The organism is Bacteroides sp. AM16-13 (assembly GCF_003602705.1).
Lineage (GTDB): Bacteria > Bacteroidota > Bacteroidia > Bacteroidales > Bacteroidaceae > Bacteroides > Bacteroides xylanisolvens.
Genome location: NZ_QTLK01000006.1, coordinates 57,672 through 173,014, shown reverse-complemented (window position 1 = coordinate 173,014; position 115,343 = coordinate 57,672). Strand labels below are relative to the sequence as shown.

Here is a 115,343-nt window from a genome sequence, read left to right as displayed (position 1 = left end):
GGTAATTTCACCCTTTCGGTTCCGGCTAACTCTACTTTAAAGATTACGTATATTGGTTATAAACCGGTGACCGTAAAATCGGCTGCTATCGTTAATGTATTATTGGAAGAAGACACTCAAATGGTAGATGAAGTGGTTGTAACAGGTTATACCACTCAACGTAAAGCCGACCTGACCGGTGCTGTTTCCGTAGTGAAAGTAGACGAAATCCAGAAGCAAGGGGAGAACAACCCGGTGAAAGCACTTCAAGGCCGCGTGCCCGGTATGAACATTACAGCGGATGGAAATCCGAGCGGATCGGCTACCGTACGTATTCGCGGTATCGGTACGCTGAACAACAACGATCCTCTTTATATTATCGATGGAGTTCCTACCAAAGCCGGTATGCACGAATTGAACGGAAACGACATTGAATCCATTCAAGTACTGAAAGATGCTGCTTCAGCATCCATCTACGGTTCGCGTGCTGCAAATGGCGTTATCGTCATTACTACCAAACAAGGAAAGAAAGGCCAGATTAAAATCAATTTTGATGCTTCGGTTTCAGCTTCCATGTATCAAAGTAAGATGGACGTGTTGAATACGGAACAGTACGGACGTGCCATGTGGCAAGCCTATGTAAACGATGGTGAGAACCCGAACGGCAATGCCTTGGGATATAACTACAATTGGGGTTACGATGCCAACGGAAATCCGGTACTACACAGTATGAGTCTTTCCAAATACCTGGACTCGAAGAATACAATGCCTGTGGCAGATACCGACTGGTTTGATGAAATTACCCGTACAGGTGTTATCCAGCAATACAATCTCTCTGTCAGCAACGGTTCGGAGAAAGGTTCTTCCTTCTTTTCTCTGGGATATTACAAAAACCTGGGTGTAATTAAAGATACGGACTTCGACCGTTTCTCCGCCCGTATGAACAGCGATTATAAATTAATAGATGATATCTTGACTATCGGCCAGCATTTCACCTTAAACCGGACTTCGGAAGTACAAGCTCCCGGCGGAATTATTGAAACTGCTTTGGACATTCCTTCCGCTATCCCCGTTTATGCTTCGGATGGTTCATGGGGAGGACCGGTAGGCGGATGGCCGGACCGTCGTAATCCTCGCGCCGTACTCGAATACAACAAAGACAACCGATACACTTACTGGCGTATGTTCGGTGATGCTTATGTGAATCTAAGCCTCTTCAAAGGATTCAATGTTCGTTCTACTTTTGGTCTGGACTACGCAAACAAGCAAGCCCGTTACTTCACCTATCCTTATCAGGAAGGAACACAGACCAATAACGGCAAGAGTGCAGTGGAAGCCAAACAGGAACACTGGACCAAATGGATGTGGAATGCCATTGCCACTTACCAGTTGGAAATAGGCAAGCATCGTGGAGACGTTATGGCAGGTATGGAGCTGAACCGGGAAGACGACAGTCATTTCTCCGGCTACAAAGAAGATTTCTCTATCCTTACTCCCGACTATATGTGGCCCGATGCAGGTAGCGGCACAGCACAGGCTTACGGTGCCGGCGAAGGTTACTCGCTTGTCTCTTTCTTCGGTAAAATGAACTATTCTTATGCTGACAAATATCTGCTTTCATTGACGCTCCGTCGTGACGGTTCTTCCCGCTTCGGTAAAAACCATCGTTATGCCACTTTCCCTTCCGTTTCTTTGGGATGGCGCATCACACAGGAGAGCTTTATGAAGGAACTGACTTGGTTGGACGATCTGAAACTGCGTGCTTCATGGGGACAGACCGGTAATCAGGAAATCTCCAACCTTGCCCGTTACACTATCTACGCTCCTAATTATGGAACAACAGATTCATTTGGAGGTCAAAGCTACGGTACGGCATACGATATTACAGGTTCTAACGGAGGTGGTACTCTGCCTTCCGGATTCAAACGTAACCAGATTGGTAATGACAATATCAAATGGGAGACAACCACACAGACGAACGCCGGTATCGACTTCAGCCTATTCAAACAATCTCTGTATGGTTCATTGGAATACTATTACAAGAAAACCACCGATATCCTGACTGAAATGGCAGGAGTGGGAGTCTTGGGAGAAGGTGGCAATCGTTGGATTAATTCGGGCGCAATGAAAAACCAGGGTTTTGAATTCAACTTGGGCTACCGCAACAAGACTGCCTTCGGACTGACTTACGACCTGAACGGAAACATCTCCACTTACCGGAATGAAATTCTTGAACTGCCGGAGACAGTGGCTGCCAATGGAAAGTTTGGTGGTAATGGAGTAAAAAGTGTAGTCGGTCATACATACAACTCACAAGTGGGCTACATTGCCGATGGTATCTTCAAATCACAAGAAGAAGTGGATAATCACGCTACGCAGGAAGGTGCAGCCGTTGGCCGTATCCGCTACCGCGACATTGACCATAACGGTGTGATTGATGAAAAAGACCAGGAATGGATTTACGATCCGACTCCTGCTTTCAGCTACGGATTAAATATCTACCTGGAATATAAGAACTTCGATCTGACTATGTTCTGGCAAGGTGTTCAGGGAGTAGATATCATCAGTGACGTGAAGAAGAAAAGTGACTTCTGGAGTGCATCCAACGTCGGCTTCCTGAACAAAGGAACCCGCCTGCTCAATGCCTGGTCGCCTACTAATCCGAACTCTACGATTCCGGCATTGACCCGCAGCGATACAAACAATGAACAGCGTGTCTCCACTTACTTTGTTGAAAACGGTTCCTTCCTGAAACTGCGTAATATCCAATTAGGCTATACAGTTCCGGCAGTAATCTCCAAGAAGTTGAGAATGGAACGTTTACGTTTCTATTGCAGCGCGCAAAATCTGCTGACGATCAAGAGTAAAGACTTTACGGGAGAAGACCCCGAAAACCCGAACTTCTCTTATCCGATCCCTGTGAATATCACCTTCGGACTTAACATCGGATTTTAATTCACTTCATTTATAAAACGAACTATCATGAAAAAGATACTATACATAGCAACCATCGGATTTACCTTGCTGACAAGCAGTTGCAACGATTTTCTGGATCGTCAGGTTCCGCAGGGTATTGTGACCGGCGATCAGATCGCTTCTCCCGAATACGTGGACAACCTCGTGATTTCAGCCTACGCCATTTGGGCAACAGGTGACGACATCAACTCTTCCTTCTCGCTTTGGAATTATGACGTACGTTCCGACGATTGTTATAAAGGCGGTTCCGGTACGGAAGACGGCGGTGTGTTCAACGCACTGGAAATTTCTAAAGGTATCAACACCACCGACTGGAATATCAACGATATATGGAAAAGACTGTATCAATGCATCACCCGTGCCAACACAGCCTTGCAGTCACTCGACCTGATGGATGAAAAGACTTATCCGCTGAAGGACCAGCGCATTGCAGAAATGAGATTCCTGCGCGGACATGCCCACTTCATGCTGAAGGAACTGTTTAAGAAGATCGTCATAGTGAATGATGAAAACATGGACCCGGATGCTTACAACGAGCTTTCGAATACCACCTATACCAATAACGAACAATGGCAAAAGATAGCAGACGACTTCCAGTTTGCCTACGACAATCTGCCGGAAGTGCAGATAGAAAAAGGACGTCCCACACAAGCTGCCGCTGCCGCTTACCTGGCAAAGACTTACCTGTTTAAAGCCTACCGTCAGGATGGAGTGAACAACAACCTTACCGGTATCGACGAAGAAGACCTGAAGCAGGTAGTGAAATATACCGATCCTCTCATCATGGCCAAAGCCGGTTACGGATTGGAAAATGATTATAGCATGAACTTCCTGCCTCAATATGAAAATGGCGCAGAGTCTGTATGGGCGATTCAATATTCTATCAACGACGGAACATACAACGGTAACCTGAACTGGGGAATGGGACTGACAACTCCGCAGATACTAGGCTGCTGTGACTTCCACAAACCGAGCCAAAATCTGGTGAATGCTTTCAAAACCGACTCGCAGGGAAAACCGCTGTTCAATACTTACGATAATGAGAACTACGAGGTTACGACGGACAATGTAGACCCCCGTTTATTCCACACGGTAGGTATGCCGGGCTTCCCTTATAAATATAACGAAGGCTACATGATTCAGAAGAATGATGACTGGAGCCGTAGTAAGGGACTTTACGGATATTATGTTTCGCTCAAAGAGAATGTAGACCCGGACTGTGACTGCCTGAAGAAAGGTTCTTATTGGGCAAGTTCCCTGAATCATATCGTTATTCGTTATGCAGACGTATTGCTGATGCGTGCCGAAGCCCTGATACAGTTGAACGACGGACGTATTGCCGATGCCATTTCACTTATCAATGATGTACGTAGCCGTGCAGCCGGAAGTACAATGCTGATCTTCAGTTACAAAGAAGAGTACGGAGTAAACTTTAAAGTAACTCCTTATGAACTGAAAGCATATACACAGGACGAAGCCATGAAAATGCTGAAATGGGAACGCCGTATAGAGTTCGGTATGGAAAGCTCACGTTTCTTTGACCTCGTAAGATGGGGAGAAGCCAAAGACGTTATCAATGCTTATTATGTGACCGAAGCAGCCCGTTGTTCTATTTACAAGAATGCAGGTTTTACGGAAAATAAGAACGAATACCTTCCAATTCCATTCGAACAGATAAGTGCCAGTAACGGAAATTATACACAGAATTTCGGTTGGTAATCATCAATCTTAAAACAAAGAATAAAATGAAATCAATCATAAAACAACTCTATACCATCCTGTTGGTGACTGTAGCATGCCTGACAGTTGCGGGATGTAGCGATGACTTCAAATCCAATCTTCGTCTGGACGGAGATGTATGGGTGAACTCTATTAAACTGGATGAATACGCAGGGACGATCGATTATCAGAATAAGACAATCGTAGTGGGAGTTCCTTACGATTATGACGTTACCCGGATGGCCGTCAGTGAAATCAATCTTTCCGAAGGTGCTACGGCGAGCATCGCTGTTGGTGAAACAATCGACTTTTCTCTTCCCGTATCTTTGACCGTGAAGAATGGCGACGTACAGATGAGCTATACGATTACCGTGAAGAGAGACGAAGCAAAGATACTGACTTTTAAGTTGAATGATACTTATGTAGGAAAAGTAGACCAGCTATCAAAAACAATCTCTGTAGTTGTTCCACTGACAGTGGATATTACCCAGTTGAAAGGTACATTCACCGGATCAGATGGAGTCACTGTGACTCCGGCATCCGGCAGCATCCAGGACTTTACCAACCCTGTCACTTATACGGCAACTTACCGTTCGGCAGTGACTTCTTATGTAGTAACAGTTACTCAAGGAAATGTAATTCCGACTGCCTTTATTGGCACAGCTTCTTCTGTGAGCCAACTGACAAGTCCTGAAGAAAAAGCCGCTGCCCAGTGGATGATGGATAATATATCCATGTCCGAATACGTCTCATTCAAAGATGTAGTAGACGGAAAAGTAGATTTAGGTAAATATACTGCAATCTGGTGGCATTTCCATGCAGACAATGGCGATAATCCTCCTTTGCCGGATGATGCGAAAGCTGCCGTAGAGAAATTTAAAGTCTACTATCAAAACGGTGGTAACCTATTGCTGACCCGCTATGCAACTTTCTATATTAAGGACCTTAGCATTGCAAAAGACGAGCGTGTACCCAACAACAGTTGGGGAAGAAGTGAAGACTCACCCGAAGTCGTTGATGGGGCATGGAGCTTTCCAATTGTCGGCAACGAGTCGCATCCGTTATTTCAGGATTTAAGATGGAAAGATGGTGACAAAACAAGAGTCTATACCTTTGATGCTGGTTACGCGACTACCAATAGTACGGCACAATGGCATATCGGAACAGACTGGGGAGGTTATGAGGATCTGAACGCATGGCGTAGCTTGACAGGAGGAATCGATGTGGCATGCGGAGACGACGGTGCAGTAATCATAGCCGAATTCGAGCCGCGCGCCAATAGCGGACGCACGATCTGTATCGGCTCCGGTTGTTACGACTGGTACGGTAAAGGCGTAGACGTTTCTGCCGACTACTACCACTACAACGTAGAGCAAATGACTCTGAATGCAATCAACTACTTATGTAAATAAAAGAATAAGCAATAATTATGAAAAATATGATCTTACATATAGCAATCACCACGCTGTTGGCCTCAATGAGCGCTTGCAGTGATGAAATGGATCCCGTATTGACTCAAAGAGACTGGGACGGTACAGCCACTTACTTCCAATCGGCCGACGAGCATGGCTTCTCGATGTACTATAAACCGCAGGTAGGCTTTGTCGGTGACCCGATGCCATTCTATGATCCGGTTGCCAAAGACTTTAAAGTGATGTACCTGCAAGACTACCGTCCGAACCCCGAAGCTACTTACCACCCCATTTTCGGGGTGGTCACCAAAGATGGTGCTACTTATGAATCTCTCGGCGAACTGATTCCGTGTGGAGGTCGTGACGAACAGGATGCCGCCATCGGTACAGGAGGTACCATCTATAATCCGGTTGATAAACTCTACTACACCTTCTACACCGGCAATAAATTCAAACCTTCTTCCGACCAGAATGCACAGGTAGTCATGGTGGCTACCTCTCCCGACTTTAAAACATGGACCAAGAACCGCACTTTCTATCTGAAAGGAGATACGTACGGCTATGACAAGAATGACTTCCGCGACCCGTTCCTGTTCCAGACCGAAGACGGCGTTTATCACATGCTGATTGCCACCCGTAAAAACGGAAAAGGACACATTGCCGAATTCACCTCTACTGACCTGAAAGAGTGGGCGTCTGCCGGCACATTTATGACCATGATGTGGGATCGTTTCTACGAATGTCCGGACGTATTCAAGATGGGAGACTGGTGGTATCTGGTCTATTCGGAACAAGCTTCCTTCATGCGCAAGGTACAATACTTCAAAGGCAGAACACTTGAAGAACTGAAAGCAACCACCGCCAATGATGCCGGAATATGGCCGGACAATCGGGAAGGTATGCTGGACAGCCGTGCATTCTATGCAGGCAAGACTGCTTCCGATGGAACCAACCGTTACATCTGGGGCTGGTGTCCTACCCGTGCCGGTAATGATAATGGAAACGTAGGGGATGTAGAACCCGAATGGGCTGGCAACTTGGTGGCACAACGCCTCATTCAGCACGAAGACGGTACGTTAACTCTTGGAGTTCCCGATGCAATCGACCGTAAATACACTTCTGCACAAGAGGTAAAAGTGATGGCTAAAGACGGAAACGTAACAGAAAGCGGTAAAACCTATACGTTGGCCGAAGGAGCTTCCGTTATCTTCAACCGGTTGAAAGTACACAACAAGATTTCCTTTACCGTAAAAGCATCCTCGAATACAGATCGTTTTGGAATCTCTTTCGTCCGTGGAACGGACTCCAAATCATGGTATAGCATCCACGTCAACGCTGACGAGGGTAAAGCCAACTTCGAGAAAGACGGTGACAATGCCAAATACTTGTTTGATAACAAATTCAATATCCCGGCGGATAATGAATACCGTGTGACGATTTACAGTGACCAGTCGGTTTGTGTGACTTACATCAACGACCAGTTATCTTTCACGAACCGCATCTATCAAATGCAGAAGAATCCGTGGTCACTCTGTTGTTATAAAGGTGAAATCACTGTATCAGATATTCAAGTGAGCACCTATTAATAGAAAAGTAACATCTTTTACAGTGTTTGAAACAAAAGTGATAGGCGTTTCATCCCGGAGCGCCTATCTTTGCACTGTAACAACCTTAATACCATAAAGCATGAATTTAAGACTCTCTTCCAAACAAATTCAAACCTTCGCGGTTTTATTTTGTATGATTGTGATGAATATCTCTCTATCCGCCCGTGCGGACAACTCTCCTCTATTAATTAAAGATTTAGGAGAAGGACATTGCCTCGTACGTGTCAACACTAACCAGAAGTATCTGTTGTTGCCCGTAGAAGATGCATCGCCCGATGTGCGTATCAGCATGATTGTTAATAATAAAGAGGTAAAGAACTTCGATGTCCGTCTGGCCATCCATAAAGTCGATTACTTTGTTCCGGTAGACCTTTCCGACTATTCCGGCAAACTAATTTCTTTCAAATTTAAAATGAACTCCAACGACCCGGTTCGTGTCAACCTTTCGCCGGACAACACCGCTTGCTGCAAGGAAATGAAATTGTCCGATACGTTCGATACAAGCAATCGTGAAAAGTTCCGTCCCACCTATCACTTTTCTCCCCTCTACGGATGGATGAACGACCCGAATGGAATGGTATACAAAGACGGTGAATACCACCTTTTCTACCAATATAACCCTTACGGCTCCAAATGGGGAAATATGAACTGGGGGCATGCCATCAGCAAAGACCTCGTAAACTGGGAACATCGCCCCGTGGCAATCGCGCCGGATGTATTCGGCACTATCTTCAGTGGATCCGCCGTGATAGACCATCACAATACCGCCGGCTTTGGTGCAGGTGCTATCGTCGCCATCTATACACAAAATAGCGACCGTCAGGTGCAAAGCATTGCTTACAGCACCGACAACGGACGTACCTTTACCAAATACGAAAACAATCCCGTATTAGCATCTGAAGCCCGTGACTTCCGCGACCCGAAAGTATTCTGGTACGAAGGCACCAAACGCTGGATCATGGTATTAGCAGTAGGGCAGGAAATGCAATTCTTCTCTTCCCCAAACCTGAAAGACTGGACATTTGAAAGCAGCTTCGGCAAAGGACACGGCGCACACGGAAACGTTTGGGAATGTCCCGACTTGTTCGAACTCCCGGTAGAAGGAACAAATGAAAAGAAATGGGTACTGCTTTGCAGCCTCGGCGACGGTCCTTTCGGTGACTCGGCTACTCAATATTTTGTAGGCTCCTTCAACGGAAAAGAGTTTGTAAACGAATCACCCTCCAAAACCAAATGGATGGACTGGGGAAAAGACCATTATGCCACCGTGACTTGGAGTGATGCTCCCGACAACCGCCGCATCGCTATCGCATGGATGAGCAACTGGCAATACGCAAACGATGTTCCTACCTCCCAATACCGTAGCCCGAACTCCGTTCCCCGCGACTTGAGCCTGTTTACCGTAGATGGTGAGACTTACCTCCAATCAGCTCCCTCTCCCGAACTGCTGGCTTTGCGTGATGCTTCCAAGAAACGCTCGTTCAAAGTGAACGGAACACGCACAATTAAAGAAATGATTCCCGGCAATGACGGTGCATACGAAATAGAATTAACAATCGAAAATCAACGTGCAGACGTAATCGGCTTCCGTCTCTACAATGACAAAGGCGAAGAAGTGGATATGCAGTATGACATGAAAGAAAAGAAATTCTCAATGGATCGTCGCAAGAGCGGAGAGGTCAGCTTCAATGAGAATTTCCCGATGTTGACCTGGACAGCAATTGAAAGCGGAAAAGAGGCATTAAAACTCCGCCTGTTTGTTGATAAATCCAGCGTTGAGGCCTTTGGAGACGGTGGACGTTTTGTGATGACCAATCAGGTATTCCCTTCGGAACCTTACAACCATATCGACTTTTACAGTAAAGGAGGAGCTTATAAGGTAGACTCATTTGTAGTTTACAAGTTGAAGCCATAAGCCCGTTCTATTCCGCTCCATGTGTTCTTTCCCTGTTTCCTTAGGGCAGAGTTCCTCTTTCCCAATGAGAGAGTACCCATAAAGTGGGGATATAGTTGCTCTAAACTTAAGCTATTGGTAGTTCTTCACGGCCGTGACGAGATCCTACCACAGCCGTGGTAGATTCTTCCCACAGCCGTGAAGAGAAGTCACCACGGCCGTGGGAAGGTAACAATACCGTAGCTTTAGCATAACAAGAAACGGGAGATACACCAACAATATAAAGGACTGACGTGTACATTACCGTAAGGTTGTGTGCTCCCCGCCCTATGGAAACAGAATTCATCATATAAAAGATAAAACAATGGATAATAGTAAAAACTCTTCCCTTTCCAAACTAATCCCGGTGATGCTTTGCTTCTTTGCCATGGGATTTGTTGACCTGGTAGGCATTGCCTCCAATTATGTAAAGGCAGACCTCGGTCTGTCGGACTCGCAGGCGAATATCTTCCCTTCACTGGTATTCTTCTGGTTTCTGATTTTTTCCGTACCCACAGGTATGTTGATGAGCCGCATCGGCCAGAAGAAAACCGTATTGCTTAGTTTGCTTGTGACTTTTGCTTCTTTGTTATTGCCGGTTTTCGGAGACAGCTATATGCTGATGTTGATTTCTTTCTCCCTTCTGGGCATCGGAAACGCGTTGATGCAGACTTCCCTGAATCCGTTGCTTTCTAACATCGTACGTGGCGACCGTTTGGCAAGTAGCCTGACTTTCGGCCAGTTTGTGAAAGCCATTGCCTCTTTTCTTGCTCCTTACATTGCCATGTGGGGAGCGACGCAAGCCATCCCGACTTTCGATTTGGGCTGGCGCATCCTGTTCCCGATTTACATGATTGTAGCCGTCATTGCTATCCTGTTGCTCAATGTCACACAGATTAAAGAGGAAAAAGAAGAAGGCAAACCGTCTACTTTCGGACAATGTCTCGCTTTGCTTGGCAAACCGTTTATCCTGCTTTCTTTCATCGGCATCATGTGTCACGTTGGAATTGATGTGGGAACAAATACCACTGCCCCCAAGATTTTGATGGAACGTCTCGGCATGGGCCTTGATGATGCGGCTTTTGCAACAAGCCTTTATTTCATCTTCCGTACGGCAGGCTGCTTCCTCGGTTCTTTCATTTTACGTAAGATGTCACCGAAGTCTTTCTTCGGCATTAGCGTTGTGATGATGCTGATAGCGATGGCAGGCTTGTTTATATTCCATGACAAGACAATGATTTATGTATGCATCGCTCTGATTGGTTTCGGCAACTCCAATGTGTTCTCCGTAGTCTTCTCGCAGGCATTGCTTTATCTGCCGGGTAAGAAAAATGAAGTTTCCGGTCTGATGATTATGGGACTGTTCGGCGGCACGGTATTTCCGTTGGCTATGGGAGTAGCATCCGATGCCATGGGACAGAGTGGGGCAGTAGCCGTAATGACAGTGGGCGTGCTTTATCTCTTGTTCTATACGTTCCGTATTAAAAAATAATTTTATAACTTTGGAAACAATAAAATCCGTAGATCATGAATAATATAATCGTAGGAATGGGCGAGGCACTTTGGGATGTGTTGCCCGAAGGAAAGAAAATAGGTGGTGCTCCGGCAAACTTTGCCTATCATGTATCACAGTTTGGTTTTGACAGTCGCGTGGTGAGTGCCGTGGGCAAGGATGAGTTGGGAGATGAGATTCTGAACGTATTCAACGAGAAGAAACTGAAAACGCAGATTGAACAAGTGGATTATCCTACCGGTACGGTACAAGTGACACTGGATAACGAGGGTGTACCTTGTTACGAAATCAAAGAAGGCGTGGCATGGGATAACATACCTTTTACGGATGAACTGAAACGTTTGGCATTGAGTACGCGTGCCGTTTGCTTCGGTTCCCTGGCTCAACGTAATGAAGTGAGCCGTGCCACTATCAACCGTTTTCTGGATACGATGCCCGACATAGACGGACAACTGAAAATCTTTGATATTAATCTCCGCCAGGACTTCTACACCAAAGAGGTATTGCGCGAATCTTTCCGCCGTTGCAACATTCTGAAGATAAACGACGAAGAACTGGTGACCATCAGCCGTATGTTTGGCTATCCCGGCATCGACTTACAGGATAAATGTTGGATTCTGTTGGCAAAATACAACCTGAAGATGTTGATTCTGACTTGCGGAATTAATGGCAGTTATGTGTTTACCCCGGGTGTTGTCTCTTTCCAGGAGACGCCGAGAGTTCCGGTTGCCGATACGGTGGGGGCAGGTGATTCCTTTACGGCTGCTTTCTGTGCTTCCATTCTCAATGGAAAACCGGTACCAGAAGCTCACAAACTTGCCGTTGAAGTTTCTGCTTATGTCTGCACGCAAAGCGGTGCAATGCCCGAACTTCCGCAGGTTTTGAAAGACAGGCTGATGTAATTTCTCTATTGATGTAAATGTAGGGACGAAAAGAATCCAAAAGTGAAAATCCTTCTTACTACGGTATGTTGTAGTAAGGAGGATTTTTTTAATTCAAATCTTTTCGGATATCACCTCTTTTCTTCTCTTTTTATTGTTGGATTTTTAGCTAATTGTATATCTTTGCACGATTCACAAGATAATAACTAAAAAGAGAATGTCACATTATGAAACACGTTTCTATTTTATTCCGCTCGAAATGCTGGAATGTATTTTTGCTTCTATGCATAGCCCTTCCCTCATTAGCACAAAAAGAATTTAAAATCGATCAGGTATCTGTCGTTAATGTAGGCGACGGAAGATTCTTGTACCGAGACTTGATGACGGAAAAACCGCTCAACGGCGAACATCGTATCATTGACGGTTATCACTCTGCGTATATACTGGCCTCTTTTAAAGATGGTTTTTATGATGGCAAATATGAAGAGCATTTAGATAACATTCTGATAAATGAAGGCGTCTACAAAGATGGACGGAAGAATGGCTTATTTAAAATCTATTCTAAGTTTGACGGTAAACTGAAAGAAGAAAAGTCTTATAAGGAAGGAAAGTTGAACGGTACGAGCAAAACGTTCTTTACTGACGGAAAAATAGAAAGTGAGAAAAACTACCGGATGGGCAAGGAGGATGGAAAACATTTGTCGTATGATTATGACGGAACTCTGCGGATGGACCATAATTATAAGGATGGTAAACAAGTAGGGAAACAATATACTTTTATGAAGGGTACTTATGAACTATACGAAACGGTTTATTATAATAACGAAGGGTTGAAGGATGGAAAATATTCGTCCATCTTTACTTTTGGAGCTCCTCATGTATTGGGTAGTTATAAGAATGGGCAGAAGAACGGTCGTTGGACAGAGATTGCAGAGAGTGGCGATACCATTGTAATTGAAACTTATCTGAATGGAAAAGAAGAAGGCCTGCACGTTTCATACAGTGGCGAGACAGGGATGCGTACCAAAGAATATTATCTGAAAAATGACCGCAAGGACGGAATCTATCGTGAATATGACTTGAAAAATGGCGAATTGAAGTACGAGGCAACCTATCAGTTTGGCAGACTGCACGGAAAAGCACGCCAGTTAGTGGTGGACAATCGCTTTGATTATTGGGAAACTTCTACATACGTCAACGGACGGCAAAACGGTCCTTTTGAATCTCGTTATGTGAAGAATAACAAGCTCCGCGAATGTGGAGAATATAAGAACGGTCACCGGGTAGGACGTTGGAAACTTTATACGATTGATGGCAAACTGGAAAGGGAATGGGATGAAAACTAGGTCTTATCAACTGTCATATAGGTTGTAGGTGTTATACAGAGTGCAAGGCGTAGCCGTACAGACATAAAAAAAGGAGCAACGCCTTGCTCCAACCTTTGTTAACCTTAAATCTAATACTATGAAAAACACATTGCAAAGATACGGACTTCTGCTAAATCTGCAAATAATCCAAATAAAAAGATATGTTTTATAACATTTATTGAGTGTTTGTCTTACGCTTTATACTTTTGTTAATAGTTTCCGGTTGAATATTGGGAACTGTTTTGCATTTCTTTGGAGGGTAATGATGAGAATAATCGGGTGATAGATAGCATACTCACAGTTTTATTTCTTATTTTTGTTCTCAATCGTCTATTTAGGTCATAGAAAGAAATACGAAAAAAATGAGAATGATTAGAATGATGGGATATACGAAGTGGATAGCAGTCTTGTTCTGTCTTCTTGGCATGACGGCTTGTCGGCAGGATGCACCGCGTTTCCGTATCGGGGTGGCGCAATGCAGCGATGACTCCTGGCGGCATAAGATGAATGATGAAATTCTCCGCGAAGCAATGTTTTATGATGGAGTATCGGTTGAAATCCGGTCGGCTGCGGATGATAATCGTAAACAGGCGGAAGACGTTCATTATTTTATAGATGAAGGGGTTGACTTATTGATTATCTCTGCCAACGAAGCGGCCCCCATGACTCCGATTGTAGAGGAAGCCTATCAAAAGGGAATACCTGTCATCCTGGTAGACCGGAAGATTCTTTCTGATAAATATACTGCCTATATCGGTGCCGACAATTATGAAATAGGACGTGCGGTAGGTAATTATATTGCATCGAGCCTGAAAGGAAAAGGGAATGTGGTGGAACTTACCGGACTGGGTGGCTCAACTCCTGCCATGGAACGCCATCAAGGATTTATGGCTGCTATCAGTAACTTTCCGGATATCAAACTGATTGATAAAGCGGATGCTGCGTGGGAGCGTGAACCGGCGGAAGTGGAAATGTATAGTATGCTCCGTCGGCATCCGAAGATAGACGCCGTGTATGCGCATAATGACCGTATTGCTCCGGGAGCTTATCAGGCTGCAAAGAAAGTGGGACGGGAGAAGGAAATGATTTTTGTCGGTATCGATGCTCTCCCCGGCAAAGGCAACGGATTGGAAATGGTGCTCGACAGTGTGTTGAATGCAACTTTTATTTATCCGACCAATGGCGACAAAGTGATGCAACTGGCAATGAATATCCTTGAGAAAAAGCCTTATCCCCGGGAAACGGTCATGAACACTGCGGTGGTCGACCGTACAAATGCACATGTCATGCAACTTCAGACAACTCACATCTCGGAACTGGATCAGAAGATTGAAACATTGAACGGACGTATCGGCGGATATCTGTCTCGGGTTGCTACACAGCAGGTGGTGATGTATGGTGGTTTGGTTATTCTTCTATTGGTGGCAGGCTTATTATTGGTAGTCTATAAATCTCTCCGTGCTAAAAATCGTCTGAATAAGGAACTTTCCGAGCAGAAGAAACAGTTGGAAGAGCAGCGGGACAAGTTAGAGGAACAACGCGACCAATTAGAAGAACAGCGGGACAAACTGGAAGAGCAACGGGATCAGCTCATCCAGCTTTCTCATCAACTGGAAGAGGCAACGCATGCCAAACTGGTTTTCTTCACAAATATATCTCACGATTTCCGTACTCCGCTGACATTGGTTGCCGATCCGGTAGAACATTTATTGGCCGATTATACACTAAGTGGAGATCAGCATCGAATGTTGATGCTGATTCAACGAAACGTGAATATCCTTTTGCGTCTTGTTAATCAGATTCTGGATTTCCGTAAATACGAGAACGGTAAGATGGAATATACACCAGTTCAGGTAGATGTTCTTTCCTCTTTTGAGGGCTGGAACGAATCATTCCTTGCAGCCGCCCGGAAGAAACACATTCATTTCTCTTTTGATAATATGCCGGATACGGATTACCATACGTTGGCGGATATGGAAAAGTTGGAACGTATTTATTTTAATCTGCTTTCCAACGCGTTCAAGTTCACACCGGAAAATGGAAAGATAACGGTTCGTTTATCTTCCTTGACGAAAGAGGATACTCGCTGGATTCGTTTTACTGTTGCCAATACCGGTTCAATGATTTCCGCCGAACATATCCGGAGTATTTTCGATCGTTTTTATAAAATAGACATGCACCACGCCGGTTCGGGAATCGGGCTTGCACTGGTTAAAGCTTTCGTTGAATTGCATAAAGGTACAATTTCTGTGGAAAGTGATGAAAAGCAGGGCACTGTCTTTACCGTTGATTTACCGGTACAGACTTGTGAGACTATTCTGGCCGAAGATTCTCTAAAGTCATCAATCTCTGCAGTTCCTTTAAATCCTGCTTCTCCCGGTTCTCCTGCCTCTTCCAACCTGAATGAAACTTTAGCTGTCGAAGAAGAGGAACTGGAAAAAGGCTATGATTCTTCCAAACCTTCTGTTTTGGTAATTGATGATAATGCAGATATCCGTTCGTATGTACGCGGATTACTCCATACCGATTATACTGTTATTGAAGCAGCAGACGGTTCGGAGGGTATCCGCAAAGCAATGAAATATGTTCCGGACTTGATAATCTCTGATGTGATGATGCCTGGTATTGATGGAATAGAGTGTTGCCGTCGGCTGAAAAGCGAACTGCAAACCTGCCATATCCCTGTCATCCTATTGACAGCCTGTTCTTTGGATGAACAACGGATTCAGGGATATGACGGAGGTGCGGATTCTTATATCTCCAAGCCCTTCAGTTCGCAATTGCTGTTGGCACGCGTTCGTAATCTGATAGATTCACATCGCCGCCTGAAACAGTTCTTTGGTGACGGACAAACGTTGGCGAAAGAGGATGTCTGTGATATGGATAAAGACTTTGTGGAAAAATTCAAGGCTTTAATTGAAGCAAAGATGGGAGATTCAAATTTGAATGTAGAGGATTTGGGTAAGGATATGGGATTAAGTCGTGTGCAACTCTATCGCAAAATAAAATCCCTGACTAATTATTCTCCGAATGAATTGCTTCGCATCGCTCGCTTGAAGAAGGCTGCTTCCCTGCTTGCTTCGTCAGATATGACAGTGGCGGAGATTGGTTATGAAGTCGGTTTTAGTTCTCCTTCTTATTTTACCAAATGTTATAGAGAGCAGTTTGGTGAAAGTCCGACAGATTTGCTGAAAAGGAAAGGATAGAATCAAAACTATTCACGTCAGAATACAATAAATCCCGGTAACTTGAATTTTCAATGTTTACCGGGATTTATTGATATGTGTTAGTTATGAATCAATAAACTTTTATCTGCGTTTCCTTGATTATACCAGTTTTGTTCGTTTTTGCCACTACTTTGCGCCCATTTTGCGAATCCTTTATAGGCTTCCAAGAAATTAGCTTTTTCAATAGCATGTGCTGCGTTGCCTGGTACTCTTAATCCCCAAATCAGGCGTCCTGCACTAAAATAATAATTATCATCTTCTTCGTCCCCGTTTGTATATACCGGTAGCAGATTTTTATCATTGAATGGATATTGGTAAGTGATCGGTTCAATACCATTCATATGGATTTCTGTTCCGCTATCATTACGTTTTAAATACAAGTCGAATTCATCGCCTTCTAATATTTCCTTTACTTCTTTTCTCTTCTTTAGGGTGATCAGAATATTGATCTCCGGTAAATCACTTGTTGCTACCAAAGCATTCTTTTCTGTATTATAATATTGGCTGCCTGCAGGTTTAGCCAGATTCTTAATTAAAGGGCTGTAATCAATGATAAGATGTTTATTGGGGACAAGATCTACTCCGTCGATCGCAGGAATCACGTTTTTAGTTTCATAAACTTCTATACTTTCCACTTCGTCAGAATCTATTTCTTTCAGTCTTAAATAAGGAGAATAAGGGAATATTCCTCCGATAGCTTTTAGACGTAATCCTATTTGTATATACTGCGCAGTGTATTTTTTGTCAACCTTTTTAATACCTTGGAACTGCACCTTATAATTGACTACAAAATCATTAAAGTCATAATCTCCTAATGATGGGAATTGGTCTTCAAACATGATTGTTCCCCAACCATCTTTGGGATGAGAAATGACTCCTTTTGACAATTGGATGTCATCTTCTATATCATGCCCACGAGTGATTGACCGGGTGGTGTTAGATTTGGATTTGGCATCATTAGCAATGTTCAGTGAGAAACTTCTATCTGCATTTACAGGTATGGCTACTTTTTTGATTTCATTGGTGCTGGTTTTGTACTGGGCATACAATGTATTTACGTAGGTTGGGATGCTCAAAGGGAGACTTGAAATTTCTGTATCTACAGGAATGTCGGCTATTTTCTCTTCTTTACTACATGCTTCATCCAAAAAGAAGGAAACCATAGTGGGGGTAGTAGCAGCTACTGTTCCTGCGGCTACTTGAGTTAATTTCCATTGAAAGCCTGCGGGTATATTCAGGTCTTTTACTTGAATTTCTTTTTCGGGTTGTTTACTTTCATCATAAAGGTTCTTCTCACAGGAGCTGAAAGCGAATACTCCAAATAAACAAGAAGCGAATAGAATTGTCTTCTTTTTCATAACAGCAGTGCTTGTTTTGTTAATAATAGGGTTGCTTTTAATGGGTACAAAGGTCGGGATTATTTGTAAATAAAGCAAATAAAGTTGCATATTTTATTTGAAATACTTTTATTATTTGCAAATTCTTTCCTTTTTATCTAGTTTTGGAACTGAAATAAAGTAATGTTTGAGTGATGAAAGATTATAAAGTAGACAAAGCGAGTCTCTCCGCATCCTTTTGTCAAGAGGTGTATCAGGTTGTTCGGGAAATTCCGGTAGGTAAAGTTTCTACCTATGGGGGAATTGCCGCATTATTGGGAATGCCTCAATGTTCCCGTATGGTGGGGCGTGCTTTGAAACAGATTCCGGATGATTTATCTGTGCCTTGTCACCGGGTTGTCAATGCATCGGGACGCCTTGTTCCGGGTTGGACAGAGCAGAAACAACTCTTGTTGGAAGAAGGGATCTCTTTCAAGCAAAATGGATGCGTAGACTTGAAAAAGCATCTTTGGAATTACTCCGTATCTGAATGAAATTTGCATATTTAATCTATTTTCCTTACCTTTGTGCCAACAATATGCAAGAACAGACTGTTATTTATTTATGAAAATACTGTTTTCTACTGTTCATTGAGAGGATAATCTTATCAAATTCTATTCCTTTTAAACTACTTAGTCTGTTTTCTTTAACCATTTAAAAACGTCGGATCGTCATGTTACCATGTGACATGACTGAACCATGCGAACATTCAACTTGTTTATCGTAAGTGAGAATGAGGAACGCGGCAGTTGAAAACAAAACAAATATTATAATCTAAACCAATATATTATATGAGTAAAATAGAAATAAAGGATTTGTACCTTATCTTTGGTCACGAGAAGCAGAAAGCACTCAAGATGTTGAAAAAAGATAAGAGTAAAGAGGAAATTCTGAAAGATACCGGTTGTACGGTAGGAGTGAAAGATGCCAATCTTTCAATTAATGAAGGAGAGTTTTTTGTGATAATGGGACTCTCGGGAAGTGGAAAATCGACATTACTGCGTTGTATCAATCGTCTGATACGTCCTACTGCCGGACAAGTGCTTGTAAACGGAGTAGATATATCTAAAATATCCGAAAAAGAGTTATTGCAGGTTCGCCGGAAAGAACTGGCGATGGTTTTCCAGAATTTCGGTCTGTTACCTCACCGTTCCGTATTGAGCAATATCGCGTTCGGCCTCGAACTTCAAGGAGTGAAGAAAGAGGAACGTGAGAAGAAAGCGATGGAAAGTATGATGCTTGTCGGATTGAAAGGATATGAAAATCAGATGGTGGGCGAGCTTTCCGGTGGAATGCAACAGCGTGTCGGACTGGCCCGCGCTCTGGCTAATAATCCCGAAGTACTTTTAATGGATGAGGCTTTCTCTGCGCTCGATCCCTTGATTCGCGTGCAAATGCAGGATGAACTGTTGGCTTTGCAGTCGAAGATGAAAAAAACAATTGTCTTTATTACCCATGACTTGAGTGAAGCGATTAAACTGGGCGACCGTATTGCGATTATGAAAGACGGAGAGGTGGTGCAGGTAGGTACTTCAGAAGAAATACTGACCGAACCGGCTAACGATTATGTAGCCCGTTTTGTTGAAAACGTGGACAGGAGTAAAATTATTACCGCTTCTTCTTTAATGATTGACAAACCACTGGTGGCCCGTCTGAAGAAAGAGGGACCTGAAGTATTGATTCGTAAGATGCGTGCGAAGAATATCACCGTATTACCTGTCATAGACGCCGATGATAAACTGGTCGGAGAAGTACGTCTGAACGACCTGCTTAAGTTACGTAGCAGACAGGAAAAATCCATTGAAACGATTGTGCGTACCGAAGTACATTCTGTATTGGAGGATACAGTGTTGGAGGATATACTTCCTTTAATGACAAAGAGCAATTCGCCGGTATGGGTGATTGATGAGACGCATGAGTTTTTAGGAACAATCCCGCTTTCCTCCTTAATCATCGAAGTGACGGGGAAAGATAAAGAAGAAATAAACGAAATAATTCAAAACGCAATAGATTTATGATAAATATAGGACAATATATAGAGACGGTCATCAATTGGATGATGGTACATTTTTCCACTTTCTTTGATGCCATAAATGCAGGCATCGGTAGTTTTATTATAGGATTCCAACACGTACTTTTTGGAATACCTTTTTATATAACCATTCTAGTGCTTGCTGCACTCGCATGGATGAAGGCAGGACGTGGTACGGCAATTTTCACCGCATTGGGATTATTACTGATTTATGGAATGGGATTTTGGGAGGCTACTATGCAAACCCTGGCTCTTGTTTTTTCATCTACCTGTCTGGCCCTGATTGTTGGTGTACCTTTAGGAGTGTGGACGGCAAACAGTCCGCGTGCAGAGAAAATACTTCGTCCTGTTCTCGACTTGATGCAGACGATGCCTGCTTTTGTTTATCTGATTCCTGCCGTTTTATTTTTCGGATTGGGAGCAGTGCCAGGAGTGTTTGCCACCATTATCTTTGCTATGCCTCCTGTGGTCCGCCTTACCGGATTGGGAATACGGCAAGTTCCTAAAAATGTAGTGGAAGCTTCCCGTTCGTTCGGAGCTACCCGTTGGCAGTTATTGTATAAAGTGCAGCTTCCTTTGGCGTTGCCCACTATCCTGACTGGTGTCAACCAGACAATAATGATGTCGCTTTCTATGGTTGTCATTGCTGCCATGATTGCTGCCGGTGGTCTGGGAGAAATTGTATTGAAAGGTATTACCCAAATGAAAATCGGACTTGGGTTTGAAGGTGGTATAGCAGTTGTTATTTTAGCTATTATCTTAGACCGTATCACACAAGGAATGGCAGGACGAAAAAATAAGAACTAAACGGAAAGGATAAAATACGTATGAGAATATATAAAATAGTAGGAATAGTATTGTCAGCTATGCTTTTGCTAGCTTCCTGTACTAATTCAGGCTTAGAGAAAAAGAAAGTAAAAATAGCCTATGCCAATTGGCTGGAAGGTATTGCCATGAGTCATTTGGCCAAGGTGGTATTGGAAGAGCATGGATATGAGGTTGAATTGCAAAATGCTGATCTTGCCCCTATTTTTGTATCTATGTCAGGAAAGAAATCTGATGTCTTTCTGGATGCATGGTTACCAATAACGATGAAAGATTATATGGATCAGTATGGAGACAGCATCGAATTTTTGGGGGAGGTATATGGAGAAGCCCGTGTAGGACTGGTTGTTCCTCAATATGTTACGATCCAGTCTATTAGTGAGCTGGAAGCTAACAAAGACCGTTTTTCTTCCGAAATAGTGGGAATTGATGCCGGAGCAGGGATAATGAAGACGACCGATAAGGCCATTGCTGCTTATGGACTTGATGGGTATACCCTCATGACTTCAAGTAGTTCCACCATGCTGGCTTCTTTGAAAAAAGCGATGGACAAAGGAGAATGGATTGTCATCACGGGGTGGACACCGCATTGGATGTTCGACCAGTTTGACTTGAAATTCTTGGATGATCCGAAGAAAGTATATGGAGACTTGGAAGAAATACATGCTATTGCATGGAAAGGATTCAGTGAGAAAGATCCGTTTGCTGCCGAATTCTTTGGCAACATTAAACTAACGACAGAAGAACTTAGCTCTTTTATGACAGCTATGAAGGATGCCCGGATGGATGAAGAAGAAATAGCCCGCAAATGGAGGGATGAACATCGGCAGTTGGTGGATAGTTGGATTCCGAAGTCTGAGAATAAATAGATTGGAGCATTGTTATTCTTAATTTTAAATATAAAATAGACATGAACTCTAGTGGGAAAAAGGGAGTATTGTTTATGTTAGACAGAGTTCATACAATAAAAAAACGGTAATCTTCTACAAGATTACCGTTTTATATTTATAGGGTATTACTATTATTCAGCACCCCAGTTTTCTCTAGCCAAACGTTTGTAGCTGTTGTAACGCCATTTAGCGTTTTCTTCAGCAGCTTTGAACAGTTCTTCAGCTTCAGTAGGATATTGTTTCATTACAGAAGCGTAACGAACTTCACCCTTCAAGAAACCTTGGAAATCTTCCCAGTTCGGTTCTTTGCTATCCAATTGGAATGGGTTCTTGCCTTCTTCTTCCAAAGCCGGGTTGTAACGCCACAAGTGCCAGTAACCGCACTTAACAGCTTTTTCTTCTTCTTCCTGGCTCTTACCCATACCTGCTTTCAGACCGTGGTTGATACACGGAGCATAAGCGATAATCAAAGATGGTCCCGGATATGCTTCAGCTTCACGGATAGCTTTCAGAGTTTGAGCTTGGTCAGCACCCATAGCGATCTGTGCAACATATACATAACCGTAAGTAGTAGCCATCAGACCGAGGTCTTTCTTACGTACGCGCTTACCAGCAGCTGCGAACTTAGCGATAGCACCTACCGGAGTAGCTTTAGAAGACTGACCACCTGTGTTAGAGTAAACTTCAGTATCCAGAACGAGGATGTTAACGTCCTTACCGGAAGCGATTACATGGTCAAGACCACCGTAACCGATATCGTAAGAAGCACCGTCACCACCAATGATCCACTGGCTGCGTTTTACAAGATATTGTTGCAGTTCAGCGATTTGTTTGCAGTGGTTACATTTATCCTTGTTAGCTTCAACAACCGGAATGATCTTAGCAGCCAATTCCTTAGTCTTGTCCGCATCCAGCATATTGTTGATCCATTCAGCGAACAGTTCTTTTACTTCAGCAGGAGTGCAATCAGCAGCAATAGCCTCGTTCATCACTTTCACGAGACGAGCACGCATCTTTTCGTTAGCCAGTTCCATACCCAAACCGAATTCACAGAAGTCTTCGAACAGTGAGTTAGCCCAAGCAGGACCGTGTCCGTTTTCGTTTGTAGTATACGGAGTAGAAGGAACAGAACCAGAGTAGATAGAAGAACATCCGGTAGCGTTAGCAACCATTTCACGGTCACCGAACAATTGAGAAATCAATTTCACGTATGGAGTTTCACCACAACCAGAGCAAGCGCCGGAGAACTCAAACAACGGAGTAGCGAACTGTGAGTTCTTCACGTTAGCCTTGATATCAACAAGATGTTGTTTAGTCTTCACGTTTTCAGCACAGTAAGTCCAGTTTTCAGCTTGAGCCAATTGGCTTTCGAGGTGTTTCATTGTCAATGCTTTGCCACCCTTCTTCGGATTACCCGGACAGATGTCAGCACAGTTACCGCAACCCAGACAGTCGAGAACGTCCACCTGGATACGGAATGTCATACCGTCGAATGCTTTACCTACAGCTTTCAGTTGTTCGAACTTAGCACCCTTCTGCTCTTCAGCGTCGAGTACGAACGGACGGATAGAAGCGTGAGGACAAACGTATGCACACTTGTTACACTGGATACAGTTTTCCGGATTCCATTCAGGAACGAATGCAGCTACACCACGTTTTTCGTATTTAGCAGTACCTTGATACCAAGTACCGTCTTCGATACCCTTGAATGCAGATACCGGCAACAAGTCACCGTCTTGTGCATTGATCGGACGAACTACTTCGTTGATGAATGCAGGATCGTTGTTTTCAGCTTTTGCGTCATCCGGAAGGTTAGCCCAAGCAGGATCAACAGCCAAAGTCTTGTATTCACCACCACGGTCAACGGCAGCATAGTTCTTGTTAACAACGTCTTCACCCTTCTTGCCGTAAGACTTAACGATGAATTTCTTCATCTGCTCAACAGCTTGTTCTACAGGAATAACGCCTGTGATACGGAAGAATGCAGATTGAAGGATCGTGTTGGTACGGTTACCCAAACCAATTTCCAGTGCAATCTGTGTTGCGTTGATATAGTATACAGAAATGTTGTTCTGTGCGAAATATTTCTTAACCTTGTTAGGCAGGTTCTTAGCCAGTTCTTCACCTTCCCAGATTGTGTTCAGCAAGAAAGAACCGTTCTTACGCAAACCACGAGTTACATCGTACATGTGCAGGTAAGCCTGAACGTGACAAGCAACGAAGTTCGGAGTATTTACCAGATAAGTAGAACGGATTGGATTGTCACCGAAACGCAAGTGAGAACAAGTGAAACCGCCCGACTTCTTAGAGTCATAAGAGAAGTAAGCCTGGCAGTGTTTGTCAGTGTTGTCACCGATAATCTTTACAGAGTTCTTGTTAGCACCTACTGTACCGTCAGCACCCAAACCGTAGAATTTAGCTTCGAACATACCTTCGCCGCCTAAAGCGATTTCTTCTTTTTGAGGAAGAGAAGTGAAAGTAACGTCGTCTACGATACCGATAGTGAAGTGGTTCTTCGGCATTGGCATAGCCAAGTTTTCGAATACTGAAAGGATTTGAGCAGGAGTAGTATCTTTTGAACCCAAACCGTAGCGACCGCCAACGATAACCGGAGCATTTTCTGCACCGTAGAAGCAGTCTTTAACGTCAAGGTAAAGAGGTTCACCGTTAGCACCCGGTTCTTTAGTACGGTCAAGAACTGCGATAGTCTTAGCAGTCTTAGGTACAGCAGCCAAGAAGTGTTTAGCAGAGAACGGACGATACAGGTGTACGGCAACCATACCCACTTTTTCGCCGTTTGCTACCAGGTAGTCGATAGCTTCGCGGGCAGCTTCTGTTACAGAACCCATAGCGATAATTACGCGTTCTGCATCTTCTGCACCATAGTAATCGAACAAACCGTATTTACGACCTGTGATCTTAGAAATTTCATTCATGTATTCTTCTACGATAGCAGGAACTGCTTCATAGTAGTTGTTGCATGATTCACGATGTTGGAAGAAATGGTCAGGATTTTCAGCCATACCACGAGCTACCGGTTTCATCGGGTTCAGTGCGCGGGCACGGAATTCAGCCAAAGCTTCCTGGTCGATCAGCGGAGCAAGATCATCATTTTCCAACATTTCAATCTTTTGGATTTCGTGAGATGTACGGAAACCATCGAAGAAGTTCATGAACGGAACGCGAGATTTGATGGTAGCCAAGTGAGCAACACCAGCCAAATCCATAACTTCCTGTACAGAGCCTTCAGCCAACATAGCAAAGCCAGTCTGACGAGCTGACATTACGTCTTGGTGGTCACCGAAGATACACAATGCGTGAGAAGCCAATGTACGAGCAGACACATGGAATACGCAAGGCAAGAACTCACCGGCAATTTTGTACATGTTAGGGATCATCAGGAGAAGACCCTGGGAAGCAGTGTAAGTAGTAGTCAACGCACCAGCCTGAAGAGAACCGTGAACTGCACCGGCAGCACCACCTTCAGATTGCATTTCCTGTACTAATACTGTTTCGCCGAAGATGTTCTTACGTCCTGCGGCAGCCCATTCGTCTACGTACTCAGCCATAGTCGAAGAAGGAGTGATGGGGTAGATAGCTGCTACTTCAGAGAACATATACGAGATATGCGCTGCAGCCTGGTTACCATCACAAGTGATGAATTTCTTCTGTTTAGTCATAACTAAATTAAATATTTAAGTAAATAAATCTTTTAATATAAAAAGCCGAACATCCAGAGAGGTATCTGGTTGCCCCGACCTATTTCAGCCTTATGCAACGCGTACGTTACATTCGGATTGTTCTTGATCTTTGCGCCTTCCTGGCAAATTTTGAACGGCATTACTTCGTCCACCATAAAAGAGACGTTTTTATCTCCTTTATGTACCTTATGGTCTTTCCATAAAGAATTTGCAAAGAATGTGTCGAGCACATCCTGCTCTTCCACTTTCACCGGATAGATGGAATACATCAGGTTGGAGTTGTGCATCATTATCTTTGAAGGTTTTTTAGGGAATTCTTCCCCTTTCGGATAAACCAGATTAATGAGTCGCGCATCTGCCAGATACTTGATATAGTTCATCACCGTGGCGCGAGATGTCTGTATGTCGCTTGCTAGTTGGCTCACATTTGGAGCTTTCGGCCCGTCGACAGCGAGCAAATATAGTAATTTTTTTATCTTTGAAAGATATTTCAGTTCAATTTGTTTGATGAGAAGTATATCTACTTCCACCATCATGTTCATCGTTTTCAGCAGATTCTCCGAAAAGTTACGTTTTTCAAGGAAGAACGGATAGAATCCGTGGTGCAGATAATCCTGAAAATAATCCAACGGACGAACTTTGGAGAGTACTCCTTTGGCAATCTGTTCGTGAGTGCTAAGAATTTCTTCGAGGCTATATGCCCTGAATTTCATGCCTGTTTGCAAGTTTAGGAATTCACGGAAAGAAAATCCACGCAGGTTATAGCTCTTGGCGATATCACGTAATTCAAGATTTTCTTCTTTCAGTCGCATTACGGACGAGCCGGTGAAGACAATTTTCAGGTTAGGAAAACGGTCGTAACACATGCGTAACTCTTTGCTCCATTCCGGATGTTTGAACACCTGATCGATCAACAATACTTTTCCGCCACGTTTCTGAAATTCGTTGGCGAAGTCTACAATGCTGTGGCCCGAGAAATAGAAGTTGTTCATGTTGATGAACAGACAGGAACGGTCGTTCCCGAATTTCTCTTTGGCGTATTGGAGAAGGAAAGTGGTTTTTCCTACGCCACGTGTCCCTTTGATACCAATCAGGCGGTCGCTCCAATCGATCTCGTCCATAAGATCGCGGCGAACGGGGGCATTGGTGTGCTCAACGAGGTAGGCGTGTGTGCGATAGAATGATTCCATTTCAGTTCTTTGTTTTTCGGGTGGCAAATATACTGCTTTTTTTAGGATTTGCAAAGTAGAGATGGCAAAATTGTGTGTTTAATTCCAACTTTCTGTTTATTGTAGTCATTCCTGACTATTTCCTGTATATATTTGCAGAATAAAGTTTTGAATTCATTTGAAATGACAAAAAAGGCTCTTTATATATTCAATCCGGAACATGATTTGGCGTTGGCCAGCGGTGAAACTAATTATATGGCTCCGGCTTCGGCCAGACGTATGGCTTCCGAGTTGGCTTTGCTTCCGATGTGGTATGCAGAGGAGGGGAGTGCTGTATTAGCTCCTTCCGCCTATAATCTCAGTTATTTGAAGCAAATGCAGGAATTGCTGGGAGTTTCGATTCATTTGATGACTGAACCGGAACTTGCTGTCGGACCGGATTTGGATATTCGTCCTTGGGGGTGGGATGTAGCTTTGCGGAAACGGCTTTTAGCGCTGGGAGTGGATGAAGCCCTGCTTCCTTCTATGGAGCAATTAAACGGTTTGCGGGAATACTCCCATCGTTCTAAAGCCGTCTCGTTACTTCCGGAATTACAACTGAATGAATATTTCTGCGGAGAATCTTATTATTTGAAGGCACTGGAAGAATGGAAAACTTTTGTGGAAGAGCGGGAATGCTGCCTGTTGAAAGCTCCGCTTTCGGGAAGCGGTAAAGGCTTGAACTGGTGTAAAGGCATATTTACTCCTTTTATTTCCGGTTGGTGTACGCGTGTGGCTGCTTCGCAGGGTGGAATCATTGCGGAACCTATATATAATAAGGTAGAGGATTTTGCCATGGAGTTTTATTCCGATGGTACAGGTGAAGTGACATTTATGGGATATTCCCTCTTCCATACCGGAAAGAGTGGGATGTATGAAGGGAATCGTTTGCTTTCTAATGAGGCAATCTGGAAACAACTTTCGCAATATGTCCCTTCAAAGGTTCTGACGGATTTGGAGAACTGCTTGAAATATAGGCTTTCTGCGTTGGTAGGAACCGTTTATAAAGGTTATCTTGGAGTTGATATGATGATTTGTCGGTTTCCGGAAAATGAAAAGCCGGTTTTTCGGATTCATCCTTGTGTGGAAATCAATCTGCGCATGAATATGGGAGTTGTTGCGCGTTTTTTATATGACCGTTATGTACATCCTGGTTCAATAGGGCGTTTTGTGATTGATTATCATCCTTCGGAAGGTGAAGCCTTGCAGGAACATGAACGAATGTCCGCAACTTATCCGTTGAAAATCAGGGAAGGTAGAGTGTACTCCGGTTATTTACCTTTGGTTCCTGTTCATAGGAGAAGTTGCTATCGGGCGTGGATATGGGTAACTCCTGATAATATTTAACTTTATCTGTTCACACCAGCCAGCGACTGATATTGCGTTTTTCCGCACTGAACTCCACCCCGATCTTTATCACTTCACGTCCGTCTGCCTGATACGGTATCAGATAGCCTTTATCGTCGATCTGCTTCAATGCCGCTTCTGCCGTGTCATGCAACTTGAATTCGAAAACATAGATATATTTAGGTGTTTTCACTACGGCATCTGCACGACCGCGGGCGCTGCGTACTTCGGCATCGGTGAACTGTCCCATAAGTTTGAAAACAATATAGAAAACCACTTGGTAGTGACGTTCTGTCTGCTCGTTCAATTCGTAGTTGAAATCGGCAAAGAAGGCTTGCAGGCGGGTGAGAAAGGCATCGTAGTCTCCCGAACGAAGTTCTTGTACAAACTTGCCGATGTAAAATCCTTGGTCACTGTTTCTCACTCCGGTGTAAAATGGAACCAGGAAATTAATGAAGCCGTAGCGGACTTCATCATTAGGAAATTGCAATAGATAGTTACCAAATTCCCTATCGAAATCTTTTATCGTCAGATAGCCACTTTGGTAAATCAACGGAATCGGATTATTGGAATCTACACGATATTCGGAGAACATGGAAGACGGTGCTTCGATCCCGTCAAGCAAAGTACGCAGGTCGTATTCGGTTTCTTGCAGCATCTCGACGAGGAAAGTCGGTGTGCCGGTCTGGAACCAGTAATTGTCGAACACTTTTGATTTCAGGACATTCAGTACACTGAACGGGTTGAAGATACCTACTGAATTAATGCAAAAATGATAGCCATCGTAGAGACGTGTCATTCGTTGTACCGCGTCATCATAAGAAATGGAATTATTGGCTGCAAGTATCTTGATTTCCGGCTGAAAGGTATCCAATAATTCTTGAAGAGTGATGCCGCAAAGGGTTCCGTAATCGGGCCACAAAGTGATGTCCTGCAACTGGTTGAGGTCACTGAATACACTTACTTGTGAGAATTTCGTTACTCCTGTGAGGAAGACGAAACGTAGGTAGCGGTCGGCACTTTTCAATACTCCGTAAAAGGCTTTCAGAATTTTACGGTATTCATCCAGTAAGACATCATTGCCTAAAGCTTGCAATAGAGGTTTGTCGTATTCGTCTACCAGAACTACGACGCTGCTACCGGTTTGTTCGTAGGCACGACGGATGACGCCGGAGAAACGACCGGAAAGAGTGTTCTCGTCTATTCCTTTGCCATATTGGATTTCCCATAAGGTGAGTTGACGGCTGAGGATATCATAAAGTCTTTCTGGGGAATCGTACTTCTCGGCATTTAAATCCAGATGCAGCACAGGATGCTTTTCCCATTTCGTTTCCAGTTTTTCAATGGCAAGCCCTTCGAAGAGTTCTTTCTTTCCTTCAAAGTAGGCTTCAAAGGTAGAGAGAAGAAGACTTTTACCGAAACGGCGTGGACGGCTCAGTAAGCATGGAGTAGATGTATAAGCTATTTTCCATACAAGCTCTGTCTTATCTACATATAGATAATCGCCCTTACGAAGTTTCTCAAAGGTTTGTATCCCGATAGGGAGTTTACGAAGCAAGTCATTCATTGTTATTTTCCTTTTAGTAATTCAAAGATAATCATTATTTTCGTAATATTTCGTTTTCAATATCTCAAAGAACGGGCGTTATAATTTTGTTTAACTGGAAAATTATCATTTAGCTCATTCTTGCACGGTTTTCACCACAGAGGACACGGAGGACACAGAGGTGAATTTGTTTTATGACTTACGGTTGTGACCCTAATTTTAATGCGTAATCCTCCTCTATAAAGTTGAAAAAACATGAAAACATCTGCCACCTGCAACCAAACGCGTGTAATGCACTAGTTGATAAATAGTTGGAGCGTTGCAGATACCTGCGACAGATAGGTTGCAGATAAAGTATCTGCAACACAGTATAAACCTTACATAAACTAATTCTCCATGGGTACAAAAGTTTATTGTATACATTAACTTCCCGTTTCCAGGCGGGGAACTGTCGTTTCCTGCATTAGAAATTACAGTTTCCACGGCAGGAAACGAGAGTTTCTAAGGCGGGACACTACAGTTTCTACGTAAGGATTGTACTGTCGTTTCCCCGTAGAGACACCACAAATTCTCCATAGAGTGATCCCAATTATCCCATAGCTTTGCATCAAGGAATCAAGGCTTTTTCTTTGATTATATAACGTGTTGCAGATACTTTATCTGCAACCTATCTGCCACAGGTATCTGCCACGTTCTAACTATTTATTAACTAGTGTATTACACGCTTTTCGTTGCAGGTGGCAGATGTTTTTATGTTTTTCAACTTTATAGTAGGAAAAACTTTCGTTCATTTCTGCACCGTTTCATTCTTTTTTATACTGTTTTGAAACAAATAAGTCGATTCTAAATACTTGGTTTACTGCTGGACCGTTTGCTCCTGTGTCGCTGTACTTTCATTTCCATAGCGGTCAATAGCCGTCACTGCGAAGTGCTTTTTTGCATTCCAAGGCAGGATAGGGGCATATACGTAACTCGTCTCTCGAATATTTTGTGCAACGATATTTTCTGGTCGGTTGATATCTACCGGATAATCATTAGAAGCATAAATAACATACATGGGCTTGTTGCGCTGATCGTTATCAGTAGCAGCCTGCCAGGTTAATTCGGTATATCCATTATCGATGTGGGTAGTTTTCAGTGCAGAAGGAGCCGTAGGCGGAACATTGTCCAGCCAAGGCATCGGGGGTTGTAAAGCAGGGTATGCATAAAAATTCTCAGATAATTCATCATAAATCCCCTGCGTGTTCTCCATCAGGTATTTCACCCGGTAATGCCCTTCACCCGCCATTTTCTGCTTGCGGATAAAGTTCATCTGACGATCTATTTCGTCGCGTGTCCATTTACCTTCATCGGGATGGAGAAAATAAATGCCGAGTCCCGGAATCACCTGCCGTCCGTTGCTCTGTTCCTGCCAGTCGAGGGCGAAAGGGTAGAAATTGTTTCCCTGGAAATACATCATCGGATAAATCTGATCCATAATACCTTCTCCCATCCAACCTTGCGGGTCCTGATAAACGGTAAAGAAAGCATTCCATCCACGGGAGGGGTAACGAGAAGTATCACGGTATTTACCTACCGGGCAGGTACTTACTTTCACCCAAGGCTTCATAGCTTTTACACCTTTATATATATAACGTACAATTTCGGAGATATTATCCCGGCGCCACTGATCCAGTGTGCGTCCTTTATTGTATCGTCGGAAATCATATTTATCAGGAAAAAGAGGAGCATTCTCCGGATAACGCAGATAGTCGAAATGCACTCCGTCCACATCATAACCGCTAACGACTTCCCGCACCAGTTTCATCAAGTACTCCTTCGTTGCCGGATGTCCCGGATTGAGGAAATATTCGCGCTTGTAAGGAACGCATATTTCTTTCATCCGCTTGGTGACAGACTGACTGCCGAGCGAAGCAACATGCTTCTTATTTCCTAGTGGGATAGTTACCATCCAGGCATGACATTCCATCCCTCGCTTATGACATTCTTCAACGGCAAAAGCCAGTGGATCATATCCTGGATTTCCTCCTGTCTTTCCGGTCAGGATCGAATTGAAAGGTTCGATTGCCGAAGGATATAATACATCTCCACGAGTACGGGTTTGAAATAGGATAGTGTTGAAGTTGGCAGCCTTCAACTTATCAAGAATATCTATTAACTCTTCTTTCTGCTTGCGGATTGTTTGAGGGGTTGTTGCACGTGTGCGAGGCCAATCCAGTCCGTACACCGCTGTCACCCATGCGGCACGAACTTCGTGCTTGGGTTGCGCAACAATTGAGAGGAAAGGAAACAAAAGTGAAAGAATGAAAATAGTATAGCGCATATCCTTTATTTTTTGTTTTAAATCCCTGCAAAGTTAGTAAAAGTGTCGGTATTGTTGGGCTGTTTCGTGAGATTATGTTACATTTGCCAAGTTAAAAAACGACACGCTATGATTACATTTACTCTATGCCTGCTGGCGTTGATAGTAGGCTATTTTACGTATGGACGCCTCATGGAACGCGTCTTTGGTCCTGACGACCGTAAAACACCGGCTCTTACCAAGGCGGATGGAGTGGACTATATTCCATTGCCTACCTGGAAGATTTTCATGATTCAATTTCTTAATATTGCCGGATTAGGTCCTATTTTCGGGGCAATCATGGGAGCGAAATTTGGTAGCTCTTCATACTTGTGGATTGTGCTGGGAAGTATTTTTGCGGGGGCAGTGCATGATTATTTTGCCGGAATGCTTTCTTTGCGTAATGGAGGTGAAAGCCTGCCGGAAATAATAGGTCGTTATTTGGGACTGACTACCAAGCAGGTGATGAGAGGATTCACTGTCATTTTAATGATTCTGGTGGGTTCGGTTTTTGTTGCAGGTCCTGCCGGATTGTTGGCAAAACTCACTCCGGAAAGTTTGGATGCTACGTTTTGGATTATCGTTGTATTTGCATATTATATTCTGGCTACTTTGCTGCCTGTTGATAAAATAATTGGTAAAATCTACCCGTTGTTTGCGGTTGCCTTGTTGTTTATGGCAGTAGGCATTTTGGTGATGCTCTACGTTAACCATCCGGCTTTGCCGGAGTTATGGGACGGATTGCAAAATACTAACCCGGAAGCGAGCGAACTTCCTATCTTCCCGATTATGTTTGTGAGTATTGCTTGTGGTGCCATTTCAGGTTTCCATGCTACGCAAAGCCCATTGATGGCCCGTTGTATGACTTCGGAACGGCATGGACGTCCGGTATTTTACGGTGCAATGATTACCGAGGGCATTGTTGCTCTTATTTGGGCTGCTGCCGCTACTTATTTTTTCCATGAAAACGGAATGGAAGAAAGCAATGCTTCTGTTATCGTTGATGCCATCACAAAAGAATGGTTAGGGGCAATCGGCGGAGTACTCGCTATTTTGGGGGTGATTGCCGCTCCGATAACTTCGGGTGATACGGCTTTCCGTTCGGCACGTCTGATTGTGGCAGACTTCCTGGGGATGGAACAAAAAAGTATGCGCCGTCGTTTGTACATTTGTATTCCGATGTTTGTACTAGCTATTGGTTTGCTTTTGTATAGTTTGCGTGATGCAAACGGATTTAATATGATATGGCGTTATTTTGCCTGGGCAAATCAGACATTGGCTGTGTTTACCTTGTGGGCTATAACAGTTTTTCTGGCGGTATCCAAGAAACCTTATATCATTACTTTGGTACCGGCACTGTTTATGACATGTGTATGTTCTACTTATATATGTATTGCTCCTGAAGGATTAGGACTTTCGCATACAGTCTCCTATGGCGTTGGTATAGCGTGTGTAATGGTTGCGACTGTTTGGTTCTATATCTGGATAAATAAGCAAAAAACAAGAAAATTATCAGAATGAAGAAAATAAGAAAATCAACAGGAGTGGCGCTTGCATTCCTTATTTATGTATCTGTAACAGCGGCTTATTTGTTGCCTCGTAATACGGAAGTCAGCCTGACAGAGAAAATAATTACGGTGGCAGTTTCTTATGTCATCGTCCTCCTTCTTTGGCTGGTGCTTCGGAAAAAGGAACAAATGCGCGAACGCCGCAAAAAAGACGAACAATCTATTCACTTAAAAAAGTAAGTTTATGAAGAAATTAGCTTTGGCTCTTTGCTTATTGGCAGTCTCTTTTACTGCACAAGCGCAATTTGAGAAAGGAACTACGATTATTAATCCTTCATTGTCGGGGTTGGACTTTTCGTATAGTAAAAACGATAAAGCAAAGTTTGGAGTTGGTGCACAGGTCGGTACATTCTTTGCCGAGGGTATTGCCTTGATGGTAAATGCCGGAGCCGACTGGTCGAAACCGGTAGATGAGTATACACTGGGCACAGGAGTACGCTTCTACTTCAATAAAACCGGTATCTATCTGGGTGGTGGACTCGACTGGAACCGCTTCCGTTGGAGTGGTGGAAAACATCAGACAGACTGGGGACTGGGTATCGAAGCCGGATACGCTTACTTTCTTTCGCGTACGGTAACCATTGAACCTGCCGTTTATTATAAATGGCGTTTCAATGATGGAGATATGTCACGTTTCGGTGTGAAGATTGGATTCGGTTTCTACTTGTAAGAGAGATTGATTTTTTTCATATATTAAGCCCTTGCAGATATAGAACTTCTGCAAGGGCTTAATTACATAAATGTATTATTATAGTTTTGACGATTGCTTATCCTAGTTTTTCTTTCAGAAACTGCCCTGTATAGCTTGCTCCGTAGGCAGCAACTTCTTCCGGGGTACCCACTGCTACGATATTTCCGCCTTTATCTCCACCTTCCGGTCCGAGATCGATTACATAATCGGCACATTTGATGACGTCCATGTTATGCTCGATGATAACGATGCTGTGTCCCCGGCGAATCAATGCGTCGAAAGCATCCAGCAGTTTGCGGATATCATGAAAGTGTAATCCTGTAGTCGGTTCGTCAAAGATAAACATCGTTGGGTCAGCTTTCTCCTGACTTAAATAAAATGCGAGTTTGACACGTTGGTTTTCACCACCGGAAAGGGTAGAAGAAGCCTGTCCTAATTTGATATATCCCAGTCCTACATCCTGCAAAGGAAGCAACTTCTTCACAATTTTCTTCTGTCCATGTTCGTTGAAGAACTCAATCGCTTGGTTGACGGTCATCTCCAATACATCGTAGATACTTTTATCGTTGAATTTCACTTCCAGCGTGTCGGATTTGAAGCGTTTTCCATGACAAGATTCACACTCCAATACCAAGTCTGCCATAAATTGCATTTCTACAGTAATGGTTCCTTCTCCTTTACACTCTTCGCAACGTCCGCCTTCGCTATTGAAACTGAAGAATCCGGGGGTATATCCCATTTGCTTCGCCAAAGGTTGTTCGGACCATAGTTTACGGATTTCGTCGTAAGCCTTGATGTAAGTCACCGGATTTGAGCGCGATGATTTGCCAATCGGGTTCTGGTCTACAAATTCTACATTCCGCAGGTCACGCAAACTTCCTCCGATTGAAGAGAATTCTCCCGGTCGGTCGCTACATTCGTCTAATTCACGTTTCAATGCCCGGAAGAAAATATCTCTCACCAATGTACTCTTCCCGGAACCGGAAACACCCGTAACAACTGTCATTACATTGAGAGGGATACGTACGTTTACTCCTTTCAGATTATTCTCACGTGCGCCTTTCAATTCTATATAATTATTCCACGGGCGGCGATGCTCCGGAACAGGTATTTCATCTTCTCCTAAAAGATAACGTACCGTATAGCTGTTGCTTCCCTTCTTTAAATCCTTCATATCTCCCTGGTAAACAACTTCTCCACCTAGGCGTCCGGCATTGGGACCTATGTCGATAATGTAATCGGCTGCACGGATAATTTCTTCATCGTGCTCTACCACCACTACCGTATTTCCTAATTGTTGCAGTTGACGCAACACATGGAGCAGACGGTCTGTGTCACGGCTATGCAGTCCGATACTTGGTTCATCGAGAATATAAAGACTACCTACAAGGCTACTTCCCAGCGAGGTTGCCAGATTGATACGCTGGCTCTCTCCACCCGATAAGGAATTACTAAGCCGGTTCAAAGTCAGATAGCCCAAACCTACATCAATTAGAAAACGAATCCGGCTATTTATTTCAACCAGGATACGTCGGGATACGTTGTTGTCGTGTTCGTCCAGTTCCAAATGATCGAAGAATTCCTTCAGCTCTGTGATAGGCAAATCTACCAGTTCGGAAATGTTTTTTCCACCCACTCGTACATATCCGGCTTCCGGTTTCAGGCGGGTGCCGTGGCATTTCGGGCAAAGCGTCTTTCCCCGGTAACGCGCCAGCATCACCCGGTATTGTATCTTATATTGATTCTCTTCCAGCATCTTGAAAAAATCATTGATGCCGTGGAAATATTGGTTGCCCTCCCAAAGTAACCTGCGTTGCGCGTCTGTCAACTCATAATAAGGAGTGAAAATGGGGAAGTCGAATTTCTCCGCATTATGAATTAATTCTTCTTTCCATTCACCCATCTTTTCGCCACGCCAGCATACGATAGCTCCTTCATACACCGATAATGAACGATCCGGAACGACTAAGTGCTCGTCGATGCCGATTACTTTGCCGAATCCTTCGCACGCCGGACAAGCGCCGATAGGCGAGTTGAATGAAAACATCTGGTCGTTCGGTTCTTCAAAGATGATGCCGTCCGCTTCGAATTTAGTGCTGAAAGTATGAAGTTTCGTAGTTCCATCCGATAGAAAAAAACGCAGCATACAGGTTCCGTCGCCTTCATACATGGCTGTTTCGGCAGAATCTGTCAGTCGGCTGATGGCGTCCTTGCTGGTGGCAACCGCCATACGGTCGACCAGCAGATAGACTTCATCACCTGCCACAGGCGTATATTCATCGATTCGTTTCATTTCACCGTTCACTTCGATACGGTTGAATCCTTGTTTCAGGTCTATCTCCAATTGCTGTTGTAATGTGCGGTCTTCACGCAGGCGGATAGGCGTCAGTACCGTATATCTTGTGCCTTCCGGATAAGAAAGCATACAGTTGACGATGTCCTCTGTGGAGTGCTTCTTCACTTCCTGCCCGCTGATGGGACTATACGTTTTTCCCACCCGTGAATATAACAGGCGTAGATATTCGTAAATTTCAGTCGAGGTGCCCACGGTGGAACGGGGATTACGGCTGTTTACTTTTTGTTCGATGGCAATGGCGGGAGGAATTCCTTTGATAAAGTCACACTCCGGTTTGCTCATTCTCCCCAGGAACTGACGCGCGTAGCTGCTTAAGCTTTCTACGTAGCGGCGTTGTCCCTCTGCATAAAGGGTATCAAAAGCAAGTGATGATTTTCCCGAACCCGACAATCCGGTGATAACAACAAGTTTGTTGCGGGGAATATCTACATCGATGTTTTTTAGGTTGTTGACTCGTGCGCCTTTGATCGAAATATAGTTGTTTTCTGACATAAAATACTCCTTTTTTATGGTAGTCGGCAAAGTTAGCGAATTTATCGGGAGTTTGTATTATCTTTGCGTCACATTATTACGATTTAAGAATATTATGAAGCTGAAAAACTATCTTTTACTTTTAGCTCTTCTTCTGGTGGTAGGAGTGAGGGCACAGGTGCCATCAGGCAATAAATATCCTAAACGTGAATTCCGTGGAGCATGGATACAGGCTGTCAATGGCCAGTTTCGTGGCATTCCCACAGAGCGACTGAAGCAAATATTGATTAGCCAGTTGAATTCTCTTCAGGAAGCCGGCATTAACGCAATCATCTTTCAGGTACGCCCTGAAGCAGATGCATTATACGCTTCCCAGCATGAGCCGTGGAGCCGTTTCCTGACAGGAACGCAAGGTCAGACACCTTCCCCTATGTGGGATCCGATGCAGTTTATGATTGAAGAATGTCAGAAACGGAATATGGAATTTCATGCCTGGATCAATCCTTACCGCGTGAAGACCTCATTAAAGAACAAGTTGGCACCGGAACATATTTATCACCAGCATCCGGAATGGTTTGTTACTTATGGCGATCAGCTATATTTCGATCCGGCACTTCCCGAAAGCCGTGAACATATCTGCAAAATTGTGACCGATATTGTGTCTCGTTATGATGTAGATGCTATTCACATGGATGATTATTTCTATCCTTATCCGGTTAATGGGTTGGATTTTCCGGATGATGCAAGTTTCGCCCGTTACGGTGGAGGTTTCACCAATAAGGCAGATTGGCGTCGTAGTAATGTGAATGTGTTGATAAAGAAGCTTCATGAAACGATTCGTGGCATCAAGCCATGGGTGAAGTTCGGTATTAGTCCGTTCGGTATTTATCGTAATCAGAAAAGCGATCCGTTGGGAAGTAACACCAATGGTTTGCAGAACTATGATGATCTTTATGCCGATGTGCTTCTTTGGGCACGTGAAGGATGGATTGATTATAATATTCCGCAAATTTATTGGGAGATTGGTCACAAGGCTGCCGACTATGAGACATTGGTGAAATGGTGGGCTACTCATTCGGAAAACCGGCCGTTATTTATCGGCCAGTCAGTGCCAAAGACTGTTCAGTTTGCCGATCCGCAGAATCCTTCTATCAATCAGCTTCCCCGTAAGATGGCTTTGCAACGTGCTTACCAAACAATCGGAGGAAGCTGTCAATGGTATGCAGCAGCTGTTGTTGAGAATCAGGGTAGATATCGTGATGCTTTAATCAGTGAATATCATAAATATCCTGCTTTGATTCCAGTCTTTGATTTTATGGATGATAAAGCTCCGGGCAAGGTACGTAAAATGAAAAAGGTATGGACGGAAGATGGCTATATCCTTTTTTGGACAGCTCCGAAAGCTGATACAGAGATGGATAAGGCAGTTCAATATGTAGTCTATCGTTTTGACAGTAAAGAAAAGGTGAATTTGGACGATCCTTCTCATATTGTAGCTATCACGCGCAATCCATTCTATAGACTTCCTTATGAAACAGGAAAAACAAAATGCCGTTATGTAGTGACAGCTTTAGATCGTTTACATAATGAATCGAAATCCGTAAGTAAGAAGTTAAAACTGTAAAGGTATAGAATAAACAACGATAAAACGGTGAACACTCTGCAGAATGATAACGCAGTTTATTCACCGTTTTTTGTTTACTGTTTTTTTGTTTACTGTTCAGCCGCTCGTTATTAATAGAGCAGCAAACCTGCAATACCACAGGCGATAATCATTAATATTGGATTGGCTTTATATTTTCTTGTTCCGATGAATGCAATCAGAAAGATAATGATACTGATAACGAATGAATAAGTATCTTCCGTAGGCGAACCGAAGTTTTCTGCGTTCATTAATACCAACGCAGCGGAGGCGAGTAATCCGACTACTGCCGGGCGTAATCCGTCAAATATAGATTCTACTATCGGATGTTTCTGGTATTTTAGGAAGAATTTACTGATGGTCAACATCAAGATGAAAGAGGGAAGGACTACGGCAAAGGTAGCAATGATGGAACCCCATACGCTACCCGTAGAAGTAAACCCTACATAAGTAGCTGCGTTGATACCAATAGGTCCTGGAGTCATTTGGCTGATTGCGACAATATCCGTGAACTCCTGCGAACTCACCCATCCATAGCGGGTTACCACTTCTCCTTGAATCATGGAAAGCATGGCATAACCGCCACCGAAGCCGAAGAGTCCGATCTTGAAAAATGTATAGAATAACTGTAGGTAAATCATGTGATTAATAATTTATTATATAATAATTTTAGGCACGGATTACACGGATTTCACGGTTTTTAGAATTATGAATCTGTAAAACAACAGCGTTAATCCGTTCCTTCTCAACTCTCCTTTCTTAGCTCTTGACTTTTCTAAGTTTTCCCCACAGGAATCCTCCTACACCGGCAGCAATGATAATCCAGATAGGGGAGAAGCCCAACAGCCAGATTAATAATGCCGAGGCAACAGGAATCCACAGATTGTAGCGGTTGATTTTAGCAGATCGTCCCATGGTAAAGGTTGGTGCCGCGATGAGTGCCACCACTGCCGGGCGGATTCCTTTAAAAATACGTTCCACTATCGGATTGTCTTGGAAACTATGAAAGAACAGGGCGATAGCTAATATAATAATGAAAGACGGTAAAACAGTACCCAATGCTGTGATAATACTTCCCCGGATGCCACGCAATTTATATCCTATGAAGATAGAAATATTGACTGCCAGAATTCCCGGAGCGGATTGTGAGATAGCCAACAGGTCTATAAAATCTTCCTGCGCAATCCATTTTCGCTTGGTGACAATTTCATTTTCAATCAGTGGCACCATTGCATACCCTCCTCCAATGGTAAAGGCGCCTATTTTAAAAAAGATTCCAAATGCTTCGAAATAAATGTTCATTCTTTCTTTTCTCCTCCTTCCTTACTAGCTGTTTTTTTCTCTTTGCCATACTGACTGGGGCTCACATTAAAATGCTTCTTAAACACTTCGCGGAAGTACTTGGCGTCACTGAATCCCGTCATTTCTGCAATTTCTGTTATGCTATGTGTGTCTTCTTTTAGTAATTGTACGGCACGTTTCAGACGAATCAGCCGGATATAATCTCCCGGTGCCTGATCGGTTAATGCCCTTAATTTATTGTAAAAACTTGTGCGACTCATTCCCATCAGGCTGCATAATACATCTACCGTGAGAGCAGGATTGTCAATGTTATCTTCCACGTTCTTTTTGACGTTTGCTATGAATTTCCAGTCAATGTCTTGCGAACAGTTGATGCAGTCTTCATCATTTTCCTCATCATTCAGATCTAAATTTGCGAATTTGCTGCGCAATAGTGCACGGTTAGCCAGCAGATTGGCAACATTAGCTTTCAATATACCAATATTGAATGGCTTCACAACGTATTCATCCGCACCAATCTGAAGTCCCGAGAGAATATCTTTCTCATTATTCAAAGCAGTCAGCAGGATAACAGGAATGTGGGAGGTTTCGATATTATTCTTGATAGCTTGGCATAATTCATCCCCCCGCATTTCAGGCATCATAATGTCTGAAATAACCAGCTCTGGTTTGTACTCGGGAATAATCGTCAATGCTTCTTTTCCATTGGAGCAAACCTGTACGAAATACTCCTCGGATAACGTTTGCGACAGATAGTTGCGCAACTCATCATTATCTTCCACAATTAAGATACGACGATGATTTATGTTCTCTTTCTTCTGTGCGTTTTCGTAGATTTCAGGCGATGAAGACGGAACGTTTTCGATTTCTATACGCTGTTTGCTCGGAGTTGCCAGATGTGCTTTCCGGAAACGCTTGCTGTCTTTGGGGAACGTTATTTTGATAACTGATCCCTGGTTTTCGATACTTGACAGATTAATCTTTCCTTTGTGCAAACGGACTAACTTCCATACAAGCATCAGACCGATACCACTTCCTGTTACTTTGGAGTTAATGGCATTGCTGCCGCGGAAATGGAGCTTGAACAGCTTCTTTTGTTCGTTAGCCGGAATTCCGATTCCTGTGTCTCTGACTTCCACACTCCATGAATCTGTTGTTTCAGAAACGAAAACCTGTACATTTCCATTTTCGGGAGTATATTTCAATGCATTCGAAATGATGTTCTTAAAAATAGACTCCATTTTCTCTTTATCAAACCATACATTCATATACCTGAAATTACTTTCATAAGTGAAGTTGATATGTTTGATGTTGGCGTACTGCTGAAATGCATTGAATATTTCATTCATAAACGTGTTTAGTTCATGCTCTGAAATATATAATTCGGAAGAATATACGTCCGCTCTCTCAAAGTTGATAAGATTGGTCGTCAGGCGTAGCAGGGCATTTACGTTTCGTAATGCCGTATTCATGTTCGAAATCCCTTCTTTGCTCAACTCCTCTTTCTCGCGTAGCTCTTCCAAAGGTGCTTTGATAAGGGTCAATGGGGTACGGATATCATGCGCTGTATTGATAAAGAAATGTATTTTCTCATCGGAGACTTTGCGTTGCTTCCTCAAAATCAGTATACGCAATAGGACGATGGCAATGAGACAAAGGATAGCTGTATAAACCAGCATGGCCCAGAATGTCAGCCAGAAAGGTTGGGCTATGATAATATCCATACTTCTTTCTTCAAGCATGATGCGGTTGTCTTCATTGGAGATGGCACGTACCCTTAGCGTATATTTGCCCGGGGCAAGATTGGTGTAACGAATCGTGTTCTCTGTTCCGGGTTTGCTCCATTTATCATAGAAACCTTCTAGCCTCCAAGAGTAAAGAATATTGGAAGGATAGTCATAGTTGATGGAAGAAACCTGCAAAGAGAATATGTTTTGATTGTATTTTAACTTTAGTACCTTTGTATCATTGATGCTTGCTTTCAACGGAGAATCCTCATCACCCGGATAGATTGTTTGATAAAAAAGCTTGAAATCGCTGAAAATCATTTTAGAAGAATAACTTCTGGGCAATTTCATATCCTTGTCAAATTCCACTGCTCCGTCAGAACTGCCTAAAATGAATTTATTGTTTTTCCGTAACGTACCTGATAGCGCATTGAAATGGGTGGTCATCAATCCCATATCTTTGGTCCAGTTATAGAATTTTTTCTCATTGGGATAAAAACTTGTCAATCCGCTTTCTGTACTCATGATTATATCTTTGTCCGCATCCGATAATATGGTATAGATATTATTGGATATCAAAGCACAGTTTTCCGTGTGGTAATGAGTGAACAGTTTTTTATTAATATCGTAAATCAATAGTCCCGACCCGCTGGTACCTATATACAATGAACCGTTTTTTGCTTGGTACAGGGAATAGATATAGTTCGACTCTACCGGAAGTTTTATGCGCTCGAATTTTCCGGATTCTTTATCTAAAAGACATAGGCCGGTGGCACTACCGATCCACATACTTTTTTCATCTTTCTCAACGATGGCGGTAATGGAATTTAATCCATCATAAAACCGTACTTCCTGCGTCTTCAGATTAATACGCTTGAGGTTGTAGAATCCTCCCGACCAGATATAACCCTGCATATCTGTACGAATATCACGTATATATTTATCCGGTCGCTTGTTTGTATGAGTGTACAAAGGCGGCATGAAATAGCTGACACTGAACGTTTTCTTATCTATCTGGTAAGCACCGGAAGAGTACCCGCCTGCCCAGATAATTCCGGGAGCCACTTCGCATATAGTAAGAAAGATATGGCTTTTATTACCTTGCGACTCTTCAAAAGCACTAAGCACCGATCGCCATTGTCCGGTCTTTGAATTAAAAAAACTGATGCCATTGTTCGTTGCAAACCATAAATCTCCCTCTCTGTCTTCAATAATGGCATTTACTTGATCGTTGATTAAAGACTGTTTGTTACCGATGGAGTGCTTAATCCATTTGTAGCTCGTATAACGGTTGTTTTGTATCGTGATTCCGATGGGATAATTAGCCAGCCATATCCGTTCTTCATCATCCACAAAAATGTCATTGATACTGTTACCGTTCATGCCACAATTACTGTTATAATCAGCCACAATTTCGGGTACTATTTGATAAGTATCCATATTTATTTTGTGTACTCCTCCGCCATCGGTAGCTATTAATAACTCTTTGTCATTTAGCGGCTTGAACCGTGTGATACTGATATCTTTCAGGTTATAATCCGGTCGTATGACGGATTTGGTATTCATATCATAAACCATAATTCCCCGCAAGAAAGTGCCGATGAATAGTTTCCGAATCTTTTTGTCGAAGTGTAAATCGCTTACTTGGGCTTTCACGCTCTCCAACTTATCGCAATTGATAAGTTTCAATGCGTTGTTTTCTAATTGGGCATAATGAATCCCCATTTCCGTACCGATGAAGAAATGCGATTCGTCTATTTGTTCAATATCAGTGATTTCTTCACTTATATCATTCTTTATATGGGTGACTTGTTTGGTGTCCGTATTATAGAGAAAGATAGTATCTTTATTGCATAGCCAGATGTGTTTGTTCTGGTCGAGCCAGGCATAAGTGACCGGGTCCGGCTGTTCGCTGAAACTTTCCATCGGTAATTTATATACAAGACTGAAGCAGTCGTGAATCTGGTCATACCGGAATACTTTTCCTTTTTTCCCGATTTCCCATAAGACTCCTTCCTGATCAATATAAAGCCAGTTTAGATTTAACAGAGAGTTCACTTCTGCGTCACCATCCATTAACTTATATCGTTTAAACTCTTTTCCATTGTATCGATCAATACCTTCGTGCGTGAGGAACCACATGTATCCGGTTTTATCTTTTTGAATGCAGTAAACCCGCCGGTTACTTAACCCATCCTCCACTCCGAGATATCGATACGTCTGCGCGACACAAATTAGAGGAAACAATAAGATTAGAAAAAGCCATTTTTTCATACAAATAGGACTTTTAAGGGTTATTGAATCTTTTATGAGGGGGAAAGTTTGACAAAATTAAGAAGATTTTTTGATATTACAAAATTTTGATGAAAGATAACAGCGCTCCAAAAATGAAGAAAATAGACTATTTTATAACTATTTGTATATACTGTTTGTTTTCGGTATTTTGGTATCTATCAGAAGTCTTCCGGTAGAATGGAAAGTTCCGTAAAATAAGAGGCTGGCACTATTTAAAGTACCAGCCTCTGTAAAATATGGAAATGATTTATTTCATTTTCGCTTCCACCCACTTGCGGGCATTGACAAACGCTTCTATCCATGGAGTAACCTGATCGCTGTTCTTGCGGTCGGCCGGATAGCAACCGTTCTGCCATGGGAAGATGGAACGTTCCAAGTGAGGCATGATAGCCAAGTGGCGTCCGTCTGCGCTGGCCAGTGCTGCGATAGAATAATCGGAACCGTTCGGGTTGCCCGGATATTCATCATAGCTATACTTCGCTACTACATTGTATTTGTCTTCGTCATACGGCAAAGAGAATTTTCCTTCTCCGTGAGCTACCCAGATACCCAGTTTGCTTCCGCTCAAAGAGCCGAACATCACACTGCGGTTAGTCGGGATAGTAAGACCAAGGAAGCGTGATTCGAACTTGTGCGAATTGTTATGCAACATCTTGCCTTTCTTCTTCAGTTCCGGGTTGATAAGGTCGAGTTCCATCATCAACTGGCAACCGTTGCAGACACCTAATGACAATGTATCTTCGCGTGCATAATATTTATCCAATGCTTCCTTAGCTTTCGGGTTGAACAAGAATGCGCCTGCCCATCCTTTAGCAGAACCCAGTACATCGGAGTTAGAGAAACCACCGCAGTAAACGATCATGTTTACGTCTTCCAGTGTTTCGCGTCCGCTGATGAGGTCGGTCATCGTAACGTCTTTTACGTCGAAACCTGCCAGATAGAGTGAGTAAGCCATTTCGCGCTCACCGTTTGTACCCTTCTCGCGGATGATAGCCGCACGGATACCGCTTGGGGTACGACGGTCCGGAGTGATACCGTATTGAGAAAGCTTACCTTTGAATTCCGGCATGAAAGCGAATTCAACAGGTTGCATCTTATAGTTTTCGAAACGTGCTTTTGCGCAACCGTTCATAGATTGTTTGCGGTCGAGCAGGTAAGAAGAAGAATACCATACGTCACGCATATAATCGATACCAAACTGGTAAGTAGCACCATCTTTAGATACCAAAATGTGGCGTTCGTCAGTCGGTTTACCCAACTTTATATAGCCTACGCCGGCGTCTTCCAAAATCTTCTTCACTTCATCTTTATGCTTGTCGTTGATCTGGATAACGATACCCGGGTTTTCCGCGAACAGAATCTTGACGATATCCTCTTCCTTCATCTTGTCGAGGCTGATTTCCATACCGCCTTCTACATTAGAGAAGCACATTTCGAGCAATGTAGTGATTAAACCACCGGCAGATATATCGTGTCCTGCAAGGATCAATCCTTTATTTACAAGTTCCTGTACGGCAAGGAAAGCGTCACGGAAATATTCGGCATCCTGTACGCAAGGTACTTCGTCACCCACTTTACCCAGAGATTGTGCGAAAGCCGAACCACCTAATTTCAGTTCGTCGAAACTGAAGTCAATATGATAAAGTGTAGTCTTTTCATTGTTAACCAATACTGGAGATACTACTTTCTTCACATCGGAAACTTCACCGCCGGCAGAAACAATCACAGTTCCCGGAGAAATCACTTTTTCACCGTTCGGATACTTTTGTGTCATAGACAAAGAGTCTTTTCCGGTAGGCACATTGATTTGCAGTGCGCAGCAGAAGTCGCTCAATGCTTTTACAGCGGTGTACAGACGGGCATCTTCACCTTCTTGAGAACGGCAAGGCCACATCCAGTTGGCAGACAGAGAAATACTGTCCATACCTTCCGCCATCGGAGCCCAAACAAGATTGGTTAGTGCTTCAGATACGGAAAGGATAGAACCGGCAGCCGGATCAGCCAATGCTGCTTGCGGAGCATGTCCGATAGAAGTAGCGATTCCTTTTTCGCCACGGTAGTCAAGTGCAACGACACCGCAGTCACTCAACGGCAACTGAAGTTCGCCCTGACATTGCTGGCGTGCCACTTTACCTGTTACCGAGCGGTCTACTTTATTTGTCAACCAGTCTTTGCAGGCAACAGCTTCAAGCTGCAATACATTTGTTAGATATTCATGTAATTTAGACAATTCGTATTTCGGCATTTCGTAATGACGTTCCACGGTTTTGTCTACCATATATGTCTTGGGAGAAGAACCGAACATTTGCTCTACGGCAAGATCAAACGGACGTACACCGTCAGCCTGTTGGAAGGCGAAACGATGATCGCCGGTTGTTTCACCGACTACGTACATCGGAGCGCGTTCGCGTTCGGCAATCTTACGTACATGTTCGATGGCTTCTTCTTTAATCAATAGCCCCATACGTTCCTGGCTCTCGTTGGCAATGATTTCTTTTGCCGACAAAGTCTTGTCGCCGATAGGTAATTTGCTCATATCGATTAAACCACCACATTCTTCCACTAGTTCGGACAGACAGTTTACGTGTCCGGCAGAGCCGTGGTCGTGGATAGAAACCACCGGATTCACCTCTTCTTCACAAAGAGCACGTACTACGTTGTTGGCACGTTTCTGCATTTCAGCATTAGCACGTTGTACGGCATTCAACTCGATACCACTGCTGTAACGGCCGGTATCTACAGAAGATACAGAACCGCCACCCAATCCGATACGATAGTTGTCACCACCGATTACCACCACTTTGTTTCCTGCTTCAGGTGTGCCTTTCAGGCAGTCACGTTGTGTACCGTAACCCACACCGCCGGCAAGCATGATTACTTTGTCGTACCCATAAACTTCTTTGTTTTCTGTATGTTCGAAAGTCAGTACTGAACCGCAGATCAGCGGCTGACCGAACTTGTTACCGAAGTCGGAAGCACCGTTGGATGCTTTGATAAGAATCTGTTCCGGAGTCTGGTACAACCATTTGCGTACCGGAAGAATTTCTTCCCATTCACGTCCTTCATCGGTGCGCGGATAAGAAGTCATGTAGACAGCAGTACCTGCAATCGGCCATGAGCCTTTACCACCACCCATACGGTCGCGGATTTCACCACCGGTACCGGTAGAAGCACCGTTGAACGGTTCTACAGTAGTAGGGAAATTATGTGTTTCCGCTTTCAGTGAGATTACACTCTTGATGTCCTTTACCTGGAAGAAATCAGGTTTTGAATGATCTGCCGGAGCAAACTGTTCAACAACCGGACCTTCGGCAAAAGCTACATTATCTTTATAAGCAGAGATGATTTTATTCGGATTTTCCTGTGTCGTCTTTTTAATCATCTGGAACAGAGAAGACTCCTGTTCTACACCGTCGATGATGAACGTTCCGCCGAAAATTTTGTGGCGGCAGTGTTCGGAGTTGATCTGTGCGAAACCAAATACTTCGGAGTCAGTCAGTTTTCGTCCGAGATCATTTTCTACTTTCTTCAGATAGTCCATTTCTTCTTTAGAAAGAGCCAGACCTTCTTGTTCGTTGTACACTTCGAGATCTTCGATGTAGATGATCGGTTCCGGCTGACGGTTTGTCGTGAATACGTTTTGGTCGAGTCCTTTGTACATGCGTTGGAGCATCGGGTCGTAGTCTGCGTTTTCGTCCTTAACAGGGAAGTATTCCTCGATGCGGCTGATGCCTTCGAGCCCCATGTTTTGGGTGATTTCTACTGCGTTTGTACTCCAGGGAGTGATCATTTCGCGGCGTGGGCCGACGAAACAGCCTTTCAGGTTTTCTTCACTTTCCATCACGGCTTCGCCAAAAAGCCAGCAGAGTTTATTACTTTCGTCAGGGGTGAGCTGATGGTTGCTCTCTACGGCAATCACGCTCTTGGAAGGGGTTCTGAAAAAAAGAATCATGTTGTATATTTACGATTTTACGATTTACGATTTTACGATTGAAGTTCCTGCAGGAGAAACTCTTCTCTTTTTCTGTGGCGCAAAGATAATCAATTTCGTTTGGGCGGAAAAGAAAAAGGAATGAAAATTGTAAATATGTGTATTGTGACTATTAGGGTTCACTTATAAAATCTTGTGTTTGTTTAAGAGCTTCTTTTTATGTCAGTTGTGATAAAATCAGTATGGAAATGCATATTCGCATGAATAGATAAAAATAGCCTGTCACGGATGTAGTCTCCGGACAGGCTGTTTGTATTATAGATTGATGTAAGATTAGTTTGGGATACAGAGCTTACTGTTTATATCATTATACCATATTAGTGGATCATAGTTATTCGGTTCTAGAAGGGTACCTCCGGATTCTACCCAATTTGCAAAACTTGTATATACAGAAGTTATGTCTTGTTTTTCGACAGGCCATCCAATTGCTTTTGGTACTTTAAGTCCCCATACGAGGTTTTGCTTGTTTTGGTAGTATATATCGCCGCCATTAGTAACGTCTTTATCATAGTTTTTGTATAGGGTTGTTGGAGCGAATCCCATCATGTGTATTTCACGTCCGCTTGTTTGATGACGTAAAAAATAATCAAAAGCTTTAGGATCGCCCATTCCTCTACATCTTTGCTGTTGCACATTCCAGTCTCCTTTTATTTTGATTGTGAAATCAATTTGAACTCCTTCATCCTCCTTTTGGGTTGTATTATAGAAGTTTGCTTTTCGCAATGTATTAAGCCCTGTGATCATGACGGCAGGATGTGCTACTTCTAATTTTTCTACCTTTATATTGGTGTTTGGACAATTTACGTCAGTTATCCCTGTCATATCACTTGAAGGTATTGCAGGACCTCTATCTCCCCATGTTCCGAATTGCATAGCGAAGTTGTAAGGGTAACTTCCTCCCAATGCTCTAATTTTTAAAGAGACTTTGATGTTTAAATCAACTGTTGGGTTATCTGTTGTCTCTCCTGTAATTTCCAATTCACAAGACATCTTATAATTTACCACTACATCATTAAAATCATAATCTCCGATGCCAGGCCAGGTATCCTCAAACATGATAGTTCCATATCCACCGTATGCCGGGATTTTTATATTGTAGAGATTACCCTGTGATACATTGGGCTCGGTGAATATGATATCATCGGATGTTACAGCTCTGGTATCAGCTCCGTTTATTGAGCTTTTAATTGTTCTATTGCCATTTCCTTGTGGATATTGCACGTAAATTGCTTTTTGTGAATAAGGCAAATCGAAATTAAAAGTCGTTTTGCCTGATGGAACAGGTAATACGGCAAATTGGCTATCGTCACTGCATGTCTCGTTTAAATAAAAAGAAGCAGTGGTTGCTGAAGGCGATTGAATAGAGAGAGCTACTCCTTGAGTACTTGACCAGTCAAAATTATCAGGAACATTTAACTCTGAAGTTTGTTTTGGAGTTGGAACAGACAAGTTTTTGTCGTCATTTACGCACGATGTGAAAATAAACATCGTAAATAGGGCTGAATAAAGGAAATGATAATTTGTTCTCATATTTTAAAGTGTTTATTGTTTCATTTGCACTGCAAATATATTTGTATATTTTGACTATTCGCTATTTTTACTTGATTATTTGAAAATAATATTGGATATTTAACGGTTATTTAACAATTGGCAGGTGTTTTGATTCTAATAATGCAAATATATAATTGGAAATGGAAATGGCAGGCTGCGGTTTTTTTAAGAAAACGTTAATATAATAACCGGATTTTACAAAAAAAAGTGCGATATTTGCGACATGATTCAGATAGAGACAATATTCGATATATTAGTGAAAGGCTTTATTATTGGCGTTGTTGTGTCCGCACCCCTCGGTCCGGTGGGCGTATTATGCATCCAGAGGACTCTGAATAAAGGGCGTTGGTACGGATTTGTAACGGGGCTGGGGGCCTCATTGAGCGATATAGCATACGCTTTGCTCACCGGCTACGGAATGAGTTTTGTGTTCGATTATATTAATAAGAATATTTTCTATTTGCAGTTATTGGGGAGTGTCATGCTACTCCTTTTTGGTATATATACCTTTCGTAGCAATCCGGTGCAATCCATTCGTCCGGCTTCGTCCAGCAAAGGCTCTTATTTCCATAATTTTATTACCGCCTTTTTCGTCACTCTATCCAACCCCTTGATAATCTTCCTGTTTATCGGACTTTTTGCCCGCTTTGCCTTTGTGCAGCCGGGAGTCCTGGTGTTTGAAGAGATCACGGGATATCTTGCAATTGCTATAGGAGCATTGACTTGGTGGTTGGGTATCACTTATTTTGTGAATAAGGTGCGCACTAAATTCAATTTACGTGGTATCTGGATACTGAATCGTGTTGTAGGAAGTATCGTAATGCTGGTATCTGTTGCCGGATTGATTTATACTTTGTTGGGAGAGTCACTTTATTAAGAGATAACATAATGAATCAGATAGCACAACAACTGAAAGAGAAGAATATTGCCGAATACCTTATATATATGTGGCAAGAGGAAGACTTGATCCGTGCCAATCATTGTGAACCGGAAGAGATGGAGGCAAATGTAATTGCCCGCTATCCGGAAGAACAGCGGCCTGCCATGCGAGAATGGTATACCAACCTGATTACGATGATGGGCGAGGAAGGAGTACGGGAAAAGGGTCATCTGCAGATTAATAAGAACGTGATTATCAATCTGACAGAGTTGCACAACGCATTGTCCTCTTCTCCTAAATTTCCTTTTTACAGTGCTGCTTATTTCAAGGCATTACCGTTTATCGTAGAATTACGGAATAAAAACGGCAAGAAAGATGAACCCGAACTGGAAACCTGTTTTGAAGCGTTGTATGGAGTACTCCTGCTTCGTCTTCAAAAGAAGTCTATCAGCGAAGGAACTGCCAAGGCAGTGGAGGCTATCACTAGTTTCCTTTCTATGTTGGCAAATTATTATGATAAAGACCGTAAAGGTGAATTAAAACTGGATGAATAAATGAGAATTTTAGTAACGGGTGCCAACGGTCAGCTTGGCAATGAGATGCAGGTGCTTGCGAAAGAGAACCCGCAACATACGTATTATTTCACAGATGTGCAGGAACTCGATATCTGTGACAAGCAAGCTGTGTGGACTTATATGGCAGAGAAGCAGATTGAGCTTGTTGTTAATTGTGCTGCTTATACAGCTGTAGATAAAGCTGAAGATAATAAAGAATTAGCATACAAATTGAATTGTGAAGCACCGAAACAACTGGCAAGTGCGGCCCAAGCCAATGGTGCTGCCATGATACAAGTATCTACTGACTATGTATTTGACGGTACTGCGCATACTCCATACACGGAAGACTGCAATCCTTGCCCGGATTCTGTATACGGCACCACTAAACTGGAAGGAGAAAAGGAGGTAATGAATCACTGCGAGCAAGCAGTCGTTATCCGTACCGCATGGCTCTATTCTATTTTTGGCAATAATTTCGTAAAGACGATGCTTCGTCTTGGAAAAGAGCGTGACAGCCTGGGAGTTGTTTTCGACCAGATCGGGACTCCGACGTATGCCAATGACCTGGCACGGGCCATCTATGCTATTATTAATAAAGGTATTGTTCGCGGTATCTACCATTTCAGCAATGAGGGAGTTTGTTCCTGGTATGATTTCACGGTAGCTATTCATCGTCTGGCAGGAATAACCACCTGCAAAGTGAAACCTTTGCATACAGCCGAATATCCCGCGAAAGCAAACCGCCCGGCATATTCCGTGCTTGATAAAACAAAAATAAAAACAACGTTCGATATAGAGATTCCTCATTGGGAGGAGAGCCTCAAACAATGCTTGATAAAATTAGGAATGAAAAATGAAGAATGAAGAATTTCGATGCGGCTTTATAGATAGCGTAACAATTCTTCTTTCATCATTCATCATTCATCATTCATCATTCATCATTCTTCATTCTTCATTCATATTAATATATGGCAGATAATACAGAAATTTTGAGACGGCGAACGTTCGCCATTATTGCGCATCCGGATGCCGGTAAGACATCATTGACGGAAAAGCTATTGCTTTTCGGAGGTCAGATACAGGTAGCTGGCGCAGTAAAGAGTAATAAGATTAAAAAGACGGCTACGTCCGACTGGATGGAAATCGAGAAACAACGTGGTATTTCGGTAACGACTTCCGTGATGGAATTCGACTATCGGGACTATAAGATTAACATTCTCGATACTCCCGGTCACCAGGACTTTGCTGAAGATACATACCGCACACTGACAGCTGTAGACAGTGTTATCATCGTTGTAGACGGTGCGAAGGGTGTGGAAACACAGACGCGTAAACTGATGGAGGTGTGCCGTATGAGAAAGACTCCGGTAATTATCTTCGTCAACAAAATGGACCGTGAAGGAAAAGACCCGTTCGATTTGCTCGATGAGCTCGAAGAAGAACTGATGATTCAGGTTCGTCCCTTGTCTTGGCCGATAGAGCAGGGAGCACGTTTCAAAGGAGTATACAATATCTACGAACAGAAACTGGACTTGTATCAGCCATCCAAACAGATGGTAACAGAGAAAGTGGCAGTCGATATTCATACGGAAGAACTGGATCAGCAGATTGGTAAGTCGTTGGCAGACAAACTGCGTGGCGATTTGGAACTGATCGAGGGTGTTTATCCGGAATTTGATTCGGAATCCTATTTGGCAGGAGACTGTGCACCTGTATTCTTTGGATCGGCGTTGAACAACTTCGGTGTGCAAGAGTTGCTGAACTGTTTCGTCGAGATAGCTCCCAGCCCTCGTCCTGTACAGGCAGAAGAGCGTGAAGTGAAACCTGACGAACCGAAATTCACCGGCTTCATCTTTAAGATAACTGCCAATATCGATCCTAACCATCGTTCTTGTGTGGCATTCTGTAAGATTTGCTCCGGTAAGTTTGTCCGCAACGCTCCATATACACACGTCCGTCATGGAAAAACAGTGCGTTTTTCATCGCCTACCCAGTTTATGGCACAGCGCAAAACGACGATTGACGAAGCATACGCAGGAGATATTATCGGTCTGCCGGATAATGGTACCTTTAAGATTGGCGATACATTGACAGAGGGTGAACTGCTTCATTTCCGCGGATTGCCGAGCTTCTCGCCGGAAATGTTCAAGTATATCGAGAATGCCGATCCGATGAAACAGAAACAGTTGGCAAAAGGTATCGACCAGTTGATGGATGAAGGTGTGGCACAGCTGTTTGTCAATCAATTCAATGGCCGTAAGATTATTGGTACGGTAGGACAGTTGCAGTTCGAGGTCATTCAGTATCGTTTGTTGAATGAATACAATGCATCCTGTCGCTGGGAGCCGGTAAGCCTTTATAAGGCCTGCTGGGTAGAAAGCGATGATCCGGCGGAGCTGGAAGCCTTCAAGAAACGTAAATACCAGTACATGGCAAAGGATAGAGAAGGACGCGATGTGTTTTTGGCGGACTCCAGTTATGTACTTCAGATGGCTCAAATAGACTTTAAACACATAAAATTCCACTTTACAAGTGAGTTTTAGAACATATTCGTACGATTTTAACTAAAAAATCAGGTAAAAAAAGGAAAAACATATCTCATATAAATGAGTGAAGAGAAATGAAGACACTATCCTGGGATAAAATTCAGCAAGGGGATGAAGAGGCATTCCGGCAGCTTTATGAGCAATATGCAGATTTACTGTATGGATATGGCATGAAGATAGCCGGTGATGATACGCTGGTGACCGAGGCGATACAGTCGTTGTTTGTTTACATCTTTGAGAAAAGAGAAACTTGCGCGGCGCCTCAATCCATACCCGCTTACTTGTGTGTTTCGTTGAGACACATGATAGTGAACGAACTGAAAAAAGAGAATAGTGGATCATTCAAATCACTGGATGAAGTAGGCACAAACGAATATCAGTTTGATCTGGAGATCGATATTGAAACTGCTATTATCCATTCAGAGTTGGAAAAAGAACAGCTGGAAGTTTTGCAGAAAGAGCTGAACAATTTGACAAAGCAACAGCGGGAGGTATTGTATCTTAAGTACTATAAGAAAATGAGTCCGGAAGAAATAGCCCAGGTGATGGGACTCACTTCGCGTACAGTTTATAATACTACTCATATGGCTATATCCAGTCTACGGGAGCGCATGAGCAAATCTTTCTTGTTACTGGTGGCAGCTAATTTGTGGATTTTTAATTGAGGTGAGATATGGAAAAGTGGACAGAATCTTTAGAACAATACCTGGAGGAAGGTAAGCTTCCTCTAGTGGGCGAAATATTTTCCCGTAAGAAAGAAATAGGCGATAAATTAAAGTTGCAGCGCGAAGAAAGCCATAAGATTACCTTAAGCCGGAAAAGAAAACAAAGTGTAGGAAAAAGCTTCTCCTTCTCTTGGGGAGTGGCAGCTGCGGTCGTTCTTCTTTTGGGAGTAGGTAGTTACTTCCTGGCAGAGGAAAAGGTGGTGACGGATAACACTGCAATGAATTATGAATTGCCCGATGGCAGTAGTGTGCAGGTGATGGAAAACTCACGTCTGACTTACAATCATATCACATGGCTTTGGGAGCGTAAGTTGCAATTGTTGGGCAAAGCCTCTTTCAATGTAACCAAAGGCAAGACATTCACCGTCAGCACTGAAGCCGGCGACGTGACGGTACTCGGTACTAAATTCTTGGTCGATCAGCAGGGAAAGAAGATGTTCGTAAACTGTGAGGAAGGAAGCGTGAAAGTTGAGACTGCCGTAGGTAAGCGTACATTGCTTGCCGGTGAAAGTGTGCGTTGCGATGAAACCAAGATTGTGCCAGTAGAAAAAAAGGCGGACGAATCGGAGTTCCCCGAAGTGTTGGGGTATGAAGACGATCCGCTAATAAATGTAGTGGCAGATATTGAGCATATATTTGAAGTAACAGTCGTCGGACATGAGAAATGCGAGGGGCTGACCTACAACGGGACGGTCTTAACGAAAGACCTGAACGCCACACTGGAAAAAGTCTTTGGATCGTGTGGGATCAGTTATCAAATTCGAGGGAAAGAAATTATTTTGCAATAAAAAAAGCCTCTTCTGACTATCCAGAAGAGGCTTTTTTGTTTTTCTTCAAATTTTCTTCATTTTTTCTTGGTAAAAAAACAACAGATGCTTCTCTTTCTAATAGATGAGCTATTTAATGATATTTGAAGAAAACGGTAGAATTGATTAGAAGATTAAATGTTGTAGTAGAAGAAATTAGAAATTATCCGGCAGAAATAAGGCCGGGATTCAGAACAAACAATAGATGTTTTATAGAGAATTACAAGCTAAACTCAAAACAAACAATAGATGCTTTTTATAAAATTTAAATTTAACCCAAAACAAACAATGTTTTAAAAGAAATGCAAACTAGGGCTCAAAGCAAACAATAGACAGCGGCAGATGAATTATTCCTGCCACAAACGTAAGCCGGAAAGATTCCCTCATCGGACGTGATATGAGCTTTAGAGGCTTGTTTTTCCGATTAAACAGACTTAGTTGGCTTAAAAAAAGGGTTTTTCAACTAGACTGCTACGCTAATTAAAAGAATGAAAGCCGTGATGGCCCATGAGAGGTTTAACAAGACCGGTTTTATCTGGTAGTTTAATAGTAGGTTAAGAGAGTATGAAACCAGAAAAGGGCTGAACCGGTCTATCATTGAGTATTTTTATTTAATAATTGTTTTATCAGAATGTGAGAGAAAGTTGAGGGGCTTTCTCTCACATTTTTTTTGTAGGAACGATAGATAGGACGATTTACTATTGGACTATTTACCATTTACTATTTGGGTTGTGCAATAGAAGCAGATAGTAAATAAGATAAATGGGAATTTAGTTTAGATGTGGATGGCACGCTAAATCATAAATCATAAATTATAAATCATAAATCATAAACTTCCCCAGTTTTCCAATCAGAGAAATGACGTTTTTATACATTATATTCCTTTCTTAATTTATTTTATAATAAAAATTTGGTATTTTCGGACGCTTTTTAGACGAACAACTTAAAATACTAATAGTTTATTATATGGAAAATATCGAAACAGCGATCCTGCTGATGGTGGTCGGAATGGCTACCGTGTTTGTTATTCTGCTGATTGTGATTTGTTTAGGTAAGTTGTTGATTACATTAGTCAACAAGTATGCTCCTGAAGAAGTGGTTCCTGTGAAGCGGGAAGCATCGCAAGGTCCTGCCCCTGTTCCGGGAAACATCTTAGCCGCCATTACAGCTGCTGTAAATGTGGTGACACAAGGTAAAGGAAAAATCACTAAAGTAGAAAAATTATAAATCTATAAAGAATATCACTGAAAGACATGAAAAGAGAAGTAAAGTTTAGTTTGGTTTTCCGAGATATGTGGCAATCTGCCGGAAAATACGTACCTCGTGTAGACCAACTCGTAAAGGTAGCTCCTGCCATCATTGAAATGGGCTGTTTTGCCCGCGTAGAAACAAACGGCGGAGGTTTTGAACAGGTAAATTTATTGTTTGGTGAAAACCCGAATAAAGCTGTGCGCGAATGGACAAAACCGTTCCATGAAGCCGGTATTCAAACCCACATGCTCGACCGCGCACTGAACGGACTCCGTATGAGCCCCGTTCCGGCAGACGTCCGCAAATTATTCTACAAAGTAAAGAAAGCACAAGGAACAGACATTACCCGTACGTTCTGCGGATTGAACGACGTGCGTAACATTGCTCCTTCCATCACATACGCAAAGGAAGCAGGCATGATTTCGCAATGCTCGCTTTGCATCACTCATTCGCCTATCCATACCGTAGAGTATTACACCAATATGGCGCTGGAACTCATCAAACTGGGAGCAGACGAAATCTGTATCAAAGACATGGCAGGTATCGGCCGTCCTGTATCGTTAGGTAAGATCGTAGCAAATATCAAGGCGGCACATCCCGAAATCCCCGTTCAGTATCACAGTCATGCAGGTCCCGGATTCAATATGGCAAGTATCCTCGAAGTATGCGAAGCCGGTTGTGACTACATCGACGTAGGCATGGAACCACTATCATGGGGAACAGGCCACGCTGACTTGCTTAGTGTGCAGGCAATGCTGAAAGACGCCGGATATCAAGTGCCCGAAATCAATATGGAAGCCTACATGAAAGTGCGCGGCATGATTCAGGAATTTATGGACGACTTCCTCGGCTTGTATATCAGCCCGAAAAACCGTCTGATGAACTCCTTGCTGATTGCTCCCGGACTTCCCGGCGGTATGATGGGTAGTTTGATGGCCGACCTCGAATCCAATTTGGAATCAATCAATAAATATAAGGCAAAACACAATCTGCCGTTTATGACGCAAGACCAGTTGCTCATCAAGCTCTTTGATGAAGTAGCTTACGTATGGCCTCGTGTCGGTTATCCTCCATTGGTGACTCCGTTCAGCCAATACGTGAAGAACCTCGCCATGATGAATGTGATGGCCATGGAAAAAGGAAAAGAACGTTGGGGAATGATTGCCGATGATATTTGGGATATGATTCTGGGTAAAGCCGGACGTCTGCCGGGCAAACTTGCTCCCGAAATCATTGAAAAGGCAGAACGTGAAGGACGTAAGTTCTTTGAAGGTGATCCGCAGAATAATTATCCCGATGCCCTCGACAAATATCGCAAACTGATGAAAGAGAACAAATGGGAAGTGGGACAGGACGACGAAGAACTCTTCGAATATGCTATGCACCCGGCTCAATATGAGGCTTACAAGAGTGGCAAAGCAAAAGAAGACTTCCTGGAAGACGTAGCCAAACGTCGTGCCGAAAAAGATAAATCTCCGGAAGAAGATGCCAAACCGAAGACACTGACCGTACAAGTGGACGGACAGGCTTATCGTGTGACGGTAGCATACGGTGATGCCGAACTACCTGTTGCTCCTGCAGGTGCTGCCGCTGCTCCGGCAGGAGAGGGTAAAGAAGTACTTTCTCCGTTGGAAGGCAAGTTCTTCTTAGTGAAAGGTGCGCAGGAAACTCCTTTGCAAGTAGGTGACACTGTGAAAGAAGGTGATGTAATCTGCTATGTAGAAGCGATGAAGACCTACAATGCCATCCGTGCAGAGTTTGGCGGTACAGTGACTGCTATCTGTGTCAACCCGGGAGATGCTGTTTCAGAAGATGACGTATTAATGAAGATAGGATAATGAACGAAATATTTGAGAACTTATATGACATGACTGCGTTCAGCAATATCATTGCCGAACCGCAGTTCCTGATAATGTATGCCATCGCGTTCGTTCTGCTCTATTTGGGTATTAAGAAACAGTACGAGCCGTTGCTGCTTGTCCCTATCGCTTTCGGTGTGTTGCTAGCCAACTTCCCCGGAGGAGATATGGGCGTGATTCAGGCCGACGAAAATGGTATGGTAATGGTAAACGGAGTGTTGAAGAACATCTGGGAAATGCCTTTGCATGACATTGCCCACGAACTGGGAATCATGAACTTCATCTATTATATGTTGATTAAAACAGGTTTCCTGCCTCCGATCATCTTTATGGGTGTCGGTGCGCTGACGGACTTCGGGCCGATGTTGCGTAACCTGCATCTTTCTATATTCGGTGCAGCTGCACAGTTGGGTATCTTTACCGTATTGCTGGTAGCCATCCTGATGGGATTCACTCCACAGGAAGCCGCTTCTCTGGGCATTATCGGTGGCGCGGATGGTCCGACAGCCATCTTTACTACCATCAAACTGGCGCCGCATTTGCTGGGCCCGATTGCCATTGCCGCTTATTCGTACATGGCGCTCGTTCCGGTGATTATTCCGCTGGTAGTGAAGCTGTTCTGTACGAAGAAAGAGTTGAGCATCAACATGAAAGAACAGGAAAAGAAGTACCCTTCGAAGACTGAAATCAAGAACCTGCGTGTGTTGAAGATTATCTTCCCGATTGTGGTAACTACTATTGTTGCCCTCTTCGTGCCAAGTGCAGTGCCTTTGGTGGGTATGTTGATGTTTGGTAACCTGGTGAAAGAAATCGGAACCAACACATTCCGCTTGTTCGATGCCGCTTCCAATAGCATCATGAATGCTGCCACCATCTTCCTCGGACTGTCCGTAGGAGCAACGATGACAGCCGAAGCATTCCTCAACTGGACAACAATCGGTATTGTGATCGGTGGATTCCTTGCATTTGCACTTTCTATAACCGGTGGTATTTTCTTTGTGAAACTGGTAAATCTCTTCTCGAAGAAGAAAATCAATCCGCTTATCGGCGCTACTGGTTTGAGTGCCGTTCCGATGGCGAGCCGTGTAGCCAATGAGATTGCTTTGAAATACGATCCGAAGAATCACGTATTGCAGTATTGCATGGCAAGCAACATCTCCGGAGTAATCGGTTCTGCCGTGGCTGCGGGTGTGTTGATCTCCTTCCTTGCGTAAGCGAGGAGAATCTTCATCATTGAAGATCTTATTTCTTCATGGAGAAATACTTTTTATACATTCAAGTTTGGCAGACTCATTTGATAACGCTACCTTTGTGAGTAATGTATAACAGTAAAAACGGAAAGCGTATGAGCACAATGTCATTAGAGGCGGAAAAGAATGCACTGATTCGTCAGATTCTGGATGTGGATGATATAGCTATCCTGAAAAAGATAAGATCAATGTTGAATCATGAAGAAGAACAGGTGAGGGTGGTTGCTGAAGAGGCAACTCCTTATCGGACAAAGACCGAAATTCTGGAAAGCCTTGATGAGGCGTGCAAGGAATTGAAGTTGAATCTGGAAGGTAAGCTGGATTTTAAGCCAGCGGAGGATTTGCTGGATGAGTTGTGATATAACGTATTCTCCTCGTTTTGCGAGAGAATTGAAAAAATTGAGCAAACATTACAAATCTCTGAAGTTGGATTATGCCAATTTATTGGAATCTCTGAAAGCGAATCCTGAACAAGGAGTCAGTTTGGGGAATAATCTTCGTAAGGTTCGCATGGCCATTACTTCGAAGAATAAAGGAAAGAGCGGAGGTGCGCGAGTGATAACCTATACGGTGATTCTGACAGAGATAGATTCGGAAATAAAGTTGCTTACTATCTATGACAAGTCCGAATGTGAAAGTTTGACAGATAAGGAAATAGAAGATATCCTGAAGCAAAACGGTATTTTGTAGTCCTTATGATATAAAAAGAAATCGTCCTGTTTCACGGTTACGTGATAACAGGACGATTTCTTTTATAAGACTAAGACTTTGTGAACAAGTTTCTTTTGTTTCTAAATTTATTCACTGATAACCTTTCTGTATTCCGCTACCGCCATCTTTTCCGACAGATATGCATTAATCAGATTGGTGTGCGCCTGCGTCCATGACAATTGTGCGGAGAGTACATCCACCATGTTTGCCTTTCCCTCATTATACGAGAAAGAAACCAAATCAAGATTTTCATTAGCCAGACTCATAGTTTCTTTGGCGGTTTTCACTTGATATTCCGTTTCCGTCAGTTTGGTCAGGGCGGCAGAAAGTTCCTCGTTGATATTATCCGTCACATAACTTTGTTGCAGTTTCTGTATGCCGATATACGCTTTCTGCTGACGGTTTGTTTTAAACCGGGCTCCCCAACGGAAGATCGGTATATTCAGGTTAATGCCGACGATGGGATTGAAAGAAACATCATAACCGAGGTTAGGTGTAGCTGTAGCCCATCCACCGCTGAAATACATATTCAATTGCGGGTTGAACTGGCTAAGAGCCGCTTTGCGTTGCGCCTGACTTTTCATGATATTCACCTCCGTACTTTCGTAATCCGCGCGACGTTGCAGTACATTCTCTAGAGAAAGGATCTGCACCGGAGCGGAAGCCGTGTCAATCGTGTACAGACTGTCTACGGGATTGTTCGGCTCTTCTCCCATCAGGATATTCAGCTTTTGCAGCGCCAGGGTATAATTCTGACGCGCCTTGATATATTGCAATTCCGCTTCTTTCAACCGGGTGGAAATCATTAATAAGTCCGTGCGACTAATCATACCGTCGTTAAAACGATCCTGAATGATGTCATACTGTTGCTTCACAATACTTTGATACTTGTCCGCCGCCTGCAACATAGCCTGTGAAGCAGAAGCATTCCAATAAACTGCATCGCTCTGATAATGAATCTGGTCGATGGTAAGCTCCTCATTTAGTTGATTCAGCTTTTCGTCCGCTTTGGCAATCTTGTGCTGGGCGTTGAGTGCCCCGCCCGTGTACAACGGTTGTGAGACGATAAATACACCTTGATAGGTGTGGTTGCGGTATTCGCCTACCGGTTCGTTCCAGGCATTAAGGTCGCTCATGTTGAGGGTCCCGTCCGCATTGACATCAATTTTTGGCAAGAATCCCGTGTGAGCAATCTTTCGTGCTTCCGTACTTGCCATTGTCTTTAGTTTCTGTTGCTTCAGAATCTGACTGTAAGCTTCCACTTTATCCCGGTAAGCTTCCCGGCTAAGATAGGGCTGCTGTGCTCCGGCTGTGAGGCCAAGGAGCAGCAGAGACAGAGTTATAAGTTGAGTTTTCATTTTATTCAATCTATACAATAAATTCAAGTTTCATATAAGAGAAGGCAATTAACCTTTGATTCTTTGAATGGCACAATAAGCTACCGGAAGAACAAACAATGTCAGTGCCGAAGCCACCAACAAACCTCCCATAATCGTAGCCGCCATACCGCCGAACATCGCGTCGAACAACAATGGCAACATACCCAGAATGGTAGTGCCGGACGCCATCGCTACGGGGACAATACGACTCGTTGTAGCACTGACAACAGCATCCAACGGTTTTTTGCCCGTTTTTGCCTCCAGATCAATCTGTTCCACCAGTACAATCGCATTTTTGATATTCATCCCAATCAGTCCGAGCAAACCAAGGATGGAGAAGAAGTCGAACGACTTGCCTAGCAACACCAATCCCAAAACGATACCGATAAAAATAAGCGGTAACATCAACAAGATCACTGTCGGCTTACGATACGTCCTGAACAAGAACAACAGCGTGACGAACATCAGGAAGAACGTCAACGGTAAATTTTTGGCCAACGCCTCGTTAGACTCCACCTGACTTTCCTGCTCCCCGAAATACTTCATCGTATACCCCTCCGGCACTTTAATCTCTTTCTGCACCAGCGGCCAAACCTCATTGAAAGCAGCAATCGCATTCACTCCGCGACGCGGATCGCATTGCGCCATCATCACCATTTGCCGGTTGTAATTCTTCACATTTGAGAAACGATATTGGAAATCAAATTCCGATACCACCTGTTCCAGACTGGTCGTTTCATTCCCCGTGCCGAACACAGGCAACGTGCGCAGGTCATTGATGCGGAACGAATCCACCGTGTTATCCTTCAATAAGATAGGAAGCACCTGATCGCCCTGCCGGTACTCTCCAAGCGTCATACCTGTGGTTCCGATCTGTATACTTTGTGCCATTCCCTGACGCGATACCCCTAACGGTTGCGCCCGTTCGGGACTATATACAGGCTTCCATACAGGAACTTTATTTCCCCACGAATTGCGCACATTGATTAAATCCGGATTCCGGTGCATAATCTCCAAAGCCTGATTGGTGAGCGCCACAAGCGTGTCTACATTCGGACCGATAAACCCGATTTCGATAGCAGCATCCACCGCAGGCGACAGTTTAAACAGACTGGTACGGGTAATCGCATTCGGATAATTCGCCTTCATGTACGCGTCGAAATCTTCCTCATACTCTTTCGTATATTTACTGTCCGTCAATTCAACCAATACATTGGCAAAATTCGGTTTCGGCCCTACCGAAGTAGAAGCCAGATAATACCTTAACGGCGTGCTGCCGAAGGTGATCGATACTTTCTTCACTTCCGGCTGCTTTGCCAGATGCTCTTCTACGGATTTCATCTCTTTCACTACATCATTGATGCTATACCCGTCGGGATAAAACACGTCCGCCCGGAAATAAGGCTTATCGAGAGAAGGGAAGAAGTTTTGCGGCATCATTCCCATGATAACCAGCGAAGCAACAAAGAGCACTACCATCGAACCCAGTGTCAATGTTTTCCTGCGAATCAGCGTGCGGAGGATGGAGGCGAATTTGTGATAGAACGGTTTGTCATACGGGTCTTTCGTGCCGTCCTTTGCTTTCGCTTTCAGGATGAAATTACCGAAAACAGTGGTCTGCGTCAGCGCGAGCACCCAGCTCAATCCCAGTGAGATGGCAAGCACCACAAAAAGCGGTTTCACGATTTCCGCCACGGCAGAAGGAGCAAGGTAGAGCGGGAGGAACGAACAGATAGCGATGAACGTAGCCCCAAGCAATCCCCATTGCGGACCGGTTGCGCCGTCTATCAGCGCTTTCCGCCGGTCTACTCCGCGGGCGATGGCAATCTGTGCGTTGTCCGTTACCACGATGGCGTTATCCACCAGCATCCCCATGGCGATGATAAATCCCGCCAATGATGTACGGTTCAGCCCGACACCGAAGAAAGACATGATAAGCAATGTGCCGCCAATAGAGAAAATCAGTGACGAGCCGATCAGCACACCTGCGCGCAAACCCATCACCAACATGATAATCACAATAACAATCAGAATCGATTCGATCAGATTGATGATAAATCCGTTGTTGGCTTCGTTGGCAATTTCGTTCTCCAGATACAGGCTTTGCAGTTCCAGTCCTACAGGCATCAGTGGCAACAATTCGTCCAGTTTGGCTTTCACGTTCTTGCCCGTCTGCACCACGTCCCGTTGCGGGTCGGTGGAGACGCCGATGCCGATGGCACGTTTGCCGTTCACGTGCATGATATTGGATGGAGGGTCCATGTACCCTTTTTCGATGACGGCGATATCGCCCAGTTTCACTTGTCCGGCTTTGGTGGTAATCACCTGGTTGCGGATATCGTCTACGGTGGTATACATACCGTTGGCAGTCACCCGGAGCTGTTGCTCGCCGGCACGGATTTCTCCGGTATTGATAATCTGGTTCTGCGATTGCAACAGACTGGCAAGCTGTTTCGGGTCGATGCCCATACCTACGAGCTTATTGGTGGAAATAAAAATATTGACCACCTCCGTCTGCGTCCCGAACAGGGCGACTTTCATCACCCCGTCCGCCGTCACTACCTGCGTCTTGATCCGTTCCGCCCAGTTGCGCATCTCTTCGTATGTGTAACCGTCGTCCGCCGTCAGACCGTAATAGATACCGAACACGTCGCCGAAATCATCGGAAACCGTCGGTGCGGAAGCACCGCTCGGCAACTGTGGCTGTATATTTAGCACCTTCCGTCGCAACTCATCCCACTTCTGCGGAATGGAGCTTGCCGACAAGGAAGGTTGCAACTCGAATGTGATTTTTGAGAGCCCGTACATCGATTCCGATTTTATCTTGTACACACCGCTCATACTTTGAATCTCACGAGAGATAGGCTCGGTAATCAACCGCTCCACTTCTGCCGGTTCGGCACCCGGATAGCGGGTCATAATAACCGCCGACTTTATGACGAAAGGAGCATCCTCTTTCTTACCCAGCTTGCCGAAGGAAGTGATTCCCCCAATCAGCAATACAGCAAGAAAGAAATAGATGATTTTCGTATTATCTAATGAATATTTGGCTAAACTCATAATAAATGATCGTTGATAATTGATGAATGACAGCGGATAAATGATACTTAATCATTTATCAACTATCACCTGTCAACAGTTGTGATAGATTCTCCTTCTACTAGTTGGTATACGCCTGCTATGACGATTTTTTCACCGGGTTTCAAACCTTCCGAGATGAGCGCCTGTGCTTCTCCGGTCGGGGCGTTGACGGTCACTTCCCGTTTGTGGACTTTGTTGTCTTCTACCACCCAGACATACATTTTATTCCCTTCGCTTTCGCCGAATACGGCACTAAGCGGTACAATCGTCCAGCTATCCTGCACCAACGGACCTACATCTGCCGTGAAACGGATGCTGCACGTGAAACCGGGTTTCACAGCATACAGATCGCGGTCGAATGACGGATCGTCAATCGTGATGCTGACCGGAATTCCTGTGCCATCCGTAGAAATATCAAGATATTCTTCCAGTTTCGCTTGAAACACGTGTCCTTTAAATGTGTCGAACTCTACAAGGAAACGCGGGTCTTTGGCGCGCAACAAATAAAGATACGCATCCGGAATGGTGAATTTGATACGCAGATTGTGTGTATTGACAAGCTGCACGATACCCTCACCGGAGTTGACACGCTGATAGTTTTCCACCAGTCGTTTTTCGATAGAACCGTCGAAAGGAGCTGTTAGCTTGGTGTCGCGCATATTGTTGGCAGACAGTTCGTATTCAGACTTCGCCTTCTGGAAGTTGGCGAGGCTGATTTCATATTCCTGTACGGAGATTGCTTGCCGGGAGAGGAGCCGTTTGTTACGTTCCACTTGTGCCGAAGCCGTTTCGTATGCCGATTTCGTAGCGGCATATTGCAACGCAATGTCTCTGGGGTCGATAGCTGCGATGAGTTGTCCTTTTTTCACTTTCTGTCCTTCGATGACAGGAAGCTGGATGATTTGTCCGTTGACCCGGAAAGCCAGCTTCACATATTCCACCGCTTCCACGATTCCCGAGAAATCTTTTCTGATAATCGATCTTGACTCGACAATCGTAGTCTTTACAGGACGTGCAGTTGTCGTTGTCGTTTCTTTTTTCTGTCCGCAGCCAGCCAGCAAGATTGCAGCCGCCAGGACGAATCCAAATTTCTTTTTCATATACCACGTTGATGTTTAGAGGTTTTGCGTTGATAAATAGCGAATAATATACTAAAACAACTCTTGTTTATTTATGTTCAATATTCCTATCTTTTCATATCCTGCCTCTTAACCTTTATATGGAACACAAAAAAAACGGGAACTTTACCGTTTCTAAGGTAAAATTCCCGTCCAACTCTTTTGTTTCATTTTACATCATCAGGTTCTGACCTCCAATGACGCCTGCAATAGCAGTAGCAACCGCAATGACGACTTTTAAAATCGTATTCCAAATGGATTTCTTCATAATTCAACACCTCCTTTCCATACCACACTATCCTCTATCACCTACTATATTACGCTGCCGGATCAGGCGCTTCCTGACCACCGCCGCCCGGTTTGTCATCACCCGAACCTCCGGTGTTGCCACCGCCTCCCGCTCCCAGTGCTTTCGTCAACTGGTTGACGTGGATATATGACGCTCCCTGAATCAGCGCACGGGTAATATTTCCACCGGCATCCCGCGTATATTCCGGGGTAAACTGGCAACGCAATCCCGTGATTTGTGCCGGACTAACATCGGCTTCCGCATCCACCCCCTTGCAGCGTGACTGGCACACCATGGTAAATGTGCCCAATCCTTCGAGCTTCACTGTCCTGCTGTTGAGCAACTGCTCGCGCATCACTGCCATCAGGTTTCGGATCACGTTGTGCACGTCACCGGCCGTCAGTGATGACCGTTCGGCAATCGTTTCGCCAATCATTTGCGTATCCACTACGTTTCCCATTTTAATCAGGCAGGGATGCCATTTCTTCTTTTTGTCCTTCGATGCGATATTGGACTGAACCGCTTTGTAAATCAACATACTGATTTCCTCCTTTTTAAGTGAATAAATAAGATTTTATTGAGTCAGTAAACGAACGTTTTCTGTCTCTTTTACAGTAGCAAAGATACCCCAACCGGCAGGGGAGGAAACATGAAACGGTATCTGCCGGTAAGTGAAGGCAAACGCTTGAATATCTGTGTATTTGCTTGCATTTCTACGCAAAAAACAGTATCTTTACATGACGTAAATAATAAATTAAAAGAAGAAAATCTATGAAGAAAACGGAATTGGCATTACTCTATATGCCGTATGCAAGTGCCGATGTGGCAAGAAGACATTTAAATAAATGTATCCGCCGAAACCGGGAGTTGCTGGAGGCTCTCGAAGCTACCGGCTGGGCGTTTTGGATACATTGGCTCACACCGTTGCAGGTGGAGCTGATTGAGAAGTATTTGGGAGAGCCTTAATCCCTAAATCCATCCCTCTGACGAGAATAAGTCTTTGGCTCCCTTCCACGGTTGCACCTGCATGCCCGGTTCGGGTGGCGGCGTACAAGGGGAATATCTTCCGTTGGTTACATCGTAGCAGAACGCTGCGTTTCCCTTTGTTCCGAAATTACGGAAACGGGTTTTCTCGACGTGTATATACACGATCCCCATTTCATCTTGACGGTCTACCACTATTCCGTAGTCCGTCATGTTGAAAAAGTTGGCCGAGCCGTTGATGTCATACATGGTGGGAACTTCCGTTTTCTGCGTGCCGTATTGCTTGTTCATCTTTCTCGGATGCGCCACCAGAATGACGAGGCAGGAGTTGAGCCGGGCAAAACGTGCCAGACTATTCATGAATGAACCGATATACCCTGTCTCCGTCATGCCTGCCGGGATCTGATGGTTGATGTAATTGTACGGGTCGATGACAAACACACGGATGCCGTGACGGTGTACCAGTTCGCGTGCCTTCGACAAGACGTTGCCCAGTGTGAAATCCCCGTCCGGGAGAATGTGCCAGACGCGTTGCGAAAGATAATCCACTACGCGGGCGAATTCCTCCTCCGTAGAGAAATCTTTGCGGAAACGGTGTCCCAGCAGTTTCTCCGCCAGTTTGGCATGATGATACTCGATTGGCGTGTTCTCCGGACTGAAATATCCCGCTCGCCAATCTTGGCGGGTGCAGAGCCGGAGCACTATCTCATCCACAAAGTCCGATTTGCCATGTCCGGGAATACCGGTGACGGTGAGCACCCGCCCCGTTTCCAGCCTCATGATTTCGTCCAGATTCGGTATTCCCAATTCCACGCCCGAGGTATATCCCTCTTCAAACAGTTGGTGCAATCCCTCCCGTAAGTCTTCTGCCGTAAACGTACCTTCCAGGCGGGGGATGGGCGCGTCCTCCAGTGCCTTCAGTAGTGCGTCCGGGCCTTCCGCCACGAGCAGTTCGTTGGCGTCCTTGTATGCTTCGCCGTAGGTGACGATACGGCAGCGGTCTACCCCCAGCCGTCGGGAGAGCTCCCGGCACAGTTCCCGTCCCTTGCGGTCGGTGTCCACCGACAGATAAATCACTTGTTTCTGCTCGAAATGAGATTCCGACAATTCGTCCAGCCAGTCCAGTTGACTGTTGGCACCGTTCGGCACAGAAATGACATCCGTCCGGCCGACAGCCATGTAGGAGAGAGCATCAAATTCCCCTTCCACGAGGATGCACTCCGGCGTGTCGCGGATGGCGTCGATGTTGTAAGGGATGGTGCGCGCTCCTTGCAGCAATTTGAAGTGCTTTTGTGAGTCGCGGAACTTCGTGTTCACCAATTCCCCGTTTTCAAAAAAGTTGAAGCAGAGACAGTCCCTCTTTTCCCAACCTTTCTCCTTTCCGGATATAGGCATCGAGATGGAGGCGAAAGCCACGCCAGCTTCCACCAATACTTCCGGCGGAATGTGGCGGACGTCACGACACCATTCAATTTGCTTCTGTGTGAGTGCCCCTTGCTCTGGGTCGCCGTGCGGCTTTTCAGTGGGCGGACAACTGGAGTTGCTACCTGTTGCCGTTGGAAATTCGACCAACGGATCACCCAGCTTTCTGCCTTTTCCGGCGTATATGGCTGCCGAACCGTGTGCGCCGCAGTAGTGGCACAAATACAGTTTGGTATCGAGGTTGACACTTAGTGATTTATCACGCTTATCCGTCCGTTGGGCATGACACCAGGGACATTTTGTTTTCATTTTGCCGCTTGTGCGACCGTGGGTATCAATACCCAGTTCTTTGAATCTATCCATATTTAGTAAATGATTGAGAGATAATATGCTATCGTGTCCATTCGTTCGTCACCGGATTCCAGATATGTGCCGCCGAAGGTCGCGGCTTGGCATAAGCGGGGATGGGATGCCCGTCGTAGGTACGTATTCCGTTGGTGATGGTTTCGTAGGGCGAACATTGCTGTTGCTCTTGCCGGTTTTTGAGAAACTTCTTCAGTGCTACCTGCGTTGTGGATGACACATGGCTTCCCTGCCGGGTGAGATTGGCGAAATAGTTTTTTATTTCGTGCAGGCTGTTCATCGAGCTTTCATTCCCCCGTAAGATGATTTGTTCCCGTAAATAGTTGAAGAACCATTCTTTTTCTTCCATCATCAGCCGGGGGATGCCCGACTGAATGGCTACGACTTCATACCAGGACGTGTCGTTCATTGCCTCCTGTAGATTTTCTTCCCATGCGTTGGGGCGCATATCGGGTGTCACAGCGTTCAAGTCCGTCACCTTCAAACCATTTTCTTCTTCTTTTTCTTTTCCGTTTTCTTCAGAAGAAGAATTTTTTTTGTTTATTTCTTTATTTATAATGGGGGATGGATTTTTCTGTATATTTGACGTTTTTTTTATTTCCCGAGTGTTAAAATCCTCTTCATTTCCGTTGGCTTTCAGAGAGTTATTGACGTGCGGTTTCGTGTTGCGCTTTTTTTCATCTTCCATGTTGTCAAGTGCTTCCCTATAGTCGTCTATTGCTTTAGAATGGAGGTTCATTTTCTCATCCAGATAAAAGAGTCCGTAATTGTATAATACGCTTTCCATCAGTTCGTCGCTCACATCATAAAGGTTCTGGATGAAGGAAGCAGTTTGCGGTGCCAGAAAATGTTGTGGCTGTTGATAGAGCTTTTCCATCACAAGCCAATATAGTCCGTAGGCTTTCAGTCCGTCTTGCATAATCATCCGCAGCAGTTCGTTGTCGGTGTATGCCAGTAGGGGGTGCGGGAAATAACTTCTGATAGCAGATTCTTCGCAAAAGTCGGCATAGAGTATATGCGAGTTGTATCCTTTGCCGGGACGCCGGAAATAATGGTGGTAGAGGAGCTCAAGATGTTCGGGTTGGGCATGGAATATATTGGCGATGATTCCCATTGTCTGGATATTGACGCAGCATTTAAGCTGTGCATGAGCTTCTTCGAGCATCACCCAGTATAGTCCGTATATTTCCAGTCCTTGTTCCCGTATCAAAATACTCATGGGTATATTGCTGGAAGAAGAAGTGGGGTGATTGAAGTAACCGTTATGAATCGGTTTTCTCTTTTGTGATGCGTTGTCCGATTGTTTGGTATTTGCTGAATTAGATGTTGTCATAATAAAATATATTAGTTTCTGTTTTAAATTCTATTTTTCTGAAAATACAGATACGAAGAATCCGGCCACTTCTTTGGAAAGCAGCAAATATCGTACTCATTCTTCATGATGGAATCGGAGTATTCTCTTCGTGTATGTAATCTGTAATATAGGGAATTTTCGGAGCAGGGGAGATTTAATTCCGAAGTTCTGAAAAAGCAATGCTGGAAAAACAGATAACTGCCTCTGTCAAAAAACAAGGAAGCAGCATTGACATGATTTTTTCTCTTACTTGCGGTTGCAAAGTAACTACTTTATTTCGTATATGTCCTACAACTTTCCTTATTTAATCCATAAAATTAATTTTTTTTCACAGAAGAGCCGAATACAATCCCTGCCACTCGACACGTAAGCCATTTTCTACAATGCACGTCATAGTATGGGAGAAACCTGTTGGAGGGGTTTTCGTAGTAGGGGCGGCCGAAATAGTGTTCATATTCTGTCAGTGTCCCTGTAATGGAAAGGCAGGTTCCGTCTGTTCGTTGCAGGCAGAAATCGGCGTTGTCCCATCTCATCCGGTCTATCAGTTCTTCTACTTGGTATGCACGGCGCATAGATTCTCCCAGTGTCAACAGTGTACCGTAATTCTCTTCCGCATCTTGGCGGATAATAGCTGCCCGACGGGAAACCGTCAGGCAACTGTCATTCTTCATCGTTTTTTTCATACAGATTTCTTTGTGCTGAAATGCTCACATTTCAGTTCTTGTTAGTGGTGTAAATGTAGTGAATTTACTTGACTTTACAAAGGATAAAATTACTTATATAAAGAATGATTAGTTAAATAAATGGAATAAAATATTTTGTATTTTTCATTGTCTGAATATAGGCTTTAAAGAGCTTATGGAGGAGTTTAAAGAAAGCTGTGGAGGGAATGGAAATAGGCTGCAAAGGGCAAAGGACGGCGCTCCTTATCCTCTGTGGTGAAAACCGTGCAATAATGTCCCACATGGTAATTGGTACACTGATAATTATTCACCATTGAAACCTTTTGCGTAGTCTTTTTATCCAACTGTCACTACGTATAACGTTGTTATTCTCTCCAATCGCTTTTTTCAAATCCCGGATCCGTTCATTTTGTCTCTTCATTGCTGCCTGTATTTCGTTTATCAACGTATTTATTTCCTTCTGCAGCTGAATTTCCTCTTCTTTCAATTGAATAATGTGGGCGTATTTCTCGCAGACCATCGTTTTGTCTATACACAGTTGTTCCAGCGTATCAATATATTCTGCTGTAATGCCGGCTTTACTTCGGCGAAAGAGTTCCAGAATACATTCTTCGTCAACGTTCGGAACATTGTCTATGTATAACATAGGGAATTGTCCCATTTCCACCCAAAGCAGGATCGCTTCTTTTTCGATGTGATACTTAATCACTGCTTTTTCTACACTAATCCATTTTGGCATATCGCTTTTGTTTTAATGTGTTATAAAAAAAGGAGTAAATAACGTATTGTCCGGAGAGGTGCAACGAACACCCACGATTTTTATGATTTCGGTCGGCTGGGGAATTGGTTGGGGTATAAGGATTGTTGAAACCGACCGGATACAATAAAAGCGTGAGTGCTGTTGTACCATTATCTAAACTTGAGGCTTAGCAACACCCTTGTAGAAGACAATGATAACAACAGACACCCACGCCAAACGTTTATATATAACACATCTCTAATCGATATGTTGATATACGACCATCTACGTGGAGTATCTGCTGTATCATCTCTCTCTACAAAGAACTGCTAATTTTCAAGTTTGAGAGACAATACGTTATTTACTCCATGAAGGAATAAAAACCGCTTTTGCCTGTTTCATCACGCTGATGGGCAGAAAGCGTGTGACAAAGATATATGTTTTTTTCGGAATAGGATGGAAAAGAGGAAATAAATGAAAGCCATAAAAGTCTTCTGACCTCGTATTGTCTTTCCGTGCAATTCTTTTTTTAGCTGCGATTTCTTTTGGGCTTTCCGGAGAAGATAGTTAGTTCAAGAATTGCAAAGATGATTTCCGTTGTGGTATATCCGGTAAATGTATATTCCAAATTTTCATTTTCGGAGAAGTATTTGAGATAAACGGTTGGAGTGCCATTGTGGAAGTCGAGAAAAAGGTAAGAAGTATAATCATAGATGCCAAGATCGGCAAACTCGTTCAGAATCGCTGTGTTGAAAATCGTGCATTGGCCTGTCTTTGATTCATTTCCGGACATTTCGAATCTGCGATGTTCTTTTGCGAGATCGTCTTTATTCACATGCCTGAATTGTTCTTGCAGTTCTTTACTGAAAGAAAGGCGTTGTCTGATGAAATTAAAAACTTCTTCCTTTGTCATTTGTTTTAAATCGGTTATTTCCATTTTTTATTAATTAGTCGGGTAAAGGTACTTTCTTTATTTGGTAATAAATCGGATTTAGTCATATTTCTTTTATTTATTTTTCGGCTTATAACCCTAAAAGAATCTGAATTTATGGATTTATTTAGGGTTATAACCCTAAAAACTTTCCGAAAATAGTATATCTTTGTGCTTATAACCCTAAAAACTTTTGAATATGATTAATCGTGAACAGTATATGGAACAAATTGTTCCTTTTATAGATAAGCCGTTTGTAAAAGTGATAACGGGTATTCGTCGCAGTGGAAAGTCGGTAGTGCTGCGTCTGATTCGTGACGAACTGTTGAGGAGAGGAGTTCGTGAAGAACGTATCATCTATCTGAATTTTGAAAGTTTTCAGTGGATAGATCTGAAAGAGGCGAAGGCTTTGTATGCTTATATTCGGGGGCAGGCAGGAGATGCGGGTAAATATTATATTCTCTTGGATGAAATTCAGGAAGTGGACGGTTGGGAAAAAGTGGTCAACTCACTTCTGGTAGATTTGGATACGGATATTTATGTGACCGGCTCCAACTCACGTATGTTATCGTCCGAACTGGCAACTTATTTAACGGGACGGTATGTCGCTTTCCATGTCATGACCTTGTCTTTTAGAGAATATCTGACTTTTCATGACTTGCAGGCCAATGATCCGACACTCAACCGGAAGGAGGAATTTCAGAAATATCTCCGTATGGGAGGATTCCCGGCCATACATACTGCCGATTATGGATATGAGGCTATCTATAAAATTGTCTACGACATCTATTCTTCTGTCATTCTTCGTGACACGGTACAGCGTCACAATATCCGGAATGTGGAATTGCTCGAACGGGTAGTGAAGTTTGTTTTCGATAATATAGGCAATAAGCTGAACGCTAAAAATATAGCCGATTACTTCAAAAGTCAGCAACGGAAGGTGGATATGAATACCATCTATAATTATCTGAATGCATTGGAAAGTGCTTTTATCATTCAACGTATTCCCCGGTATGATATTAAAGGAAAGGAAATTCTGCAGACGAATGAGAAGTATTTTGTAAGTGACCTTTCTTTGATTTATTCCGTGATGGGCTATCGTGACCGGTTGATTGCAGGTATGTTGGAGAATCTGGTCTGTCTGGAGTTGAAAAGAAGGGGTTATGAAGTGTATGTAGGCAAACAGGATGATAAAGAAGTGGATTTTGTAGCCATCCGTCGGGAAGAAAAGATTTATGTGCAAGTAACGTATCAGTTAGCTTCACAGGCCACTGTTGAGAGGGAGTTTGCTCCTTTGCTCGCCATTAACGACCATTATCCTAAATATGTAGTTAGCATGGACAGCTTGTGGCAGGATAATGTGGAGGGTGTCAGGCATCGTCATATAGCCGATTTCTTGTTGGATGATGCTTGACGTTAAGGAATATAGAAAACGAAAAAGAGGAAATTCTCTGCGAGAATCTCCTCTTTTTTCATCTTTCACGAAAGATCGAATTATTTCTTCTTACGGTCACCGTAACGGCTCATGAACTTGTCAACACGACCTGCAGTATCTACCAATGTAGATTTACCTGTATAGAACGGGTGAGAAGTGTTTGAGATTTCAATCTTCAGCAACGGATAAGTTTCACCTTCGAATTCGATGGTTTCTTTAGTTGCTACAGTTGATCTAGACAAAAACATGTCACCATTTGACATATCTTTAAATACTACCGGACGGTATGATTCTGGATGAAGGCCTTTTTTCATTTCAGTATCTGTTTTTTTAATTTATATTCTGTTACTATTTTGGTAAGAAATAGTGTAATGGTCATTTTCAGAGCGCAAAGATAATGCTTTTCTGTGAAATAGAAAAAGGTTTTCTAAAATTTCTGATTTCTAATTTATGATTTCTGATTTGCTATGCAGATTTTGGTGATTAAATGAATGAAAAATGAGGTATAAATGAGGTATAAATAAGGTATAAATAAGGAGATATAAATCCGAAGGCATAAATCAGAATTCAGAAATCATAAATCCCAAAGTTTGCAAGGTGGACATTACAATCTAATGTCACACTCGTATTCCTGCTAAATTTTGCAGTCTGATTTAAACCTTTTTCTACTATATTTTTCTTTCCGATGTTCGTTATTCGATGGATAATGCTTACTTTTGCGTAGAATTTTTATTCACTAACAATAAACTTTAAACAAAATGGTAAATTACAAAGATTTAGGATTGGTAAACACAAGAGAAATGTTTGCTAAGGCTATCAAAGGTGGATATGCTATCCCAGCATTCAACTTCAACAATATGGAACAAATGCAGGCTATCATCAAGGCTGCTGTTGAAACTAAATCTCCTGTGATTCTTCAGGTTTCTAAAGGTGCTCGTCAGTATGCTAACGCTACTTTGTTGCGTTACATGGCACAGGGTGCTGTAGAATATGCTAAAGAATTAGGCTGCGCACATCCGGAAATCGTTCTTCACCTTGACCACGGAGATACATTCGAAACTTGCAAATCTTGTATCGATTCTGGTTTCTCTTCAGTAATGATCGATGGTTCTCACCTTCCTTACGAAGAAAACGTAGCATTGACTAAGAAAGTTGTTGAATACGCTCACCAGTTTGACGTAACTGTAGAAGGTGAACTTGGCGTATTGGCTGGTGTAGAAGATGAAGTTTCTTCCGACCATCACACATATACTGACCCTGAAGAAGTAATCGACTTCGCTACTCGCACTGGTTGCGACTCTTTGGCTATCTCAATCGGTACTTCTCACGGTGCTTACAAATTTACTCCGGAACAATGCCACATCGACCCGAAGACTGGCCGTATGGTTCCTCCTCCATTGGCTTTCGAAGTATTGGACGCTGTAATGGAAAAACTTCCGGGATTCCCTATCGTTCTTCACGGATCATCTTCAGTTCCGGAAGAAGAAGTGGAAACTATCAACAAATATGGTGGTGCACTGAAAGCTGCTATCGGCATTCCGGAAGAAGAATTGCGTAAAGCTGCTAAGTCTGCTGTTTGCAAAATCAACATCGACTCTGACTCTCGTCTGGCTATGACTGCTGCTGTACGTAAGGTATTCGCTGAAAAACCGGCTGAATTCGACCCACGTAAGTATCTTGGCCCGGCTCGTGACAACATGGAAAAACTGTACAAGCACAAAATCATCAACGTGCTCGGTTCTGACAATAAATTGGCACAGTAATAATCTCCGGATTATTCCATAAATAAAAGAAAGAGGCTGCTCCGGTTTGAACACTGGTAGCAGCCTTTTTTGTCTCTTTACAGTTCTATCCCTATTTATCTTTCTTTGGGAGAGGGGGTTGGGGAGCGGAATTTTGAAAGAAGTCTTCTATTTTTTGTTTACTTTGAATATCTTTCAACCAGTTGGCGGCAGCATTGTAATAATTGGATTTTCCTAGAATGAGTTCGCCTCTCTCGTTCATTTCCGCTTCTTCTTTATCGTTTTTGGGACGTGTTTTTAGGAACGCTTCCAGGCAGCGTTCCGCATTTTTTTTGTCTTTCAAGTCATAGAAGTATATGTAGGCCATGTCATATAATAATTTGTGGTTTTGTTTGTCATACTGTTGATAGCGTTTTTTGATGGATGCAATCTGTTCTTTGTACATTTGTGCCATCTTGTAACAGTCGGTCATCCCGATATAGAGCCGGGTCATACTGCTGTCTTTGGGAATGGATAGATCAATGGCTTTTTCCAAATAGCCTACGCCCTCTTTTTTCCAGGAAGTTTTGGAACACGCACGACCGAGGTAATAAAGGAGATTGATATTGTTGGGATCATATTTCCGGGCGACTTCCAAAAAATCATGAGCCTCATAATACTTCTCTGCTGCATAGTAACTAATGCCTAAATAATAACAAGTATGAAAAGAACTGTCCCCTTGACTGACAAGATATTCATAACGCCGGATGGCAGTGGGGTAGTCTTGTTTCAAGCAGTACGCTAAAGCGTTCTGCCGGTTGACGGAAATGTTGGTACTGTCAATTTGCCGGTATTTTTCCGTAGCTTCGATGGCTTCGTCAAAATAAGAACCGGATATATTTAGAGCGCCTAGTTTGCTGGCTGCCAGATAATCGTCGGGATATTTAGCCTGGATATTGTAATAGCAACCTGCGGCGGGAAGAAGTTCGCCCATCCCTTCAAAGCTTTGTGCCTGTAAATGCAGGGCAATGGCGGAACTGTCTTTTTCCGTCATCAGGCTGCTTTCACCAAGCGCCTCCCTAAACTTCTGCTGGGATAGAAGTAAACTGATATATTGAATACGTGCATATTTGTTTTCCGGATTCAGATCGAGTGCATGTTCATAATATTTCAGGGCTTGATTATAGTTAGCTAATGTCCGGCAACATTCGGCTGCTTCGATGAAAGCACGAGTATTTGTGGTATCATTACGGATAATTTCCTGATAGGTGGCAAGTGCCTCTGTGGTGAGCCCTAGTCCGCGCAATGCTTTGCCTTTCTGCAATAGCAGGGGAGGGGTGGATTTCTTTTGGGCAATGAGGGAAAGGGCAGTCTCATAATCATAATTTGCCATGGCTTCTTGAATAGGGTCGGTATGTTGCGCTATTAAAGGAATAGTATAGCAAAGAAAGAATAGAATGATAATCCGTTTCATAATATTTTATTTTAGTTGTTTGACTTATCTGTTGCAAGTTACTAAAAATATTATAATTACGAATTGTTCGTAGGCTGTTTTAGATAGATTAACGAAATGATAAGAGAAGATAACACAACGGAATGCGATACGATGCATACGCCATAGCAAATGCAATACTTTTTAGGCGGTAAGTTCTTACAATAAAAAATCACCTTTACTACAATGATGCAGTAAAGGTGATTTTATAAATTCAAGGCTTTTAGGATAATCTTATTTTTTGTTTTAAGAACTGTTCAAATAAGCGTCCCCTCTTGCCTTATATCTTACATCAAGAATCCAAGCAGGATACCGGCAGCAACAGCTGAACCGATCACTCCGGCAACGTTCGGACCCATAGCGTGCATCAGCAAATAGTTGGTCGAATCGTATTCCAAACCAATCACTTGCGAGATACGTGCAGAGTCGGGAACAGCAGAAACACCTGCATTACCGATCAACGGATTGATCTTATTACCCTTCTTCAGGAAGATATTGAAGATCTTAACGAAGATGACACCGGAGGCAGTTGCAATAACAAATGACAATGCACCGAGAGCAAAGATCTTGATAGAGTCAAGCGTCAGGAATTCGGAAGCTTGCGTAGAAGCACCTACTGTCAGACCCAACAGGATAGTGATTGTATCAATCAACGGACCACTGGCAGTATTAGCCAAACGGCGGGTTACACCACTTTCTTTCAACAGGTTACCGAAGAACAGCATACCCAACAAAGGCAGACCGGAAGGAACCAGGAAACAAGTCAGCAACAAACCGATGATCGGGAAAATCACCTTCTCCGTGTGAGAAACGGCACGCGGCGGTTTCATGCGGATGACACGTTCGTTCTTGGTGGTGAGCAGACGCATGATAGGCGGCTGTATCACCGGAACCAACGCCATATAGGAGTAGGCGGACACCGCAATGGCTCCCATCAGGTTAGGTGCTAGCTTGGAAGAAAGGAAGATGGCCGTCGGGCCGTCTGCTCCACCAATGATACCGATAGCACCGGCTTGCATCGGGTCGAAACCCATTTCCAATGCGATCATATATGCACCGAAGATACCGAACTGTGCAGCTGCACCAATCAGCATCAATTTTGGATTAGAGATAAGTGCCGAGAAGTCCGTCATGGCACCGATGCCCAAAAAGATGAGCGGCGGATACCAGCCGGAGGTCACTCCCTGATACAATATATTCAATACAGAACCTTCTTCATAAATACCGACTTTCAGCCCGGCATCCATATTAAAAGGTATATTACCGATCAATATACCGAAACCGATAGGAATCAGCAGCATCGGTTCGAACTCTTTGGCTATTGCCAAATAGATGAATACCAAGCCAACGAGAATCATGACTACATGCCCTACCGTAGCATTGGCAAAGCCTGTGTATGTCCAGAAGTCGGCCAGGTTATTTCCTAAAAAGTTTATAAAGTCTCCCATATTATTCAATAATTACGAGGTCATTACCTTCAAGAACAGAGTCTCCCTTGTTGACGTTGATGGCAGTAATCTTACCGTCCTTATCCGCATTGATATTGTTTTCCATCTTCATGGCTTCCAATATGATAATGGTCTGTCCTTTCTTTACAGTATCGCCTACATTCACTTTGATGTCGAGGATCACACCCGGCAGCGGAGATTTCACTCCTGATTTTCCGGTAGACGGAGCAGTCGGTTTCACTACCTGAGTAGGAGCAGTAGGAGCATTAGGCATCGGGCGTACTGTCACGGGTTTCGCAACAGGCTTCGGCTGTTTCTCCATTTCTACTTTATAGTGTGTACCGTTCACTTCTACATGAGCGATGTTGTCTTCAATATCTCCGATGGTTACTTTATATGAGTTACCGTTGATTTTATATTTATATTCTTTCATCGTTTTTACTTTTTAAAAGGTGACTTACTTTCTGGGAGGAGTTTCACGCAAAGTGTAAATCTTCGAACTCCATGGTGAGTAGCTGCGTTTTACGCGGGTGATGGTCAGCACCGTTTCTTCTACGTCGTGCACCTCATCCTGCATTTCGTGTAATGCCATAGAAATAGCAGCGTATACTTCGCCCGGAGCCTGTGACAGTTCCTTAGCTTCATGCTTGTCAATGCCTTTAGATTTCATAGCGTTGCGCTTGCTCAAATTAACAGCTACTTTTCCTACAATCTTAAAAGCAATAAAGAGAAGAATCAATCCGCAGAATACTACGCTCATGGCAGAAATGGACATTCCAACGCCATCAGCATCGTGTTCTTCAAACTTTTCCATCTTGGAATTGCTGTCAAGAGTCTTGTTGTTGGTGCTCGGAGTCACGTATTTGTCACCACTACCACTTTTTACTTCCCATTCAGCTGCCCCGTCGCTTACACGAGCGTATGATTGGTTGGGACCGAGCGCGCCTGCGGGCACTACAATCTGGTCGAGCAACTTTTTGCCGGAGTCGAACAGACCCACCCAATTAGCTGTTTCCGGATTCAGCTTGAAGCTGGTATGGAAAGTACCACGGTTAGGTTCGCCATCTGCCCAGAATAGTGCATGTTGGCGTGGTTTCACTAAAGTAAGTATATCACCTTTCGGGATAAAATAAGTAACTGTATCGCCCGGTTGGCTACTTACTTTCAGCAAGCAAGCTGCCAGGTCGGCGCTACCGAATGATTTATTGAATATTTCAATCCATGCGCTGTGCAATCCGTAATCGTCCTGAAAATTACTCTGATTGTCTATCAGGATTTCGTTTAGCACCAGCTTATTGTTCGACTTTTGCTCTCCACAAGAAGTCAAACCAATCAGCAACAGCAAAGAAAGGAATATTCCGATTTTGGTTTTGTTCATAATCGTTCTTGTTTTAATGTGAAAAGTAGGATTACAACGGAATATTACCATGCTTCTTAGCCGGATTACTCAATTTCTTAGTCTGCAACTGCTGCAAAGCTCGGATCACACGGAAACGTGTGTTGCGTGGTTCAATCACATCGTCAATGTAGCCATATTTAGCTGCATTGTAAGGATTGGCGAACAGTTTCGTGTATTCTGCTTCTTTCTCTGCAAGGAATTGAGCAGGGTTTTCCTGATCTTTGGCTTCGCGTGCGTACAATACTTCTACTGCTCCTGCACCACCCATTACTGCGATTTCGGCAGTAGGCCATGCGTAGTTCATGTCACCGCGAAGTTGCTTACAGCTCATTACGATGTGAGAACCACCGTAAGATTTACGCAATGTAATAGTAACCTTAGGTACAGTAGCTTCACCGTAAGCATACAACAGTTTAGCACCATGAAGGATAACGCCATTGTATTCCTGACCTGTTCCCGGAAGGAATCCCGGTACGTCTACCAACGATACGATAGGAATATTGAATGCATCGCAGAAACGAACAAAACGTGCGCCTTTACGAGATGCGTTGCTGTCGAGCACACCAGCCAGATACTTAGGCTGATTAGCAACGATACCTACCGATTGGCCGTTGAAGCGGGCGAAACCGATGATGATATTCTTTGCATAATCTTTCTGGATTTCAAGGAATTCACCGTTGTCCACAATAGCGCCGATCACTTCGTACATGTCATACGGTTTAGTAGGGCTGTCGGGGATAATATCGTTCAAAGAATCTTCCAGACGGTCGATTGGGTCTGTGCAATCTACATAAGGAGCTTCTTCGAGGTTGTTTTGAGGAATATAGCTCAACAGTTTGCGAATCAGTTCGAAACCTTCTTCTTCTGTTTGGGCGGTGAAATGAGTCACACCCGATTTAGTGGAGTGAACGCTTGCGCCACCGAGGTTTTCCTGGCTAACGTCTTCACCTGTAACGGTCTTCACCACTTTCGGTCCGGTGAGGAACATATAAGAAGTGCCTTCCATCATCAGTGTAAAGTCGGTCAGAGCCGGAGAATAAACAGCACCACCGGCACAAGGACCGAAGATACCGGAAATCTGCGGAATAACACCTGAAGCAAGGATGTTGCGTTGGAAGATTTCTGCATAACCTGCCAAAGCGTTGATACCTTCCTGGATACGTGCACCACCCGAGTCGTTGATACCGATACAAGGAGCACCCATCTTCATGGCCTGATCCATAATTTTACAAATCTTCAATGACATTGTTTCTGACAGTGAACCGGCAGAAACAGTGAAGTCCTGTGCGAACACATATACCAGACGTCCTTCGATTGTACCGCAGCCGGTTACTACACCGTCTCCCGGATAATGTTTTTTCTCCATTCCGAAGTTCGTGCATCTGTGCTCAACGAACATGTCCATTTCTTCGAAGCTACCCTCGTCAAGCAGCATAGCCAAACGCTCGCGTGCTGTGTATTTCCCTTTTTCATGTTGCTTCGCAATCGCTTTTTCACCGCCTCCGATACGTGCTACGGCACGGCGTTCAATAAGCTCTTTAATTTTTTCAAGTTGATTACTCATGAGTTCTTGTTGGTTTTAGAGTTTATGATTAATGTTCGCAGAGTTCTGTCAACACGCCCAAAGTTGATTTCGGGTGAAGGAAAGCAATATTCAAACCTTCGGCACCCTTGCGGGGAGCTTTGTCGATAAGGCGGATTTCTTTGCTTTCTGCTTCTGCCAAAGCATTGGCTACGCCATCTTCTACAGCAAAGGCAACGTGATGAACACCTGCACCTTTGTTTTCAATGAATTTGGCAATAGTACTCTCCGGGCAAGTCGGCTCCAACAGTTCAATTTTGGTTTCGCCTACTTTTAAAAAAGCAGTTCTTACTTTCTGATCTTCCACTGTTTCAATGTTGTAACACTTCAGACCTAATACATTTTCGTAGTAAGGAAGGGCTTCTTCGATGCTTTTTACAGCAATGCCCAGATGTTCAATGTGTGAAATCTTCATAACTATACTTTTTTTATTTGGTTTTAATCATGTGCTTATATGGCATAAAACAGCACAAAGAAAGGCATTTCTTACCTAATAAAGAAATATTTCTGCATTTAATTATTGGATTATTAAACAGAAAAAATGGTAGGGAAGGAGCATGAAGAGTCGTTTTGCAATCTTGAGATTACATTTAGACATAAAATTTGACTAAGAGTTTGTTCAGCCAATTCCAATTGACACGGAACCAGCGGCGGGTACTGCTCTGCTTTCCTCCGAATCGGAGAACGAAATCACGATAACCGTGTTTGCGGAACGGAAGTCCTACATCCATAAATTCCATGTGACGGAATCCCCGTTGGCGGGCGTCTTCCAATGCCTTCCAAACGGCCAGCACTCCCGGATACTGAAGTGCGTATGTCTTTCTCATTCCTCCGGAAAACCAAAGGTAGGCGTCATCTCCCGAGTAGATACAGACGGAACCGCCAATGATTTTCTCTTTGTATTTTACTACGAATATTTTTGCCTGTTGTCCTTTGATTAGCATATCGTTCATGTGACGGAAAAAGTCGTTGGCAGGGAAATATCTACGTATGCGGGAGGAATAAACCTTGTGCAGCATCCGTGAGAAATCGTGTATTTCTTCCACGGTATGTGCCTCCTCTACTTTGGCTCCATTCTTGAGTCCTTTTTTTATCTGACGGATGCGTGACGGGCTGAACCGGTCTTCCGTCTTTTTCATACTGTGCAGCGAATTGCGTACCCGCAGCCAATTGACAGGGAAATAATCATTGGCACGGAAAACCCGGTAACCGAACATCGAATTATTGAGGTTTCGGAATTCGATCAGGACACAGCTACGCGATGCTTCTTGTGTGAGATGTTCGAGCATATCGCCAAAGATTTCTTCTGTCTTTTCTTTGTTGGTCGAAAGCGACTCATCCAGAAATTCACCTTCGCTATATACTACGCAATGTTTCACTAAAGAGGAGGGAAGCCACTTTTTCGCTTTGCGGATGGCAGCAAGCAGGCGTGCCACAGGTCTGCCGTCTTCTGTTGCCACTATTAATAAAGGAGTATACCCCGGAGTCGCTTCATAAATCTGAAATAACTCTTTGGAATGGAAGGTATTTTTTCCCGGCAATTCAGGAATATCCTTCCCATGATAATATGTTGTTAGTTTCAGTGGCATCTAGGTACAAATTTACACTTTTTATTCTTTATTCAACAACAAAACGGAGAATTTGTTGGAGTTGCTTGATATATATAGTTGTAAAAAATGCACCTTTATATATTTTTTCTATCTTTGTGTAATCGAACAGAACTTTTAAAAAGCGGAACTATGTTAGAAGAAATTTTAGCTTACAACAAGCAATTTGTTGAGAACAAGGGATACGAATCGTATATTACTAATAAATATCCCGATAAGAAAATAGCTATTCTTTCCTGTATGGACACCCGACTGACTGCTTTGCTTCCAGCCGCATTAGGAATTAAGAATGGCGATGTGAAAATGATAAAAAATGCAGGTGGCGTTATTTCCCATCCTTTCGGTAGCGTGATACGTAGTTTACTTGTGGCTATTTTTGAGTTGGGGGTAGAGGAAATAATGGTGATTGCTCATTCTGACTGTGGAGCTTGCCACATGCACAGTGAAGTAATGCTCGAAAAAATGAAAGCACGCGGGATCAATCCGGATTATATTGACATGATGCGTTTCTGCGGAGTTGACTTTCATTCGTGGCTGGATGGCTTCGAAGATACGGAAAAGTCGGTGAGAGGAACGGTAGATTTTATTGTGCGTCATCCTTTGATCCCTTCAGATGTGACAGTCTACGGGTTTATTATTGATTCTATAACCGGGGAATTAACTCGGATTGTATAGATTATTAGATAGATAGGTAAATAGATAAACTTCTTTTTTAATCCCCTAAATATAGTGACGCTATCCTATCATGATAGTGACGCTATTCCTATTGTATAGTGTCGCTATGTCTGGAGGATAGTGACGCTATTTTGAAGGCAAAAAAATAAGGCAGCTTTTTATCGGCTGCCTTTATCTTTCTGCGGTTATATACTTTCTTTGACTGGTGCACTCGTTTGTGACAAATAGGGTGCCCGTACATCTCAATTTCTGCCTCACGGCTAGCTTTACGATTCGCTTTAATGTAATCGTCTTGTGTAATTCGCTTTTTCATAATGAAATTATTTATCTGTGCAAAGATACAATATATTCTTCATTTAGTGGAGTATTTGGCACTCTTTTCATGTCATAGATTCCCTTCTGACAATAGAAATGAAAAAGATACTTTTATTTCCTATTACGCTCGGTTTGCATTATCTTTGCATACATTAATCAAATGAAACCGGAAAATAATATGGAAAATTTCAGTGAATTAATAAAGAACCGTCGTAGTATGCGGAAGTTCACCGATGAAGAGTTGACACAAGATCAGGTAGTTACGTTGATGAAAGCAGCTTTGATGTCTCCTTCTTCCAAACGTAGTAATAGTTGGCAGTTTGTAGTGATTGATGATAAAGAGGTATTGAAAGAATTGTCTCATTGTAAGGAACAGGCTTCTTCATTCATTGCCGACGCTGCTTTGGCAATTGTGGTAATGGCCGATCCGTTGGCCAGTGATGTTTGGATTGAAGATGCTTCTATTGCTTCTATCATGATACAGTTGCAGGCCGAAGATCTCGGCTTGGGAAGCTGCTGGGTGCAGGTCCGCGAACGTTTCACTGCTACCGGAATGCCTTCCGATGAATTTGTTCATGGAATCCTGGGCATTCCTCTGCAACTTCAAATTCTTTCCGTTATTGCTATCGGACATAAAGGGATGGAACGTAAACCTTTCAACGAAGAACATCTTCAATGGGAGAAAATTCACATAAATAAATTCGGAGGAAAATAAATATGGGAGCTGCTAAAGCGAGTAACAGCAAAGATACTTATTTGGCTACTGCTGTTACCTTTATCGTTATCGGAGCACTTTATCTGATTGATAAACTGATTCATTTCTCTACTATTGGACTACCTTGGGTGATGAATAAAGACAATATGTTATTGTATGCTTCGATCTGTTTTCTTATTTTCAAACGCGATAAATCAATTGGTTTTGTGTTACTTGGTCTTTGGCTAGTGATGAATATCGGCTTGGTTATGTCATTGCTGGGTTCGTTGTCCGGGTATCTGCTGCCATTGACTTTGCTCATTGTCGGCATCATTTTATTCTGGTTTGCAAAACGGTAAGGAAATAATGAAGAGAAGTATAGAAGATACACCGATTGTGTTTATCGGCGCAGGTAATCTGGCTACTAATCTGGCGAAGGCTCTCTATCATAAAGGCTTCCGTATTGTGCAGGTATATAGCCGGACCATGGAATCTGCCCGTACTTTAGCCGAGAAAGTTGAAGCTGAATATACAACAGATTTACAGGAAATCTCCAAAGATGCTAAATTGTATATCGTATCTTTGAAAGATGCCGCTTTAGTAGATTTGTTGCCGCAGATAACAGAAGGGAAACAGAGTTCTTTGTTGGTGCATACTGCGGGAAGTATCCCGATGAGTATTTGGGAAGGGTATGCAGAACGGTATGGGGTATTCTATCCGATGCAGACATTCAGCAAACAACGTGAGGTCAATTTTCAGGAAGTGCCTTTCTTTGTTGAAGCGAAACGACCGGAAGATGTAGAACTCTTGAAAGCTGTTGCCGCCACTCTTTCAGAGAAAGTTTACGAAGCTTCTTCCGAGCAGCGTAAAAGCCTTCATTTGGCTGCTGTTTTTATCTGCAACTTCACAAATCACATGTATGCATTAGCTGCTGATTTGCTTGAAAAATATAATTTGCCTTTCGATGTCATGCTTCCGCTGATAGACGAAACGGCACGTAAAGTACACGAGCTGGCGCCGCGTGATGCACAGACCGGACCCGCTGTCCGTTACGATGAGAATGTGATGAACAATCATCTTGCCATGTTGGTAGATTCTCCGGCATTGCAGGAAATATATAAACTAATGAGCAAAAGTATCCATGAGCACCATCAACTATGATTTATCTCGTATCAAGGCTTTAGCTTTTGACGTAGACGGAGTATTGAGTTCGACAACCGTACCTTTGCATCCTTCCGGAGAGCCGATGCGTACCGTGAATATCAAAGATGGGTACGCCATCCAGTTGGCTGTGAAGAAAGGACTTCACATAGCTATCATTACCGGTGGCCGTACAGAAGCAGTGCGTATCCGTTTTGAAGGACTGGGCGTGAAGGATCTGTATATGGGATCTGCCGTCAAGATACACGATTATCGTGATTTTCGTGATAAATACGGACTGACCGATGATGAAATTCTCTATATGGGCGATGATGTTCCGGATATTGAAGTGATGCGTGAATGTGGACTTCCATGTTGTCCGAAAGATGCCGTGCCGGAAGTGAAATCCGTAGCAAAGTATATCTCTTATGCAGACGGCGGACGTGGTTGCGGACGTGATGTAGTGGAGCAAGTACTGAAAGCTCATGGTCTGTGGATGGCAGAAGATGCTTTCGGCTGGTGAAATCAACTGGTGACATCAATAAAAAGTATTTTCAACCATAAACCATAAATTATAAATCATAAATCGAATCATGCTTGATAATTTAAAGAAATATCAGATTATACTAGCCTCCAATTCTCCCCGTCGGAAAGAATTGATGTCAGGCTTGGGAGTGGACTATGTAGTCAGAACATTGCCGGATGTAGACGAGTCATATCCGGATACATTGGTTGGTGCTGAAATACCCGAATATATTGCTCGTGAAAAGGCGGGTGCCTACCGTACCATGATGCAGCCGGGAGAATTATTGATTACAGCAGATACCATAGTCTGGCTGAATGGAAAAGTACTTGGAAAACCGGAGGGCAGGGAAGGAGCCATTGAAATGCTTCGTGCTCTTTCGGGAAAGTCTCATCAGGTTTTCACAGGTGTTTGCCTGACTACTACTGAATGGCAAAAAAGCTTTACCGCTTCCTCTGAAGTATTGTTTGATGTCTTGTCAGAAGATGAAATTCTGTATTATGTCGACCGCTATCGGCCGATGGATAAGGCAGGAGCCTATGGCGTTCAGGAATGGATCGGGTATATCGGTGTAAAATCAATATCAGGTAGCTTCTATAATATTATGGGACTTCCCATACAGAAGTTGTATGGAGAGTTGAAAAAGTTATAGTAAGGATTCTGAATCTATCTGAATATTTTTACTTAATCCAATAATATGAGAAGGCTGCCTCAAAATAGAAAATGAGGCAGCCTTTTTCTGTATTCTTAAGCAGGGACATTTACTGAATATCCCGAATTGAAAGATGCAGGAGACTATAATAAATCCAACATCAGAGGAATGTCCTCTTCTCGAATCCCTTGTGTGAGAAGAGATTCTTCATCTTTGTGGAACATCTCCAAGAATCTTTCCCGGTTCCCACTAGCCGTAATGGCTTTTCCGTAGAAAACGGCAGCTTTCTGAATATCTCCCATTACCCAGGCCACATGCCCTGCGTTCATATAATCAATAGCCAGCGGCTTTTGTTCAATAATCTTTTCATAATATTTCATCGCCTGTTCATATTTCTGACTGATGAACGAGCACCAACCGATGCCGCGCCATGCCTTTATACAATTGTTCTCGATGAAATCCAATTTGAAGAAATAATTCAGAGCTTCCTCGTATTGTCCCAGTTCAGCCAGGCAACTACCGATATAGAAAGTCACATTGGTATCTTCCGGAGCAGCTTCTTCTACCTTTTTATAATAAGTGAGTGCAGCCTGATAGTTTCTGTTTAACCGGTAACAAATAGCCAGGTGGCGATTGTTCCAAATATTATCCGGCTTCAGCGTGTCTGCTTTCAGATAAGCCTGAATAGCTTCTGCATATTTCTTTCTTTTCTGTAATGCATAGCCAAACTTCTGATAATATTCTGCACTTTCTCCTTCGAATCCTCCAATAGACTCCAGTTCTTCATAAATTTCAATAGCCTCGTCCCAACGTTCCTTTGCCAGATAAAAATCGGCAATGGGGAATAATACATCTTCCCAATACAAGATATTGTCGAGTGCAGGAACGTGATGAAGGTCGAGTTTCTCTTTAAAAATATCTCTGAACTCACTCTTGCGTACACTAAGTTTGAAGAAACGGTACAAGTCGTGCAGGTATTGGTTACTGACCGTTCCCGGACGTTCATTGAACCTCTTCATTGTTTCAACATTCGATTTCTCTGCCAATTCTGCCACCTGCTGTTCGTTCAACTGACTCAACATCATATCTTGTTGCGACTGTGGCAATTGATGAATCGTGAAAAAGAGCGAGTACTTATCGCTGTTGCTGAAAAAGCCCGATTGAAGAATTAAGTCCAGTAAACTGCCGCCTTGATTTCCCGCTTGTTTCATTGCTTTGAGCACATTGGACTGTTGCTTGCTGAATGGATAAAACCAGTTATGCACCTCACGGAAGAACGGATAATTTTTCAATGCGGCAAAAGTGCTCATATACACATCTGCGCCCTCTAATTGCAATTCGTTCATTTCACGCAATTTATCTCCCAGGCCGGACTTCTCGAACGCATCTTCCCAATCCGGGTTCATATCATTGTTTTCTTCATCGTTTTCTTCAAAACCGAATCGCATATTTTTCATGGAGGAAACATTCTTCAGCATTTCAGGAATAATCTCTTCCCTCATCTTCTTATCAATTTTTTCCGTTTCCTGACACAATAGCATTTGGCGGTAAATACGTGCGACGTCTTCTCTGAATGAAGGTATTTCCTCCATGAGATCTACCCTTTTGATAAGTTCCGGATAAAAAGAAAGACGGCTTCTGTAGATGTGGAAGATAATCATTGTACCTACCAATGCCCGTTGGCTGACGTTGACGTTAGGGTGTTCGTAAGCATTGAGCAGCCACATTATTTTTCGTAAGTCGAAACATTCCATCAAGCTCAATGTGAGGGCACTGACAAATAAGCATAAGTCATCTCCCGGAAGTAATTCCGAGGCAAGCATAGCTTTTGCGTCTTCCTCGTCCTCGGGAGTCCATGCACTGTTTGTCCATGTTCTTATAAACATAAACTTGAGCGTATCTTCATGCCGTCTTAATACTTCATCCATCTTTTCGTCAGACAGTAATCCGCTGACTGCCAAGTCGTCATTAAATGACTCCAATATGTGTAATATTGTTTTAATACCATAGTTCGACAAGTCCGCCGATCTGGGAGTGCGGCGTACCTCATGATAATATCTTGATGAAGCGTTGTCCAACATGAGCAAACGTGATTGGTCGGCAATTCCCCAGGTGTCTGCTACCATTTTTTGATACAGATTCCACCGGTCAGGGTCGTTTGCTCCCTGTTTCATGTATTCCAGCATATATTTGTAAGAGGTCTGCAATTGTTCCAGGCGAGTGCGCAAATCCCAGTCAGGACACTGCCACAGCAAAGATTCCAACTGCATTAAGGCTTCTTTGAGTCTTTTCTCTTCAAGTAAAGTACGTATATATGCGTATTGTTCATTAATCGTTTTTTCGTTCATCATTCTTTAATTATTTATTTTTTCCAATCCAGGTCAAACGTTTCCAGAGACCTTCAAAAGGACCGTGTTTATGGTGTCGGAGCCACCACGAACAAAATACCATTTGTAATAGAACAAAAAGGATGCCAAAAAGGAAACTGTAAGTGATTCCTAAATATCGTCCAAGTTCAAATCCCCAATGATAGAACAAAAGAGAACCGAAAATAGATTGCCCGAGGTAGTTCGTTAAACTCATTTTACCATAAGATGTGAAACGCATAAAGAAACTGCGGTCTTTCACACGGTAGAAAGTCAGCAGTAATCCTGTTACCAGCAATACCATGAAGCTAAGGCTGCTGAATGAACTTAATATCAATTGCAAGGGAACAAGGATGGCACTTCGTTCGATGAATTCCGGCAGCATATTGTTCAATCCGTAGATGGGGAAGAAGCAGAGAAGCGAAACGGCCAGTGCCTTTAACCACAGGCGTTCGTTCTGTTCGCTGTACAGGAAATATTTACGGCGACCGACAAGCATTCCGAATAAGAATAACCCCGGTGTCTGTAAAATACGTCCATGTTCCAGTGCCCAGGTCATGTTGGCCAGTTGTCCTTCCCACATATTCATGCGGACTGTTTCGAGGAAAGTTCCGTTCTTTTGTACGTCGAAAGCAATGCTGAAATAATAACCTGCCAAACTTTTTCCTGCCACATAGTCAGGATTACACAAAGCATAAATCAATTTCACCCAATCGATAGGTTGTAGAATTAATAAAGTAGCGAAGATGACAACCGTGCGGTCACTCATCCGGCAGAATATTGGAAGGATAATTCCTAAAATCGCATACATAGTCAATATTTCACCAGTAAAGAAAGCGGCATTGAACTGTCCTATCATGAAGAGAATGAATAATCTCCATAAAAAACGCAAGCGGAAATCTTTCCCTCTTCGTTGTTGGTTGTTGTCTTGAATGTAGAAACTGAAACCGAAGAGCAGGGCAAACACAGCGTATGCTTTGTTACTGAATGTGAAGAATAATCCTCTCCAAATAGCCTGATCGGTAAATTTCATCCATTCAAAAGGTACTTCTTCCGGGAAAGAGTAGAAATTAAAATGTTCAATACTGTGTAAGAGAATAATTCCCATTACTGCTAATCCTCTTAATACGTCGGCCACGTCTATTCGGGCGTTGGTTTCCGCGATTTTGTGTTCCATGATTTCTTCGTTTCTGTTATTTATAAGGTTGATATTCTATAATTATTTGATTCCGCTGTTTTAATACTGCTACTCCAGCCCTAATACCGGATGCTAATACTTAATACTTAATACTTAATACTTGATACTTGATACTTAATACTTAATTGATACTTAATTTAAAACCTTACCTGCACCTGTGCCTGTATCAGATTGGAGTCTTTTTGTCCGTCTCCTTTCTTGTCGCAAAAGGTATATTGTGCCTGCAACCGGCATCTGGGGTAAAACCAGTATTGTACGCCTGCAATATAGTTATTCTGTTTGAAATCAGCAGCTTTGTTCGGGTTGAAATAATCGAACGAAGCGATGAAATCGAAATTCCGGGCGAAGCGTACACTGCCTGTTGCATAGAAACCTTCGCTTTTCACACTCCGGTCTTTTCCGGCAAGATATTCCGTGCGCAGATTAAAGGTGGAAGTGGTGACAACCCCTCCTGCACTCCAGCGTTTCTTGGCGTAATTTTCTCCGGCTTTAATTCCGGTATATTCCGAATCTGCTATGGCATGTCCTGTTCCGCGGATAAACGAACCACCTACGGATAACCATTTCAGCGGATTAACCATCAAATTACCGACTACATCTTTTTGACTGTTTTTGTCTTTGGTGTTCAATCCCTGTCCGTTCATTACAGCCACTTTGTATTGCAGGAAGTCGCGAAATAATTTTCCGTGAAGCATCATGCCGATATCCCGTCCGGACGTCATTCCGTAACACTTATCGCTACCGCTTACTCCCGCCAGATAACAAACAGACTGCGAATAACAATTGATGAGTTCTACTGTGGTAGGAGATAATTCATTTTCTATGGTATAAGGAACCTTGAATTCACCGATACGTGCCGTAAGTCCGGGGAGAAACTGATAATCGGTATACACTTCGAGTAACATGCCCCCATTGTAGAAGTCATACATAAAATCACAAGTCCACCGTTTGGTGATCTTTCCGTGTGCCATGAAAATGATTCGTTTGATGTCGAATGTATTGTCCGGGTTCGCTGCATCGTCATAAGTATATCCCAATTGGGCATATCCGGAGAGACTAATCCGTTCTTTCAGTGTGTTGACAACTTGATTTAATGGCGTCCGCTCCTGTGCCAGGAGAAGATTTTGCATACCTGTAATGCATAATACAAAGGTTAAGAGTTGGAGTAGTGTTTTTCGCATGAGTTAGTTGTTATTTGATTTTGATTATGGTTGATACTGTATTATGGTTGATATTGTGGGGATATACGTTGTGTCAATCAGATTCTTTTCAGAGTAGGTTTCGGGGATTCGGTGGTTTTCTTTCAACCAGTGTATAGCCTTATCTATCCCTTCTGCCGAAGGGCGTTTGGCTTTTTGATAACTAGGGAGGGCAATGAGTCCTGTCAGATTTTCCGGTACACCTATTTCTATCAGCACTTGCTTCCATTCCTTCTGTGGATGCATTTTTATATAATCTACTCCCAGATTATAACCTGTGATGAGTAGTTCGATTTCTTTTCTTTTTTGGTTGAGCGCTTTTCGTGAGAAAGCGGTAGCCGTAAAATCAATGCCCAATTCCTGTGTACTTACCAATGAACGATGCTGGCTGTTCATGGCGATGGATGCGGCAGGGTCGGGCAGGAAAGAAGCATCAATCTGATTGTACTGCAACATTTGCAGCCGGAGAGGAAGCTGGCCGATTTCCGGCATATTCATTTCTGAAAGACTGATTCCGGCTTTGCTTAATAACTGGTCGGTAGCATATTCGATAACTGTGTTGCGTGACACAGCAATATTCTTTTCCTTGAGCTGTTCCAGTTGATTGATATTACTTTCTTTAGAGACAATGAAGCAGAAATAACCATCATTTTTCAAGACGAACCCTAAATCTGCATGATGGATAGCTTGCAGCACTACTGCGCTGGGATAGTCGGTAATCATGCCATCCATTTTCCCGGTCTGGAAAGCAGCGTCCCGGTCGTTGGCAGAGTTGAATGAAAGAATAGTCAGGTTCAGTCCTAATGAATCGTAGATACCTTGTGTTTTAGCTATATGGAAAGGGAGTCCGTCTAGTGTAGGCATCATGCCCAGGGTGAGTGGTTGCAGTTCGGTTAGAGGTAAAAAAGAGCTGTCTCCTTTTTTACTCTGACAGGAGTAAAGGAAGAGAAGGATGAACCAAAAGAGTAGTATCGGTCTTTTCATACCTCGTTTTTGTAAATAAGAGGAACTCCGTTTTTTATAAATAAGGGCAACTCTTTTCACAAAGAACTGCCCTCTTATCATTAACTATTTAAAAAATTAACTAATTATCTAGTTCTATTATTCTTGAATAGCAGCGATACCCGGAAGAACTTTTCCTTCGATTGCTTCGAGCAATGCGCCACCACCGGTTGAAACGTAAGATACACCGCTAGCCAAACCGAACTTGTTAACACAAGCTACAGAGTCGCCACCACCCACAAGTGAGAATGCACCGTTCTTAGTTGCTTCAACGATTGCTTCACCTACTGCACGTGAGCCGTGAGTGAAGTTGTCAAATTCGAATACGCCTGTAGGACCGTTCCAAAGAATAGTCTTAGATTCTTTGATAACGTTAGCGAAGATTTCTTCAGTCTTAGGACCGATGTCAAGACCTTCCCATCCGTCAGGAATTTCGTCAACAGCACAGAATTTAGTATTTGCATCGTTAGAGAATGCGTCAGCAATCTTAGCGTCAACAGCTAATACCAGGTTTACACCTTTTTCTTTTGCTTTCTTCATCAAATCCAAAGCCAGGTCAAGTTTGTCGTCCTCACAGATAGAGATACCGATTTTACCACCCATAGCTTTAGTAAATGTATAAGTCATACCACCGGCGATGATTAAGTTGTCTACCTTGCTCAACAGGTTTTCGATGATTTCGATTTTAGAAGAAACTTTAGAACCACCCATGATAGCAGTGAACGGACGTTTGATGTCGTTCAATACTTTATCAACGGCTTTCACTTCTTTTTCCATCAGGTAACCGAACATCTTGTTGTTTACATCGAAATATTTAGCGATCAATGCTGTAGAAGCGTGTGCACGGTGAGCAGTACCAAATGCGTCGTTTACGTAGCAGTCAGCGTAAGAAGCCAATTTCTTGGTAAATTCTTTCTGGCTTTCTTTTACTGCTTTCTTGGCAGCAGCTTTTTCTTCGTCAGTTGCATCTTCAGCCAAACCTCTTGGTTTGCCTTCTTCTTCAGCGTAGAAGCGAAGATTTTCGAGTAACAGTACTTCTCCCGGTTGCAGAGCAGCAGCTTTTACAGCAGCTTCTTCGCCCATGCAGTCGTTTGCGAACTGAACTTCAACGCCCAGCAATTCAGACAGATGCTTGATGATATGTTTCAAAGAGAATTTATCGGCAACGCCTTTCGGACGGCCCAGGTGAGAGCCAATGATGATGCTTCCGCCGTCTGCCAGGATCTTCTTCAAAGTAGGAAGAGCTGCACGCATACGAGTGTCATCTGTAATGTTGAAGTTTTCGTCCAGGGGTACATTGAAGTCCACGCGAACAAATGCCTTTTTACCGGCAAAATTGAATTTGTCAATTGTCTGCATAATACTCTATTTTTATTTAAAAGTGTTTTTAAAATTCTTCTTTTAGAACGACCGCAAAGTTACTATTTATTTCGGTTCCTTGCTATTAAATCGTTATTTATTCTTGGCTTTTGGTTCCTCTTTTGTAACTTTATAGGTGTTACAGAAATATTTGCACATCATTTGCAAACCACAGGTGTCACATTTGGGAGTGCGTGCCTGACAAACATAACGACCGTGCAGAATGAGCCAATGGTGGGCAATCGGTATGAGTTTTTCTGGAATATTCTTCACCAATTCTTTTTCCACACTGAACGGGGTAGTGCAACTATCCGGCACCAGTCCGATGCGGTGGCTGACACGGAATACGTGTGTATCTACTGCCATGGCAGCTTTATTAAACACAACCGACTGGATGACATTGGCTGTTTTTCTTCCTACACCGGGCAACTTTATCAAATCATCCAGATTGTCGGGCACCTGACTATTGAAGTCATTCACCAGCATCTTTGCCATACCAACCAGATGTTTGGCTTTGTTGTTCGGATAGGATACGCTTCGTATATATTCGAAAATAACTTCCGGCGTAGTGGCTGCCAGCGCTTCCGGAGTCGGAAAATCTTTATACAAAGGGGGAGTGATGATATTCACCCGTTTGTCCGTACATTGTGCAGAAAGAATAACAGCGATCAGCAACTCATACGGATTGTTGTAATGCAATTCAGTTTCGGCTACAGGTACATTGTCCTGAAACCAGGCGATTACTTTCTCATAACGTTCTTTCTTTCTCATCGTAGCTTGTTTTTATGGTAATGAGGCGTCACTTTTAGTTTGAAATAGAGGGCGGAAACTACCGTCAGGCAGGCTCCGAAAAGATAAGCCTTATCAAATGTACTAATTTCTGCGATATATCCACCGGTCAGCATACCGATACCAATTCCTACGTCCCAAGAGGTAAGATAAGTGGAAGTGGCTGTTCCCCGCTGGCTATTGGGGGCAAGGTTGACAAACAACGTATTAAATGCCGGAAACATGATTCCAAATCCGACCCCCATCAACAATGCGATGCCAAAAAACAGGATGTTGCAAACGGTATCATTCCATTGAATCAGATACACACAGGCTGAAAGCAGGAAGAAACTGCAGACAACCAGGTATAATCCAGCTATTATTACTTGCGTTATTTTTCCGCGATCCACCAGTTTTCCCGAAAAGATGCGAGAGATTGCCATGCCGACAGCCATAAAAGTAAAGAAGAATCCGGTTTGCGTGTTCAATCCTATTTGGCGGGCATACATGGCGACATAGTTGGTTGTCATTCCGTAAGGGATGGAAAGTAACAATAGGCTAAGTCCGGCTGGCAGTCCTTTCATCAAAATAAAACGGTCGAGTGAAATCGGTTCCCGTTTCACAGGAGGTTTATAGGGCGTTTTCACCAGACTGGCACATAGAAAACCCAAAATGCAGGAACCGAATGCGTAACAGAAGATCGTAGCAAAAGAGACTCCTGCATCGTGCAGAAACAGTCCGAACATCGGCCCGATGGACATAGCTGTATTGTTGGTAAGCCCGTAATAGCCTAAACCTTCCCCACGGCGGGAAGATGGCATAATGTCTATCACTACCGTGTTTCCTCCTACTGTAACCATTCCGAAAGAGACGCCATGAATGATTCGGAATATAATAAATAAGGTAAGGGAGCCGGCTATTAAATACCCGCCGAACATCATCATAAAGATGAAGTAAGCAAACAGATAAAGAGGTTTGCGGGCAAACGTGTCGAGCAGATAACCGGAAAACGGACGGATGCAGAGAGCAGCTACCGTATAGCAGGAAAGTACAATACCAATAGTGGAATTTCCAGTTTGGAAGAATTCTGATAAATAGAACGGCAAAACAGGAATCAACAACCAAAAGCCAAAGTAGAGCAGGAAGTTGGCTGCCAAGATGAAACAATAACTGGGAGTAATGAGTCTATCCTTTGCCATAATGAACTTATTTATTTCACCACAGAGGACGCAGAGGACGCAGAGTTTCACGGAGTTTTTTCTTTCTAATGACTTTCTATGAAAAACGAGTCGTAGTTGATACGGCTGAAATAAAAACTCTGTGTCCTCTGCGTCCTCTGTGGTGAAATCTAAATTTAGTAAGCGCTCTCGAATTCTTTCAGGAAGCGAGTATCATTTTCAGAGAACATACGCAGGTCTTTCACCTGATATTTCAGGTTTGTGATACGTTCGATACCCATACCGAGAGCATAACCGCTGTATATTTTGCTGTCTATACCGTTAGATTCAAGTACGTTCGGGTCTACCATACCGCAACCGAGGATTTCTACCCAGCCGGTGTGTTTACAGAACGGACAACCTTTACCGCCGCAGATATTACAACTGATGTCCATTTCCGCACTAGGTTCAGTGAACGGGAAGTAAGACGGACGCAGACGAATCTTTGTATCAGCGCCGAACATTTCTTTAGCGAAAAGCAACAATACTTGTTTCAAGTCGGTGAACGATACGTTTTTGTCTACATACAACGCTTCTACCTGATGGAAGAAACAGTGTGCGCGATAGCTGATTGCTTCATTACGATACACACGTCCCGGACAGATGATGCGGATAGGAGGTTGTGAAGTTTCCATCACACGGGTCTGTACGGAAGAAGTATGCGTGCGCAATACTACGTCCGGGTGAGCTTCGATAAAGAAAGTGTCCTGCATATCGCGTGCCGGATGATCTTCGGCAAAGTTCAGTGCCGAGAATACATGCCAGTCATCTTCAATTTCCGGACCTTCGGCGATGCTAAATCCCAGGCGGGCAAAGATATCGATGATTTCGTTCTTTACAATGGTGAGCGGGTGGCGTGTACCGAGTTCCACGGGATAAGCCGAACGCGTCAAATCCAATCCGTCACAATCATTGTCCTGACTTTCAAACAATTCTTTCAGCGCGTTGATTTTGTCCTGCGCTTTTGTTTTCAGTTCATTCAGTCTCATGCCGACTTCTTTTTTCTGATCGGCAGCTACATTACGGAAATCTGCCATTAAGTCGTTAATGGCTCCCTTCTTACTTAGGTATTTGATGCGGAGAGCTTCGAGTTCTTCGGCATTGGAGGCGTGTAAGGCTTCCACCTCTTTCAGAAGTTGTTCAATCTTAGCTATCATATTTTCGATGTATTGTTATTCAGTTTCTTAGTAAAAACCGTGCAAAGATATAATTTTATCACGAACCATCGAAATAATTTGTATCTTTGTTGCCGATATGTACCGAAAATCCGGCAACTTATGAAAAAGATTGTTTTCTGTCTTCTGCTTTTAACCTTTTCTTTTCGCCTGGCGGCCCAGATTGACTATTTGGAGCCGGTGAAACCTTTTTCTTCTTATACAGGCGAGTTAGGCGAATATTACCGTAGTGTGTTTTCTTTACTTAATACTGGCTTTCAGAAACAGCCATACGCGCGTTTCGCAGCTATCCCTTCCTTTTCGCCGGAGTATGCAATGTCGGTAGAAAGGAAAAACGGGCGTTATACGCTGATTTCGAATACACTATCCCGTACCTATTGGCAGGCGGAGAAGGGGACAGTAACCGTGGATACTAAATCGGTTGTCATCAGCGCTTCCCTGTATCAGTCTTTAGGGGCCATCTTTCGTTTGGTGACAGAGCAGGTGCAGGATCTGGATGGTTCTACGGCTGGTTTAGATGGAATTGTCTATTACTTTTCTTCTACGGACGCAAAAGGCAAAGAGCGGATGGGACGAAAATGGTCGCCGGAAAAAGGAACGTTGATGGAACGTCTTGTATTGGTTTGTCAGTCGGCATATATGTTATCTCGGGGAGAGAATATTTTGGAACAGACATTGGCGGAAGAGGCTGCTTCTTTATTGAAAGCATTGCAACAACGTAGTAAGGAAGAACCGGATGCTTATAAACAACCGATGTATGTTGGAATTTATCCGGTAGGTCCCCGCGCAAAGACGCTTTCCGGAAAGCAGGTGGAAGAACCTGCTCATTTCTCTGCGATGAGTCCGGAAGAATATATTGCCAATGAAATGGTTTATCCGGCAGGACTTTTAGAGAAGAATGTTTCGGGTTATGCTTTATGTGAGTTTACTATTGATAAGGAAGGGGTTATCCTTCGTCCTCATATTCTACGTTCCACTCATCCGGAATTTGCAGAGGAGGCTCTCCGCATTGTTAAAGGGATGCCGAAATGGTCCCCTGCATTGGCGGGAGGAAAGCCGGCGGATAGTAATTATACTCTTTATATTCCTTTCCGTCCGCAACTTTATCGGAATAAATAAGCAACTTTGCATCCAAAGTCCGATTAATAAAAAAGAGATATTGCATTTATAACTTGAATTCAGCAGCCTCTCTCTAATAAATAAAAAAAATAAATTTGCTGTCATCTGTCACAGATTGCAACTTAACTGTTTGATTATGAAAAGTAAATGGCGTGACAGCAACGTGGTGACAGCACTGTGACGGCAATAGTGCTGTCACTGCAAAGCCAAGGAGAAATAAACGCACTACAAAGGTGTGATAGAGGTGCATACCCGAATCAAGTAAAAATCACAGATGAAGTTTCATTGCCTAAATAGTATTAACTACAGGCAGATAGGCTATTCTATTTATTACCCTTGTACTTACGGGGTGGGATCTGCCTTGTGACTGATAGTTTCAAGCCTTGAAACTATTTGTTCTGCGGCTTGAAACTACAGTTTCGTAGGCTTGAAACTTTTGTTTCTCCTGCTTGGAACTATTAGTTTCTTACTGATGAAACTATAGTTCCGCACCGATGGAACTGTAGTTTCTCGCCGATGAAACAACCTTTACTCTGTAAGTCGGATTATGTTGGAGTACTTTTGATAGTATAATAACATGATTGATTTCTTCAAAAATCATTAAAACAGAAAACTTTTCTTCGTTTGTATTGTCATATAGCCATAAACTTTTAAAACGAGAACTTATGGATGATATGATTAACAGGCATGATTCGATAGCCGAAGAAAATATCGAACCGAATGGCCGTCCGGCCAAGGACCAGTTTGAAGAATGGAGCGGTGAGGTTGCCGACCGTGCGGATGACGTATTCAAGAATGACAAGAAAGACGGTCCTATTAAAGACCGCGAGAAACGTATAAAAGAAATGGATGAAGTGATAAAAAAGGACCTTGAGTAAAGGTCCTTTTCTTTTTTTCTTTAGTTTGCCGGAGTAACGATAGGTTCTTTGATAAAAATACTCCCTATCTCAATTGTTTTGTCATCAAATACATCTAGTCTAATATTTATCGATTCCTTTTCGGAAAGACTTATGAATTTTCCTTGAATATAATACTTCTGATTATCAATAAGATTGGAAGCTTCTTCCTCATCTAAAGCCGTTATAATTCTGAAAGAAATATTATACTTTCCGGTTTTTTGAAGGCTGCTACAGGTAAAGGATATAAGATATTTATATCCTTTATTATCGGTACTTTTAACTTTATCCATAGAAGCGAATCTGACTGCTATATCAGAAAGGAAATCAGGGTTATTCTCAAGTTCCTTTTCTAATAAAGAACGCAATTCTTTTCCTGCTTTTTTCCTTTGGATGTCATTGTTGAAACAATTAGGATGTTTAGACATATATGCGTCTAAAAAAGCATTTATTTTTTCTCCATCAGCGTTCCCTTCTTCTAGCATTGCGTTTACTGCTGCTGTGCTATCATTGAGGCGTATATCATAGTCTGCATTGTTTGATTGTGTTGTTTTTGAAGACTTGTTCCCGTAGCAGGAAATTAAGCATGGGATGATTAGAAGAATAGTGACAAATTTTGTGATTTTCATGTCCAGTACACTATTAAAGTTCAAAGTTGGGAGAGAAAAAAGTGGAGCGTATCGGACTCGAACCGATCACCTTAACACTGCCAGTGTTACGCTCTAGCCAGATGAGCTAACGCCCCTTTTTTGTCTTATATGATAACGTTTGTAAACGAATCCTTTTTTGTTGCCGCAAATATAATGCATTATTCTGAAATAATTGCTATGTTTGCGGTAAATAATAGTATGAAATTAAGATATGCTGATTTATAATACAACTTTTCAAGTGGACGATGACGTTCACGACAATTTCATGATTTGGATAAAAGAGAGTTATATCCCTGAAGTACAGAAACACGGTGCGTTGAAGGCACCGCGTATTTGCAGGATATTAAGTCATAGGGAAGAAGGAAGTGCGTATTCTTTGCAATGGGAGGTAGAAAGCAGTGGGTTATTACATCGCTGGCATTTGGAACAGGGGGTGCGACTGAATGACGAACTGGTAAAAATATTTAAAGATAAAGTGATCGGATTTCCGACCTTGATGGAGGTGATAGAGTGATTCAACCGGTAAAAGAAAAGATAATCCTGGGGATTGACCCCGGTACGACAATCATGGGATACGGGGTTCTAAGGGTGAGGGGAACCAAACCCGAAATGATTGCGATGGGGATTATCGACTTGCGTAAATTTGCCAATCACTATCTGAAACTTCGCCATATCCATGAACGGGTATTGAGTATTATTGAAAGTTATCTACCGGATGAGTTGGCTATTGAAGCACCTTTCTTCGGAAAAAATGTGCAATCGATGTTGAAGTTAGGTCGTGCACAAGGGGTAGCAATGGCAGTAGCGTTGAGCCGGGATATTCCAATCACCGAATATGCCCCTTTGAAGATAAAAATGGCTATCACCGGAAACGGGCAGGCATCAAAAGAACAAGTGGCGGATATGCTGCAAAGGATGCTACGGTTTTCAAAAGATGATATGCCTACTTTTATGGATGCAACAGATGGTTTGGCAGCGGCTTATTGTCATTTCCTGCAAATGGGGAGACCGGCAGTGGAAAAAGGGTATAGTAGTTGGAAGGATTTTATAGCGAAGAATCCGGATAAGGTGAAATAAAGCATTTAATTTTATGGGGGGATAGATATGGTGTGTAGCATAGGGGGAGGTTTAGGATGAAGATAGGAAATAATTATTTAGCGATATTGGGTGTGACTACAGTGACAACAGTGATGAGTTGTTCCCCAACGAAGAAGGAATATACTTCTTTTGAATTATATCCGGTTCGTATGGGAAGCCTTACAGAGATGGAATATACGCCGTTGGCAACCAAATTTTTCCTTTGGTCACCAACAGCAGAAGAGGTGCGCCTGATGCTCTATGATGCCGGAGAAGGCGGACATGCTTACGAAACAGTAAAGATGGAACTCGGTGAGAATGGAACCTGGACGACATCTGTAGATAAAGACCTGCTCGGCAAATACTATGCTTTCAATGTAAAAATCAACGATAAATGGCAGGGTGACACGCCGGGGATTAATGCTCATGCTGTAGGAGTGAACGGAAAGCGTGCAGCTATCATCGACTGGAAGACTACCAATCCGGAGGGGTGGGAGAGTGACCGACGTCCTTCTCTGAAATCTCCTGCTGATATGATTATCTATGAAATGCATCATCGTGACTTCTCTGTCGACTCTACTTCGGGAATAAAGAATAAAGGCAAATACCTTGCACTGACTGAACATGGGACGGTGAATTCCGGCAATCAACCAACAGGTATCGACCATTTGGTAGAACTGGGAGTGACACATGTGCATCTTCTTCCTTCTTCTGATTATGCTTCTATCGACGAAACAAAATTAGATGAAAATCACTATAACTGGGGATATGATCCGGTAAATTATAATGTGCCGGATGGTTCTTATTCAACCGATCCTTATCAGCCTGCTGTTCGCGTGAAAGAGTTCAAACAGATGGTACAAGCGTTGCATAGAGCTGGAATACGCGTGATAATGGATGTGGTTTACAATCACACTTTTAATACACTTGAAAGTAATTTTGAACGTACCGTTCCCGGCTATTTTTACCGTCAGAAAGAGGATGGCACATTGGCAAATGGTTCAGGGTGTGGCAATGAAACAGCAAGTGAACGGCCTATGATGCGTAAGTTCATGATAGAGTCCGTTCTTTATTGGATAAAAGAATATCATATTGACGGCTTCCGCTTTGACTTGATGGGGGTACATGATATTGAAACAATGAACGAGATTCGAAAGGCTGTCAACAAAGTCGATCCTACTATTTGTATTTATGGAGAAGGTTGGGCGGCTGAAGCTCCTCAATATCCGGCAGATTCATTGGCGATGAAAGGAAATATTTGCCACATGCCCGGAATTGCTGTGTTTTCGGATGAATTGCGCGATGGACTTTGTGGTCCTGTATGGGAGAAGGACAAAGGAGCTTTCCTTGCCGGAGTGCCGGGGGGAGAAATGAGTGTAAAATTCGGAATTGTTGGAGCTATTAAGCATCCGCAAGTACGTTGTGATTCCGTAAACTATAGCCAGAAGCCGTGGGCGGAACAGCCTACCCAGATGATTAGTTATGTTTCCTGTCATGATGGTTTGTGTCTTGTAGACCGATTGAAGGCAAGTATGCCGGGAGCTACTCCCGAACAGTTGGTTCGACTTGATAAACTGGCACAAACGGTAGTCTTAACTTCACAGGGAATTCCTTTTATCTATGCAGGTGAAGAAGTAATGCGTGATAAACAAGGGATAGACAATAGTTATAAGAGTCCGGATGCCGTCAATGCCATTGACTGGAGACGCAAAACGACGAATGGAGATATTTTCACGTACTATAAACGACTCATTGATCTTCGTAAGTCTCATCCGGCTTTCCGTATGGGAAATGCAGAAATGGTCCGGAAGCATCTGGAGTTCCTTCCGGTTGAAGGGCAAAACCTGATTGCGTTTCGCCTCAAAGAGCGTGCGAATGGAGATAGCTGGGAAGATATTATCGTAGCCTTTAATTCCCGTACGACTCCTGCACGACTGGAAATTCCTGTTGGTAAATATACGGTAGTATGTAAAGATGGAGTGATAGATGTGCGTGGATTGGGTACGCAAACCGGACCGGAGGTGATTGTTCCCGGTCAGTCTGCGTTGATTATGTACAAGTAGTTTTTTCCTGTTTACTACAATTCCAAGATACTCAAGTTTTTTTCATGCAGTAGACTGGCTGCCTATTTCAGTCTGATGGAACAAATGAAATCATGTGCCGGCTGGTTAGTCGGCACTTTTTATTTATAGCATATATAACAACTCAACGTTGGTTTCCGGCATTTCTATCATCTTTAAATAGATAGAATGAATAACAATAACTACTGTAATCCGTTCTTTCTAAATCCTTCATTTTCCTCCTATTCATCGGCAATCTTAATTGGGATGTAACATTACGACAAGTATTTGTAACATACGTAAACGATGATGTAACAAGCGAGTAATGATTTGAATCAAAATCTTTGGGTAAGCGGAGAGAAACTTCCTAAGTTTGCAAAGTGAAATTCAGGATGGAGTGTTTTTCTTTCCGGATTACTAATAAAGACATAAAAGAAAAGATGGATAATGAATAAGTATTGGTTTTATAAGGTTGGGTTAGTAGTTGTGTTCCTTTGCTTCGCTCTGTTGGGTGAAGCAAAGGTTAAACTTCCCGCTCTTGTTTCCGACGGAATGGTGCTTCAACGTGGGGAGCCTGTCAATATTTGGGGAACGGCTGATCCTAATGAAGCTGTTGGAATAACTTTCAAAAAAAAGAAATATAAGACCGTTGCCGATGCGCAAGGCAACTGGAAAGTGATCTTGCCTGCCTTGAAAGCTGGTGGTCCTTACACGATGATTATTAATGATATAGAGTTGAAGGATATTCTTGTGGGTGACGTTTGGGTATGTTCCGGTCAGTCGAATATGGAATTACCTGTTTCACGGGTTACAGACCGTTTTCGGGATGAAATATCTGCGGACAATGATTATCCGATTGTACGCTATATAAAAACTCCTCTATTGTATAACTTTCATGCCCCGCAGACAGATATTCCGGGAATCTCTTGGAAGGCTATGACTCCTGAAAATGTGATGTCTTTCTCTGCTTTGGTTTATTTCTTTGCTAAAGATTACTATCAGAAAACAAAGGTTCCGGTAGGAATCATAAACTCCAGTGTCGGAGGTTCACCGGTAGAAGCGTGGATCAGTGAGGAAGGTTTGAAACCTTTTCCTTATTATCTGAACGAAAAACGTATCTACGAATCAGATGACTTGGTAGAATCAATGAAAAAAGAAGAGAGCAAGAAAAGCCGTGCCTGGAATGTAGCACTGTATCAGGGAGATAAAGGAATGCATGAAACCATCCCTTGGTATGCTGCCGGCTATGATGACAGTGATTGGACACCGACTGATTTGTTTGCTTCCGGCTGGGCTACTAACGGATTGAATACAATCAATGGTTCCCATTGGTTCCGTAAAGATTTTCAAGTGTCCGGGCAACAAGCGGGAGAGAAGGCAACTCTTCGCCTGGGATGCATCGTAGATGCAGACTCCGTCTATGTAAACGGTACGTTTGTGGGAACTGTTTCTTATCAATATCCACCACGTATCTATACCATTCCCGCCGGATTGTTGAAAGCTGGAAAAAACACGATAACCATACGTCTTTTCAGTTATGGCGGTTTCCCTCATTTTGTAAAAGAGAAACCCTATAAGATACTTTTCGGAAAAGGCCAGCCGGAAAAAGGAGAATCGGAGATTAGTCTCGAAGGTAATTGGAAATATCGCCTCGGCGCTCCCATGCCTGCTGCTCCGGGACAGACTGCTTTCCATTATAAACCCGTAGGACTTTATAATGCTATGATTGCCCCATTGCTGAATTATACGGTATCTGGTATTATCTGGTATCAGGGTGAATCGAATGTGTCTCGCAGAAATGAGTATAAAGACTTGTTGACAGCGATGATTGCGGATTGGAGACAGCATTGGAACCGACCTGATATGCCTTTCTATGTGATTGAACTGGCGGATTTCCTCTCACCCGAAGATAAAGGAGGGCGTGCTGCCTGGGCAGAATTCAGGAAAGTGCAGGCAGAAGTAGCCAATACAAATAAAAATGTCACTCTAATTAAAAATGGTGATTTAGGAGAATGGAATGATATCCATCCATTGGATAAAAAGACGTTGGGACAACGTGTGTCCCAAGCAGTCTTTCAACAAAGAGTCAAATAAATTAAAAAAGAGATTAGTACCATGAAAACACAGACTCAAAAAGTGTCGATGGCCGAGAAAATCGGTTATAGCTTAGGTGATGGTTCGGCGAACCTGATTTTCCAGATGATGATGATGTTCCAACTCTTCTTCTATACAGATGTGTTTGGAATCAAAGCAACAGCAGCAGGTATGATATTGCTGGTCGCACGTATTTTCGATGCGTTTGTCGATCCGGTGGTAGGTATCCTGTCCGACAGAACCAATACCCGTTGGGGTAAATACCGTCCTTGGTTGTTGTGGACAGCTATTCCTTTTGCCGTATTCTTCATTCTGGCATTTACGACACCCGATTTGAGTGAGCGTGGAAAGATTATTTATGCAGGTATCACTTATACCCTATTAATGTCTATTTACTCCTTCAATAATACCCCGTATGCCTCTTTGGGTGGTGTGATGACAAGTGACATCAAAGAACGTACCAGTATCTCGTCCGTCCGTTTTGTGACAGCTACAATCGCCACTTTTGTTGTGCAGGGGCTTACTTTGCCGTTAGTCTCCAAGTTCGGGCAAGGCGACGATCAACGTGGATGGTTCCTGACAATTACCCTGTTTGCCATCATCGGAGTTGTTCTTTTAGTAATTACATTTTTCTCTGCCAAAGAGCGTATCACGCCTCCCGTAGGTCAGAAAACTTCCGTGAAACAGGATTTTAAAGATATCGTAAGCAGCCGTCCATGGAAAGCGATGTTTATCTTAACTCTCTTTTTGTTTACGACATTGGCTATGTGGGGCAGCAGTATGTCTTACTACTTTAATTATTTCGTAGATAAAACAGCCCTTTTTGATTTCTTGCAAAATTTTGGATTAGTACGGATAGAAGGAGAAACTTATGGTATGTGGCACACTTTCCTTGATGCTTTCGGACTGATTGCGCAGCCCGATCATAGTAATGTGTTTGCTGTAGGTTTCAGTTTGTTCAATATGATTGGGCAGGTTATCACTTTGGCGGGTGTAATATTGCTTTCCGGATTTCTTTCCAATATCTTTGGCAAGCGGAATGTGTTTTTGATCTGCCTGGCACTGACAGCCTTTTTTACAGCCCTGTTTTTTGTGGTAGATTCGACAAACATAAGTACGATCTTTATTATTAACTGTTTGAAGAGTTTGGCATACGCACCTACTATTCCATTGCTTTGGGCAATGATGGGAGATGTTGCCGATCATTCAGAATGGGTGAACCATCGTCGTGCGACAGGATTTGTATTTGCAGGTGTAGTCTTTGCCCTGAAAGCCGGACTAGGTATAGGGGGAGCTATTTGCGGTGCGATTGTCGATTCGTTCGGTTTTGTATCTAATACAGTGCAGACGGAAAACGCTATTTTCGGTATCCGTTTGACATCCAGCGTGATTCCTGCCATCACTTTCTTTGTAGGAGTAATTGCTTTGTTCTTTTATCCTATTTCTAAGAAGTTGAATGAGCATATTCAGGACGATTTGGCAAAACGCCGTCTGGAAAACAATTGATTAATAACTATAACTAATAGATAGACTATATGAAGACTTCGATAAGAACAACCGCAGTTTCTTTGTTGGCTGCTGTAGCCCTGATAACTAGTACTTCGGTAGCTTTTGCACAAGAAACAAAGACTTTGAAAGAAGCTTTGAAGGATAAATTCCTGATAGGAACAGCAGTGAATACACGACAAGCATCCGGTCGGGATAAGGCAGGAGTGCGCGTAATTCAGGAACAATTTAATGCTATTGTAGCAGAGAATTGTATGAAGAGTCAGGAAATGCATCCGAAGGAGAACCGTTATAATTTCACACAGGCAGATGAATTTGTTGCTTTTGGAGAGAAAAATCATTTGGCAATCACAGGACATACGTTGATTTGGCATTCGCAGCTTTCTCCCTGGTTCTGCGTGGATGAGAATGGCAAAAATGTGCCTCCGGAAGTATTGAAGAAACGGATGAAAGATCATATCACCACTATTGTGAAGCGTTACAAAGGCCGTATTAAAGGTTGGGATGTAGTGAATGAAGCGATTGAAGATAATGGTGCATATCGTAAGACTAAGTTTTATGAAATTCTAGGTGAAGAATATATCCCATTGGCTTTTCAATATGCACACGAGGCCGATCCGGATGCAGAGCTTTATTATAACGATTATTCAATGGCTCAACCAGGCAGAAGAGCTGCAGTTGTGAAGATGGTGAAAGACTTGAAGAAACGTGGTATCCGTATTGATGCGGTGGGGATGCAAGGACACATCGGCATGGACTATCCGAAAATCAGCGAGTTTGAAGAAAGTATGCTTGCCTTTGCCGGAGCGGGAGTGAAGGTAATGATAACAGAATTGGATCTGACTGTATTGCCATCACCCGACCCCAAGGTTGGTGCGGAAGTCTCGGCATCTTTTGAATATAAAAAAGAGATGAATCCTTATTCGGACGGATTACCGGAAGAAGTATCAAAAGCATGGACAGAGAGAATGAATGACTTCTTCCGTCTGTTCCTGAAACATCAGGATGTCATAACAAGAGTTACTGTTTGGGGAGTAGCCGATCAGGATTCGTGGCGTAACGACTGGCCGATGAGAGGACGTACGGATTATCCATTGCTTTTCGACCGCAATCATCAGCCGAAACCGGTAGTTGATTTGATTATAAAAGAGGCTATGCAGAAATGATCATTTGGAGTTCACTTCACCACAGAGGACACGGAGGACACAGAGCTCTTCTCTCTCTTTCCGTAAGTAAAACAGAGCGATAAATATACGATTACGTGAGACTCTGTGTTATTCTATAGTGAATAAAAAGATTAAACCTCTGTGTCCTCCGTGTCCTCTGTGGTGAAATAGAAATTCCCATTTATAAAATTAATTTAGAACTGTTGCAATAAGAATAAAACCATGAAAACAGAAAAAAGATATTTAGTTCCCGGTGATTATATGGCTGATCCTGCCGTACACGTGTTTGATGGCAAACTTTACATTTATCCCTCGCATGATTGGGAGAGTGGTATTGCCGAAAATGATAATGGAGATCATTTCAATATGAAAGATTACCATGTGTATTCTATGGATGATGTAATGAATGGAGAGATTACTGACCATGGGGTTGTACTTTCTACAGGAGATATTCCTTGGGCGGGCCGTCAGCTTTGGGACTGTGATGTTGCTTTTAAAGACGGCAAATACTATATGTATTTTCCATTGAAAGACCAAAATGACATATTCCGTATCGGAGTAGCTGTGAGCGATAAACCATACGGACCTTTTGTTCCGGAAGCAAACCCGATGAAAGGAAGTTACAGCATTGATCCGGCTGTCTGGAATGATGGAGATGGTAATTATTATATGTATTTTGGCGGACTGTGGGGTGGACAGCTTCAACGTTACCGGAATAATAAAGCATTGGAATCAGCCATTTTACCCGAAGGAGAGGAGGAGGCTTTGCCATCCCGTGTTGTTCGTTTGAGTGATGATATGCTGGAGTTTGCGGAAGAACCGCGTCCGTTAGTCATTCTGGATGAAAACGGTAAACCTCTGACAGCAGGAGATACAGAACGTCGTTTCTTCGAAGCTTCCTGGGTACATAAGTATAATGGGAAATATTATTTCTCTTACTCTACAGGCGATACCCATCTACTTTGTTACGCGATAGGTGACAACCCATACGGACCATTTACTTATCAGGGAGTTATCCTGACTCCGGTAGTGGGATGGACTACTCATCATGCTATTGTTGAGTTCAAAGGAAAATGGTATCTGTTCCATCACGATTGCGTACCTTCCGAAGGGAAAACCTGGCTTCGCAGCTTAAAAGTCTGTGAACTGCAATACGATGCTGATGGAAAAATCATCACGATTGAAGGATTGGATGAATAGTCGCTAAATGATTATTTTGCGGAGTGCCCTGAAAGGGCTTAATTATATAGCGTAGGGCAACGCCCTACGTAAAAATGAATTTGCGCCCTGAAAGGGCATAATTGTATACAGTTCCGCCCTTTCAGGGCTTGTGGCTGGTGTGTTTTTTTCGTAGGGCGTTGCCCTACGCTATATAATTAAGCCCTTTCAGGGCACCCCAATAAATATATAATTGTAAGGCTTTCAGCCTAACTGCTAAATTCCCATTTAACCCTTAAATACCCATTCGTGAAACGAATTTTGAACTATTACTTATGAGGATTATATCTATATTGACATTTGTCCTGTTTTTCAGCTTTTTCTCTGTTTATGCAGAAGATGGGAGCGCTTTGTGGCTTCGTTATTCAACGGGAGCAAAAGCAATAATAATGAATAAGAAACAGTCTCCCACATTAAATATCGCCGTTTCCGAATTGCGGAACTTCTGGCAGGGAGGAATCCCCATAACGCTGGAAATACAGAAGAATAAGGAACTGCGTGCATTAGGAAATGACGGGTACATCATCCGCGCTTCTAAAGACGGTAACCATCTGACAATCAATTCTTCCGGTGAGCAAGGAATACTTTACGGAACTTATCATCTGCTTCGTCTGCAAGCCACCGGGCAATTATCCGAATCAACATTGAAGTCTTTAAATATCTCCGAGAAACCGGATTACCGGATTCGCGTCTTGAATCATTGGGACAATCTAGACGGTACAATCGAACGTGGCTATGCCGGACATTCGCTTTGGAAATGGGACGAACTCCCGTCGGTTGTTTCTCCCCGTTATGAAGCTTATGCACGTGCCAATGCTTCCATCGGTATTAATGCTACTGTGATAAACAATGTCAATGCAAGTCCTAAGATACTATCTGATGATTATTTGCAGAAAGTCAAAGTTCTGGCAGACATCTTCCGTCCTTATGGTTTGAAAATATATCTTTCAATTAACTTTTCTTCCCCGGCAGCTTTAGGTGGTTTATCCACCTCCGATCCGTTGGATAAAGAGGTGATTGCCTGGTGGAAGAAAAAAGCCAAAGATATCTATTCGCTGATACCCGATTTCGGAGGCTTTTTGGTGAAAGCAAACTCCGAAGGACAACCCGGACCGTGTGACTACGGGCGTACTCATGCCGAAGGGGCGAACATGCTTGCCGATGTATTGAAACCTTATCGCGGCATCGTCATGTGGCGTGCTTTCGTTTACTCGCCCACGGACAGCGACCGGGCCAAACAAGCCTATCTTGAATTTGAACCTTTGGACGGAAAGTTCCGCGACAATGTGATTGTACAGATAAAGAACGGCCCGATTGATTTCCAGCCCCGCGAACCGTTCAGCCCGTTATTCGGAGCCATGAAGAAAACACCCGTGATGCCGGAATTTCAGATAACACAGGAATATCTGGGATTCTCCAACCATCTCGTTTTTCTCGCTCCCATGTGGAAAGAATGTCTGGACAGCGACACTTACGTACAAGGCGCAGGCTCTACCATCGCCCGTGTGACGGACGGCTCCTTGTTCCCCCATTCATTGACGGCTATTGCCGGTGTCACCAATATCGGTGATGACATCAATTGGTGCGGACATCCTTTTGCGCAAGCCAACTGGTATGCTTTCGGGCGTCTTGCCTGGAAACATTCCCTTTCATCCGAAGAGATAGGCGAAGAGTGGCTGAAACAAACCTTCCTTCCTATTGCCGGACAACCATCCCGCAATTCCGTCAATGAAATATCTCCCAAAGAGAGACAACAACTTTACTCTCAACTCTCCCTTCTCAACTCTCAACTTCTCCAAGAGTCGAGGGAAGCAGTAGTAGATTATATGATGCCGTTAGGACTGCATCACATCTTTGCATGGGGACATCATTACGGGCCCGAGCCTTGGTGTGATATTCCCGGTGCCCGTCCCGACTGGATGCCTTCTTATTACCATAGGGCAGATGACGGCGGTATCGGATTCGACCGCAGCAGCAAAGGGAGCAATGCGACCGCACAATATCACTCTCCTTTATGCGAACAACTGGATAATGTAGACACCTGTCCCGAAAACCTGCTTCTTTGGTTTCACCATGTTCTCTGGAATCATCGGATGAAGAGCGGGCGTACACTTTGGGCAGAGTTGTGCTATGCTTATGATCGTGGGGTGCAAGAAACCAGAAACTTCCAGAAGTTATGGGCGCCTATGGAGAAATACATCGACCCGGAACGATTCCGTGACGTACAGCACCGGTTGAAGATTCAGGCACGTGACGCAGTGTGGTGGAAAGATGCCTGCTTGCTCTATTTCCAGCAATTCAGCAAGCAGCCGATACCTTATGAACTGGAACGTCCGGTGCATGAATTGAAAGATATGATGGAATACAAACTGAATATCACTAATTTTGAATGTCCGCCTTACGGATTTACCCGATAGAATGATTATATTTGTATCTTGATTATAAGAAACAAATAACAAACCATTAATCAGTAAACAATGAAATTCAGCAACGTAAGATTATTAGTGAAGGACTTCGCCAAATGTTTCAAATTCTACACCGAACAACTCGGACTAGAACCTGCTTGGGGAGATGAAAATAGCGGATACGCCAGTTTTAAAGTAGCCGACGGAATAGAAGGCTTCGCCCTTTTTGTATCCGACTGGATGGCACCTTCGGTAGGCAATGCAGATAAGCAGCAACCCGTTGCGATGCGTGAAAAATTAATGGTTTCATTCTATGTAGATAACGTAGACGAAACCTTTGCCGCCCTAAAAGCCAAAGGCGTGACGTTTATCAGTGAACCTACGGATATGCCCGATTGGGGGATGCGTACCTTGTATCTGCGCGACCCCGAAGAAAATCTTATAGAACTCTTTACCCCTCTGTCGCCGGAGAAATTTAGCCAGGAGCTTCTCGAAGAAGATAAGAAATTTCAATAAGGGATATTGCTAAAAAGGAACTTTTAATACGGTTTTCCTGTAAATAGACAAGAAAAGTGCTTATTCTGTGATAAAATTGTTACCTTTGCGGTCAAAAATAAAACAGAATATAAGAATATGAGCCAAAATACATTCTGCATGGCGGGGGGCGTAGCACGCAACCCGCTTGTGCGTTTAGCCAAACCTATCACGGCAACTATCGGAGCGAACGAACACATAGCCATTGTAGGTCCCAATGGGGGTGGCAAGAGCCTTTTTGTAGATACATTAATCGGAAAATATCCGCTACGTGAAGGAACACTCCAGTATGACTTTTCCCCTTCCGCTACTCAAACTGTTTATGATAATGTGAAATATATCGCGTTCCGTGATACTTATGGAGCGGCAGATGCCAATTATTACTACCAACAGCGTTGGAATGCGCACGACCAGGATGAAACGCCGGACGTCCGCGAAATGTTGGGAGAGATTAAAGACGAACAACTGAAAAATGAACTGTTCGAGCTCTTCCGCATCGAACCTCTTCTTGATAAAAAGATAATCCTTCTTTCAAGTGGTGAACTGCGTAAATTCCAGCTCACAAAGACACTGTTGACAGCCCCCCGCGTTCTGATAATGGATAATCCGTTTATCGGACTGGATGCGCCTACCCGCGAATTGTTATTCTCTTTGCTCGAACGTCTGACAAAAATGTCGTCCGTCCAGATTATTCTGGTGCTTTCCATGATGGATGATATACCTTCCTTTATCACTCATGTTATCCCTGTTGATAAAATGGAAGTGTTTTCCAAGATGGAACGCGAAGCCTACCTGACTGCTTTCCGCAACAGAGACGCAGCTACTTCTTTCGATGAATTGCAGAAACGGATTATTGATTTGCCTTATGACGGCAACAACTATGACTCGAACGAAGTGGTGAAACTGAATAAGGTAAGTATCCGCTATGGCGACCGCACTATTCTGAACGAACTGGACTGGACAGTGCATCGTGGGGAGAAATGGGCGTTGAGCGGGGAGAACGGTGCAGGAAAGTCTACATTATTGAGTTTGGTTTGTGCGGATAATCCACAATCATACGCTTGCGACATCAGCCTTTTCGGACGCAAACGGGGAACTGGAGAAAGTATTTGGGAAATCAAGAAACACATCGGATATGTAAGTCCCGAGATGCATCGTGCTTATCTCAAAAACTTGCCGGCTATTGAAATCGTAGCCAGCGGACTGCACGACAGTATCGGACTGTACAAACGCCCCCAACCGGAGCAGATGGCTGTATGTGAGTGGTGGATGGATATATTCGGCATTGCCGACTTGAAAGACAAACCTTTCTTGCAGCTTTCCAGTGGGGAGCAACGTCTGGCTCTGTTGGCACGTGCTTTCGTCAAAGATCCTGAATTACTGATTTTGGACGAACCGCTTCATGGATTGGATACTTACAATCGTCGTCGGGTCAAAAAGGTGATCGAAGCCTTCTGTAAACGTAAAGATAAGACGATGATTATGGTAACACATTATGAATCAGAACTTCCGGATACGATTACAAACCGCATCTTCTTGAAAAGAAATGATACGTTAATATATTAGAATATGATTTCTAATATTTTTTAATGAATTGATTGCTTTTTGTGTTATTTGGTTATCTTTGTGCTTAATTAAATGCAAAAAGTAACCACAAAGATATGAATAGTAGCCAAAATGCCATAGCTGTATTGTATAGGAAATATTGGCAAAAGCTCTATATTCATGCATACAATCTGCTGAATGACGGAGAAAGCGCAAAGGATGTATTGAGTGATGTGTTTTGCTCAGTACTTGAAAACAGCGAGCAGTTTGAAGGGAAGACTGATTTGCTGCCTTTATTCTATGTCATGGTGAAAAACCGTTGTATTGACCACATACGTCATCAGAATGTAGTGAACCGGAATGCGGAAAGATACTTGGAAGAACTTTATAGCGGTTGGACTGCCAAAGAGTATCGGGACTACGAAGATAAAATAGACCGGATGCAGGAGAGTATCCGCCAGATGGCGCCGCAAATGCGCATAGTAGTGGAAGAGTTTTTTCTGAATGAAAAGAAATGTGCGGAAATTAGTGAAATATTAAATATCAGTGATAATACAGTCAGAACCCATATTGCCCGGGCTTTAAAAATACTCCGTAAACGATTGAGTGTCTTTTTACTTATTACAGTTTAATGTTGAATCCTGCTCTTCACTTGTTTCACACTTTAGCTGAACAACTATAAATCAGATATTTATGGTGAATGGAAGTAGGAAAAACAAAGTAAATAACCCTTCACATCCTTCACGCACTTATATGGATTTGTGGGGCATATATGTCTGACGTGTTGGATCTATATGTCTAGCATATTGGATCTATATGTCCAATACGCACGGCATATATCTCCTGTAAACAAGGTATTAATACCTGATAATTCAAGAGTTAATACCTTATAGCTCAAGAGTTAATACTTGATAACTCAAAAGTTAATACCCAACGGGTCATTTGCTATAAGCTAATTTGTTTTTGCTTATAGCATATTCTTTTTTGCTTATAGCATATTTACTTTAGCTCATAGCATATGAAAAAAGAGGTGAAGGATGTGAAGGGTTGTTTGCTTTGTTTTTCTGCTTCCCTTCACCATAAATGTCTGATTTATAGTTGTTCATCTCAATGGTGAAGCCTGTGAACCGTTGGAATAGTTCATTTGTGTGTTATCGTCATTGGTATACAGGCTTCATCTTTTGTTCTTCTGAATTTCCATCAAGAAAAAAAATCTCTCATAGGTGTCATTAATTTCGGTTGGCTCTACGTATTAAGATAAACAGTTGATTATTATGATGGAAAATCCAGACCAGAATTCAGATTATGCATTGCGTGCGATACAGGAACCGAGACTAAGGGAGACGGAAGAGTTCAACCAGTGGATTAGCGTACCTGAAAACAAGGAACTATTTCTCGACTTGATGGCTTGCAAGGAAGCTGTGATGCGTGAAAGCTTGGATAGGAGACGCAAGGCAAAAATGAAAACACGTATTTGGGTAGCGGCTTCTGCTGTGGCTGCCGTTTTGGTTTTGGCCTTTCTTATACCTTCTTTACTTCCTTCTTTCTTTATAAAAAAAGAGGAACCGGTGCGATTCTTTGCCGCAACTGTCAGTGGAGAACATGTGATGTTGCAAATGGACGGCCATCATGAACAACAACTGTTGGAAGACAGTGTGATGGACATCAAAGAATGGAAAACATTGACGCCGGATACCACCTGTT

The 115,343-nt window shown here is 43.2% G+C and carries 93 protein-coding genes and 1 tRNA gene (2 of these 94 cut by a window edge); 52 read left to right on the top strand and 42 right to left on the bottom strand.

Annotated elements, in window-relative coordinates; genetic code table 11:
- From DW173_RS06620 to DW173_RS06600, 5 genes are all read left to right on the top strand, one after another.
- Window positions 1–2,934, top strand: the 3' portion of a protein-coding gene (locus tag DW173_RS06620) for a SusC/RagA family TonB-linked outer membrane protein (protein WP_008771304.1). The gene continues 180 nt to the left of window position 1, outside the view; the window shows 2,934 of its 3,114 coding nt (coding positions 181–3,114); its start codon lies off the left edge, out of view; the stop codon is at window positions 2,932–2,934.
- Between the two features lie 27 nt (window positions 2,935–2,961).
- Entirely contained in the window at window positions 2,962–4,674 is a 1,713-nt protein-coding gene (locus DW173_RS06615; protein ID WP_049703473.1) for a RagB/SusD family nutrient uptake outer membrane protein, read from the top strand.
- Window positions 4,675–4,700: 26 nt separating this feature from the next.
- Entirely contained in the window at window positions 4,701–6,086 is a 1,386-nt protein-coding gene (locus tag DW173_RS06610) for a DUF4960 domain-containing protein (protein WP_120144075.1), read from the top strand.
- Between the two features lie 17 nt (window positions 6,087–6,103).
- Window positions 6,104–7,672 carry a glycoside hydrolase family 32 protein gene (locus tag DW173_RS06605; protein ID WP_199722821.1) on the top strand — a complete coding sequence of 523 codons (1,569 nt, stop codon included), beginning with the start codon at window positions 6,104–6,106 and terminating at the stop codon, window positions 7,670–7,672.
- A 100-nt stretch (window positions 7,673–7,772) separates the two neighbouring features.
- A complete protein-coding gene (locus DW173_RS06600; RefSeq protein ID WP_120144072.1) occupies window positions 7,773–9,608 on the top strand; it encodes a DUF4980 domain-containing protein in 1,836 nt (611 codons plus the stop codon).
- A 106-nt stretch (window positions 9,609–9,714) separates the two neighbouring features.
- Here DW173_RS06600 and DW173_RS06595 read toward each other — a convergent pair whose 3' ends face one another.
- On the bottom strand, window positions 9,715–9,936 hold the full coding sequence (locus DW173_RS06595) for a hypothetical protein (protein WP_120144070.1): 222 nt from the start codon (window positions 9,934–9,936) through the stop codon (window positions 9,715–9,717).
- Window positions 9,937–9,951: 15 nt separating this feature from the next.
- On the opposite strand from DW173_RS06595, the gene DW173_RS06590 reads away from it, so the two are divergent.
- The 4 genes from DW173_RS06590 to DW173_RS06575 all read left to right on the top strand — a co-directional run bounded on the left by DW173_RS06590 (window position 9,952) and on the right by DW173_RS06575 (window position 16,593).
- Window positions 9,952–11,118, top strand: coding sequence for an MFS transporter (locus tag DW173_RS06590; protein WP_120144068.1), 1,167 nt, complete (start codon window positions 9,952–9,954; stop codon window positions 11,116–11,118).
- Window positions 11,119–11,153: 35 nt separating this feature from the next.
- The gene (locus DW173_RS06585) at window positions 11,154–12,041 is read left to right on the top strand and encodes a carbohydrate kinase family protein (RefSeq protein WP_008025948.1); all 888 of its coding nucleotides are present in this window, start codon (window positions 11,154–11,156) and stop codon (window positions 12,039–12,041) included.
- A gap of 206 nt (window positions 12,042–12,247) precedes the next feature.
- The gene (locus DW173_RS06580) at window positions 12,248–13,366 is read left to right on the top strand and encodes a toxin-antitoxin system YwqK family antitoxin (protein ID WP_087323786.1); all 1,119 of its coding nucleotides are present in this window, start codon (window positions 12,248–12,250) and stop codon (window positions 13,364–13,366) included.
- A 401-nt stretch (window positions 13,367–13,767) separates the two neighbouring features.
- Window positions 13,768–16,593 (top strand): substrate-binding domain-containing protein, encoded by a 2,826-nt coding sequence (locus DW173_RS06575; protein WP_369904591.1) that lies wholly within the window; start codon window positions 13,768–13,770, stop codon window positions 16,591–16,593.
- Between the two features lie 80 nt (window positions 16,594–16,673).
- Here DW173_RS06575 and DW173_RS06570 read toward each other — a convergent pair whose 3' ends face one another.
- Window positions 16,674–18,062 carry an LruC domain-containing protein gene (locus tag DW173_RS06570; protein WP_074705388.1) on the bottom strand — a complete coding sequence of 463 codons (1,389 nt, stop codon included), beginning with the start codon at window positions 18,060–18,062 and terminating at the stop codon, window positions 16,674–16,676.
- Between the two features lie 83 nt (window positions 18,063–18,145).
- Between DW173_RS06570 and DW173_RS06565 the strand changes: the two genes are divergently transcribed.
- The 4 genes from DW173_RS06565 (at window position 18,146) to DW173_RS06550 (ending at window position 21,716) form a co-directional block, all read left to right on the top strand.
- Complete coding sequence (locus tag DW173_RS06565; protein ID WP_004300985.1) at window positions 18,146–18,484, top strand: MGMT family protein; 339 nt, start codon at window positions 18,146–18,148, stop codon at window positions 18,482–18,484.
- A 297-nt stretch (window positions 18,485–18,781) separates the two neighbouring features.
- Window positions 18,782–20,008 (top strand): glycine betaine/L-proline ABC transporter ATP-binding protein, encoded by a 1,227-nt coding sequence (locus DW173_RS06560; protein ID WP_004300984.1) that lies wholly within the window; start codon window positions 18,782–18,784, stop codon window positions 20,006–20,008.
- Window positions 20,005–20,829: an ABC transporter permease gene (locus DW173_RS06555; RefSeq protein WP_004311730.1), complete on the top strand. Its 825-nt coding sequence runs from the start codon at window positions 20,005–20,007 to the stop codon at window positions 20,827–20,829. The genes DW173_RS06560 and DW173_RS06555 overlap by 4 nt, the downstream gene beginning before the upstream one ends.
- Before the next feature lie 20 nt (window positions 20,830–20,849).
- Entirely contained in the window at window positions 20,850–21,716 is an 867-nt protein-coding gene (locus tag DW173_RS06550; protein WP_004311729.1) for a glycine betaine ABC transporter substrate-binding protein, read from the top strand.
- Window positions 21,717–21,868: 152 nt separating this feature from the next.
- On the opposite strand, the gene nifJ is transcribed toward DW173_RS06550, so the two are convergent.
- Together nifJ and DW173_RS06540 are read right to left on the bottom strand one after the other, a co-directional pair.
- Window positions 21,869–25,417, bottom strand: a complete 3,549-nt coding sequence (gene nifJ / locus DW173_RS06545) for a pyruvate:ferredoxin (flavodoxin) oxidoreductase (RefSeq protein WP_087318461.1) — start codon at window positions 25,415–25,417, stop codon at window positions 21,869–21,871.
- A 32-nt stretch (window positions 25,418–25,449) separates the two neighbouring features.
- On the bottom strand, window positions 25,450–26,628 hold the full coding sequence (locus DW173_RS06540) for an ATP-binding protein (RefSeq protein WP_004311727.1): 1,179 nt from the start codon (window positions 26,626–26,628) through the stop codon (window positions 25,450–25,452).
- Between the two features lie 162 nt (window positions 26,629–26,790).
- On the opposite strand from DW173_RS06540, the gene DW173_RS06535 reads away from it, so the two are divergent.
- Complete coding sequence (locus DW173_RS06535; protein ID WP_120144064.1) at window positions 26,791–27,993, top strand: hypothetical protein; 1,203 nt, start codon at window positions 26,791–26,793, stop codon at window positions 27,991–27,993.
- Between the two features lie 10 nt (window positions 27,994–28,003).
- Here DW173_RS06535 and DW173_RS06530 read toward each other — a convergent pair whose 3' ends face one another.
- Both DW173_RS06530 and DW173_RS06520 read right to left on the bottom strand, forming a co-directional pair.
- Window positions 28,004–29,560 (bottom strand): ATP-binding protein, encoded by a 1,557-nt coding sequence (locus DW173_RS06530; RefSeq protein WP_120144062.1) that lies wholly within the window; start codon window positions 29,558–29,560, stop codon window positions 28,004–28,006.
- A gap of 835 nt (window positions 29,561–30,395) precedes the next feature.
- On the bottom strand, window positions 30,396–31,862 hold the full coding sequence (locus DW173_RS06520) for a glycoside hydrolase family 10 protein (protein ID WP_118407254.1): 1,467 nt from the start codon (window positions 31,860–31,862) through the stop codon (window positions 30,396–30,398).
- Between the two features lie 108 nt (window positions 31,863–31,970).
- Between DW173_RS06520 and DW173_RS06515 the strand changes: the two genes are divergently transcribed.
- Genes DW173_RS06515 through DW173_RS06505 form a run of 3 tightly spaced genes read left to right on the top strand, consistent with a single transcriptional unit; the run spans window position 31,971 to window position 34,118 of the window.
- On the top strand, window positions 31,971–33,401 hold the full coding sequence (locus tag DW173_RS06515; RefSeq protein WP_004310289.1) for a carbon starvation protein A: 1,431 nt from the start codon (window positions 31,971–31,973) through the stop codon (window positions 33,399–33,401).
- Window positions 33,398–33,628 carry a hypothetical protein gene (locus tag DW173_RS06510; protein ID WP_004300962.1) on the top strand — a complete coding sequence of 77 codons (231 nt, stop codon included), beginning with the start codon at window positions 33,398–33,400 and terminating at the stop codon, window positions 33,626–33,628. Before DW173_RS06515 ends, DW173_RS06510 begins: the two co-directional genes overlap by 4 nt.
- A gap of 4 nt (window positions 33,629–33,632) precedes the next feature.
- Window positions 33,633–34,118, top strand: coding sequence for an outer membrane beta-barrel protein (locus DW173_RS06505; protein WP_004300961.1), 486 nt, complete (start codon window positions 33,633–33,635; stop codon window positions 34,116–34,118).
- 97 nt (window positions 34,119–34,215) lie between these two features.
- On the opposite strand, the gene uvrA is transcribed toward DW173_RS06505, so the two are convergent.
- The gene (gene uvrA, locus DW173_RS06500; protein WP_120144059.1) at window positions 34,216–36,987 is read right to left on the bottom strand and encodes an excinuclease ABC subunit UvrA; all 2,772 of its coding nucleotides are present in this window, start codon (window positions 36,985–36,987) and stop codon (window positions 34,216–34,218) included.
- 16 nt (window positions 36,988–37,003) lie between these two features.
- Between uvrA and DW173_RS06495 the strand changes: the two genes are divergently transcribed.
- Window positions 37,004–38,590, top strand: coding sequence for a glycoside hydrolase family 10 protein (locus tag DW173_RS06495; RefSeq protein WP_009040523.1), 1,587 nt, complete (start codon window positions 37,004–37,006; stop codon window positions 38,588–38,590).
- 110 nt (window positions 38,591–38,700) lie between these two features.
- On the opposite strand, the gene DW173_RS06490 is transcribed toward DW173_RS06495, so the two are convergent.
- The 5 genes from DW173_RS06490 to DW173_RS06470 form a co-directional block, all read right to left on the bottom strand.
- Window positions 38,701–39,249 carry a chromate transporter gene (locus DW173_RS06490; RefSeq protein WP_008025975.1) on the bottom strand — a complete coding sequence of 183 codons (549 nt, stop codon included), beginning with the start codon at window positions 39,247–39,249 and terminating at the stop codon, window positions 38,701–38,703.
- 118 nt (window positions 39,250–39,367) lie between these two features.
- Window positions 39,368–39,910, bottom strand: a complete 543-nt coding sequence (locus DW173_RS06485; protein WP_008025977.1) for a chromate transporter — start codon at window positions 39,908–39,910, stop codon at window positions 39,368–39,370.
- Entirely contained in the window at window positions 39,907–43,911 is a 4,005-nt protein-coding gene (locus DW173_RS06480) for a two-component regulator propeller domain-containing protein (protein WP_120144057.1), read from the bottom strand. Before DW173_RS06480 ends, DW173_RS06485 begins: the two co-directional genes overlap by 4 nt.
- Window positions 43,912–44,179: 268 nt before the next feature.
- Window positions 44,180–47,884 carry a phosphoribosylformylglycinamidine synthase gene (gene purL / locus DW173_RS06475; protein ID WP_008025984.1) on the bottom strand — a complete coding sequence of 1,235 codons (3,705 nt, stop codon included), beginning with the start codon at window positions 47,882–47,884 and terminating at the stop codon, window positions 44,180–44,182.
- 312 nt (window positions 47,885–48,196) lie between these two features.
- A complete protein-coding gene (locus DW173_RS06470; RefSeq protein ID WP_120144056.1) occupies window positions 48,197–49,453 on the bottom strand; it encodes an LruC domain-containing protein in 1,257 nt (418 codons plus the stop codon).
- A gap of 244 nt (window positions 49,454–49,697) precedes the next feature.
- Between DW173_RS06470 and DW173_RS06465 the strand changes: the two genes are divergently transcribed.
- The 11 genes from DW173_RS06465 to DW173_RS06415 all read left to right on the top strand — a co-directional run bounded on the left by DW173_RS06465 (window position 49,698) and on the right by DW173_RS06415 (window position 60,038).
- Window positions 49,698–50,351 carry a LysE family translocator gene (locus DW173_RS06465; protein ID WP_004314184.1) on the top strand — a complete coding sequence of 218 codons (654 nt, stop codon included), beginning with the start codon at window positions 49,698–49,700 and terminating at the stop codon, window positions 50,349–50,351.
- Window positions 50,352–50,362: 11 nt separating this feature from the next.
- Window positions 50,363–50,908, top strand: a complete 546-nt coding sequence (locus DW173_RS06460) for a DUF4924 family protein (protein WP_008651846.1) — start codon at window positions 50,363–50,365, stop codon at window positions 50,906–50,908.
- Window positions 50,909–51,775, top strand: coding sequence for a dTDP-4-dehydrorhamnose reductase (gene rfbD, locus DW173_RS06455; RefSeq protein ID WP_120144054.1), 867 nt, complete (start codon window positions 50,909–50,911; stop codon window positions 51,773–51,775).
- A gap of 104 nt (window positions 51,776–51,879) precedes the next feature.
- Entirely contained in the window at window positions 51,880–53,454 is a 1,575-nt protein-coding gene (locus DW173_RS06450; protein ID WP_004321529.1) for a peptide chain release factor 3, read from the top strand.
- A 77-nt stretch (window positions 53,455–53,531) separates the two neighbouring features.
- A complete protein-coding gene (locus DW173_RS06445; RefSeq protein WP_004300948.1) occupies window positions 53,532–54,122 on the top strand; it encodes an RNA polymerase sigma factor in 591 nt (196 codons plus the stop codon).
- Between the two features lie 8 nt (window positions 54,123–54,130).
- Window positions 54,131–54,970, top strand: coding sequence for a FecR family protein (locus tag DW173_RS06440; RefSeq protein WP_120144053.1), 840 nt, complete (start codon window positions 54,131–54,133; stop codon window positions 54,968–54,970).
- A gap of 984 nt (window positions 54,971–55,954) precedes the next feature.
- Window positions 55,955–56,215, top strand: a complete 261-nt coding sequence (locus tag DW173_RS06435) for an OadG family protein (protein WP_004311386.1) — start codon at window positions 55,955–55,957, stop codon at window positions 56,213–56,215.
- A gap of 26 nt (window positions 56,216–56,241) precedes the next feature.
- Window positions 56,242–58,077: a biotin/lipoyl-containing protein gene (locus DW173_RS06430; RefSeq protein WP_008774794.1), complete on the top strand. Its 1,836-nt coding sequence runs from the start codon at window positions 56,242–56,244 to the stop codon at window positions 58,075–58,077.
- Complete coding sequence (locus DW173_RS06425; RefSeq protein WP_004300937.1) at window positions 58,077–59,312, top strand: sodium ion-translocating decarboxylase subunit beta; 1,236 nt, start codon at window positions 58,077–58,079, stop codon at window positions 59,310–59,312. Before DW173_RS06430 ends, DW173_RS06425 begins: the two co-directional genes overlap by 1 nt.
- Window positions 59,313–59,443: 131 nt before the next feature.
- Window positions 59,444–59,707, top strand: coding sequence for a hypothetical protein (locus tag DW173_RS06420; RefSeq protein WP_049703533.1), 264 nt, complete (start codon window positions 59,444–59,446; stop codon window positions 59,705–59,707).
- A complete protein-coding gene (locus tag DW173_RS06415) occupies window positions 59,697–60,038 on the top strand; it encodes a hypothetical protein (RefSeq protein WP_008025994.1) in 342 nt (113 codons plus the stop codon). The genes DW173_RS06420 and DW173_RS06415 overlap by 11 nt, the downstream gene beginning before the upstream one ends.
- Window positions 60,039–60,145: 107 nt before the next feature.
- Here the strand turns inward: DW173_RS06415 and DW173_RS06410 are convergent, their stop codons facing one another.
- The 6 genes from DW173_RS06410 to DW173_RS23780 form a co-directional block, all read right to left on the bottom strand.
- Complete coding sequence (locus DW173_RS06410) at window positions 60,146–61,417, bottom strand: TolC family protein (RefSeq protein WP_004321526.1); 1,272 nt, start codon at window positions 61,415–61,417, stop codon at window positions 60,146–60,148.
- A 48-nt stretch (window positions 61,418–61,465) separates the two neighbouring features.
- Window positions 61,466–64,498, bottom strand: coding sequence for an efflux RND transporter permease subunit (locus DW173_RS06405; protein WP_118195807.1), 3,033 nt, complete (start codon window positions 64,496–64,498; stop codon window positions 61,466–61,468).
- Window positions 64,499–64,563: 65 nt separating this feature from the next.
- On the bottom strand, window positions 64,564–65,619 hold the full coding sequence (locus tag DW173_RS06400; protein ID WP_004304417.1) for an efflux RND transporter periplasmic adaptor subunit: 1,056 nt from the start codon (window positions 65,617–65,619) through the stop codon (window positions 64,564–64,566).
- 190 nt (window positions 65,620–65,809) lie between these two features.
- Window positions 65,810–65,905: a smalltalk protein gene (locus DW173_RS23785; RefSeq protein ID WP_149939068.1), complete on the bottom strand. Its 96-nt coding sequence runs from the start codon at window positions 65,903–65,905 to the stop codon at window positions 65,810–65,812.
- Window positions 65,906–65,954: 49 nt separating this feature from the next.
- Entirely contained in the window at window positions 65,955–66,464 is a 510-nt protein-coding gene (locus DW173_RS06395) for an HU family DNA-binding protein (RefSeq protein ID WP_004327018.1), read from the bottom strand.
- 36 nt (window positions 66,465–66,500) lie between these two features.
- Window positions 66,501–66,647 (bottom strand): hypothetical protein, encoded by a 147-nt coding sequence (locus tag DW173_RS23780; RefSeq protein WP_008771318.1) that lies wholly within the window; start codon window positions 66,645–66,647, stop codon window positions 66,501–66,503.
- A 50-nt stretch (window positions 66,648–66,697) separates the two neighbouring features.
- Here DW173_RS23780 and DW173_RS06390 point away from each other — a divergent pair, with 50 nt between their 5' ends.
- On the top strand, window positions 66,698–66,892 hold the full coding sequence (locus tag DW173_RS06390; RefSeq protein WP_004304415.1) for a DUF4248 domain-containing protein: 195 nt from the start codon (window positions 66,698–66,700) through the stop codon (window positions 66,890–66,892).
- Between the two features lie 3 nt (window positions 66,893–66,895).
- Here DW173_RS06390 and DW173_RS06385 read toward each other — a convergent pair whose 3' ends face one another.
- The 5 genes from DW173_RS06385 to DW173_RS06365 form a co-directional block, all read right to left on the bottom strand.
- Window positions 66,896–68,695, bottom strand: a complete 1,800-nt coding sequence (locus tag DW173_RS06385) for a toprim domain-containing protein (RefSeq protein WP_117683582.1) — start codon at window positions 68,693–68,695, stop codon at window positions 66,896–66,898.
- 28 nt (window positions 68,696–68,723) lie between these two features.
- Window positions 68,724–70,028 (bottom strand): Lin1244/Lin1753 domain-containing protein, encoded by a 1,305-nt coding sequence (locus DW173_RS06380; RefSeq protein WP_120144051.1) that lies wholly within the window; start codon window positions 70,026–70,028, stop codon window positions 68,724–68,726.
- 338 nt (window positions 70,029–70,366) lie between these two features.
- Window positions 70,367–70,732 carry an SH3 beta-barrel fold-containing protein gene (locus DW173_RS06375; protein WP_004311392.1) on the bottom strand — a complete coding sequence of 122 codons (366 nt, stop codon included), beginning with the start codon at window positions 70,730–70,732 and terminating at the stop codon, window positions 70,367–70,369.
- Between the two features lie 307 nt (window positions 70,733–71,039).
- The gene (locus tag DW173_RS06370; protein WP_049703492.1) at window positions 71,040–71,471 is read right to left on the bottom strand and encodes a hypothetical protein; all 432 of its coding nucleotides are present in this window, start codon (window positions 71,469–71,471) and stop codon (window positions 71,040–71,042) included.
- Window positions 71,472–72,000: 529 nt separating this feature from the next.
- Window positions 72,001–72,408 carry a hypothetical protein gene (locus DW173_RS06365; protein WP_004304410.1) on the bottom strand — a complete coding sequence of 136 codons (408 nt, stop codon included), beginning with the start codon at window positions 72,406–72,408 and terminating at the stop codon, window positions 72,001–72,003.
- A gap of 193 nt (window positions 72,409–72,601) precedes the next feature.
- Here DW173_RS06365 and DW173_RS06360 point away from each other — a divergent pair, with 193 nt between their 5' ends.
- The gene (locus DW173_RS06360) at window positions 72,602–73,816 is read left to right on the top strand and encodes an ATP-binding protein (protein WP_004300908.1); all 1,215 of its coding nucleotides are present in this window, start codon (window positions 72,602–72,604) and stop codon (window positions 73,814–73,816) included.
- Window positions 73,817–73,896: 80 nt separating this feature from the next.
- Here the strand turns inward: DW173_RS06360 and DW173_RS06355 are convergent, their stop codons facing one another.
- Window positions 73,897–74,151: a type B 50S ribosomal protein L31 gene (locus DW173_RS06355; RefSeq protein WP_004300906.1), complete on the bottom strand. Its 255-nt coding sequence runs from the start codon at window positions 74,149–74,151 to the stop codon at window positions 73,897–73,899.
- Between the two features lie 444 nt (window positions 74,152–74,595).
- Between DW173_RS06355 and DW173_RS06350 the strand changes: the two genes are divergently transcribed.
- Window positions 74,596–75,600, top strand: a complete 1,005-nt coding sequence (locus DW173_RS06350; RefSeq protein ID WP_004311395.1) for a class II fructose-bisphosphate aldolase — start codon at window positions 74,596–74,598, stop codon at window positions 75,598–75,600.
- A gap of 91 nt (window positions 75,601–75,691) precedes the next feature.
- Here the strand turns inward: DW173_RS06350 and DW173_RS06345 are convergent, their stop codons facing one another.
- The 7 genes from DW173_RS06345 to DW173_RS06315 form a co-directional block, all read right to left on the bottom strand.
- Window positions 75,692–77,032 (bottom strand): tetratricopeptide repeat protein, encoded by a 1,341-nt coding sequence (locus DW173_RS06345; protein ID WP_120144050.1) that lies wholly within the window; start codon window positions 77,030–77,032, stop codon window positions 75,692–75,694.
- Window positions 77,033–77,337: 305 nt separating this feature from the next.
- Entirely contained in the window at window positions 77,338–78,498 is a 1,161-nt protein-coding gene (locus DW173_RS06340; protein ID WP_004300899.1) for a sodium ion-translocating decarboxylase subunit beta, read from the bottom strand.
- Window position 78,499: 1 nt separating this feature from the next.
- A complete protein-coding gene (locus tag DW173_RS06335) occupies window positions 78,500–78,931 on the bottom strand; it encodes an acetyl-CoA carboxylase biotin carboxyl carrier protein (protein WP_004314215.1) in 432 nt (143 codons plus the stop codon).
- A gap of 24 nt (window positions 78,932–78,955) precedes the next feature.
- On the bottom strand, window positions 78,956–79,876 hold the full coding sequence (locus DW173_RS06330) for an OadG family transporter subunit (protein ID WP_004314216.1): 921 nt from the start codon (window positions 79,874–79,876) through the stop codon (window positions 78,956–78,958).
- Between the two features lie 31 nt (window positions 79,877–79,907).
- The gene (locus DW173_RS06325; protein WP_004300890.1) at window positions 79,908–81,461 is read right to left on the bottom strand and encodes an acyl-CoA carboxylase subunit beta; all 1,554 of its coding nucleotides are present in this window, start codon (window positions 81,459–81,461) and stop codon (window positions 79,908–79,910) included.
- Window positions 81,462–81,489: 28 nt separating this feature from the next.
- Window positions 81,490–81,894 (bottom strand): methylmalonyl-CoA epimerase, encoded by a 405-nt coding sequence (mce, locus tag DW173_RS06320; protein WP_002561104.1) that lies wholly within the window; start codon window positions 81,892–81,894, stop codon window positions 81,490–81,492.
- A 175-nt stretch (window positions 81,895–82,069) separates the two neighbouring features.
- Complete coding sequence (locus DW173_RS06315; RefSeq protein WP_120144048.1) at window positions 82,070–83,068, bottom strand: GNAT family N-acetyltransferase; 999 nt, start codon at window positions 83,066–83,068, stop codon at window positions 82,070–82,072.
- A 150-nt stretch (window positions 83,069–83,218) separates the two neighbouring features.
- Here DW173_RS06315 and DW173_RS06310 point away from each other — a divergent pair, with 150 nt between their 5' ends.
- A complete protein-coding gene (locus DW173_RS06310; RefSeq protein ID WP_118220160.1) occupies window positions 83,219–83,761 on the top strand; it encodes a beta-class carbonic anhydrase in 543 nt (180 codons plus the stop codon).
- 88 nt (window positions 83,762–83,849) lie between these two features.
- On the opposite strand, the gene DW173_RS06305 is transcribed toward DW173_RS06310, so the two are convergent.
- Entirely contained in the window at window positions 83,850–84,074 is a 225-nt protein-coding gene (locus DW173_RS06305) for a hypothetical protein (protein WP_008771321.1), read from the bottom strand.
- Window positions 84,075–84,254: 180 nt separating this feature from the next.
- Here DW173_RS06305 and DW173_RS06300 point away from each other — a divergent pair, with 180 nt between their 5' ends.
- From DW173_RS06300 to DW173_RS06280, 5 genes are all read left to right on the top strand, one after another.
- Complete coding sequence (locus tag DW173_RS06300) at window positions 84,255–84,791, top strand: nitroreductase family protein (protein WP_008771322.1); 537 nt, start codon at window positions 84,255–84,257, stop codon at window positions 84,789–84,791.
- A 2-nt stretch (window positions 84,792–84,793) separates the two neighbouring features.
- Window positions 84,794–85,129, top strand: a complete 336-nt coding sequence (locus tag DW173_RS06295) for a hypothetical protein (RefSeq protein ID WP_120144047.1) — start codon at window positions 84,794–84,796, stop codon at window positions 85,127–85,129.
- Window positions 85,130–85,136: 7 nt separating this feature from the next.
- On the top strand, window positions 85,137–85,931 hold the full coding sequence (locus DW173_RS06290) for a Rossmann-like and DUF2520 domain-containing protein (protein ID WP_120144045.1): 795 nt from the start codon (window positions 85,137–85,139) through the stop codon (window positions 85,929–85,931).
- On the top strand, window positions 85,912–86,433 hold the full coding sequence (locus DW173_RS06285) for a KdsC family phosphatase (RefSeq protein ID WP_008026011.1): 522 nt from the start codon (window positions 85,912–85,914) through the stop codon (window positions 86,431–86,433). The genes DW173_RS06290 and DW173_RS06285 overlap by 20 nt, the downstream gene beginning before the upstream one ends.
- Before the next feature lie 70 nt (window positions 86,434–86,503).
- On the top strand, window positions 86,504–87,085 hold the full coding sequence (locus DW173_RS06280; RefSeq protein WP_120144043.1) for a Maf-like protein: 582 nt from the start codon (window positions 86,504–86,506) through the stop codon (window positions 87,083–87,085).
- Between the two features lie 143 nt (window positions 87,086–87,228).
- Here the strand turns inward: DW173_RS06280 and DW173_RS06275 are convergent, their stop codons facing one another.
- The 8 genes from DW173_RS06275 to pheS all read right to left on the bottom strand — a co-directional run bounded on the left by DW173_RS06275 (window position 87,229) and on the right by pheS (window position 97,351).
- Window positions 87,229–89,436 (bottom strand): tetratricopeptide repeat protein, encoded by a 2,208-nt coding sequence (locus DW173_RS06275; protein WP_162487394.1) that lies wholly within the window; start codon window positions 89,434–89,436, stop codon window positions 87,229–87,231.
- A 7-nt stretch (window positions 89,437–89,443) separates the two neighbouring features.
- Window positions 89,444–90,628 (bottom strand): DUF418 domain-containing protein, encoded by a 1,185-nt coding sequence (locus DW173_RS06270; RefSeq protein WP_004314226.1) that lies wholly within the window; start codon window positions 90,626–90,628, stop codon window positions 89,444–89,446.
- Window positions 90,629–90,786: 158 nt separating this feature from the next.
- Window positions 90,787–91,830: a porin gene (locus tag DW173_RS06265; RefSeq protein WP_120144042.1), complete on the bottom strand. Its 1,044-nt coding sequence runs from the start codon at window positions 91,828–91,830 to the stop codon at window positions 90,787–90,789.
- 24 nt (window positions 91,831–91,854) lie between these two features.
- Complete coding sequence (locus DW173_RS06260; protein ID WP_120144040.1) at window positions 91,855–92,832, bottom strand: ABC transporter substrate-binding protein; 978 nt, start codon at window positions 92,830–92,832, stop codon at window positions 91,855–91,857.
- 117 nt (window positions 92,833–92,949) lie between these two features.
- Window positions 92,950–94,209: a phosphoglycerate kinase gene (locus tag DW173_RS06255; RefSeq protein ID WP_004300866.1), complete on the bottom strand. Its 1,260-nt coding sequence runs from the start codon at window positions 94,207–94,209 to the stop codon at window positions 92,950–92,952.
- A 93-nt stretch (window positions 94,210–94,302) separates the two neighbouring features.
- Window positions 94,303–94,980: an endonuclease III gene (gene nth / locus DW173_RS06250; RefSeq protein ID WP_008644887.1), complete on the bottom strand. Its 678-nt coding sequence runs from the start codon at window positions 94,978–94,980 to the stop codon at window positions 94,303–94,305.
- The gene (locus DW173_RS06245) at window positions 94,977–96,176 is read right to left on the bottom strand and encodes an MFS transporter (protein WP_004314230.1); all 1,200 of its coding nucleotides are present in this window, start codon (window positions 96,174–96,176) and stop codon (window positions 94,977–94,979) included. The genes nth and DW173_RS06245 overlap by 4 nt, the downstream gene beginning before the upstream one ends.
- A gap of 155 nt (window positions 96,177–96,331) precedes the next feature.
- Entirely contained in the window at window positions 96,332–97,351 is a 1,020-nt protein-coding gene (gene pheS, locus DW173_RS06240) for a phenylalanine--tRNA ligase subunit alpha (RefSeq protein WP_004314231.1), read from the bottom strand.
- A gap of 120 nt (window positions 97,352–97,471) precedes the next feature.
- Here pheS and DW173_RS06235 point away from each other — a divergent pair, with 120 nt between their 5' ends.
- Complete coding sequence (locus tag DW173_RS06235; protein ID WP_120144038.1) at window positions 97,472–98,488, top strand: energy transducer TonB; 1,017 nt, start codon at window positions 97,472–97,474, stop codon at window positions 98,486–98,488.
- 665 nt (window positions 98,489–99,153) lie between these two features.
- Window positions 99,154–99,366, top strand: coding sequence for a hypothetical protein (locus tag DW173_RS06230; protein ID WP_004312688.1), 213 nt, complete (start codon window positions 99,154–99,156; stop codon window positions 99,364–99,366).
- A gap of 20 nt (window positions 99,367–99,386) precedes the next feature.
- On the opposite strand, the gene DW173_RS06225 is transcribed toward DW173_RS06230, so the two are convergent.
- Window positions 99,387–100,013 carry a hypothetical protein gene (locus DW173_RS06225; RefSeq protein WP_120144037.1) on the bottom strand — a complete coding sequence of 209 codons (627 nt, stop codon included), beginning with the start codon at window positions 100,011–100,013 and terminating at the stop codon, window positions 99,387–99,389.
- A 42-nt stretch (window positions 100,014–100,055) separates the two neighbouring features.
- Window positions 100,056–100,129 (bottom strand) — tRNA-Ala (locus DW173_RS06220).
- A gap of 116 nt (window positions 100,130–100,245) precedes the next feature.
- Here DW173_RS06220 and DW173_RS06215 point away from each other — a divergent pair.
- The 12 genes from DW173_RS06215 to DW173_RS06160 all read left to right on the top strand — a co-directional run.
- The gene (locus DW173_RS06215; protein WP_004312687.1) at window positions 100,246–100,548 is read left to right on the top strand and encodes a DUF4286 family protein; all 303 of its coding nucleotides are present in this window, start codon (window positions 100,246–100,248) and stop codon (window positions 100,546–100,548) included.
- Entirely contained in the window at window positions 100,545–101,111 is a 567-nt protein-coding gene (ruvC, locus tag DW173_RS06210) for a crossover junction endodeoxyribonuclease RuvC (protein WP_087322446.1), read from the top strand. Before DW173_RS06215 ends, ruvC begins: the two co-directional genes overlap by 4 nt.
- A 56-nt stretch (window positions 101,112–101,167) precedes the next feature.
- Window positions 101,168–103,174: a type I pullulanase gene (gene pulA / locus DW173_RS06205; RefSeq protein WP_120144035.1), complete on the top strand. Its 2,007-nt coding sequence runs from the start codon at window positions 101,168–101,170 to the stop codon at window positions 103,172–103,174.
- Between the two features lie 444 nt (window positions 103,175–103,618).
- On the top strand, window positions 103,619–105,265 hold the full coding sequence (locus DW173_RS06200; protein ID WP_120144033.1) for a sialate O-acetylesterase: 1,647 nt from the start codon (window positions 103,619–103,621) through the stop codon (window positions 105,263–105,265).
- Between the two features lie 21 nt (window positions 105,266–105,286).
- Window positions 105,287–106,771, top strand: a complete 1,485-nt coding sequence (locus DW173_RS06195; RefSeq protein ID WP_008026033.1) for an MFS transporter — start codon at window positions 105,287–105,289, stop codon at window positions 106,769–106,771.
- Window positions 106,772–106,800: 29 nt separating this feature from the next.
- Window positions 106,801–107,937 carry an endo-1,4-beta-xylanase gene (locus DW173_RS06190; RefSeq protein WP_120144032.1) on the top strand — a complete coding sequence of 379 codons (1,137 nt, stop codon included), beginning with the start codon at window positions 106,801–106,803 and terminating at the stop codon, window positions 107,935–107,937.
- 222 nt (window positions 107,938–108,159) lie between these two features.
- On the top strand, window positions 108,160–109,137 hold the full coding sequence (locus tag DW173_RS06185; RefSeq protein ID WP_120144030.1) for a glycoside hydrolase family 43 protein: 978 nt from the start codon (window positions 108,160–108,162) through the stop codon (window positions 109,135–109,137).
- A gap of 293 nt (window positions 109,138–109,430) precedes the next feature.
- A complete protein-coding gene (locus tag DW173_RS06180; RefSeq protein ID WP_120144029.1) occupies window positions 109,431–111,572 on the top strand; it encodes an alpha-glucuronidase family glycosyl hydrolase in 2,142 nt (713 codons plus the stop codon).
- Between the two features lie 60 nt (window positions 111,573–111,632).
- Window positions 111,633–112,076 (top strand): VOC family protein, encoded by a 444-nt coding sequence (locus DW173_RS06175; RefSeq protein WP_008026041.1) that lies wholly within the window; start codon window positions 111,633–111,635, stop codon window positions 112,074–112,076.
- Window positions 112,077–112,193: 117 nt separating this feature from the next.
- Window positions 112,194–113,660, top strand: a complete 1,467-nt coding sequence (locus tag DW173_RS06170; protein WP_120144027.1) for an ATP-binding cassette domain-containing protein — start codon at window positions 112,194–112,196, stop codon at window positions 113,658–113,660.
- Between the two features lie 95 nt (window positions 113,661–113,755).
- Window positions 113,756–114,271: an RNA polymerase sigma factor gene (locus tag DW173_RS06165; RefSeq protein ID WP_008026044.1), complete on the top strand. Its 516-nt coding sequence runs from the start codon at window positions 113,756–113,758 to the stop codon at window positions 114,269–114,271.
- A 642-nt stretch (window positions 114,272–114,913) separates the two neighbouring features.
- A protein-coding gene (locus DW173_RS06160) for a FecR family protein (RefSeq protein ID WP_120144026.1) crosses the window boundary here: on the top strand, window positions 114,914–115,343 show its 5' end (the start). 638 nt of this gene lie beyond the right edge of the window; 430 of the gene's 1,068 nt are visible here — the first part of the coding sequence; its start codon is at window positions 114,914–114,916; its stop codon lies beyond the right edge, outside the window.

What these genes read in the sequence shown, in the direction of transcription:
- DW173_RS06495 (WP_009040523.1), top strand. Translation starts at nt 37,004, where the DNA reads ATGGTAGTCGGCAAAGTTAGCGAATTTATCGGGAGTTTGTATTATCTT.
- DW173_RS06345 (WP_120144050.1), bottom strand. Translation starts at nt 77,032, where the DNA reads ATGAAACGGATTATCATTCTATTCTTTCTTTGCTATACTATTCCTTTA.
- DW173_RS06550 (WP_004311729.1), top strand. Translation starts at nt 20,850, where the DNA reads ATGAGAATATATAAAATAGTAGGAATAGTATTGTCAGCTATGCTTTTG.
- DW173_RS06310 (WP_118220160.1), top strand. Translation starts at nt 83,219, where the DNA reads ATGTTAGAAGAAATTTTAGCTTACAACAAGCAATTTGTTGAGAACAAG.
- DW173_RS06180 (WP_120144029.1), top strand. Translation starts at nt 109,431, where the DNA reads ATGAGGATTATATCTATATTGACATTTGTCCTGTTTTTCAGCTTTTTC.
- DW173_RS06190 (WP_120144032.1), top strand. Translation starts at nt 106,801, where the DNA reads ATGAAGACTTCGATAAGAACAACCGCAGTTTCTTTGTTGGCTGCTGTA.
- DW173_RS06450 (WP_004321529.1), top strand. Translation starts at nt 51,880, where the DNA reads ATGGCAGATAATACAGAAATTTTGAGACGGCGAACGTTCGCCATTATT.
- DW173_RS06515 (WP_004310289.1), top strand. Translation starts at nt 31,971, where the DNA reads ATGATTACATTTACTCTATGCCTGCTGGCGTTGATAGTAGGCTATTTT.
- DW173_RS06565 (WP_004300985.1), top strand. Translation starts at nt 18,146, where the DNA reads ATGAAAGATTATAAAGTAGACAAAGCGAGTCTCTCCGCATCCTTTTGT.
- DW173_RS06300 (WP_008771322.1), top strand. Translation starts at nt 84,255, where the DNA reads ATGGAAAATTTCAGTGAATTAATAAAGAACCGTCGTAGTATGCGGAAG.
- DW173_RS06390 (WP_004304415.1), top strand. Translation starts at nt 66,698, where the DNA reads ATGAAGAAAACGGAATTGGCATTACTCTATATGCCGTATGCAAGTGCC.
- DW173_RS06325 (WP_004300890.1), bottom strand. Translation starts at nt 81,461, where the DNA reads ATGAGTAATCAACTTGAAAAAATTAAAGAGCTTATTGAACGCCGTGCC.
- DW173_RS06375 (WP_004311392.1), bottom strand. Translation starts at nt 70,732, where the DNA reads ATGAAAAAAACGATGAAGAATGACAGTTGCCTGACGGTTTCCCGTCGG.
- DW173_RS06445 (WP_004300948.1), top strand. Translation starts at nt 53,532, where the DNA reads ATGAAGACACTATCCTGGGATAAAATTCAGCAAGGGGATGAAGAGGCA.
- DW173_RS06435 (WP_004311386.1), top strand. Translation starts at nt 55,955, where the DNA reads ATGGAAAATATCGAAACAGCGATCCTGCTGATGGTGGTCGGAATGGCT.
- DW173_RS06385 (WP_117683582.1), bottom strand. Translation starts at nt 68,695, where the DNA reads ATGGATAGATTCAAAGAACTGGGTATTGATACCCACGGTCGCACAAGC.
- DW173_RS06245 (WP_004314230.1), bottom strand. Translation starts at nt 96,176, where the DNA reads ATGGCAAAGGATAGACTCATTACTCCCAGTTATTGTTTCATCTTGGCA.
- DW173_RS06460 (WP_008651846.1), top strand. Translation starts at nt 50,363, where the DNA reads ATGAATCAGATAGCACAACAACTGAAAGAGAAGAATATTGCCGAATAC.
- DW173_RS06510 (WP_004300962.1), top strand. Translation starts at nt 33,398, where the DNA reads ATGAAGAAAATAAGAAAATCAACAGGAGTGGCGCTTGCATTCCTTATT.
- DW173_RS06505 (WP_004300961.1), top strand. Translation starts at nt 33,633, where the DNA reads ATGAAGAAATTAGCTTTGGCTCTTTGCTTATTGGCAGTCTCTTTTACT.
- DW173_RS06290 (WP_120144045.1), top strand. Translation starts at nt 85,137, where the DNA reads ATGAAGAGAAGTATAGAAGATACACCGATTGTGTTTATCGGCGCAGGT.
- DW173_RS06570 (WP_074705388.1), bottom strand. Translation starts at nt 18,062, where the DNA reads ATGCAACTTTATTTGCTTTATTTACAAATAATCCCGACCTTTGTACCC.
- DW173_RS06195 (WP_008026033.1), top strand. Translation starts at nt 105,287, where the DNA reads ATGAAAACACAGACTCAAAAAGTGTCGATGGCCGAGAAAATCGGTTAT.
- purL (WP_008025984.1), bottom strand. Translation starts at nt 47,884, where the DNA reads ATGATTCTTTTTTTCAGAACCCCTTCCAAGAGCGTGATTGCCGTAGAG.
- DW173_RS06285 (WP_008026011.1), top strand. Translation starts at nt 85,912, where the DNA reads ATGAGCACCATCAACTATGATTTATCTCGTATCAAGGCTTTAGCTTTT.
- DW173_RS06315 (WP_120144048.1), bottom strand. Translation starts at nt 83,068, where the DNA reads ATGCCACTGAAACTAACAACATATTATCATGGGAAGGATATTCCTGAA.
- DW173_RS06295 (WP_120144047.1), top strand. Translation starts at nt 84,794, where the DNA reads ATGGGAGCTGCTAAAGCGAGTAACAGCAAAGATACTTATTTGGCTACT.
- DW173_RS06415 (WP_008025994.1), top strand. Translation starts at nt 59,697, where the DNA reads ATGAGTTGTGATATAACGTATTCTCCTCGTTTTGCGAGAGAATTGAAA.
- DW173_RS06440 (WP_120144053.1), top strand. Translation starts at nt 54,131, where the DNA reads ATGGAAAAGTGGACAGAATCTTTAGAACAATACCTGGAGGAAGGTAAG.
- DW173_RS06395 (WP_004327018.1), bottom strand. Translation starts at nt 66,464, where the DNA reads ATGTTGATTTACAAAGCGGTTCAGTCCAATATCGCATCGAAGGACAAA.
- DW173_RS06520 (WP_118407254.1), bottom strand. Translation starts at nt 31,862, where the DNA reads ATGCGCTATACTATTTTCATTCTTTCACTTTTGTTTCCTTTCCTCTCA.
- DW173_RS06430 (WP_008774794.1), top strand. Translation starts at nt 56,242, where the DNA reads ATGAAAAGAGAAGTAAAGTTTAGTTTGGTTTTCCGAGATATGTGGCAA.
- DW173_RS06405 (WP_118195807.1), bottom strand. Translation starts at nt 64,498, where the DNA reads ATGAGTTTAGCCAAATATTCATTAGATAATACGAAAATCATCTATTTC.
- DW173_RS06555 (WP_004311730.1), top strand. Translation starts at nt 20,005, where the DNA reads ATGATAAATATAGGACAATATATAGAGACGGTCATCAATTGGATGATG.
- nth (WP_008644887.1), bottom strand. Translation starts at nt 94,980, where the DNA reads ATGAGAAAGAAAGAACGTTATGAGAAAGTAATCGCCTGGTTTCAGGAC.
- DW173_RS06255 (WP_004300866.1), bottom strand. Translation starts at nt 94,209, where the DNA reads ATGCAGACAATTGACAAATTCAATTTTGCCGGTAAAAAGGCATTTGTT.
- DW173_RS06275 (WP_162487394.1), bottom strand. Translation starts at nt 89,436, where the DNA reads ATGATGAACGAAAAAACGATTAATGAACAATACGCATATATACGTACT.
- DW173_RS23785 (WP_149939068.1), bottom strand. Translation starts at nt 65,905, where the DNA reads ATGAAGAAATCCATTTGGAATACGATTTTAAAAGTCGTCATTGCGGTT.
- rfbD (WP_120144054.1), top strand. Translation starts at nt 50,909, where the DNA reads ATGAGAATTTTAGTAACGGGTGCCAACGGTCAGCTTGGCAATGAGATG.
- DW173_RS06360 (WP_004300908.1), top strand. Translation starts at nt 72,602, where the DNA reads ATGATTAATCGTGAACAGTATATGGAACAAATTGTTCCTTTTATAGAT.
- DW173_RS06425 (WP_004300937.1), top strand. Translation starts at nt 58,077, where the DNA reads ATGAACGAAATATTTGAGAACTTATATGACATGACTGCGTTCAGCAAT.
- DW173_RS06410 (WP_004321526.1), bottom strand. Translation starts at nt 61,417, where the DNA reads ATGAAAACTCAACTTATAACTCTGTCTCTGCTGCTCCTTGGCCTCACA.
- DW173_RS06335 (WP_004314215.1), bottom strand. Translation starts at nt 78,931, where the DNA reads ATGAAAGAATATAAATATAAAATCAACGGTAACTCATATAAAGTAACC.
- DW173_RS06270 (WP_004314226.1), bottom strand. Translation starts at nt 90,628, where the DNA reads ATGGAACACAAAATCGCGGAAACCAACGCCCGAATAGACGTGGCCGAC.
- DW173_RS06595 (WP_120144070.1), bottom strand. Translation starts at nt 9,936, where the DNA reads ATGATGAATTCTGTTTCCATAGGGCGGGGAGCACACAACCTTACGGTA.
- DW173_RS06305 (WP_008771321.1), bottom strand. Translation starts at nt 84,074, where the DNA reads ATGAAAAAGCGAATTACACAAGACGATTACATTAAAGCGAATCGTAAA.
- DW173_RS06580 (WP_087323786.1), top strand. Translation starts at nt 12,248, where the DNA reads ATGAAACACGTTTCTATTTTATTCCGCTCGAAATGCTGGAATGTATTT.
- DW173_RS06535 (WP_120144064.1), top strand. Translation starts at nt 26,791, where the DNA reads ATGACAAAAAAGGCTCTTTATATATTCAATCCGGAACATGATTTGGCG.
- DW173_RS06530 (WP_120144062.1), bottom strand. Translation starts at nt 29,560, where the DNA reads ATGAATGACTTGCTTCGTAAACTCCCTATCGGGATACAAACCTTTGAG.
- DW173_RS06615 (WP_049703473.1), top strand. Translation starts at nt 2,962, where the DNA reads ATGAAAAAGATACTATACATAGCAACCATCGGATTTACCTTGCTGACA.
- DW173_RS06175 (WP_008026041.1), top strand. Translation starts at nt 111,633, where the DNA reads ATGAAATTCAGCAACGTAAGATTATTAGTGAAGGACTTCGCCAAATGT.
- DW173_RS06560 (WP_004300984.1), top strand. Translation starts at nt 18,782, where the DNA reads ATGAGTAAAATAGAAATAAAGGATTTGTACCTTATCTTTGGTCACGAG.
- DW173_RS06200 (WP_120144033.1), top strand. Translation starts at nt 103,619, where the DNA reads ATGAATAAGTATTGGTTTTATAAGGTTGGGTTAGTAGTTGTGTTCCTT.
- DW173_RS06400 (WP_004304417.1), bottom strand. Translation starts at nt 65,619, where the DNA reads ATGAAAAAGAAATTTGGATTCGTCCTGGCGGCTGCAATCTTGCTGGCT.
- DW173_RS06470 (WP_120144056.1), bottom strand. Translation starts at nt 49,453, where the DNA reads ATGAGAACAAATTATCATTTCCTTTATTCAGCCCTATTTACGATGTTT.
- DW173_RS06420 (WP_049703533.1), top strand. Translation starts at nt 59,444, where the DNA reads ATGAGCACAATGTCATTAGAGGCGGAAAAGAATGCACTGATTCGTCAG.
- nifJ (WP_087318461.1), bottom strand. Translation starts at nt 25,417, where the DNA reads ATGACTAAACAGAAGAAATTCATCACTTGTGATGGTAACCAGGCTGCA.
- DW173_RS06485 (WP_008025977.1), bottom strand. Translation starts at nt 39,910, where the DNA reads ATGAACATTTATTTCGAAGCATTTGGAATCTTTTTTAAAATAGGCGCC.
- DW173_RS06575 (WP_369904591.1), top strand. Translation starts at nt 13,768, where the DNA reads ATGGGATATACGAAGTGGATAGCAGTCTTGTTCTGTCTTCTTGGCATG.
- DW173_RS06230 (WP_004312688.1), top strand. Translation starts at nt 99,154, where the DNA reads ATGGATGATATGATTAACAGGCATGATTCGATAGCCGAAGAAAATATC.
- DW173_RS06280 (WP_120144043.1), top strand. Translation starts at nt 86,504, where the DNA reads ATGCTTGATAATTTAAAGAAATATCAGATTATACTAGCCTCCAATTCT.
- DW173_RS06465 (WP_004314184.1), top strand. Translation starts at nt 49,698, where the DNA reads ATGATTCAGATAGAGACAATATTCGATATATTAGTGAAAGGCTTTATT.
- DW173_RS06490 (WP_008025975.1), bottom strand. Translation starts at nt 39,249, where the DNA reads ATGATTTACCTACAGTTATTCTATACATTTTTCAAGATCGGACTCTTC.
- DW173_RS06590 (WP_120144068.1), top strand. Translation starts at nt 9,952, where the DNA reads ATGGATAATAGTAAAAACTCTTCCCTTTCCAAACTAATCCCGGTGATG.
- DW173_RS06265 (WP_120144042.1), bottom strand. Translation starts at nt 91,830, where the DNA reads ATGCGAAAAACACTACTCCAACTCTTAACCTTTGTATTATGCATTACA.
- DW173_RS06380 (WP_120144051.1), bottom strand. Translation starts at nt 70,028, where the DNA reads ATGACAACATCTAATTCAGCAAATACCAAACAATCGGACAACGCATCA.
- DW173_RS06600 (WP_120144072.1), top strand. Translation starts at nt 7,773, where the DNA reads ATGAATTTAAGACTCTCTTCCAAACAAATTCAAACCTTCGCGGTTTTA.
- DW173_RS06185 (WP_120144030.1), top strand. Translation starts at nt 108,160, where the DNA reads ATGAAAACAGAAAAAAGATATTTAGTTCCCGGTGATTATATGGCTGAT.
- uvrA (WP_120144059.1), bottom strand. Translation starts at nt 36,987, where the DNA reads ATGTCAGAAAACAACTATATTTCGATCAAAGGCGCACGAGTCAACAAC.
- DW173_RS06605 (WP_199722821.1), top strand. Translation starts at nt 6,104, where the DNA reads ATGAAAAATATGATCTTACATATAGCAATCACCACGCTGTTGGCCTCA.
- DW173_RS06165 (WP_008026044.1), top strand. Translation starts at nt 113,756, where the DNA reads ATGAATAGTAGCCAAAATGCCATAGCTGTATTGTATAGGAAATATTGG.
- DW173_RS06480 (WP_120144057.1), bottom strand. Translation starts at nt 43,911, where the DNA reads ATGAAAAAATGGCTTTTTCTAATCTTATTGTTTCCTCTAATTTGTGTC.
- DW173_RS06235 (WP_120144038.1), top strand. Translation starts at nt 97,472, where the DNA reads ATGAAAAAGATTGTTTTCTGTCTTCTGCTTTTAACCTTTTCTTTTCGC.
- pheS (WP_004314231.1), bottom strand. Translation starts at nt 97,351, where the DNA reads ATGATAGCTAAGATTGAACAACTTCTGAAAGAGGTGGAAGCCTTACAC.
- DW173_RS06215 (WP_004312687.1), top strand. Translation starts at nt 100,246, where the DNA reads ATGCTGATTTATAATACAACTTTTCAAGTGGACGATGACGTTCACGAC.
- DW173_RS06365 (WP_004304410.1), bottom strand. Translation starts at nt 72,408, where the DNA reads ATGGAAATAACCGATTTAAAACAAATGACAAAGGAAGAAGTTTTTAAT.
- DW173_RS06350 (WP_004311395.1), top strand. Translation starts at nt 74,596, where the DNA reads ATGGTAAATTACAAAGATTTAGGATTGGTAAACACAAGAGAAATGTTT.
- DW173_RS06170 (WP_120144027.1), top strand. Translation starts at nt 112,194, where the DNA reads ATGAGCCAAAATACATTCTGCATGGCGGGGGGCGTAGCACGCAACCCG.
- DW173_RS06330 (WP_004314216.1), bottom strand. Translation starts at nt 79,876, where the DNA reads ATGAACAAAACCAAAATCGGAATATTCCTTTCTTTGCTGTTGCTGATT.
- DW173_RS06225 (WP_120144037.1), bottom strand. Translation starts at nt 100,013, where the DNA reads ATGAAAATCACAAAATTTGTCACTATTCTTCTAATCATCCCATGCTTA.
- DW173_RS06585 (WP_008025948.1), top strand. Translation starts at nt 11,154, where the DNA reads ATGAATAATATAATCGTAGGAATGGGCGAGGCACTTTGGGATGTGTTG.
- DW173_RS06540 (WP_004311727.1), bottom strand. Translation starts at nt 26,628, where the DNA reads ATGGAATCATTCTATCGCACACACGCCTACCTCGTTGAGCACACCAAT.
- DW173_RS06610 (WP_120144075.1), top strand. Translation starts at nt 4,701, where the DNA reads ATGAAATCAATCATAAAACAACTCTATACCATCCTGTTGGTGACTGTA.
- DW173_RS06260 (WP_120144040.1), bottom strand. Translation starts at nt 92,832, where the DNA reads ATGAAAAGACCGATACTACTCTTTTGGTTCATCCTTCTCTTCCTTTAC.
- DW173_RS06340 (WP_004300899.1), bottom strand. Translation starts at nt 78,498, where the DNA reads ATGGGAGACTTTATAAACTTTTTAGGAAATAACCTGGCCGACTTCTGG.
- DW173_RS06370 (WP_049703492.1), bottom strand. Translation starts at nt 71,471, where the DNA reads ATGCCAAAATGGATTAGTGTAGAAAAAGCAGTGATTAAGTATCACATC.
- pulA (WP_120144035.1), top strand. Translation starts at nt 101,168, where the DNA reads ATGAAGATAGGAAATAATTATTTAGCGATATTGGGTGTGACTACAGTG.
- DW173_RS06355 (WP_004300906.1), bottom strand. Translation starts at nt 74,151, where the DNA reads ATGAAAAAAGGCCTTCATCCAGAATCATACCGTCCGGTAGTATTTAAA.
- mce (WP_002561104.1), bottom strand. Translation starts at nt 81,894, where the DNA reads ATGAAGATTTCACACATTGAACATCTGGGCATTGCTGTAAAAAGCATC.